This is a genomic window from Streptomyces noursei, assembly GCF_001646665.1.
Classification (GTDB): domain Bacteria; phylum Actinomycetota; class Actinomycetes; order Streptomycetales; family Streptomycetaceae; genus Streptomyces; species Streptomyces lavendulocolor.
This window is the reverse complement of record NZ_LWBU01000279.1, coordinates 3908-114810: the sequence shown is the minus strand read 5'-3', so window position 1 is coordinate 114810 and position 110903 is coordinate 3908. Positions and strand designations below refer to the sequence as shown.

Annotated in this window: 111 protein-coding genes (1 of these 111 cut by a window edge); 45 read left to right on the top strand and 66 right to left on the bottom strand. The window is 74.1% G+C overall.

Annotated features, from left to right (window positions below; all coding sequences use genetic code 11):
• Nucleotides 1-265, top strand: partial view of a SpoIIE family protein phosphatase gene (locus A4V12_RS19225; RefSeq protein WP_079137149.1) — the end only. It extends 1868 nt beyond the left edge of the window; only the last 265 of its 2133 coding nucleotides appear in the window; its start codon lies off the left edge, out of view; it ends in the stop codon at nt 263-265.
• Nucleotides 266-575: 310 nt separating this feature from the next.
• Here the strand turns inward: A4V12_RS19225 and A4V12_RS19220 are convergent, their stop codons facing one another.
• Nucleotides 576-1226 carry a class I SAM-dependent methyltransferase gene (locus tag A4V12_RS19220; protein WP_064070594.1) on the bottom strand — a complete coding sequence of 217 codons (651 nt, stop codon included), beginning with the start codon at nt 1224-1226 and terminating at the stop codon, nt 576-578.
• Nucleotides 1227-1452: 226 nt separating this feature from the next.
• On the opposite strand from A4V12_RS19220, the gene A4V12_RS19215 reads away from it, so the two are divergent.
• Nucleotides 1453-2289 carry a class I SAM-dependent methyltransferase gene (locus A4V12_RS19215; protein WP_064070593.1) on the top strand — a complete coding sequence of 279 codons (837 nt, stop codon included), beginning with the start codon at nt 1453-1455 and terminating at the stop codon, nt 2287-2289.
• Nucleotides 2290-2315: 26 nt separating this feature from the next.
• On the top strand, nt 2316-2606 hold the full coding sequence (locus A4V12_RS19210; protein WP_064070592.1) for a hypothetical protein: 291 nt from the start codon (nt 2316-2318) through the stop codon (nt 2604-2606).
• Nucleotides 2607-2624: 18 nt separating this feature from the next.
• Here the strand turns inward: A4V12_RS19210 and A4V12_RS19205 are convergent, their stop codons facing one another.
• From A4V12_RS19205 to A4V12_RS19195, 3 genes are all read right to left on the bottom strand, one after another.
• Nucleotides 2625-3245: an L-threonylcarbamoyladenylate synthase gene (locus A4V12_RS19205; RefSeq protein WP_064070591.1), complete on the bottom strand. Its 621-nt coding sequence runs from the start codon at nt 3243-3245 to the stop codon at nt 2625-2627.
• A 100-nt stretch (nt 3246-3345) separates the two neighbouring features.
• The gene (locus A4V12_RS19200) at nt 3346-4134 is read right to left on the bottom strand and encodes an SGNH/GDSL hydrolase family protein (protein WP_064070590.1); all 789 of its coding nucleotides are present in this window, start codon (nt 4132-4134) and stop codon (nt 3346-3348) included.
• The gene (locus tag A4V12_RS19195) at nt 4121-4693 is read right to left on the bottom strand and encodes a PadR family transcriptional regulator (RefSeq protein WP_064070589.1); all 573 of its coding nucleotides are present in this window, start codon (nt 4691-4693) and stop codon (nt 4121-4123) included. Before A4V12_RS19195 ends, A4V12_RS19200 begins: the two co-directional genes overlap by 14 nt.
• A gap of 98 nt (nt 4694-4791) precedes the next feature.
• Here A4V12_RS19195 and A4V12_RS19190 point away from each other — a divergent pair, with 98 nt between their 5' ends.
• Nucleotides 4792-5217, top strand: coding sequence for a nuclear transport factor 2 family protein (locus A4V12_RS19190; protein WP_064070588.1), 426 nt, complete (start codon nt 4792-4794; stop codon nt 5215-5217).
• A 185-nt stretch (nt 5218-5402) separates the two neighbouring features.
• On the opposite strand, the gene A4V12_RS19185 is transcribed toward A4V12_RS19190, so the two are convergent.
• Nucleotides 5403-6338, bottom strand: a complete 936-nt coding sequence (locus tag A4V12_RS19185; protein ID WP_079137147.1) for a hypothetical protein — start codon at nt 6336-6338, stop codon at nt 5403-5405.
• A gap of 221 nt (nt 6339-6559) precedes the next feature.
• On the bottom strand, nt 6560-7552 hold the full coding sequence (locus A4V12_RS19180; RefSeq protein ID WP_064070587.1) for a GlxA family transcriptional regulator: 993 nt from the start codon (nt 7550-7552) through the stop codon (nt 6560-6562).
• A 129-nt stretch (nt 7553-7681) separates the two neighbouring features.
• Between A4V12_RS19180 and A4V12_RS38925 the strand changes: the two genes are divergently transcribed.
• Nucleotides 7682-8293 carry a hypothetical protein gene (locus A4V12_RS38925; RefSeq protein ID WP_234372242.1) on the top strand — a complete coding sequence of 204 codons (612 nt, stop codon included), beginning with the start codon at nt 7682-7684 and terminating at the stop codon, nt 8291-8293.
• A gap of 22 nt (nt 8294-8315) precedes the next feature.
• Here A4V12_RS38925 and A4V12_RS19170 read toward each other — a convergent pair whose 3' ends face one another.
• From A4V12_RS19170 to A4V12_RS19140, 7 genes are all read right to left on the bottom strand, one after another.
• Nucleotides 8316-8984, bottom strand: coding sequence for a hypothetical protein (locus A4V12_RS19170; protein ID WP_064070586.1), 669 nt, complete (start codon nt 8982-8984; stop codon nt 8316-8318).
• 192 nt (nt 8985-9176) lie between these two features.
• Nucleotides 9177-9926, bottom strand: coding sequence for a VOC family protein (locus A4V12_RS19165; RefSeq protein WP_064070585.1), 750 nt, complete (start codon nt 9924-9926; stop codon nt 9177-9179).
• Between the two features lie 43 nt (nt 9927-9969).
• Nucleotides 9970-11331: a diacylglycerol/lipid kinase family protein gene (locus A4V12_RS19160; protein ID WP_064070584.1), complete on the bottom strand. Its 1362-nt coding sequence runs from the start codon at nt 11329-11331 to the stop codon at nt 9970-9972.
• Between the two features lie 68 nt (nt 11332-11399).
• Nucleotides 11400-12707: a hypothetical protein gene (locus tag A4V12_RS19155; protein ID WP_064070583.1), complete on the bottom strand. Its 1308-nt coding sequence runs from the start codon at nt 12705-12707 to the stop codon at nt 11400-11402.
• Entirely contained in the window at nt 12704-14830 is a 2127-nt protein-coding gene (locus tag A4V12_RS19150) for a transglycosylase domain-containing protein (protein WP_064070582.1), read from the bottom strand. Before A4V12_RS19150 ends, A4V12_RS19155 begins: the two co-directional genes overlap by 4 nt.
• A 268-nt stretch (nt 14831-15098) precedes the next feature.
• On the bottom strand, nt 15099-16358 hold the full coding sequence (locus A4V12_RS19145; RefSeq protein WP_064070581.1) for an LmeA family phospholipid-binding protein: 1260 nt from the start codon (nt 16356-16358) through the stop codon (nt 15099-15101).
• A 127-nt stretch (nt 16359-16485) separates the two neighbouring features.
• On the bottom strand, nt 16486-17415 hold the full coding sequence (locus A4V12_RS19140) for a LysR family transcriptional regulator (RefSeq protein WP_064070580.1): 930 nt from the start codon (nt 17413-17415) through the stop codon (nt 16486-16488).
• A gap of 110 nt (nt 17416-17525) precedes the next feature.
• Between A4V12_RS19140 and A4V12_RS19135 the strand changes: the two genes are divergently transcribed.
• Entirely contained in the window at nt 17526-18284 is a 759-nt protein-coding gene (locus tag A4V12_RS19135; protein WP_064070579.1) for an SDR family NAD(P)-dependent oxidoreductase, read from the top strand.
• A 96-nt stretch (nt 18285-18380) separates the two neighbouring features.
• On the opposite strand, the gene A4V12_RS19130 is transcribed toward A4V12_RS19135, so the two are convergent.
• Together A4V12_RS19130 and A4V12_RS19125 are read right to left on the bottom strand one after the other, a co-directional pair.
• Nucleotides 18381-19319 (bottom strand): adenosine kinase, encoded by a 939-nt coding sequence (locus A4V12_RS19130; RefSeq protein WP_064070578.1) that lies wholly within the window; start codon nt 19317-19319, stop codon nt 18381-18383.
• A 213-nt stretch (nt 19320-19532) separates the two neighbouring features.
• Nucleotides 19533-20519, bottom strand: coding sequence for an NAD-dependent epimerase/dehydratase family protein (locus A4V12_RS19125; RefSeq protein WP_064070577.1), 987 nt, complete (start codon nt 20517-20519; stop codon nt 19533-19535).
• Nucleotides 20520-20686: 167 nt separating this feature from the next.
• Here A4V12_RS19125 and A4V12_RS19120 point away from each other — a divergent pair, with 167 nt between their 5' ends.
• Complete coding sequence (locus tag A4V12_RS19120; protein WP_064070576.1) at nt 20687-21520, top strand: SDR family NAD(P)-dependent oxidoreductase; 834 nt, start codon at nt 20687-20689, stop codon at nt 21518-21520.
• On the opposite strand, the gene helR is transcribed toward A4V12_RS19120, so the two are convergent.
• The 6 genes from helR to A4V12_RS19090 form a co-directional block, all read right to left on the bottom strand.
• The gene (gene helR, locus A4V12_RS19115) at nt 21507-23657 is read right to left on the bottom strand and encodes an RNA polymerase recycling motor ATPase HelR (RefSeq protein WP_064070575.1); all 2151 of its coding nucleotides are present in this window, start codon (nt 23655-23657) and stop codon (nt 21507-21509) included. The genes A4V12_RS19120 and helR overlap by 14 nt on opposite strands.
• 450 nt (nt 23658-24107) lie before the next feature.
• Nucleotides 24108-24647, bottom strand: coding sequence for a GNAT family N-acetyltransferase (locus A4V12_RS19110; RefSeq protein WP_079137145.1), 540 nt, complete (start codon nt 24645-24647; stop codon nt 24108-24110).
• A gap of 151 nt (nt 24648-24798) precedes the next feature.
• Nucleotides 24799-26832: a hypothetical protein gene (locus tag A4V12_RS19105; protein ID WP_064070573.1), complete on the bottom strand. Its 2034-nt coding sequence runs from the start codon at nt 26830-26832 to the stop codon at nt 24799-24801.
• Between the two features lie 75 nt (nt 26833-26907).
• A complete protein-coding gene (locus tag A4V12_RS19100) occupies nt 26908-27261 on the bottom strand; it encodes a hypothetical protein (protein WP_064070572.1) in 354 nt (117 codons plus the stop codon).
• Between the two features lie 115 nt (nt 27262-27376).
• Complete coding sequence (locus A4V12_RS19095) at nt 27377-27934, bottom strand: hypothetical protein (protein WP_064070571.1); 558 nt, start codon at nt 27932-27934, stop codon at nt 27377-27379.
• Nucleotides 27935-28432: 498 nt separating this feature from the next.
• Nucleotides 28433-30370 carry an AfsR/SARP family transcriptional regulator gene (locus A4V12_RS19090; protein ID WP_064070918.1) on the bottom strand — a complete coding sequence of 646 codons (1938 nt, stop codon included), beginning with the start codon at nt 30368-30370 and terminating at the stop codon, nt 28433-28435.
• 159 nt (nt 30371-30529) lie between these two features.
• On the opposite strand from A4V12_RS19090, the gene A4V12_RS19085 reads away from it, so the two are divergent.
• Nucleotides 30530-31408 carry an alpha/beta fold hydrolase gene (locus tag A4V12_RS19085; RefSeq protein WP_064070570.1) on the top strand — a complete coding sequence of 293 codons (879 nt, stop codon included), beginning with the start codon at nt 30530-30532 and terminating at the stop codon, nt 31406-31408.
• A gap of 168 nt (nt 31409-31576) precedes the next feature.
• Here A4V12_RS19085 and A4V12_RS19080 read toward each other — a convergent pair whose 3' ends face one another.
• A complete protein-coding gene (locus A4V12_RS19080; protein ID WP_064070569.1) occupies nt 31577-32563 on the bottom strand; it encodes an alpha/beta fold hydrolase in 987 nt (328 codons plus the stop codon).
• A 138-nt stretch (nt 32564-32701) separates the two neighbouring features.
• On the opposite strand from A4V12_RS19080, the gene A4V12_RS19075 reads away from it, so the two are divergent.
• Nucleotides 32702-33340 (top strand): helix-turn-helix domain-containing protein, encoded by a 639-nt coding sequence (locus A4V12_RS19075; RefSeq protein WP_064070568.1) that lies wholly within the window; start codon nt 32702-32704, stop codon nt 33338-33340.
• A 35-nt stretch (nt 33341-33375) separates the two neighbouring features.
• Here A4V12_RS19075 and A4V12_RS19070 read toward each other — a convergent pair whose 3' ends face one another.
• From A4V12_RS19070 to A4V12_RS19060, 3 genes are all read right to left on the bottom strand, one after another.
• Nucleotides 33376-33984, bottom strand: a complete 609-nt coding sequence (locus A4V12_RS19070; RefSeq protein ID WP_064070567.1) for a DUF3291 domain-containing protein — start codon at nt 33982-33984, stop codon at nt 33376-33378.
• A 463-nt stretch (nt 33985-34447) separates the two neighbouring features.
• Nucleotides 34448-35284 (bottom strand): hypothetical protein, encoded by an 837-nt coding sequence (locus tag A4V12_RS19065; protein WP_064070566.1) that lies wholly within the window; start codon nt 35282-35284, stop codon nt 34448-34450.
• 234 nt (nt 35285-35518) lie between these two features.
• On the bottom strand, nt 35519-36154 hold the full coding sequence (locus A4V12_RS19060) for a TetR/AcrR family transcriptional regulator (protein WP_064070565.1): 636 nt from the start codon (nt 36152-36154) through the stop codon (nt 35519-35521).
• A gap of 96 nt (nt 36155-36250) precedes the next feature.
• Between A4V12_RS19060 and A4V12_RS19055 the strand changes: the two genes are divergently transcribed.
• The 3 genes from A4V12_RS19055 to A4V12_RS19045 all read left to right on the top strand — a co-directional run bounded on the left by A4V12_RS19055 (nt 36251) and on the right by A4V12_RS19045 (nt 38637).
• Nucleotides 36251-36436 (top strand): hypothetical protein, encoded by a 186-nt coding sequence (locus A4V12_RS19055; protein ID WP_064070564.1) that lies wholly within the window; start codon nt 36251-36253, stop codon nt 36434-36436.
• Between the two features lie 156 nt (nt 36437-36592).
• Entirely contained in the window at nt 36593-37009 is a 417-nt protein-coding gene (locus A4V12_RS19050; RefSeq protein ID WP_064070563.1) for a VOC family protein, read from the top strand.
• A gap of 98 nt (nt 37010-37107) precedes the next feature.
• Nucleotides 37108-38637: an FAD-dependent monooxygenase gene (locus A4V12_RS19045; protein WP_064070562.1), complete on the top strand. Its 1530-nt coding sequence runs from the start codon at nt 37108-37110 to the stop codon at nt 38635-38637.
• On the opposite strand, the gene A4V12_RS19040 is transcribed toward A4V12_RS19045, so the two are convergent.
• Both A4V12_RS19040 and A4V12_RS19035 read right to left on the bottom strand, forming a co-directional pair.
• Complete coding sequence (locus A4V12_RS19040) at nt 38622-39308, bottom strand: ScbR family autoregulator-binding transcription factor (protein WP_064070561.1); 687 nt, start codon at nt 39306-39308, stop codon at nt 38622-38624. The two genes, A4V12_RS19045 and A4V12_RS19040, sit on opposite strands and share 16 nt — an antisense overlap.
• A 258-nt stretch (nt 39309-39566) precedes the next feature.
• Nucleotides 39567-40490 carry a ScbA/BarX family gamma-butyrolactone biosynthesis protein gene (locus A4V12_RS19035; protein ID WP_064070560.1) on the bottom strand — a complete coding sequence of 308 codons (924 nt, stop codon included), beginning with the start codon at nt 40488-40490 and terminating at the stop codon, nt 39567-39569.
• Between the two features lie 439 nt (nt 40491-40929).
• On the opposite strand from A4V12_RS19035, the gene A4V12_RS19030 reads away from it, so the two are divergent.
• The gene (locus A4V12_RS19030; RefSeq protein WP_064070559.1) at nt 40930-41634 is read left to right on the top strand and encodes a lysophospholipid acyltransferase family protein; all 705 of its coding nucleotides are present in this window, start codon (nt 40930-40932) and stop codon (nt 41632-41634) included.
• A gap of 38 nt (nt 41635-41672) precedes the next feature.
• Here A4V12_RS19030 and A4V12_RS38095 read toward each other — a convergent pair whose 3' ends face one another.
• On the bottom strand, nt 41673-42050 hold the full coding sequence (locus A4V12_RS38095; RefSeq protein WP_064070558.1) for a hypothetical protein: 378 nt from the start codon (nt 42048-42050) through the stop codon (nt 41673-41675).
• A 615-nt stretch (nt 42051-42665) separates the two neighbouring features.
• Between A4V12_RS38095 and A4V12_RS36915 the strand changes: the two genes are divergently transcribed.
• On the top strand, nt 42666-42998 hold the full coding sequence (locus tag A4V12_RS36915; RefSeq protein WP_234372241.1) for an STAS domain-containing protein: 333 nt from the start codon (nt 42666-42668) through the stop codon (nt 42996-42998).
• A gap of 45 nt (nt 42999-43043) precedes the next feature.
• On the opposite strand, the gene A4V12_RS19015 is transcribed toward A4V12_RS36915, so the two are convergent.
• From A4V12_RS19015 to A4V12_RS19000, 4 genes are all read right to left on the bottom strand, one after another.
• Nucleotides 43044-43931, bottom strand: coding sequence for an SDR family oxidoreductase (locus A4V12_RS19015; protein ID WP_064070556.1), 888 nt, complete (start codon nt 43929-43931; stop codon nt 43044-43046).
• A 109-nt stretch (nt 43932-44040) separates the two neighbouring features.
• The gene (locus A4V12_RS19010) at nt 44041-45228 is read right to left on the bottom strand and encodes a low temperature requirement protein A (RefSeq protein ID WP_064070555.1); all 1188 of its coding nucleotides are present in this window, start codon (nt 45226-45228) and stop codon (nt 44041-44043) included.
• Between the two features lie 187 nt (nt 45229-45415).
• A complete protein-coding gene (locus A4V12_RS36910; protein WP_064070554.1) occupies nt 45416-45634 on the bottom strand; it encodes a hypothetical protein in 219 nt (72 codons plus the stop codon).
• Between the two features lie 5 nt (nt 45635-45639).
• Nucleotides 45640-45840, bottom strand: a complete 201-nt coding sequence (locus tag A4V12_RS19000; protein ID WP_064070553.1) for a hypothetical protein — start codon at nt 45838-45840, stop codon at nt 45640-45642.
• A gap of 308 nt (nt 45841-46148) precedes the next feature.
• Here A4V12_RS19000 and A4V12_RS18995 point away from each other — a divergent pair, with 308 nt between their 5' ends.
• Nucleotides 46149-46607 carry a hypothetical protein gene (locus tag A4V12_RS18995; RefSeq protein WP_159028898.1) on the top strand — a complete coding sequence of 153 codons (459 nt, stop codon included), beginning with the start codon at nt 46149-46151 and terminating at the stop codon, nt 46605-46607.
• Nucleotides 46608-46624: 17 nt separating this feature from the next.
• On the opposite strand, the gene A4V12_RS18990 is transcribed toward A4V12_RS18995, so the two are convergent.
• From A4V12_RS18990 to A4V12_RS18980, 3 genes are all read right to left on the bottom strand, one after another.
• Nucleotides 46625-48328, bottom strand: coding sequence for an adenosine deaminase family protein (locus A4V12_RS18990; RefSeq protein WP_079137141.1), 1704 nt, complete (start codon nt 48326-48328; stop codon nt 46625-46627).
• A 174-nt stretch (nt 48329-48502) separates the two neighbouring features.
• Nucleotides 48503-49930, bottom strand: a complete 1428-nt coding sequence (aspA, locus tag A4V12_RS18985; RefSeq protein ID WP_064070551.1) for an aspartate ammonia-lyase — start codon at nt 49928-49930, stop codon at nt 48503-48505.
• Nucleotides 49931-50099: 169 nt separating this feature from the next.
• The gene (locus tag A4V12_RS18980; protein ID WP_064070550.1) at nt 50100-51104 is read right to left on the bottom strand and encodes an asparaginase; all 1005 of its coding nucleotides are present in this window, start codon (nt 51102-51104) and stop codon (nt 50100-50102) included.
• A 153-nt stretch (nt 51105-51257) separates the two neighbouring features.
• Between A4V12_RS18980 and A4V12_RS18975 the strand changes: the two genes are divergently transcribed.
• Complete coding sequence (locus tag A4V12_RS18975; protein WP_064070549.1) at nt 51258-51713, top strand: Lrp/AsnC family transcriptional regulator; 456 nt, start codon at nt 51258-51260, stop codon at nt 51711-51713.
• 94 nt (nt 51714-51807) lie between these two features.
• On the opposite strand, the gene A4V12_RS18970 is transcribed toward A4V12_RS18975, so the two are convergent.
• Nucleotides 51808-52224, bottom strand: a complete 417-nt coding sequence (locus tag A4V12_RS18970) for a cupin domain-containing protein (protein WP_064070548.1) — start codon at nt 52222-52224, stop codon at nt 51808-51810.
• 216 nt (nt 52225-52440) lie between these two features.
• Nucleotides 52441-53715 (bottom strand): hypothetical protein, encoded by a 1275-nt coding sequence (locus A4V12_RS18965; RefSeq protein ID WP_159028897.1) that lies wholly within the window; start codon nt 53713-53715, stop codon nt 52441-52443.
• 107 nt (nt 53716-53822) lie between these two features.
• Between A4V12_RS18965 and A4V12_RS18960 the strand changes: the two genes are divergently transcribed.
• A complete protein-coding gene (locus A4V12_RS18960; RefSeq protein WP_064070547.1) occupies nt 53823-54038 on the top strand; it encodes a hypothetical protein in 216 nt (71 codons plus the stop codon).
• Between the two features lie 180 nt (nt 54039-54218).
• The gene (locus A4V12_RS18955; protein WP_107415440.1) at nt 54219-54800 is read left to right on the top strand and encodes a YdeI/OmpD-associated family protein; all 582 of its coding nucleotides are present in this window, start codon (nt 54219-54221) and stop codon (nt 54798-54800) included.
• A gap of 13 nt (nt 54801-54813) precedes the next feature.
• Here A4V12_RS18955 and A4V12_RS18950 read toward each other — a convergent pair whose 3' ends face one another.
• A complete protein-coding gene (locus tag A4V12_RS18950; RefSeq protein ID WP_064070546.1) occupies nt 54814-57963 on the bottom strand; it encodes a CHAT domain-containing protein in 3150 nt (1049 codons plus the stop codon).
• 114 nt (nt 57964-58077) lie between these two features.
• Between A4V12_RS18950 and A4V12_RS18945 the strand changes: the two genes are divergently transcribed.
• Nucleotides 58078-58428, top strand: a complete 351-nt coding sequence (locus A4V12_RS18945) for a hypothetical protein (protein WP_079137139.1) — start codon at nt 58078-58080, stop codon at nt 58426-58428.
• Nucleotides 58425-59348, top strand: coding sequence for a hypothetical protein (locus A4V12_RS18940; protein WP_064070545.1), 924 nt, complete (start codon nt 58425-58427; stop codon nt 59346-59348). Before A4V12_RS18945 ends, A4V12_RS18940 begins: the two co-directional genes overlap by 4 nt.
• Before the next feature lie 111 nt (nt 59349-59459).
• Here A4V12_RS18940 and A4V12_RS18935 read toward each other — a convergent pair whose 3' ends face one another.
• Nucleotides 59460-60044: a DUF6368 family protein gene (locus A4V12_RS18935; protein WP_159028896.1), complete on the bottom strand. Its 585-nt coding sequence runs from the start codon at nt 60042-60044 to the stop codon at nt 59460-59462.
• Between the two features lie 109 nt (nt 60045-60153).
• On the opposite strand from A4V12_RS18935, the gene A4V12_RS38920 reads away from it, so the two are divergent.
• The gene (locus A4V12_RS38920; RefSeq protein ID WP_079137138.1) at nt 60154-60489 is read left to right on the top strand and encodes a hypothetical protein; all 336 of its coding nucleotides are present in this window, start codon (nt 60154-60156) and stop codon (nt 60487-60489) included.
• Nucleotides 60490-60609: 120 nt separating this feature from the next.
• Nucleotides 60610-60945 carry a YnfA family protein gene (locus tag A4V12_RS18925; RefSeq protein WP_064070542.1) on the top strand — a complete coding sequence of 112 codons (336 nt, stop codon included), beginning with the start codon at nt 60610-60612 and terminating at the stop codon, nt 60943-60945.
• 24 nt (nt 60946-60969) lie between these two features.
• Here A4V12_RS18925 and A4V12_RS18920 read toward each other — a convergent pair whose 3' ends face one another.
• Entirely contained in the window at nt 60970-61353 is a 384-nt protein-coding gene (locus tag A4V12_RS18920; protein WP_064070541.1) for a VOC family protein, read from the bottom strand.
• A gap of 171 nt (nt 61354-61524) precedes the next feature.
• On the opposite strand from A4V12_RS18920, the gene A4V12_RS18915 reads away from it, so the two are divergent.
• Complete coding sequence (locus A4V12_RS18915) at nt 61525-62169, top strand: hypothetical protein (protein WP_234372240.1); 645 nt, start codon at nt 61525-61527, stop codon at nt 62167-62169.
• Between the two features lie 319 nt (nt 62170-62488).
• Here the strand turns inward: A4V12_RS18915 and A4V12_RS38090 are convergent, their stop codons facing one another.
• The 4 genes from A4V12_RS38090 to A4V12_RS18895 form a co-directional block, all read right to left on the bottom strand.
• Entirely contained in the window at nt 62489-62743 is a 255-nt protein-coding gene (locus tag A4V12_RS38090) for a hypothetical protein (RefSeq protein WP_064070539.1), read from the bottom strand.
• A complete protein-coding gene (locus tag A4V12_RS18905) occupies nt 62743-62955 on the bottom strand; it encodes a hypothetical protein (RefSeq protein WP_064070538.1) in 213 nt (70 codons plus the stop codon). Before A4V12_RS18905 ends, A4V12_RS38090 begins: the two co-directional genes overlap by 1 nt.
• A 242-nt stretch (nt 62956-63197) precedes the next feature.
• Entirely contained in the window at nt 63198-64712 is a 1515-nt protein-coding gene (locus tag A4V12_RS18900; RefSeq protein WP_064070537.1) for an APC family permease, read from the bottom strand.
• Nucleotides 64713-64849: 137 nt separating this feature from the next.
• On the bottom strand, nt 64850-66058 hold the full coding sequence (locus A4V12_RS18895; RefSeq protein WP_064070536.1) for a saccharopine dehydrogenase family protein: 1209 nt from the start codon (nt 66056-66058) through the stop codon (nt 64850-64852).
• Between the two features lie 120 nt (nt 66059-66178).
• Here A4V12_RS18895 and A4V12_RS18890 point away from each other — a divergent pair, with 120 nt between their 5' ends.
• From A4V12_RS18890 to A4V12_RS18875, 4 genes are all read left to right on the top strand, one after another.
• Nucleotides 66179-66880, top strand: coding sequence for a TetR/AcrR family transcriptional regulator (locus A4V12_RS18890; RefSeq protein WP_064070535.1), 702 nt, complete (start codon nt 66179-66181; stop codon nt 66878-66880).
• 257 nt (nt 66881-67137) lie between these two features.
• Nucleotides 67138-68799, top strand: coding sequence for a PP2C family protein-serine/threonine phosphatase (locus tag A4V12_RS18885; protein WP_064070534.1), 1662 nt, complete (start codon nt 67138-67140; stop codon nt 68797-68799).
• Nucleotides 68796-69938 carry a cobalamin B12-binding domain-containing protein gene (locus A4V12_RS18880; RefSeq protein ID WP_079137137.1) on the top strand — a complete coding sequence of 381 codons (1143 nt, stop codon included), beginning with the start codon at nt 68796-68798 and terminating at the stop codon, nt 69936-69938. Before A4V12_RS18885 ends, A4V12_RS18880 begins: the two co-directional genes overlap by 4 nt.
• Complete coding sequence (locus tag A4V12_RS18875) at nt 69935-70324, top strand: STAS domain-containing protein (protein WP_064070533.1); 390 nt, start codon at nt 69935-69937, stop codon at nt 70322-70324. Before A4V12_RS18880 ends, A4V12_RS18875 begins: the two co-directional genes overlap by 4 nt.
• 45 nt (nt 70325-70369) lie before the next feature.
• Here the strand turns inward: A4V12_RS18875 and A4V12_RS18870 are convergent, their stop codons facing one another.
• From A4V12_RS18870 to A4V12_RS18860, 3 genes are all read right to left on the bottom strand, one after another.
• Nucleotides 70370-72265: a CASTOR/POLLUX-related putative ion channel gene (locus tag A4V12_RS18870; RefSeq protein ID WP_064070532.1), complete on the bottom strand. Its 1896-nt coding sequence runs from the start codon at nt 72263-72265 to the stop codon at nt 70370-70372.
• A 251-nt stretch (nt 72266-72516) separates the two neighbouring features.
• A complete protein-coding gene (locus tag A4V12_RS18865) occupies nt 72517-72777 on the bottom strand; it encodes a hypothetical protein (protein WP_064070531.1) in 261 nt (86 codons plus the stop codon).
• Between the two features lie 147 nt (nt 72778-72924).
• A complete protein-coding gene (locus tag A4V12_RS18860; RefSeq protein WP_159028895.1) occupies nt 72925-73215 on the bottom strand; it encodes a hypothetical protein in 291 nt (96 codons plus the stop codon).
• A 469-nt stretch (nt 73216-73684) separates the two neighbouring features.
• On the opposite strand from A4V12_RS18860, the gene A4V12_RS36895 reads away from it, so the two are divergent.
• Complete coding sequence (locus A4V12_RS36895; protein ID WP_159028894.1) at nt 73685-74761, top strand: hypothetical protein; 1077 nt, start codon at nt 73685-73687, stop codon at nt 74759-74761.
• A gap of 212 nt (nt 74762-74973) precedes the next feature.
• Here A4V12_RS36895 and A4V12_RS18850 read toward each other — a convergent pair whose 3' ends face one another.
• Nucleotides 74974-75744: a hypothetical protein gene (locus A4V12_RS18850; RefSeq protein WP_159028893.1), complete on the bottom strand. Its 771-nt coding sequence runs from the start codon at nt 75742-75744 to the stop codon at nt 74974-74976.
• 212 nt (nt 75745-75956) lie between these two features.
• Between A4V12_RS18850 and A4V12_RS18845 the strand changes: the two genes are divergently transcribed.
• Nucleotides 75957-76640 (top strand): DUF5701 family protein, encoded by a 684-nt coding sequence (locus A4V12_RS18845; RefSeq protein WP_064070528.1) that lies wholly within the window; start codon nt 75957-75959, stop codon nt 76638-76640.
• 216 nt (nt 76641-76856) lie between these two features.
• Here the strand turns inward: A4V12_RS18845 and A4V12_RS18840 are convergent, their stop codons facing one another.
• The 4 genes from A4V12_RS18840 to A4V12_RS18825 form a co-directional block, all read right to left on the bottom strand.
• Nucleotides 76857-77834: a hypothetical protein gene (locus A4V12_RS18840; RefSeq protein WP_064070527.1), complete on the bottom strand. Its 978-nt coding sequence runs from the start codon at nt 77832-77834 to the stop codon at nt 76857-76859.
• 399 nt (nt 77835-78233) lie between these two features.
• Nucleotides 78234-80531, bottom strand: a complete 2298-nt coding sequence (locus A4V12_RS18835) for a protein kinase domain-containing protein (protein WP_107415438.1) — start codon at nt 80529-80531, stop codon at nt 78234-78236.
• Between the two features lie 261 nt (nt 80532-80792).
• Nucleotides 80793-81080, bottom strand: coding sequence for a sulfurtransferase TusA family protein (locus A4V12_RS18830; protein ID WP_350498019.1), 288 nt, complete (start codon nt 81078-81080; stop codon nt 80793-80795).
• Nucleotides 81077-81742 (bottom strand): class I SAM-dependent methyltransferase, encoded by a 666-nt coding sequence (locus A4V12_RS18825; protein ID WP_064070525.1) that lies wholly within the window; start codon nt 81740-81742, stop codon nt 81077-81079. The genes A4V12_RS18830 and A4V12_RS18825 overlap by 4 nt, the downstream gene beginning before the upstream one ends.
• A 224-nt stretch (nt 81743-81966) precedes the next feature.
• Between A4V12_RS18825 and A4V12_RS18820 the strand changes: the two genes are divergently transcribed.
• From A4V12_RS18820 to A4V12_RS18805, 4 genes are all read left to right on the top strand, one after another.
• Nucleotides 81967-82302 (top strand): ArsR/SmtB family transcription factor, encoded by a 336-nt coding sequence (locus A4V12_RS18820; RefSeq protein WP_064070910.1) that lies wholly within the window; start codon nt 81967-81969, stop codon nt 82300-82302.
• 2 nt (nt 82303-82304) lie between these two features.
• Nucleotides 82305-83030 carry a cation transporter gene (locus A4V12_RS18815; RefSeq protein ID WP_064070524.1) on the top strand — a complete coding sequence of 242 codons (726 nt, stop codon included), beginning with the start codon at nt 82305-82307 and terminating at the stop codon, nt 83028-83030.
• Nucleotides 83031-83274: 244 nt separating this feature from the next.
• A complete protein-coding gene (locus A4V12_RS18810) occupies nt 83275-84120 on the top strand; it encodes an RNA polymerase sigma factor SigF (RefSeq protein WP_423551708.1) in 846 nt (281 codons plus the stop codon).
• 142 nt (nt 84121-84262) lie between these two features.
• Nucleotides 84263-84664, top strand: coding sequence for a hypothetical protein (locus tag A4V12_RS18805; protein WP_064070523.1), 402 nt, complete (start codon nt 84263-84265; stop codon nt 84662-84664).
• 117 nt (nt 84665-84781) lie between these two features.
• Here the strand turns inward: A4V12_RS18805 and A4V12_RS18800 are convergent, their stop codons facing one another.
• The 4 genes from A4V12_RS18800 to A4V12_RS18785 form a co-directional block, all read right to left on the bottom strand.
• A complete protein-coding gene (locus tag A4V12_RS18800; RefSeq protein ID WP_079137136.1) occupies nt 84782-86590 on the bottom strand; it encodes a sodium:solute symporter family transporter in 1809 nt (602 codons plus the stop codon).
• Nucleotides 86587-86817 (bottom strand): hypothetical protein, encoded by a 231-nt coding sequence (locus A4V12_RS18795; protein ID WP_064070522.1) that lies wholly within the window; start codon nt 86815-86817, stop codon nt 86587-86589. The genes A4V12_RS18800 and A4V12_RS18795 overlap by 4 nt, the downstream gene beginning before the upstream one ends.
• 149 nt (nt 86818-86966) lie before the next feature.
• Complete coding sequence (locus A4V12_RS18790; protein WP_064070521.1) at nt 86967-88190, bottom strand: PucR family transcriptional regulator; 1224 nt, start codon at nt 88188-88190, stop codon at nt 86967-86969.
• Nucleotides 88191-88778: 588 nt separating this feature from the next.
• A complete protein-coding gene (locus A4V12_RS18785) occupies nt 88779-89249 on the bottom strand; it encodes a hypothetical protein (protein ID WP_064070520.1) in 471 nt (156 codons plus the stop codon).
• Nucleotides 89250-89622: 373 nt separating this feature from the next.
• Between A4V12_RS18785 and A4V12_RS18780 the strand changes: the two genes are divergently transcribed.
• Nucleotides 89623-90093 carry a GNAT family N-acetyltransferase gene (locus tag A4V12_RS18780; RefSeq protein WP_064070519.1) on the top strand — a complete coding sequence of 157 codons (471 nt, stop codon included), beginning with the start codon at nt 89623-89625 and terminating at the stop codon, nt 90091-90093.
• Here A4V12_RS18780 and A4V12_RS18775 read toward each other — a convergent pair.
• The 3 genes from A4V12_RS18775 to A4V12_RS18765 form a co-directional block, all read right to left on the bottom strand.
• Nucleotides 90086-91345, bottom strand: coding sequence for a glycosyltransferase (locus tag A4V12_RS18775; RefSeq protein WP_064070518.1), 1260 nt, complete (start codon nt 91343-91345; stop codon nt 90086-90088). The genes A4V12_RS18780 and A4V12_RS18775 overlap by 8 nt on opposite strands.
• Before the next feature lie 230 nt (nt 91346-91575).
• Nucleotides 91576-92067 carry a hypothetical protein gene (locus A4V12_RS18770; protein WP_234372239.1) on the bottom strand — a complete coding sequence of 164 codons (492 nt, stop codon included), beginning with the start codon at nt 92065-92067 and terminating at the stop codon, nt 91576-91578.
• Between the two features lie 133 nt (nt 92068-92200).
• A complete protein-coding gene (locus A4V12_RS18765; RefSeq protein ID WP_159028892.1) occupies nt 92201-92449 on the bottom strand; it encodes a hypothetical protein in 249 nt (82 codons plus the stop codon).
• A gap of 346 nt (nt 92450-92795) precedes the next feature.
• Between A4V12_RS18765 and A4V12_RS18760 the strand changes: the two genes are divergently transcribed.
• A complete protein-coding gene (locus A4V12_RS18760) occupies nt 92796-93539 on the top strand; it encodes a class I SAM-dependent methyltransferase (RefSeq protein ID WP_064070515.1) in 744 nt (247 codons plus the stop codon).
• 232 nt (nt 93540-93771) lie between these two features.
• Here the strand turns inward: A4V12_RS18760 and A4V12_RS18755 are convergent, their stop codons facing one another.
• A complete protein-coding gene (locus A4V12_RS18755) occupies nt 93772-94683 on the bottom strand; it encodes an NAD-dependent protein deacetylase (RefSeq protein ID WP_064070514.1) in 912 nt (303 codons plus the stop codon).
• 83 nt (nt 94684-94766) lie between these two features.
• On the opposite strand from A4V12_RS18755, the gene A4V12_RS18750 reads away from it, so the two are divergent.
• Together A4V12_RS18750 and A4V12_RS18745 are read left to right on the top strand one after the other, a co-directional pair.
• On the top strand, nt 94767-95072 hold the full coding sequence (locus A4V12_RS18750) for a DUF3253 domain-containing protein (protein ID WP_064070513.1): 306 nt from the start codon (nt 94767-94769) through the stop codon (nt 95070-95072).
• Nucleotides 95073-95165: 93 nt separating this feature from the next.
• Nucleotides 95166-95714, top strand: coding sequence for a GNAT family N-acetyltransferase (locus A4V12_RS18745; RefSeq protein ID WP_064070512.1), 549 nt, complete (start codon nt 95166-95168; stop codon nt 95712-95714).
• Nucleotides 95715-95771: 57 nt separating this feature from the next.
• Here the strand turns inward: A4V12_RS18745 and A4V12_RS18740 are convergent, their stop codons facing one another.
• Nucleotides 95772-96086 carry a hypothetical protein gene (locus A4V12_RS18740; RefSeq protein WP_064070511.1) on the bottom strand — a complete coding sequence of 105 codons (315 nt, stop codon included), beginning with the start codon at nt 96084-96086 and terminating at the stop codon, nt 95772-95774.
• A gap of 181 nt (nt 96087-96267) precedes the next feature.
• On the opposite strand from A4V12_RS18740, the gene A4V12_RS18735 reads away from it, so the two are divergent.
• Nucleotides 96268-96789 (top strand): SRPBCC family protein, encoded by a 522-nt coding sequence (locus A4V12_RS18735; RefSeq protein ID WP_064070510.1) that lies wholly within the window; start codon nt 96268-96270, stop codon nt 96787-96789.
• Nucleotides 96790-96906: 117 nt separating this feature from the next.
• Here A4V12_RS18735 and A4V12_RS18730 read toward each other — a convergent pair whose 3' ends face one another.
• Nucleotides 96907-97248 (bottom strand): VOC family protein, encoded by a 342-nt coding sequence (locus A4V12_RS18730; protein ID WP_064070908.1) that lies wholly within the window; start codon nt 97246-97248, stop codon nt 96907-96909.
• A gap of 238 nt (nt 97249-97486) precedes the next feature.
• Between A4V12_RS18730 and A4V12_RS18725 the strand changes: the two genes are divergently transcribed.
• Nucleotides 97487-98083 (top strand): RNA polymerase sigma factor, encoded by a 597-nt coding sequence (locus A4V12_RS18725; protein WP_064070509.1) that lies wholly within the window; start codon nt 97487-97489, stop codon nt 98081-98083.
• A complete protein-coding gene (locus tag A4V12_RS18720) occupies nt 98067-98378 on the top strand; it encodes a hypothetical protein (protein ID WP_064070508.1) in 312 nt (103 codons plus the stop codon). Before A4V12_RS18725 ends, A4V12_RS18720 begins: the two co-directional genes overlap by 17 nt.
• A gap of 387 nt (nt 98379-98765) precedes the next feature.
• Here the strand turns inward: A4V12_RS18720 and A4V12_RS18715 are convergent, their stop codons facing one another.
• Together A4V12_RS18715 and A4V12_RS18710 are read right to left on the bottom strand one after the other, a co-directional pair.
• A complete protein-coding gene (locus A4V12_RS18715; RefSeq protein WP_064070907.1) occupies nt 98766-99299 on the bottom strand; it encodes an NUDIX domain-containing protein in 534 nt (177 codons plus the stop codon).
• 349 nt (nt 99300-99648) lie between these two features.
• Nucleotides 99649-101346 (bottom strand): M4 family metallopeptidase, encoded by a 1698-nt coding sequence (locus tag A4V12_RS18710; RefSeq protein ID WP_064070507.1) that lies wholly within the window; start codon nt 101344-101346, stop codon nt 99649-99651.
• 317 nt (nt 101347-101663) lie between these two features.
• Between A4V12_RS18710 and A4V12_RS18705 the strand changes: the two genes are divergently transcribed.
• Nucleotides 101664-103646 carry a M28 family metallopeptidase gene (locus tag A4V12_RS18705; protein WP_064070506.1) on the top strand — a complete coding sequence of 661 codons (1983 nt, stop codon included), beginning with the start codon at nt 101664-101666 and terminating at the stop codon, nt 103644-103646.
• Between the two features lie 150 nt (nt 103647-103796).
• The gene (locus A4V12_RS18700) at nt 103797-104453 is read left to right on the top strand and encodes a hypothetical protein (RefSeq protein ID WP_064070505.1); all 657 of its coding nucleotides are present in this window, start codon (nt 103797-103799) and stop codon (nt 104451-104453) included.
• A gap of 214 nt (nt 104454-104667) precedes the next feature.
• On the opposite strand, the gene A4V12_RS18695 is transcribed toward A4V12_RS18700, so the two are convergent.
• The gene (locus A4V12_RS18695) at nt 104668-105249 is read right to left on the bottom strand and encodes a YrhB domain-containing protein (protein ID WP_064070504.1); all 582 of its coding nucleotides are present in this window, start codon (nt 105247-105249) and stop codon (nt 104668-104670) included.
• A gap of 227 nt (nt 105250-105476) precedes the next feature.
• Between A4V12_RS18695 and A4V12_RS18690 the strand changes: the two genes are divergently transcribed.
• From A4V12_RS18690 to A4V12_RS18680, 3 genes are all read left to right on the top strand, one after another.
• A complete protein-coding gene (locus A4V12_RS18690; protein WP_107415437.1) occupies nt 105477-107531 on the top strand; it encodes a pre-toxin TG domain-containing protein in 2055 nt (684 codons plus the stop codon).
• An 11-nt stretch (nt 107532-107542) separates the two neighbouring features.
• Nucleotides 107543-108217, top strand: a complete 675-nt coding sequence (locus A4V12_RS18685; RefSeq protein ID WP_064070503.1) for a hypothetical protein — start codon at nt 107543-107545, stop codon at nt 108215-108217.
• Between the two features lie 201 nt (nt 108218-108418).
• On the top strand, nt 108419-109342 hold the full coding sequence (locus A4V12_RS18680) for an ALF repeat-containing protein (protein WP_159028891.1): 924 nt from the start codon (nt 108419-108421) through the stop codon (nt 109340-109342).
• Nucleotides 109343-109707: 365 nt separating this feature from the next.
• Here A4V12_RS18680 and A4V12_RS18675 read toward each other — a convergent pair whose 3' ends face one another.
• Nucleotides 109708-110748, bottom strand: coding sequence for a vWA domain-containing protein (locus tag A4V12_RS18675; protein WP_064070501.1), 1041 nt, complete (start codon nt 110746-110748; stop codon nt 109708-109710).
• Nucleotides 110749-110903: the final 155 nt, after the last annotated feature.

Below are 110903 nucleotides of genomic sequence, written 5' to 3'. Positions count from 1 at the left end.
CACCGGCGCGCCGCTCGGCGTGGGCGGCGTGCCCTTCCACGACGTCACCACCGAACTCGCCCCCGGCGACCGGCTGGTGCTCTACACCGACGGCCTGGTCGAGACCCGTGACCAGGACATCGACACCCGCCTGAACCAGCTCCTCGACCTCCTCCGCACGCCCGACGCGTCACTGGAGGAGACCTGCGACCGGCTCCTGAGGGAACTGCGTCACGGCGGCAACCACGACGACGTCGCCCTTCTGATGGCCCAGGTCCGCGACTGACCCCGCCGCCCGGGAAATCGCTCGCCCGGCCCGTTCCTGGGCCCCTACGCTGGGCCGACCGGCGCCGCGCGCGGCGCCGCAGGTCGTGGAGCCGTGGCAGAGCGGCCCATTGCGATCGCCGTGGGGGAGGTCCCCCTCACGGCGACTGAGGGGTCCGGGCGGACCTGCCCACCCCCCTCCGCGGGTTCGAATCCCGCCGGCCCCGCGACCGACCGAACCACCGGCCGACCGACCACCGGCCGGGCGAGCACCGACCGACCACCGACCGACCCCCGCCGGGGGACCGGACACCGGTCGGCCGGGCGACCGTTCAGCGGGCCGGCCTGCGCACCAGCAGGTACGCGTACGTCCGCCCCGCCGGTCCCGTGGGCCCCTCCTCCAACCGGGCGGTGACGACGAGCCCCGTCCGCTCCAGCAGCCCGGCGATCCGGTCCAGGGGGAGGAGGTGGGACTCGTAGGTGACCGGATGGCCGTACGCCTCCACCGGCCGCCGTCGCTCGTCCCCCACGTGACCGCCCAGCAGCAGGTGCCCGCCGGGTGCGAGCGTGCGGTGGAACTCGCCGAACACCACCGGCAGCCACTCCGGTGGCGTGTGGTGCGTCGAGTACCAGGCGAGGACACCGCCCAGGGTGCCGCTGCCGAACCCCGCCGCCGTCATGGAACCCACGACGAACGGCAGCCCCGGGTACGCCCGCCGGGCGAGCCCCACCATGCGGGGCGACAGGTCGAGGCCGACCATGGGCAGCCCCGCCCCCGCCAGGTACGCAGTCACCCGGCCGGGCCCGCACCCCATGTCGGCGACCGGCCCGAGGCGGGAACCGCGGACGAGTCCGGTGAAGGCGGCGAGCACGGACAGGGCCGTCGGCCCCATCTCGGCCGGCGGCTTGACGAGCCTGGCGTAGTCGGCGGCGACGGTGTCGTACGACGCGCGGACGGCGGCCAGGTACGCGGGTGCGGTCACGGGCCCAGCGTACGGCCCGGGGCCGGCCCGACCCGTCGGAAATCCCGCTCCGGCGCCGCGCCCCGACACCCCGTGCGCGCCTTCGGCGGGGGCCGTGACACCGGTGCGCGCCCCCCGCGGCAGCCCGCCCCGGCCGCCCCCGCGCAGGCGTTCCACGCCGTGTCGACGGGCTCGGCGCGTATGGCCCGACCTGGGCCTTTCCGCGGTCCGGCCCTACCGTTCCCCCATGAGCGAAGGGAACGGGATGACGGACCGCACCATACGCACCGTGGACGACGTACTGAGGCTGCTGGACGGCCTGTTCGCACCGGAGGCGGACCGCTGGACGGCCGGCGGGGCGGCGTGGTGGGACGACTTCTACACCGACCGCTCCAAACCGGTCCCGTTCTTCGCCGACAAGCCGGACGAGAACCTGGTCGCGTACCTCGACCGGCGCGGGGACGGACCCGGCCGGGCGCTCGACCTGGGCTGCGGGCCGGGCCGCAACACCCTCCACCTGGCCGCACGGGGCTGGGAGGTGGACGCCGTCGACCTCTCGCCCGTCGCGATCGCCTGGGCCGAGGAGCGCGCCCGCGAGGCAGGGGCGGACGTCCGCTTCCACCGCGGGGACGCCTTCGCCCTGGCCGGGACGGAACTGACCGGCCCCTACGACCTGGTGTACGACTCGGGCTGCTTCCACCACCTGCCGCCCCACCGCCGCGTCAGCTATCTCGCGCTCCTCGACGACGTCCTCGCGCCCGGGGGCCACTTCGGCCTCACCTGCTTCGCCGCGGGCGGCATGGGGTCGGAGGAGCCGGACGCCGACCTCTACCGGCAGTCCCGGCTCCACGGCGGCCTCGCCTACACGCCCGGGTCACTGCGCTGGATCTTCTCCGACCTCGAAGAGGCGGAGCTGCGCCGCATGCGCGACGAACCGCCCGGATCCGCCTGCTTCGGCGAACCGTTCCTCCATACGGCCCTGTTCGCGCGGCCGCGGCCGGCCGGACACGCCCGTCCAGGACCCCCCGCCGTCCCGGGCGCACCGGACGACCGGGCCCCGGCCCCGGGTCCCGGCCGTGACTGATGGCTGATTGCGGCGTTGGTCTGGCTATGACCAAGTCTCAGCGTATTCTCGCCGCCGTCGCCCTGGCCGCCGGCGCCTCCGTGCTGTCGGCCCCCACCGCCGGAGCGGCGATCGTTCCCGCCCCGGGGCCCCAGGGGCCCTCCGTCCTCGACCGGGTCGACGAGCTCGCCTCGATCGCCGTCGCTCCCGAGCACCGGGACGAGGTGCCGACGGTCACGGAGCAGTTCGGCGGGCTCGACGGACTGCAGCGCCTCGGGGAGGCCCGGCAGCTCCTCGAGCCGGTGGCCCCGGTGCTGTGGCTGCTGCCCCTGGGCTGAGGCCCCCGGCGCGGGCGGCTACTCGAACCGTGTCGTGTCGCCCGCCCCCCGGCGCACGATCTCGGCCTCGCCGCCGGAGAAGTCGATGACCGTGGTCGGTTCGGTGCCGCAGTCCCCCGAGTCGACCACGGCGTCCACCAGGTGGTCGAGGCGCTCCTTGATCTCCCAGCCCTGCGTCAGCGGCTCCTTCTCGTCCGGCAGGAGGAGCGTGCTGGAGAGCAGCGGCTCGCCCAGCTCGGCCAGCAGGGCCTGGGTCACCCCGTGATCGGGGATGCGCACCCCGACCGTCTTCTTCTTGGGGTGCAGCAACTGGCGCGGCACTTCCTTCGTCGCGGGGAGGATGAAGGTGTAGCTGCCGGGTGTCGCCGCCTTCACGGCGCGGAACACGTCGTTGTCCACGTGCACGAACTGGCCCAGCTGGGCGAAGTTCTCGCACACGAGGGTGAAGTGGTGACGGTCGTCCAGATTCCGGATCGACCTGATCCGGCCGAGGCCGTCACGGTTGCCGAGCTGGCAGCCCAGGGCGAAACAGGAGTCCGTCGGGTAGGCGACGAGCCCACCGGAACGGATGAGGTCGACCACACTGCTGATCGTGCGCCGCTGGGGATTGTCCGGGTGCACGTCGAAATACTTCGCCATCCGCCGAGCCTACGCGATCCGGCCGCCCGGTTCGCACGACCGGCGCCCGCCGCCCGCCGCCCGGGGCCGTACGGCGGGGGCGGCGGGCGGCGGTGAGGGCTCACACCGGTGACGGCGGCGCCACGGGCAGCAGGGCCGGCCGCTTCGCGGTGCGGCCGTCGCCGGAGGACCGCCCGCGGATGCGGCGGCCGATCCAGGGGCCGAGGAACGCGGCCGCCCAGCGCAGTTCGGCTTCCGCCACCCGCCAGGCGGAGGGCGCCGGCCGCGGGGGCAGGGGGAGCGCCCAGCTGTCGTCGCTGCCGGGCAGCCGGACGGACCGGGCGACCGCCGCCGCGATGCGCTCGTGGCCCACCGGGCCCGCGTGCAGACGGTCGGCGGTCCACATCCTCGGATCGGTGGAGACGGCCTCCCGGCCGGTGTCGGTGACCGTGACGCCGTGGCGGGCGGCCGCGGCGCGGACCCGGGCGTTGAAGTCGGCCAGGCGCGGCCCGAGCGGCCGGGCGAGCGGCGCGATGCGCCCCACGTCCGGGAAGGTCAGCGTCACCACATGGGCTCCCGCGCCGGTCAGCGCCGCGAACATCGCCTCCAGGTGCCCGGCCACCTCCGCCGGGTCGAACCGGGGCCGCAGCAGGTCGTTGAGGCCCGCGACGACCGTGACCAGGTCGGGCCGGAGGGCGAGCGCCGGGGCGAGCTGTTCGGCGCGCACCTGGCCGGCGAGCCGGCCCCGTACCGCCAGATTGGCGTACCGGACCTCCGGGTTGACGGCCGCGAGGTGCTCGGCGAGACGGTCCGCCCAGCCCCGCAGGCCCGTGGTGTCGTCCCCGTCGCCGACGCCCTCGGTCATGCTGTCGCCCAGGGCGACGTAACGCAGGTACTCACCGCTCGCCATGGGGCGCCCTCCGCCTCTCCCGCAGCACCGCCGCGATCCGCAGGCACCAGTCGCGGTGCTCGCGCTCGAAGGCCAGGCCGCGCAGACACGTGAGGTACGGGCCGATGCGCTCGCCCCGGAGCAGGAACTCCTCCTCGTCCATGTCTCCGCGCAGCTGCCGCAGCAGCGCGCCGAGCAGCTCGATCTTGGCGTCGGCCGCGGCCGCCCGCTCCTGGAGCTGCTCGATCACCGGAGCCGTGCCGACGCGGTCGGCCGCCTGGACCTTGACGAGAAGGTCGTCACGGATGAACGACGGCTTCGACGCGGCGGCCGCGAACCTCTCCAGCTCGGCCCGGCCGGCCTCGGTCACCCGGAACAGGCGCTTGTTGGGCCGGGACTCCTGCACCACCTGCCGGCCCGCGACGAGACCGTCCTTCTCCAGTCGCGTCAGCTCGGCGTACAACTGCTGGGGCAGCGCGTGCCAGAAGTTCGCGACACCGATGTCGAACGCCTTCGCCAGCTGGTAACCGCTGTACTCGCCGTCCAACAGCGCCGCCAGTACGGCATGTCTCAAGGCCATCGACACGGCCTCCTTCCGTCGTCCTCTTCCCCTCGGCCGTCCACCACGGCATCATACTCAAAAAAGTGACTACTCAGAATTTTGCCTATGGAGGACTCGTGGAAAAGACCGTCGCAGACTTCCGCGCCGCGGTGGAGCAGCGTGACGTCGCCGCGCTGGACGACCTGTTCACCGACGACATCCGCCTCTACAGCCCGGTCACCTTCACCCCCTTCGAGGGCAAGCGGATGGTGCTGGGGCTGTTCGGCGTCCTGATGCGCACCTTCGACGACCTCCGCTACATCGGCCGTTACGAAGGTGCCGCCGAGACCGCGGACGGTGAGGAGGCCCCGTCGGTGGTCCTGCCGTTCCGGGCCACCGTGGGTGGCAAGCAGATCCACGGCATCGACCTGCTGCACTTCGACGACGGGGGCCGCATCAAGGAGTTCACCGTGATGGTCCGCCCCCGGTCCGCCGTGCACGCCCTCGGCGAGGCGGTGCTCGCCGGACTGGTCGCGGACGGTCTCGTACCCACCGCCGGCTGACCCGGCCCTCAGGGGCGTTGTGCGGCGGGGACCCGGGTGCGGCAGGGGGCCCGGACCGGGTATCGGCCGGTGCGGGCGCCCAGGTGTTGGGTTTCGTACCGATGGCGGTGCCGGCCGCCGTCAGGCGGGCGTCCCGGCGGCGACTCGGCCGCCGGGACGGGGCCGCACGGTGATGTGGCGCAGGCTCAGTTGGCGGGCGCCTGGTACAGGCCGCGCCCCGCACGACGGGCGCGGGAGGTGGCGACGAGCCGGTCGAGGGTGCTGCGCACGGTGTTGATCGCACCGGCCGTCTCGTCGCGGCCGAGCTCCTTGGCGACGTCCCGGGCACGCAGGGGCGTGTCGCCGTTGCGGGCGAGCACGGCGGCGACCTGCTCGGTCAGGCCCGCGCCGGCGTCGGTGGCGGGAGTCGCGGTGGCGGCGGTGGTTGCGGCAGTGGTGGCGGCGGAGGTCTTGGCCGCGGGCTTCTTCGCCTTGGTGGCCGCGGCCTTGCCCGTCTTCGCCGCCTTGGCCGGGGCGGTCTTATTGGCCGGGGCGGCCTTCTTCGCCGGGCGGGCCTTGGCGGTGCTCTTCGCGGTGCTCTTCGCGGCGGTCTTCGCGCCGGTCTTCGCGCCGGTCCTGGCGGTCGTTCCGGCGGGCTTCTTCGCGGTGCTCTTCCGGCCGGCGGTGGAACGGGCCGTGCGCTGTGCCGGGACGTCCGCCGTGGTGGCCGGCTCGGGCTCCGCCTCCTGCTGCGGCTCCTGCTCCTGCTTCTGTTCCTGCTCGGGCTCCGGCGCGGGCTCCTGCTGCGGCTCCGCCTCCGGCGCGGCCTCCTGCGCGGGCGGCTGCTCCTCGGCCTGCTCCGGGGCCTCGGCGGCGGGGGCCTCGGGGGTCGGGGCCTCCTCGGATGCGGTGGCTGCCGCCGTCCCGGCCGTGTCGGTGTTCCCGGTGCGCGGTGCCGGCACCACCGCGATGCTCAGCGCCTCGAGTGCGGTCAGCGCGCTGCGGACGGAGCCGAGCCGTTCGGTGACGGCGGCCAGGTCCTTCTCCAGCGCCTGCTGCTGTTGTTCGAGTTGGGGGAGTTCTTCCCTCAGCAGTGCGGTGGTCGCCTCGATGTTGCCTGCAGCGGTGGCGGGGATGGGCACGTGTCCTCCTGCGAGTGCGTGGCGTTTGTGAAGGAACGAAACTGTGCTGCAGGGTACGGCCGTGGTGTTGTGTCAAGCAAACAAGCGGTGGCCGCCGGACCGACGTGCAACCCGGCCGCCACCGCGCGGATCGGAGGCGTCGCGCATGCAACTGTTGTGTCCGGCGCGGCTGTTGTGGACCGCGGCACCGGGATCCGTGTGAGGGCGTACGCCGGTGAGAGTCAACGCGCGGGAACGCCCGTTCCAGGAGTACGACGGGTCTGGGCGGCCCGGTAGCGGGACGGCGAGATCCCGTACCGTCCGGTGAACGCCTGCCGCAGGGACTCCGCGGTGCCGAATCCGCAACGGGCGGCCACGCGCGCCATCGGCAGTGTCGTCGAGGTGAGGAGGTGGGCGGCGGCCTCGGTACGGGCCTGGCGGACGAACCGGCCCGGTGCCTGACCGAGGTGCTCGGTGAACAGCCGGGTCAAATGCCGGGGGGTCACCCCCACGAGGTCGGCCAGCGCGGCCGTCGCGAGGTCGTGGTCGGGGTGGGCCGTGATGTACTCGACCACGGTGCGGACCAGGGGGTCACGGGGCGGGGGAGCGGCGGTGAACAGGCTCATCTGCGCCTGGTTGGCGGGGCGTTGCAGATAGACGACCAGGTCCCGGGCGACCTGGCGGGCGAGTTCCGGTCCGTGGTCCTCCTCGACGAACGCGAGGGTGAGGTCCAGCGCGCTGGTGACACCGGCGGCCGTGTAGACGTTGCCGTCGCGGATGTAGATGGGCGTGGGGTCCAGCACCACCTCCGGGTGGCGGGCGGCCAGCGCCGGGGCGAACCGCCAGTGCGTGGTGGCCCGCCGGCCGTCCAGCAGCCCGGCGGCGGCCAGCACACCGGCACCCGTGCACACCGAGGCCACCCGCCTGCTCTCCCCGGCGAGACGCCGGACGTGTCCCACGAGCCGTGCGTCGGCGGCCGCCCGTTCGAACCCCATGCCGCCGGAGACGACCAGGGTGTCGATCGGTCCGACGAGCCGTTCGAGGGACTGCTGACCGGCCAGGCTCAACCCCGAGTCGCACACGATGGGACCGCCCCCCGGACCTGCCAGCACCACCCGGTACGGCACGGCCGGCCGGCCGATCGTGTTGGCCAGGGACAGGCTGGTGGTCACGCACGCGATGTCCAGCAACTCGGCCGACTCGTAGCCGACCACCACCATGACCCGTTCCGCCATGGGGCGACCCTATGCCGGAAGGACCGGTACCCCAAGGCCACGGACATCGTTCCCGCCGTACCGTGCGCCCGGGACGGGCATGGCGGACAGTGAAGCCGGGAACACCCCCTTTCGACTCCGGGAGACGCCATGCAGACGGACTCCACGCGCGACGACCGCAGCGGCGTCACGTCCCGCACAACACCGACCGCCCCCGCAACGCAGACCGCCCCCGCGACGCCGACGACCCCCACCGCGCCCACGGCCCCGACGACGGCCGCGAAACCCATCACGCCCGCCCACACCGGTCCCACGCGGCACACCCCGCACTCACCACCCACCGGCACCGCCGGCACCACGGGATTCCTGCGTGCGCTGGGCCACCGCTGGCCCACCCTGCTCGCGCTCGCCCTGGCGGTCGCCACCTTCGTCGACGGCCTGCCGCCCGTCGGCCTGTTGGGCGGCCTCCTCCTCATCATGCCGTTGTGCTACCTCCTCTTCGGCGCACTCCGGGGCGAGCTGCGCCCGCCCCGCGTCCTCGTCGTCCAGCTCGCCGGGCTGGTGGCCTTCGGTGCCGTGGCCCTGCTCGCGCTCACCGCCGGCGACAGGGCCGGCTACTACGTCCTGGCCGCGGGCTGGTTCGGCCACGCCGTCTGGGACTTCGCCCACCACCGGACCGGCCGGGTCGTGCCCCGGGCGTGGTCCGAGTGGTGCTGCGTGGTCGACGCGTGCGGGGCGCTGGCGATGGTCGTCCTGGCGTGAGGCCGGGCCGGCACCGGCGGTGTCACTTCGCGGTGTTGAGGTGCAGCCACGCGCTGAGCGCCGCGTGGAGCTCGACGACGTCCTGCCGCGGCAGGCTCTCCCCGGCACGGCCGACGTGGAGGCGTACGTGGTCGGCGGTGACCGTGTAGCCGACGGCCAGGCGCGGTGAGGAACTGACGGCCGTCCCGTCGGCCAGGGCGCGCCGCAGCGCCGCCACCCGGCGCGGGAGCCCGGCCGCGGGCCGTCCGCCGGCCGCCGGCCGGTCGGGTCGCCGGGGCAGGAACGGGGCGCCGATCGTGGTGTAGAAGCGGTTGATGGCGTCCTCCAGGGTGCCGCCGGGCTCGGCGGGCACGGCGGCGTCGAACGCCCGGAACAGCAGCGGCCAGGAGGGCTCGACGGAGTGGACCCTGCCGGGAGCGGGCGGTGGCGGGGTCTCCTCCAGTTCGAGCTGGACGCACGCCCCCGCGATCAGCTCGTCGGAGTAGCCTTTGGCCATGTACCGGGAGCGCAGGCCCCGCAGGTGCGCCACGTGCCGGTGGACCGGGTTGTCCCGGACCGGTGTGTGCGGACGGGAGGCCCGGCCCGGGGCACCGTAGGGGCCGTGGGCGCGGTGGAGCCGCCCCGACTCGGTCACCACCGCCGTCATCTGCCGGTTGCCGTTCCCCAGCCGGAAACCCACGACCGTGAGCATCAGACCGCTCCTCCCCGCTTCCGGACGCACACCACCGACGCTACCCGGAGCGCACACCCCGCGGGGCCGATACGCCCGACCCGCCCCGGTCGGTACCGGGCGTACCGATTCGCCTGCCACCGCCACCGCCACCGCCATCTGCCGGCTGCCACGCGGCCGTTCCCCGCGGCACGGAGCGGTAGGGGTGGCGCGTCAGGCCGGGCCGAGGACGCAGAACTCGTTGCCTTCCGGGTCGGTCATGACCTGCCACGGGAAGTCACCCCGGCCGGTGTCGGGGAGTGCCGCGCCGAGGGTCTCCAGCCGGGCCACCTCCGCCGCCTGACGGTCGCGGTCGAAGGGGTGCGGGGCCAGGTCCAGATGGGCGCGGTGCCGCACGTCCGACGGGTGGGGCGTACGGAGGAGTTCCAGGCAGGGCCCGACGCCCTCGGCGGTGCGCAGCAGTGCGTGGTCGTCGTCCGCATCGTGCACGGTCCAGTCCATCGCTCCGCTCCAGAAGCGGGCCATGGCTCGCGGATCCGCGCAGTGGACGACCACCGCGGCGATCGGTCCGGTGTCCGGGCGGCAGTCGCGGGGTTCCCGGACGCAGAACACGTTGCCCTCCGGGTCCGCCAGGGCGGTCCGCGACGGTTGGCACCGGCCCGCGCCGGCGGGGGCCGGCGTCGCGCCCAGTTCCCTCAGGCGCGTGACCAGTTCGGCGTGATGGTCCGCGGAGGTGGTGGCGAGGTCGATGTGCGCGCGGTCCTTCGCCGTTTCCGGGTCCGGTACGGCGACGGCCTCGACGCGGACGGCGGCGGGGTCCGGCCAGGCGGAACCCACGGGGTCGACGCTGGTCGCACCGGGTTCGCCGCTCGAGGCACGCCAGCCGAGCGCCGCCGCCCAGAAACGGCCCAGCGCGGAGTCGTCACGGGCCTTGAAGTTCACCTCGAAGAGCTGCAGCCTCATGCCGGCCACCCTAGCCCCGTGCGAAACTGCCCTGCGACACATGTCAGTTCGGCCGGGACGGGCGGCCGGCGACGGCCGTGCGGCCCACCGCGGCGGCGAGCTTCCGCAGGCGGCGCCAGTCGAGACGGGGCTGCGCCTGCGGGACGCCCGGCCGTAGCCGGGGCACCCGGACCCGCAGCGCCCGCGGCGCGATCCGGCAGTGCACGGGCACGGGCAGGGCGAAGGCCTCGCCGTCGATGCCGACGTCGACGGTCGGGTGGTCGGCGTCGACGACCACCTCGCGGGCCGTGAGCACGGTCAGCCCGCTCGCCTCCGGGTCCAGCAGCAGCCCGGCCGCCTCCGCCGCGCTGTCCACCCTCAGGCCCAGCACGCCGAGCACGCCGGAGTCCAGTCGCTCACGGCGGCCGAGGCCCGCCGGATCGTCCCGCCGGTAGGGGTTGTTGCTCACCAGCAGCGCCTGCGGGCACGCGAGCGTCCGCCCCTCCGCCCGGGCGGTCAGCCGGGGGCCGCTCTGTCCGGTGAGCAGTTCCGGCAGCAGCTCCAGTGCGGTGCCCACCTTGTCGTCCCGGTAGGCGGGGCTCTGCACGACCGCGCCGTAGACGCCGAAGGAGACGTTGTTGACGAACGGGCGCCCGCCGGCGAAGCCGAGGTCCACATGGAGTTCGACGCCGTCGCCGAGCGCGTCCAGGCAGGCGGCGGGGTCGTCGCGGTCGAGCCCGAGGTCCATGGCGAAGTGGTTGCGGGTGCCGGCGGAGACGACCAGGAACGGCAGGCCGTGCTCGGCGGCGACCGCCGCCACCAGGGCCTGCGTGCCGTCGCCCCCCGCGACGCCCAGCAGGTCGGCGCCGTCCGCCACCGCCTGCCGGGCCAGCTCCGTGACGTCGCACGGCTGCTCCGGGTCGAGCAGGACCACGCGCGCCCCGAGCCGTTCGGCCTTCTCCCGCAGGCGGAACCGCTCCACCTTGGCGCCGCCCGAGTGCGGGTTCATCACGAGGAACGGACGCCGGGGCGGCGGCGTGCGGTGCTCCCTGACCCGCACGGGCCGCAGGCCGGTGCTGCGCAGCGCGTACCGCCCGGTCCACACGGCCAGGACCCACAGCGCGAGGGAGAGCAGGACCACCCACAGCAGGTTCGCGGCATCGAACATCACGATGACGGCGGCGGGCGCCACGGCGGCCAGGGCGGCGGCGGCCGCACGGGCGGAGCCGCGCCGGGTCAGCGTCCACCACAGGCCGGCCACCGTCAGGGCGATGCCCCCCGCGCCGACCAGGAGCAGCAGTACGCCGCCGACACCCCCGTACAGCAGCGGCAGCAGCGCGGCGAGCGCCGCCGACGCCAGGGACGTCCTGGCCGACCAGCGCTGCATCCGGTGGGCCCGCTCGTCCGCCTGCCACCCGACCCTCATGGGTCCTCCCCTCGTCCGCGCACATCGTAGGAGGCCCGGACCGCCGCGGCCCACCGGCGGCGGTCCGGTCACCTGCCCGGCGAGGACCAGCCGGGCGGCTGCGCGGGGTCGAGGGTGCGCCACTGGGCGAGGAGCGCGGGGTCCTGGGCGTCGAGCCAGTCGGTCAGTTCGCGGAAGGAGACGCAGCGGACCTCCTTGCGGGGGCACACGCTGCGCATCACGTCCTCCACCGCGTCCATGTAGATGCCGCCGTTCCAGTTCTCGAAGTGGTTGCCCACGAACATGGGCGCCCGGCTCCCGTGGAAGACGCGCTCGAACCCGGCGAGGTAGGAGTCACGGGTCTGCTTGCGCCAGGTGGCGTACATCGCCGGGTCGCCCTCCGTGAGCCCCTTGGACTGGTTGTACAGGTAGTTGAAGTCCATGGACAGCACCTGGAAGTCCTTGCCGGGGAAGGGCAGCATCTGCAACGGCAGGTCCCACACCCCGTTCTTCTTGGACGGCCATATCTGGAAGTCGCCCGCCGAGCTGGCGTCGTAGCGCCAGCCGAACGGCTTGGACGCCGGTATGAGCGTCTTCTGCCCCTCCAGGCAGGGGGCGCGCCCGCCCACGACCTCACGGGTGGGGTCGAAGGGCAGCGGGTCGAGGTCGGTGAAGCCCGTGTTGGTCTTCCAGTTCTGCACGAAGGAGTAGAACTGGTCGATCTCGCTGGTCCACTCGGCGGCGCTCCAGTCCCCGCCGCCCTTGGCGCCGCAGAAGTGGCCGTTGAAGTGGGACCCGATCTCGTGCCCCTCCTTCCACGCCTTCCCCAGCTGTTCCAGGGTGGTGCGGATGTGGTCGCGGGTCGGGTAGGAGATCGCCGCCTCTCCCGTGCCGTGCTGGGGCGGCCGGTAGAGGTCCTTCTTCTCCTTCGGCAGCAGGTAGATGCCGGTGAGGAAGAACGTCATGTGGGCGTTGCTCTCCTTGGCGACGCGGCGGAAGCGGGAGAAGAGCCGGTCGTCGCCCTCCAGGGCGCCGTCCCAGGAGAAGACGACGAACTGGGGCGGCCGCTGGCCGGGCTTGAGCCGTTCGGGCTTGAGCCGGCCGGGCTGCGGTCCGGTGTAGGAGGTGGATCCGTCGCCCAGGATCCGGACCCGGCCGTCCCACTCCTCATCGTCGGCGCTCCCGGCGCCGCCGGCCTTCCGCCCCGCCGAGGGGCGTGGCGCCGGGGCGGAGGTGCGGTCGGCCGTGGCCGTGAGGTCGCCGTCGTCGGAGTCGCCGGTCACCAGCGGGACCAGGCTCGCGCCGGAGGCGATCAGGACGGCGGCGATCCCCAGGGCGATGCCGCGGGGGGTGGTGCGTTCCCGCAGGCGCCGTACGGCCGGGTTGTTCCGGATCATCGTGTCTTCCCCCGATCGTCGCGGCCGCGGGATGATGCGTCGCGCACCGCGTCCGTGTACTGGTTCCAGATGTCCGCCGGACGGCCGGCCCCGGCGGTGGAGTCGCCGCCGAGCCCCTTGAGGGGCAGCGGCGCGAGGCTGGTGGCGAGGTCCATGCGGTAGACGACGACGGCCGTCGCCTCCGTCGGCGAGTAGCCGGCGTACCAGCGGGCCGTGTCGTCGCGGGTGCCGCCCGTCTTGCCGGCCGTGCCGTCCGCCGCGTCCCTGCCCTCCGCGGTGTCCGTGCCGTCCGGGGCCTGTGTGCCGTCCCCGGTGCCGGCGTCCTCCTCGTCCCGGGCGAGGGCGTCGGTGACCTGGTCGGCGACCTCGGGGCTCACGGCCCGCTGCTTGCGCGGGGCGGTGAGGGGGACGGGCTCCCCCTTGTGCGTGACACGGAGCACCGAGTACGGCTCGGTGTGGGTGCCGCGCGCCGGGAACATGCTGTACGCGCTGGCCATCCGTATGGCGCTCGGGGTGGAGTTGCCGAGGGCGAAGTCGGGAACCGGCGGGCCGAGGCTGGAGGCGAGCAGCCCGGCCGACTGGGCGGTGCGGCGCACCTGTTCCAGACCGACGTCCATGCCGAGCTGGAGGAAGGGGGCGTCGGCCGACTCGGCCATGGCGCGGCGGAGGCTGATGCGGCCGTGGGAGCGGCCGTCGAGGTTGGTGGCCTTCACCATCTTCCCGGCGCGGTCCCAGTACGGGCCCTCCGGGGTCCGCAGGGGGGTGCCGTCGTCGCCGTCGTAGACGGTCGAGGGGGTGACCGGGACGCGGGGGCCGCCGCGCTCGCGCTGCACGCCGTGTTCGAGGGCGGCGGCGTACACGAAGGGGGTGAACACGGTCCCGGCCGGGACGGTGGCGGCGTTGGACTCGTTGAAGGCCTGCTTCTGGTAGTCGGGTCCGCCGTGGACGGCGAGGATGCGGCCGTCGGGGGCGACCGAGGCGGCTCCGAAGCGGGTGTGCCGGTCCGCCGGGCGCTTCTCGGGGTCGAGGCCGGCGCGTGCCGCGGCGACGGCCTTGGTCAGTGCGGTCGTCCGCGGCTTCTGGAAGGTCGTGTAGACCTGGTAGCCCCCGAGGTCGAACCGCGCGTCGCTGATCCGTCCCGCGCGCTTGGCGTACGTCCCGGCGAGGTCGACGAGGTAGCCGTTCTGGCCGCCGACCGTGCTGGGCGTGGTGGCCGCCCTGGGCTCGGGGAACCGGGTGTAGCGGGCCCGCTCCTCGCGGGAGAGCCTGCCGATCTCGACCATGCGGTCCAGCGTCCACGACCACCGCTCCACGGCGCGCTCGCGGTTGGCGGGCGAGATGGCGGGGTCGTAGAGCGAGGCACCCTTGAGCATGGCGGCGAGGAACGCGCCCTCGCTGGCGTTGAGCTGGGTGACGTCCTTGCCGTAGTACGCCTGGGCGGCGCGCTGCAGGCCGTACGTGCCGCGGCCGAACCAACTGGTGTTGAGGTAGTCCTCCAGTATCCGGTCCTTGCTGTGGTGCCGGTCCACCTTGATGGCGAGGAGCACCTCGGTGAACTTCCGCGACAGCGACTGGTCCTGGGTGAGGTAGACGTTCTTCACGTACTGCTGGGTGATGGTCGAGCCGCCCTGGGTGTCGCCGTCACCGAGGGTGCGCCACAGGGCCCTGGTCACGCCGCTCGCGGAGACGCCGGGGTCGGAGTAGAAGCCGGCGTTCTCCGCGGCGAGGACGGCCCAGCGGACGTGCTCCGGGATCTTCTCCAGGGGCATCTCCTGGCGCCTGACCCAGCCGGTGCGGGCCATGGGCGTGCCGTCCGCCCAGTAGTACACGTTGTCCTGCTGGGTGGCGAAGCCGTTCAGGCCCTCCGGTATCTCGGTGCGTACGTACGCGATGGTCACGACTCCGACCAGGGCCGCCACGGCCATCAGGAAGGAGGCCAGCGACTGGCGCCAGGAGGGGACCCACCGGCGCCAGCCGCTGCGGCCCGACCGCGGGTAGTCGGGCCGGCCGAGGACACGCTTGGCGTGCGTCCTCCGGCGCCTCCCGCGAGCCCGGGTCAGGGGCCTCACCACCGCGGTGCGCAGGGCGTCCGCGGCCTTTCTGTGTCTGACGTGCTTGGTCATCCCCGTCCAGCCATGACTCGTGGCCCGCACCCCCACGGACTGTCGCGGGCGTCGGTCCGACATCCGATTACCGGCGCGATGAAACAACACAAAAGCGCCCCCCTGAGATTGACGGAGGGTGACGCCCGCGATGTCACGTAAAGATAACAGGCCGGTGGGACAGTCCTGTGAGGCAGCGAGTCCTTTGGCCGAAGCCGGCCGGTCGGGGGCGGAGCACTCGTCCGCCCCCGACGGGGGGCCGTACGCACCGGCCTCCCGGAGCTGCGGCTCAGGGCGCGGCGGGGGAGGGGGCGGGCGCCTCGGCGTCGCCGAGGGCGAGGCCGCTCCCGGTGAGGCCCACGCGGATGCCCGATCCGTCCACGCCGACGTGGCGGAGGCGTACGTCACCGGCGGACTCGGGCAGCCGGAAGGAGAGGGAGAAGCGGTCGGCGAGCTGCGGCGGCCTGAGCTTCAGCAGGGCACCGACCAGGTCGGGGTCGATTCCCGCCTTCCGGAGGATCCAGGGGTGTTCGACCACCAGGTCGATCAGGTTGACCTCGGTCAAGGCCCGCAGGAAGTGCGGTGATCCGGCCAGCCGGCCCCGTTCCTCCTCGCTGCGCAGGGCGGCGTCGATGCGCGCGCGGGACAGCCCCAGCCGCTCGGCGACGGCGGGCACGTCGAACAGCGCCTTGAACCCGGCCGCCTCGGCGCTGATCCGCCGGGCGGCCTCCGGGTGCAGCCGCAGGCCGGACGACCCCGGATCGGTGCCGGGGCGGTACGTGAACAGGCCGGGGACGTCCAGGCGCATGTGCTCCACGGTGGTCGACACGGCGCGGTCGCCGTCGCGCCCGACCCGCGCCTCCGCGCGCAGTGTCACCGTCCGGCCCGCGACGGGCAGGCTGCCGAGGACGTGGACGCCGCCGCGTCCGTCACTGCTGAATCTGACGTGGGACGCTCCCAGTTCGCGGTTCAGGTCGTCGAAGGACAGCAGCACGTCGCCGTCCATCCGGTCGACGACGGCGCCCTGGATCGAGGAGGGAAGGTCGCCGACGATGCGTATGTCCGTGGCCCTGGCGTGCACTTCGGCCAGGGACACCCTGTCCGCGGCGACGTCCGGCAGGGTGACGTCGACCGTCCGGATCCGCTTGCCCAGCACCTGGGTGAGGAAGGGGAATCCGGCGATGTCGACCTGGGGCCTGGCGGCGAGGCGCAGGGACTGCTGGATCTTCTCCTCGGCCCGCTCCTCGGCGTAGGCCACCGCCAGACGGTCGCCGGCGGCGAGGAGCACCGCGCCGGCGGCGACGGTGACGGCCAGCTTCACCACCACGGGAACGGCCGCGAACCGGCTCCTGCCGCGGTGGTTCGGCGGTGACCAGGCCTCCTCCGCCCCGTCGTCGTCGGAGGGGATGCCGAGGCCCGTCGACGGCGGGGCGGGCGGGTCGTGCGGGGAGGGTGTCCGCTGCTCGGAGTCCGGTTCGGGGTCGGCGAGCCGGGCCAACTCCTCGTAGGGATTGCGGGGATGCGTCGCTATGCGTGTGGGGGGTCGCATCACCTCATCCCATCACGGCCCCCACCCGCACACGCAAGCCCGACCGGCCGCGGCAGGACGAGACATGTGCCACGTCGGAGCCGGGCGCCGCCCGGTACGACCCGGACACACCGCCGGCGCGGACCCTTCAGGAGCCGGGGCCGTCCGGCTCGGTGGTGCGGGGGGCCCTGAGCCGGGACGTGAGTTCCTCCACGAACGCCTCCACGTGCGGCGGGTGCGTTCCGGTCCGGGTGGCGCAGAACCAGGTGCGGGTCAGCGGTCGTGCCCCGATGCGGACGAGGGCGAGGTCGTGCGAGGTCGTGTACGGGGCGGCCACCCAGTTGGGCAGCACCGTCACGCCCTGCCCGCCCGCGACCATCTCGACGACCAGGTCGGTCACCACCGGCATGGTGGTGATGCGGGCGGGCCGGGCACCGGCGGGGATCGGCAGCGGCATCGACGGGATGCGCTTCTGGTCGTAGAAGTCGTAGAGGACCAGGTCGGCGCCGTCGAAGTCGCGGGCGGTCAGGTGCGCGCGCCGGGCCCACGGGTGTCCGGCCGGCACCACGGCCACCATCTCGTCCTCGAACAGCCGGGTCAGCGACACCCGGTCCATCTGCAGGTCGGGTTTGGTGACCAGGGCGACGTCGACCAGGTCGGCGAGGAGTGCGGGGACGGGCGCGTCGTCGGGGACGGTCTCGATGCGTACGTCGATGTCCGGCTCGCGCTCGCGGAAGGCGCGGAGCACGGGCGGCAGCCAGGGGAAGGTCGTGCTGCACTGCGCGGCGAAGCGGACCCGCCGGTCCCGTCCGTCGCGGAGCTCCCCCAAGTCCCGTGACGCCGAACGCAGTTCGCCGAGGACGTGGCGGGCCGCGACCAGCAGGCGGCGGCCGGCGGCGTTGGGGACCAGGCGGCGGCCCTTGCGGTCGAAGAGGGGCATGCCCAGGCGGGCTTCCAGCCGGGTGAGCCGCTGGCTCAGCGCCGGCTGGCTCACATAGAGCCGCTCGGCCGCCGCCGTCAGCGAGCCGGCTTCGGCGGTGGCGTCCAGGAGCTCCAGGTCACGCAGGTCCACATCCATAAGCCGGGATTATCACATGCTTCATTTTTCGTCGTGGTGTTATGAGTTGAGGGTTCGTAGGTTCTCGGTGTCAGCAGGACAGGCCACGCCGCCACGAAAGGCACACGCTCATGACCGCCACCGCCACCGCCACCGCCACCCCCATCACCGCTCTCGTCACCGGTTCCTCCAGCGGCATCGGCCTGGACATCGCCCGCGCCCTGCTGGAGAGCGGTGCCAACGTCGTGCTCAACGGCCGGGACGCCGACCGCCTCGCCAAGGCCGCGGCGGGCCTCGGCCACCCGCAGCGGACCGCCCGGGTCGCGGGCGCCATCGCCGAGCCGGCGACCGGCGAAGCCCTCGTCCGCACCGCGCTCGACCGGTTCGGCGGCATCGACCTCCTGGTCAACAACGCGGGAACCTTCGCCCCCAAGCCCTTCACCGAGGTCACCGAGGAGGAGCTGGACGGTTTCCTCACCGGCAACCTCAAGGGCACCTACCTCACCACCCAGGCGGTGGTGCGGGCGCTGCGCGCCCAGGGCCGCGGCGGCAGCATCGTCAACATCGGCACCGTCCTGGTGGACCACGCGCTGGCGGGCTTCCCGTCCTCCGCGCCCGTGGTCAGCAAGGCCGGCGTGCACGCGCTGACGACCAGCCTGGCCGCGGAGCTCGCCGCCGACGGCATCCGCGTCAACCTCGTCTCACCCGGCATCATCCGCACCCCCCTGCACGACGGCTCCGATGTGGACTCCTTCGGAGGGCTGGCCCTGCTGAACCGGGTCGGCGAGGTCTCCGAGGTCGCCGAAGCGGTGCTCTACCTCGCGGGCGCCACGTTCGTCACGGGGCACGCCCTGCGCGTGGACGGCGGGCACGTCACCGGCCGCGCCTGAGTCCCACCACTCCCGTCGCCGACCGGGGCGTCGCCGGCGTCCCGGCGGGGAGTACCGCCGCCGCGAGCGAGCACGCGGGCAGGGACGCCAGCCCGGTCATGCGCCGGTCCCCGCACCCTCAGGCGTCCCGGTGACGGCGACCGCCTCGCCGAGGAGTGCCGTCCGGTCGATGGCGTCGCATCCGGTGGCCGGTACGGTACAGGCGTGGGCCCCGGCGATGGCGCCGTACAGCGCGCATCGTCGGGGGTCCTCGCCGGTGAGGCGGCCGAAGAGGAAACCGGCGGCGAAGGCGTCGCCCGCGCCGTTGGAGTCCACGACCGGCCCCCGCGGGGCCACCGGCGGCACGTGCACGGGCCCGCCGTCGGCCGTGAGCAGGTAGGAGCCCTCGGCTCCGGCGGTGGCGACGACGACCTGGGCCCGGCCCCGCTCCAGGACGCCACGCATCGTCCGCTCCGGGTCCGCGAGGGCGGTGGTGGAGACGAAGACGACGTCCGCGCCGTAGGCGAACGGCTCGTGGTAGGGGTTCCGACCATCCCAGTCGTGCAGGTCGGTGGAGACGGTCAGACCTGCCTCGTGCAGCAGCGGGAGGGCGTAGGCGCACGGGTGGGTGATCGAGACGTGCGCGTGGCGGCTGACCACGGCCAGTTCACGGACCAGGTCCTCGGGGAGCCGGTCGGACTCGCGAGAGCGGCTGTCGTCGTAGAGGGAGAGCCTGCGGCCGTCCGGCCCGACGAGGTTCACAGCGCGCTTCGTCCCGCCGGGCAGTGGGACCTCGGTGAAATCGATGCCGTGGTCCCGGTGGAAGGCGCGGACCAGGTCCCCCTGCGGGTCGTCGCCGATCATGTCGAGGTGGTGGGTGCTCAGCCCCAGGGAGGTCAGTCCCAGCGCCACGAAGTCCCCGGTCTGTCCGGCCCGGGTCTCGATGCCGGGCCGGATCATGTAGCTGTCCGCGTAGGGGAGCGGGAGTTCGGGGACGTGGACGATCGTGTCGACGCCCGAACCGCCGAGGACGAGGACGTCGTACGTGCTGCTCATGGTGGTTCCTCTCGCGCGGGGCTGACATCTGCCGGGGACCGGCGGGCCGGGCGGCCGGCGATCGGGTCGGCCCGGGGGCTCGGGACGATCACCGCCGCTCCGGGTGGAAGACGGGGAGGCGAGTCGCGGAAACCGCGACCGGCGCACGTAAGAGTTTGCCGCAACGTGCCGCAAGCCCATGCATGTTGAGGTGTGCGCCCCATGCCGGCGCAGTCACGCCGACGCGGCCAGCAACTCCCGTTCCCGCCCGGCGCTCAGACCCGCACGCCGCGCCCGTCCCAGCCCTTCCGCGCGCTCCCAGCGCAGCGTGTCGGCCAGCATCTCCGCCCGCGGCCGGTGCCGCAGCCCCGCCGCGAGCGCCGCGGAGCCACTGCGCGCCGACCACCCCTCCCAGCCGGGCTCCACCAGCCACATCGGCAGCGACTCCTCACCCATGTACTGCGCCACACCCCGCTCCAGCAACCACGCCGGATCGGCGGTGACCACCGGACCGGTGTGCCCCCCGACGGCGCGCGACAGCCCCACCCACTCCCCGAACGGCACGACCGGGCCCACGGCGTCGTACGTACCGACGCGCCCCGCCGCCGCGCTGTCGAGCAACCAGGCGGCGAGGTCCCGCACGTCGACCACCTGCGTCGGCAGACCGGGCGTACCGGGAACCAGCATCGGGCCCCGGGGATCGCGGGCCGCACGGGCCACCCAGTAGCCGGACCGCCCGCTGTGGTCCCCCGGACCCCCGATCAGACCCGGGCGGACGAGCAGGAGGCGACCGCCCACGGCACGGCCCGACGCCGCCTCGCAGGCGACCTTCGCCTCCCCGTACACCGAGCGGCCGGCCTCGTCGCCGCCGGCCGGGGCGAGGAGGGCCGCCGACTCGTCGGCGCCGGGCGCGGCGTGGGAGGCGTACGCGCTGACGGACGAGACGTACGTCCAGTGCGCGGCCCTGCCGGCGAGCGCGCGGAGCGCCCCGCGGACCCACCCCGGCTGCCAGGACACCTCGACGACCGCGTCCCAGTCGCGGTCGAGGAGCGGTGCGTACGCCGACGGTTCGCGCCGGTCGGCCGCCACCAGCCGCGCCCCCTCGGCGACCCGTCCGCTCTCGCCGCGGGCCAGGCACGTCACCCGGTGGCCCCGCCCCACCGCCTGCCGCGACAACTCCCGGCCCAGCCACGCCGTGCCGCCCAGAATTAGAATCTCCATGCCGTCACCCAACCACCGGGCGCGCACCGGGCTCCAGCACACTTCGCCGACAGCAGAGGGGGCCGCCCGCCCCGCCCGTGCCTGGTGGTCGCCCGTGCCTGGTGGTGCTGACACCAGGCTCACCACACTCTCCCGAACGGCCTCACCCGCCCACCAGGGTGGTCACCATGAACCGACGTACCGTACTGATCACCGGAGCGACCCAGGGGCTGGGCCGCGGCCTGGCGCTCGACCTCGCCGAGCGGGGCCACACCCTCCTGCTGCACGGCCGCGACCGGGGCCGCCTCGAAACGGTGGCGGCGGAGGTGGCGCGACGGGCACCCGGCGCCACCGTCCGCACCTACCTCGCCGACCTGGCCGACCTCGACCAGGTGCACGCCATGGCCGCCCGTGTCCGCGCGGCCGAACCCCGGCTCGACGGCCTGGTCAACAACGCCGTCGCGGGCGGCGGGTCCGAGCCGCTGCGACGGGAGTTCAGCCGGCAGGGGCACGAGCTGCGCTTCGCGGTCAACCACCTCGCCCCCTACGCCCTCGTCCGCGACCTGCTGCCCCTGCTCACCGCCTCCGCGCCCGCCCGCGTCGTCAACGTCGCCTCCATCGGCCAGGAGACCGTCGACTTCGACGACGTCATGCTGGAGCACGGCTACGAGGGACTGCGCGCCTACTGCCGCAGCAAGCTCGCCATGATCATGGCCACCTTCGAGCTGGCCGCCGAACTCGACGGCACCGGCGTCACGGTCAACACCCTCCACCCCGCCCACCTGATGGACACCGAGGGCGTGCGCGCCTACGGCCTCACCCCGGTCGTCGCGGTCGACGAAGGGGTGCGCCCCACCGTACGGCTGCTCCTCGACCCGGACCTCGCCTCCGTCACCGGACGCTACTTCGACCGGTTCACCGACGCCCGCGCCCACGACCAGGCGTACGACCCGGAGGCCCGCGCACGGCTCATGCGGCTGACCGACGAGCTGCTGGCCCGGGACGCGGTCACGGGCTCGTGAGGACGACGAGCCGCCGGGTCGCCCGTGTCATGGCGACATAGCGGTCGACCCCGCCCTCGACACCGGTGCCGAACCTCTCCGGGTCGACGAGGACGACCAGGTCGAACTCCAGCCCCTTCGCCAGCTGCGGGGTGAGCGACCGGACGCGGGGCGGCGGCCGGAACGTTGGGTCACCGATGACGCAGGCGGTCCCGTCGGCGTTCGCCGCCAGCCACTCGTCCAGGAGCGGACGCAGAGCGGCGACCGGGCCGTGCTCGACGGGAAACCCGCCGGCGCGCACCGAGACCGGCACGTTGGCGTCCGGGAGCACGGCCCGGATGACCCGCTCGGCCTCCGCCATGACCTCCTCGGGCGTCCGGTAGTTGATGCTCAGCGAGGCGACGTCGATCCTGTCGAACCCGACCCGTTCGAGCCGCTCCCGCCACGACTCGGTGAACCCGTGCCGGGCCTGGGCCCGGTCCCCGACGATGGTGAAGCTCCGGGAGGGGCACCGCAGCAGCAGCATCCGCCACTCCGCGTCGGTCAGTTCCTGGGCCTCGTCCACGACGACGTGGGCGAACGGGCCGGCGAGGGCGTCCGGTTCCGTGCCGGGCAGTGCCGTCCCGTCGACCAGGCTGTCCTGGAGGTCGCGCCCGCGCAGCATCGTCACCGCCCCCTCGCCGTCCGCGTCGGCCGCGACCAGGTCGTCGATGACCCTGGCCATACGGGCGCGCTCGGCGGCGGCGGACACGCGCCGCCGCCGCTCCCGCAGCGCCGCCCGCGGGTCGCCGAGGCGCTGCCGTGCCGCGTCGAGGATCGGCAGGTCGGACACCGTCCAGGCGCGGGCGTCGTCCCGCTGGAGCCTGCGGACCTCGTCGCGGCCCAGCCACGGCGCGCACAGCCGCAGGTACGCCGGGACCGACCACAGGTCCCCGACGAGGTCGGCCGCCTCGATCAGCGGCCACGCCCGGTCCAGGGCACCGACCAGCTCGCCGTCCCGCCGCAGCGCCGCGCGGAACTCGTCGCGCGGGACGTCGGCGTCCAGCCTGTCCCGCAGGATCGCGACCAGCGCCTCCCAGATCCGGTCGCGTGCCTCGTTGTGCGGCGTACCGGGCTCCGGCGCCTCGAACGCCTCGGCCCAGTCACCGGCCTCCAGCTCCACGTCGCCCCAGTCGGTGGTGACCGTCATGCCCTCGGCGGGCGGCTCCTCGTAGAACCTGACGGCCCTCTCGACGGCCCTCACCACCATGTCGGCGGACGCCTTGAGCCGGGCCGCTTCCGGGTCGGTCTCGACCGCGGCCCCCGCCCCCTCCGCCACCAGGTCCCGCAGGGTGCAGGTCCGCACACCCTCCTCGCCGAGGCTGGGCAGGACGTCGGCGACGTAGGCGAGGTACGGCTCGTGCGGGCCGACGAACAGCACGCCGCCGCGGCGGTGGCCGAGCCGGGGGTCGGAGTACAGCAGGTGCGCGGTGCGGTGCAGCGCGACGACGGTCTTGCCCGTACCCGGACCGCCGTCGACGACGAGAGCGCCGCGGGACCCCGCCCGGATGACGGCGTCCTGGTCGGCCTGGATGGTGGCGAGCACGTCACGCATCCGCGGCGACCGGCTGCTCCCAAGGCCGGCGATGAAGGCGGACTGGTCGTCGAGCGCCGCGTGCCCCTCCAGCCCCTCCGCCGTGAACACCTCGTCCCAGTAGTCACTGACGCGGCCGCCGGACCAGTGGTACCTGCGGCGGCTCGCCAGACCCATCGGGTCGGCGTGGGTCGCCGCGAAGAACGGTTCCGCGGCGGGGGAGCGCCAGTCGACCAGCAGACGGCGCCCGGCCCCGTCGGTGAGACCGAGCCGTCCGATGTACACGGGCCGGGGGTCGTCCGTGCCGACGATGTGCCCGAGGCACAGGTCGAGGCCGAAACGACGCAGCGTACGCAGCCGGCCGGTGAGCCGGTGGATCTCCACGTCCCGGTCCATCGCCTCCCTGCCGGCGCCGCCGGGTGCCCTGCGCAGGGCGTCGAGCCGGCCGGACAGTTCGCCGATCGTCCGCTCCAGGGTCTCCGCGACGGCCGCGAAGTGCCGCTCGTCGCCGGCGATCAGCGCCGGATCGGCCTTGGCGGAGAGGCGCTCGGGAACGTCGAACGCGCTGGTGGTCGAGGTGCTCATCGGACCACCTCCGATCCGGCCGTACCGGGGAGGCCCGGTGACACGCGCCTCCCCGTCCCGCCGCCCGACGCCCGCGCCCCCGGCACAGGCCCCGCCTCGGGTCCGGCGCCACCGCACGGGCCCGGAACCGGCTGAACCGCCCGGACGGCTCGGACCGCCCCCATCGCCTGGACCCCTTGGACCCCTTGGACCTCTTGGACCGACAACAACACACGCACCCCTGGGTCTCCCGTTTCCGCAGCCACCGACGTGGCTTGGGCCAGCGATTCTGCGGTATGACCGGGGCCTTGCCGCAAGGCCCCCCGTGCGCTATAAGTTGAGAGTGGCGAGAGGTGCAATCACCTTTCGCCTTCTTGTTTTCGTGCGGCCGGCCGGGCGTTCTCCCGCGGTCGAACCGGTGGGTCCGCGAGCGGCGGACCCCGGGGAGGCGATCAGGGCAGGAGGCGCCTCTCACCCGGGCGCCGCGTAACACCGGACGGCCACCTTCTGCTGCGGCCCCCACCGCTGTTCGACCGTGTCCAGCAGTTCCCAGCCGAGCCGTTCGTACAGCGCAGCCGCCGCGGTGTCCGACGCCACCACGTCGAGCACCGGATGCAGACCTCGGCCCCGGGCCTCCGCGACCGCCCGCGCCATCAGCAGCGCACCGGTCCCGTGGCCGCGTGCCGACGGAGCGACGAACAGCCGGCTGACCACGACGGTCGCGCCGGGCGCCACCCCCGTGCGCGCGCTCCACAGCCCGGGTGCCGCGTCCCCCGCCCCGCTTCGGGACAGGCCCACATGGCCGACGACGCGCCCGTCCCGCTCCGCCACCCACGAACCGAGAAGCGCCGGCGGCGACAGCCACCCGCCCGGAAGGCGGGGCCAGTTCACCGGATAGCCGTCGCGCTCGTGGACCTCCGCCAGCACGCGCACACAGTCACCGAGGTCGCGCCCGGTACGCGGGCGGACGACCGACGGTGCGGCAGGTTCTGACCCGCTCTCGCTCTCCATCGCAGCATGGGAACACACTTTCGGTACCCAGGGCGAGCGACCTTGTCAACGCGCCTTGGCGCAAAGTTCGTTGGGCGCCGCGAACCCCCGGTCCGGTGCACTGCGCCGGACGCAATCCCGCGCTCCTGGAGGCCGCAGGAGTCAGTCCGCACTACGGCCGGCCGCCGGCCGTCCCCCGCGGCTCGCGGGCGTCGATCATCGCGTGCATCACCGGGACGGGGAGCGCCGGGTTGCGCGCCGCGTCCTCGGCCGTGGCCCCGTCCCGCAGCAGACGGATCAGTGTCCGTGCCGGCAGCGCCGGGTGCAGCATCGCCTGCTGCCTGACCAGCGCCCGCGGATCGTCGAGCAGCCGTACGGCCGACGCCGCCGACAGCCGCGGGTCGGCGGCGGCGCGCGCACGCACCCAGAGATCGGGGTCGCGGCCGAACCGTTCCACGAGACCGGCCGTGGACTCCGGATCGTCCAGCGCCAGCAGCCGCATACGGGGATGCGGGTCGTCCGCGTACCGGAGCAGGCCCGAGCGGGGGAAGTTGGGGTGGCCGCGCGGCCGGTCGGGACGGCTCAAGCTGCCCGGCCACCAGCGCCACACCTCCAGCAGCATCCAGCCCGGCGCGTCGTCGCACGACTCGGCGAGGAAGAGGCGGACGACCGGGTCCCCATCACCCGCGAGCCGATCCACCACGTCCGGCGGCAGCCGCCGGGCCCGGGCGACGGCGCCGCGCACCCACGGATGGGAGGACGCGGCCAGCCGGCGCATGGCCTCCGGGTCGTCGTGCAGGTCCGCCACCCACGGCAGGTGCCGCCGGAAGGCGTCCGGGTGGACGTGGACCCGGACGGCCGCCCGGCAGGCCTCCGAAAGGCCTGGGCGGATCGACACCTCCAACCGCACCTCGTCGTCCGGGTCCTCCGCCAGCCGCGCCACCAGGTCCGGGTCAAGGCCCGGACCGGCGGCCAGCGCCCGGCGCCACGCCGGATCGGGGTGGGCGGCCAGTTCCTCGGCGTGGGCGCGTTCGAGGGCGTACTTCTCGACGGCGTCCTGCCCGAGCCCCAGCTCGTCGAAGAGCGCCCGCGGCAGTCGCCCGCCCTCGTGGTGCCGCAGCAGGGCGGCCCTGCGCACGGTGCCGTCGGGATCGGCGATCAGCGCCTCCCGCGCCGGGTGGTCCAGGTGCGGCCAGGCGGGCGGGCACGCGACCGCCCGGACCCGCGCCTCGGGGTCACCGGCCAGGGCGGTGAGCAGGTGCGCGGGCAGTCCGGGCAGGCGGGCGGCCGCCGCGCGGGCGAGGGGGTGCGGGTCGGTCGCCAGCCGCTCGTAACCGGCGTCCGTGAGGCCCGCCCCCCGGTCGGCGGCGACCCCGGCGAGCAGGAGGCGGCGGGCCTGCCCCGGCTCGCCGAACACCAGCCGGGTCCACTGCTCGGCCGTCATGTCCGGCTGGAAGTCCGCCAGGTCGGCCCTGACCGCCCAGTCGGGGTGCGCGACCGCGGCGTCGACCACCGGGGCCGGCAGCCTCCGCCGCAGCAGGGGCCTCGTCCTGCCCAGGAGCCGCAGCAGCACCTCGTCGGGCGCGCCCTGGTTGTGCGCCAGGCCCGCCAGCCACGCGGTGTGCAGCCGCTCCGTGGGACGTGGCCCGCGCGACCACGACGCCCAGGCGGCGTCCCGCTCCCGCGGGGTCTCCCGCGCCGCCGCCCGCGCGGTCTCCTCCTGCCACCGCTTGACCCGCGCCTTGGCCACGAGCCAGATGTCGTACTCCTCGCTCGTCACACCGAGCAACGCGTCGCCGTCCGTCGAGGCGGTGAGGAACTCGGGCCGCCCCGGCCGCTCGCCCAGCACCCCCGCGAGGTCCCAGGCGCCGGCCAGCCGGACCCGCGTCCATCCGTCCGGATGCCCCGGCCCCGGCGGCAGCGCCCCGCCCGGGCTCCCGGCCGACGCGTCGGGGGCGCAGACCAGGAAGGTGCCGTCCGGGCCGATGACTCCGTACTCCGCCGCCAGCCGGTGCCACTGCGCGTTCACCTCGGCCACCACGTCCGGCCGGTCCCCGCGCACGGCCACGGTCGGCTCCGCGTCGAACGCCACGACCGGACGCCGGGCCACCCACGGCGGCAGGACGTCGTCGGCGGGGCCACCGGCCACGACCTCCAGCCCCGCCGCCGTGAGAACCCGTGCGTACGCGTCTTCCCCACCCGTCATGGCGACCATCCTGCACGAACGCCCGCCCCTGCCCGGACCCCGGACCGGACCGGCGGCCCCGGGCCCCGGTGCCGCTCAGCGGAACTCGTGCACCACCTGGATCCTGCCGACGATGTGGGCGTTGAACTCGTCCAGCTCCTCGGCGGGCACCCACAGCTCCAGGATGGTCCGGCCCCCGGCCTGCTGGACCGGGTAGCGGCGCAGGAAGTCCGACCGGACCTCGAAGCGGGTGACGAAGCCGGCGCCGGAGTGCCCGACGTTCCAGTCCCGCGCGATCCGCACCGCGTAGTCCTCGTTCAGGACCGGGTAGAAGATCGGCTGCTCGGGCAGCCGGGGCGGCCACGCCCGCCAGTCCAGCGCGCGCACCAGCTCCAACTCCTCGGGGCCGGTGGGGCGCCACAAAGTCGTCGTCTGCTGCTGCCTGGTCATGGGAACCGCTCTCCGGACGTGGCCCACCGCCGTTGCGGCCGGCCGGGAGAGCAGACGGTACGTCAGCGGGAACGCACCGGACCAGTGGATTACGGCACCGCCGCCGGCGGCCCGGTCAGCCGTACGCCCGGTGGCAGAGGCTGACGATGGACGGGTCCGCCACACCGTGGGAGGCACGGCACAGGTCGCGCATGCCGACGGACCGGCGGGGCAGCGGCCGCTTCGCCGCGGGCTTCGGACGGGCGGTGCGCGGCGCCTTCGCCCGCGGTGCCTCGGCCCGCCGCTCGCCCCCGGCCGAGGAGCGGCGCTGCCGCGGCGCGGCGGGGTGCTGGTACCCGGCTCCGCCCGGCGGCCGGTGCTCGGCGCGCGGGTGCGGCCGGCGCCCCTGTCCGGCCGGCGTGTCCGGCGCCTTGCGCCCGGCCTCCTTCCCCGGCGGCGGCGCGGGTGCGCGGCCGGTGCCGGCGAGCTCCTCACGGGCGGGCGCCGGGCGGGGGACGGGATGCTCCCGGACGGCGGGCCGCTCGGCCGGCAACTCCCGTACGGGGGAGGGGAGACGGTCGCCCGCGGGCGCGAGGCCCGGAGGCGGGGCGGACGGCACGCCCCCGACGGTCGTGCATCCGGACAGGACCAGGAGGGCGGCGAGGACGGGCGGGGTGATCCGGCGAAGGCGCATCCCCCCACCGTGCCCGAGCCCGGTGTGGCGCACCCCGGAACGCGCGGGGCAACCACCGTGACGGGTGACGGCCCGGAACCTCCCCCGCGCAGGCGGGGCGGGCGCTGACCTCATGCCGCTCGTCCTGGATCAGGTATCCGTACGGGGACCGGTGCGGGCCGGGCCGCCGGCGGTGCACGGGACGGCGGCGACACGGCCCGGGACGACGGACGACGGGACGTGGCAGGCCAGGGGGCAGGCTCGCGGACGGCCCGGACAAAGCCGCGGAGGGGCTGCGGGACGTCCACGTCCGCGACCACGACCGCCGCGCGGCGGGTCTGCTCGTGCAGTTCACCGACGACGACTGACTGCGTCGACTTCGAGCTCTTGGCCGTCCCGCCGGCCGTGCCGGCCCTGCGGGCCGGGCTCACCTGGTCGGCAGAGCACGGTGGTTGTCGCACCGTCGCCCGGGCACGTGGGGCGGGCAGGTGGGGGAGCGGGGCCGCGGACCGGTGCCGGTCATCTCCCGGCGGCGCATGCCTCCGCCTCCGCCAGGTACCGTGCGACCGGCCCCAGCGTCAGCATCCCGCTCGCCCCGCCCGCGTCTTCGGTGCCGGCGGCGCGCAGAACCGTGGTCGCGCGGGCGGCGGCCTGGCGCTCGCCGAGGCGGGCGGCGGCGTGGGCGGTCAGGCACCAGAGTGCCTCCTGCATGTGATCGAGGGGTGGTTCGGGTGCCATGGCCAGGGCGGTACGGGCCTCCTCGGCCCGGTTCAGGGCGAGCAGCACCAAGGGGTCCGTCCAGGGCCGGTACGGGCCCCAGTCGAGAGCGGGATCAGTGGGCGCGGGACGGCCGTGCAGCAGACGCAGGCCCAGGAGCGCGAGGGCGAACAGGCCCCGGTGCAGCCCCGGCATGCCCCCTGTCCGGGCGAGGGCGTCCTCGGCGGCGCGGTAGTGCGCCGCGGCCGTGGCGGCGGCCGGTCCGCCCCGCGCGGTGCTGCGGGCGGCCGTGACCCGGGCCCGGAACCATCCGGTGAGTACGGGGACGAGAGAGGCCTCGGTGCTGAGGGCGAGCCGCTCGGCGGCCTCGGCGTGGGCGGCCGCGGCGTCGAGGTCGCCGAGGGCGGAGGCGGATTGCAGACGGATGAGCCGGCCGAGCACGGCGAAACCCGGCAGCTTGTGCCGGGTGGCGAGGTCGACGACCTCGCCGCCGATCACGTCCCGTGCCGCCGCGAGCCCGGGCCGGGCGAAGGTCTGGAGGAACACACCGTTGAGGGCGAACACCAGCAGGGCGGGATCGCCCAGCTCCCGGGCCAGCGCCTCGGCCTCGCGCGCGGCCTGCCCGGCGCGCCCCCGTTCGCTCGCGGACAGGCCGGCGCTGCGGCTCTCGACCGCGACGGTGGCCAGCAGACGGGCGCGAAGCTCCGGGGGGCCGTCGGTGCCGAGCGCGGCGAGCGTGCGCTCGGCCGCCGCGACGACGGCACGGGACTGATCGGGATCGTCGGCCCGGCTCCAGAGGGCGGGCACGTCGTAGGCGCCGATGACGCGCGCGGTCAGGACGGTGTCCCCGGTGCGCTCCGCCGTCCGGACGGCGGCGAGGCGGTCGCGCCGCGAGTGGACGAGGGCGTCACCACCCGCCAGGGCCAGGGTGCGCGCCACTTCCACGGTGGTGCGCGGTCCGAGTCGTACGCCTGCGGTCCACACCGTACGCGGGGGCTGGAGCGTGGTGGCTCCGCGCAGAATGTCCGTCTCCAGGCGCCGCAGGTCGGCGCCGGGTTCGAGTCCGAGCTGCTCCACGAGCATCGTGCGGGCGCGGCGGAGGGTGGCCAGGGCGTCCGCCTGACGGCCTGCCCGGTGCAGTGCGCGGGCCAGCAGCCCCCAGGCCGGCTCGCGCCACGGGTGTTCGGTGACGTGGGCGCCCAGTTCGGCGACCAGCTCGGCTCCTGAGCCGGAGTCGAGGACGATGCGGGCGCGCAGTTCCAGCCCCTCCAGCCTCAGCTCCTCCAGCCGGGTCCGTTCCCGCTGGGCCCATACGGAGCCGGTCACATCGGCGTAGGCGGGGCCGCGCCAGGCCGCGAGGGCGGCGTCGAGGCCGGTCAGCGCATCGGGTGCGCGCCGGGCGCGGGCCAGGGCGTCCTCGAACCGGTGGACGTCCACGGTGTCGCGCGGCAGGCGCAGGGCGTAGCCGGGTCCTTCCGTGACGAGGACGCGCGGCGGGGTGCGGGGAGGCCGGCCGGGTTCGATGGCGCGGCGCAGCGCGGCGACGAACGTACGCAACGCGCCCACGGCGCGTACCGGCGGCTCGGCCCACAGGTCGTCCACGAGGGTGCCGGTGGGGACCATCCGTCCCCCGGCGGCGACGAGGCGGGCGAGCACCTCACGGTGGCGGGGTCCCCCCAGGTCGACCGGGGTGCCGTCGTCGCGGAGGGCCCGCACGGCACCGAGTACGTCGATTCGCATGCCCTCCATCTTCCGTGCCCCGGGTCCGCGGCGTCGAAGCGCACTGATCGGCTGCTGATCGCCGCCGCCCACGCTGACCCCGTCAGTCCTGGGGCCGAGGCTTTCGTCGTCCCCCCGTCCCCCGGCCCCCCGACCCCCGACCCCCGAGAAGGGCCTTCCATGACTCCCACCATCCCCGGCTTCGACCTGCTCCGTCTGCCCGGCGCCGACGGAGCGGAGCTGGCCGCCGCCGTCGGCGGCAGCGGCAGCCCGGTCGTGCTGCTGCACGGCTTCCCCCAGACCCACCTGATGTGGCGGCACGTGGCCGAGCGGCTCGCCGGCGAGCACACGGTGATCTGTCCCGACCTGCGCGGCTACGGCGCCAGCGACAAGCCGGTGGCCACCGGCCCCGATGTGTACTCCAAGCGCACCATGGCCGCCGATGTCGTCGCCCTGGCGGCGGCGCTCGGCCACGAGCGCTTCGCCCTGGTCGGCCACGACCGGGGCGCCCTGGTCGCCTTCCGTGCGGGACTGGACCACCCCGAGACCCTCACGCATCTGGGCATCCTCGATGTCGTGCCGACCCTGGACATGTGGAACGTCCTTCACGGTGTCCCGGCGGCGGTCGGCTACCACCTGTTTCTGATGGCGCAGCCGCCGGGGCTGCCGGAGACGATGATCGCCAACAGCGCCGACGCCTACTTCGGCTCGTTCCTCGATGCCTGGGCCGGGGACCCGGCCGCCGTGCCGGAACCGGTCCGGGCCGCGTACCTGCGGGCGAGCGCCGCGGCCGTGCCGTCGATCGTCGCGGACTACCGGGCCTCGGCGGGCATCGACGTCACACACGACCAGGCGGACCGGGACGCCGGTTCCCAGCTGGCCATGCCCGTGACGGTCGTGCAGCAGGACTGGGGCGCGCGACTGGGCTACGACGCCGCCGCGGTCTGGCGCGCGTGGGCGCCGGACCTGGACCACCGGCTGACCGGCGCGGGGCACTTCATGGCCGAGGAGGCGCCCGACGAGATCACGGAGGCGATTCGCGACCTGCTGCTCCGCTGAGCCCTCCACCGGTCCACGGGACGCGGCGGGCGAGCTCCGTGTTCCCGCGCCGGACCGGCTCGACCCCGGACGGGCGTACCCCCGGACCGGCTCGATCCCGGACCGGCGAACCCCCGGACCGGCGAACCCCCAAACGGGCCCCCGGACCGGCTCACCCCTCGGACGGGCCTACCCCTGGAGCGTGGCGAGCCAGTCGGTCAGCAGGCGGTTGACCTCGTCGGGGCGCTCCTGCTGGATCCAGTGGCCGCAGCCGTCCAGGATGTGGGAGGCCGACAGGCCGGGGAGGGTGGTGGGGTGGGCGTCGATGGCGTCGGCCATCCAGGTGGTGGAGGCGTCCAGTGCGCCGCCGACGAACAGGGCGGGCTGCCCGATGGGGGCGCCGCGGTGGGGGGCGAGGTCCTCCCAGTCGCGGTCCATGGAGCGATAGCGGTTGAGGGCGCCGGTCAGGCCGGTGCGCTCGAACTCCCCGGCGTAGACGTCGAGGTCCTCCTCGGTCAGCCAGGCCGGGAGCGGGCCGGCGGGGAAGCGGTCGCGCAGCCGGCCTCCGTGGGCGACGAAGTGCGGGTCGGGTTCGTCGGGGGCGGGCATGGTGTCGCCGGACAGGGCCGCGTAGAACCCCGCGAGCCAGCCGCGGACGTCGGGCTCGATCTCCGCCTCGGCGCGGCCGGGCTCCTGGAAGTAGGAGACGTAGAACTCCTGCTCGGGCCCGCCGATCCGGCGGAAGACCTCACTGGGGCGGGGGCCGCCGGGCGGCGCGTAGGGGACGCTCAGCAGCCTGACGGCCCGGAAGATCTCGGCGCGGAGCAGGGCGGAGGCGGCGGCGATGCCGGCGCCCCAGTCGTGTCCGACGACCACCGCGCCGTCCTCGCCGAGGGCACGCACGACGGCGGCGTTGTCCTCCACCAGGTCGAGCATGCGGTAGGCGTCGGTCGCCTCCGGCTTGGAGGAGCGGCCGTACCCGCGCACGTCGATCGCCACCGCCCGGTACCCGGCCGCGGCGAGGGCCGGGAGCTGGCGGCGCCAGGAGTACCAGGACTCGGGGAAGCCGTGCACGAGCAGGACCAGCGGACCGGTGCCCTGCTCGACCAGGTGCAGGCGCCCGGCCGGGGCCTCGACGATGCGGTGGCGGAGCTCGGCGGTCGGCTCGGGCTGCATGGGCTTCTCCTCGGTTCTTCGGTGACGCGGCTGCCCCTCGATCATGCGGCGCGGCACCCGTCTCAGGCGATCGGCCTTGCCAGTGCGGCAACCTTGCAGGGCGAGCGGTGGAGCGGATGGCGAGAAGGGGCGTGGAAGGTGGCAGTCGAGGACGTGGACGGCACGCCGGCGGCGATGGGGCCCCGGTTGCGCGCCGCGCGCGAACACCACGGCGCGACGCTCGCCGGTGTCGGCCGCGCCACCGGCATTTCGCCCAGCACGCTGTCCCGGATCGAGACCGGCCGGCGGCAGCCCACCCTTGAGGTGCTGTTGCGGCTGTCGAAGGAGTACGGCGTCTCCCTGGACGAGCTGGCCGGCACGGCACCCGCCCCCGCGGCCGAGCCGCGCGCGACGGCGCCGCTGAGTCTCGGCGACGACAAGGTGGTGCTGCCGCTGACCCGGTACGTCGGCGGGCTGCACTTCCACAAGCACGTCCTGCCCGCCCGCCAGGACCCGCCCGCGCGGCCCCGGCAGTTCTCCCACGACGGCTACGAGTGGCTGTGCGTGCTGTACGGACGGCTGTGGCTCGCGCTCGGCGACCAGGACCTCGTCCTGACGCCCGGGGACGTCGCCGAGTTCGACACCCGCACCCCGCACGGGATGGCGAACGTGAGCCTGGGCGGTCCGGTCGAGTACCTGGTCATGTTCGGACCGCAGGGCGAGCGCCAACGGCCGCGCACCCCTCCCGCCACGGCTCGCGGGACCGGTGACGGGAGGCTGCTGAATGAGCGTCCGTGACAACCGGACCGCTCCGTCCTGGTCCGTTCACCGGCTCAGCCGGTCCGCCGGTGACCGCTCCCGAGCCCCGGCTGACGGGGAGTCGGGCTCACCTGGGCCGGAGCCCCGACGCCTTCGGGTCCGGTCGCCGTGCCGGCCGGATCGAACGAGTGGCGGAAGGTGAAGGCGTACGGCGCGGGGCCGTGGTCGTGGAGGTGTTCCAGCCTGATGACCCCCTCCTGCCAGGTGGGTGTCGTGCCGTCGGGGACCCACCAGAACACGTGACCCGGGTGCGCCGTCCTCTCGAACCAGTCGTAACGCCTTCCGAGCGCCGCGCGGTGCGGACCGGTGTAGACGGCGTCGAAAGCGGATCGCAGGTCGGTCCAGAGGGAGAGGGTCGCGGCCAGGGCGATGGTCTCCGCGGTGCGGCCCTTGCCGTACCAGGACGGAACGGCGAACTCGCCCCACGCACCCCAGTCCGCGTCGAAATCCGTCCGCGCGCCCAGGCTGCGATCCGCCGCTTCGGCACGGGCGATGTACCCGGGATGCCGGCCGATCTCCCGGTAGGCGGCCTCACCGCTGTCATGGAACTCCCGCGTCAGCCGCCCGGCATCGGTGAGGGCGGACTTCAGGACGCCGAACGTGTACAGAGCAAGATGGGGCATACGTCTCTCCCTGGCCGAGGGGCATGGTGGGGAAGCCCTGACGGTCTCGTCGTCCGGGCGTGGGCTCGACGCGACGGCCTGCCCGCCGGGCGGGAGCGGTGGGCAGGATCGACCAGCCCGAGGAACTCCCGTGCGACTGCGGGGGCGTGCCGCCGAACGACAGGTGACGATAGCCACCTCGGCGGACCCTGTCGAAGTTGCGTTTTCCCTCGTCAAGTGGCCTTCCGAAGAAGGCCTCGTGGGAGCCGGGGGCGGTGGGGCGCGCGGCCCGGACGGCGGGCGGAGCGGAAGAGCCGGCGAGACGTGGAGCGGCGATCCGGACGGTGCGTCACGACCCCTGCGCCGCTCCTCGCGACCCCTGCGCGGCACTCACGACCCCTGCGCGACCCCTGCGCGGCACCTCGCGGCCACCCGGCGACGCCGGTCGCGGACCGGCCCCCCGGGGCACGGCACGGCGGGGCGTCTACGCGCCGGAGGCGGTCTCCAGGAACCGGTGGAGGGAGGCCGTCATGCCGCTGACGAAGGCGTCGCGTGTCCGGTCCTCCACCAGGTCGAGGGAGAGGTAGGGGTTGAGGTCCTCCAGTTCGACCAGGAGCAGGTCGCCCTCGCGCGTGCGGCAGGCGTCCACGCGCTGGATGCCGTGGGCGAGGGTGTTCCAGTCGACGAAGCGGCGGGCGAAGGCGAGGTCGGCCTCCGTCGGGGCGTAGGGCGCCAGTTCCCAGCGCCGTGCGGGGTCGGGGGCGTGGAGCGCGTAGTGGAAGGTGTCGTCGACGAAGTAGAAGGACACCTCGTAACGGAAGTCGACCCGCGGCTGGACCAGAAGGCCGCCGAGGGGGAGGCCGTCGAGTTCGTCCCGGGTCACGAAGCGCAGGCCGATGGAGTCCGCCCCGGCCTTCGGCTTGACCGCGTACTGGTCGGAGGCGGGCAGGAGCGACAGGTCCTCGGGCCGGTCGACGGTGGGGATGACCGGGTGGCCGCCGCGCGTCAGGTCCAGCAGGTACTGCTTGCCGGCCATGTCGCCCCGCCCCGTCAGCGGGTTGTAGACCCGGGTGCCGTGCGCCGTCGCGCGGTCGCGGAAGACGTCGCACTGCTCCTGGTAGTGCAGCACGGGCCCGCTGTTGCGGACGACGACCGCGTCGAAGCGGTCCATCAGGGCCGTCGCGTCGAGCGGGTGGCACAGGGCGATGTCGAAGTCCGCGCGCAGCCGGGAGGAGAGGAAGATGTCCTCGTCGCAGTAGCGCCGTCCCCGGGCCGGGTAGGCCAGATCGGTCACGTACAGAAGGCCGGGGCGGGCGGGCATGGTGCGTCTCCTCGTTCGGGAGCCACCCATGGTGCCAGTCGGCGGAGCGCGGACCGCGGGGGTGGTCGGTCGGCGACGGGCGGCAGGTGGAGGACCCTCCGCGTACACGAGTGCCGACGGCACCCGTACGGCGACCACGGCGGCCGGCGCGTGTGGAGCCCCTGGACGTCGCGCACCACGTCAGGTGCCCGTGAACCGGTTCCCGTGCGACCGGGAACGGTCGGGGAGGAGCGGTCAGGCCACGGCGTAGTCCGCCAGGGCAGGTTCCAGCAGGGCGAACGCCGTGTCCGCCTCCTCGGCGACGACGCGGGCGATCTCGTCGTTCGTCCGGCCCGCGAGGGTGAGCTGCTGGATGCGCTGGAACAGCACCCGGTGCGCCGCCGTGAGCAGGGCCGCCGCCGTGCGCGGGGCGATGTCCTCGGGGGAGGAGTCGGTCGCCTCGGCGAGGGCCCGCGCCAACTCCTCCTCCCGCCGGTCGTGCAGGCCCCGCAGACAGGCGGAGAGAGTGGGGCTGGCGTCCACCATGCGGGAGAAGTCGGCACCCGCGAAACCCGCCACGGGATTGTGCGCCGCCACGTCCGCGTCGAAGGCGCGGCGCAGTGCTGTCAGGGCGGACTCGCCGCCGCGGCGCGCGGCGACGGTGTCCGCCAGGCTCGCCGCGAACGCGTCCTGGTGGTCGAGCGCCATGTCCTCCTTCCGCGGGAAGTAGTTCGTGACGGTCTTCTTCGCCACGCGGGCGGCGTCGGCGATCTCCGCGATGGTCGTCGCCTCGAAGCCCTGGGCCATGAAGAGGCGGGTCGCGTGGTCGGAGATCAGTTGCCGTGTCTCGCGCTTCTTGGACTCGCGCAGCCCTGTCGGCTCGTTGCTCATGGGGCAATCTTACCCTCGTGGCAAAAATATGTTGACTTCCCCGGGGTGCCTCGGCTAACTTTACGTCCGTCGTAAAAATCGCCGAAGGGAAACTGTATGCCCCTGGACCCGCAGCACTCCGACCGTCCCGGCCCGGCCTTCGTCGACCGGGCTCGTGCGCTCTCAGGGGACCGTGAGGGACCCGGGCGGCGGCGCTCCGGCCGGCCGGAGGAGAAGGGCCGCCGTGCGTACGCCGAGGCCGGCCGGCGCGCGTACAACATCCCCCGCCGCCGCTCGTACTGACGCCCCGCCCGGAACCGACCCGGCCCCGGCCGCCTAGGTCCCCGACGGCCCGCCGACCGCGCACACCGGCCCGCGCCCACCGTCGCGCAGCGCCTATCCGACGTGCCCTCCCGCGGCGCACCCGCCGCCGATCACCGCTCCCACCCGGAGGAAACCGTGCAGGTCACCGCTACCACCGTCTCGCTCACCGTCGACGACGTCGCCCGCTCCCGCGACTTCTTCGTCGACCACCTCGGCTACCAGGAGCGGATGGCCGCCGACGGCTTCGCCTCGCTGCACCGGCCCGACGCCGCCGCCGACGTCGTCCTGCTCCGGCGCGGCATCGAGGTGCTGCCGGCCGACCAGCGCCACCAGCGCGCCGGCGGGCTGATACTCGCGCTCACGCTCGCCGACGGCATCGCCGAGGAGGAGCGGCGGCTCCGCGCCGAGGGCGTGGAGATCACCATGCCCCTGCGCCAGGAGCCGTGGGGCGAACGCCTCTTCCAGGTCACCGATCCCAACGGGGTGGTCATCCAGTTCGTGGAGTGGGCCGAGCCCGCGGCCGGGTCCGCGGCCGCCGAGAACGACGCCTGACGGTCGCCACCCCGCCCCCCTGCCGCACCGCGTGCCGCGGACGTGTACGTACCATCCGGTCCGGAAGCGTTCGCGGCGCGAGGGGAGGCGGTTGCGGGATGGACCGATCGGTGAAGGCGGGGGTGCTGGTGGTCGGGGGCGGACCGGTCGGCATGCTGGTCGCCGCCGAACTGGCGGCGTACGGAACCGACGTCGCCCTGCTGGAACACCGCACGACGACGTCCGAACGGCCGAAGGCGACGACCCTCCACGCCCGGACCGTCCAATGCCTGGCCCGCCGGGGCCACTTGCCCGAACCGTTCGCGCGCCCGGGTGGCGACGGCAACACCATGCCCTTCCACTTCGCCGGCATGTCCGGCCTGACGATCAGCGCCCCGCCCACGGAACCGCCGCCCATCCTCAAGATGCCCCAGGTGGAACTGGAGCGCTTCTTCGAGGCCCGTGCACGCGCCGCCGGTGCCCGCGTCCTGCGCGGCCACCGGGTGATGGGCCTGGCGCGTACGTCCGAGGGGGTGCGCCTGGAGGCCGAGGGGCCCCGGGGAACCGTGGTCCTGCACGGCCGGTACGCGGTCGGGGCCGACGGCGCCCGGAGCACCGTCCGGCGCCTCGCGGGCATCGAGTCCGACACCTGGCCGGCGACCGCGACCGCGCTCATGGGGCAGGTCCGCCTGCGGGACACCGGCGTGCTCCCGCCCGGCTGGCACCGCACCCCACGCGGCTGGCTCGTCGTCAAGGACGCACCCGACGGCACGGTCCACCTGCGGACGCTCGACTGCGACCGCCCCCCGGCCGACCGGCAGACCCCGCTCACCGTGGCGGAACTCAGCCGGGAGACCTCCCGCATCGCCGGCCGGGACGTCGTCATGACGGAGGGCCGGTGGCTCAGCAGGTTCAGCGACTTCGCCCGGCTGGCCCGCACCTACCGGGCCGGCCCGGTCCTCCTCGCCGGCGACGCGGCCCATGTGCACTTCCCGGTGGGCGGGCAGGGGCTCAGCACCGGGTTGCTCGATGCGGTCGACCTCGGCTGGAAGCTCGCCCTCGTGGCAGCGGGCGACGCCCCGCAGGCCCTCCTCGACACCTACGGCGCCGAGCGCCGCCCCGCCGCCCGGCGCGTCGTCGACAACACCCGGGCCCAAGTGGCCCTGATGCGCCCCGACTCCGCCCTCGACCCCGTGAGGGACCTGCTCGCCGGCATGTTCGCCCCCGGCGGGGAGGACGACCCGTTCGCGCCGATGATCAGCGCCCAGGACACCGTGCTGCCCGCGCTCACACCGTCGTCCTGGGAAGGGACCTTCCTGCGGAACGTCGCCCTCGATGCGGCCGACGGGCCGACGGACGTGATTCACCTGCTGCGCGGGGGCGGGCCGCTGCTGCTGCTCCTCGGCGAGGACGGTGAACGCCACCTCGACGCGGCGCGCCCCTGGCAGGACCGTCTGCGGGTGGTGCGCTGCGCACCGGTGCCCGAACTGCCGTGCGCGGCGCTGCTCGTGCGGCCGGACGGGTACGTCGCCTGGGCGCCGGACGGTGGTGGGCTCGGTGCCGTGCTCGCCCGCTGGTTCGGCGGGGGCGGGGGCCGGCCCGCCCCCGAGGGCTCGGTGGCGGCCGGGGCCGGTCAGCCGACGGGCTGACTCTCCAGCAGTCCGGAAGGGTCCGCCGCGCCGGCGGAGGCGTCCAGCTCGGCCAGGACGACGGCGCCCCGGGTGTGCGACAGGTCGATGGAGGCGAGCACCGACGACAGCACCACGGTGGGCAGCATGTGGCGGAGCAGGGCGCACACCCGGTCGGGCAGGTCCTGGTAGTCGCTGACGGCCTGGGACATCGCCTGGACACCGGCGAAGCTGCCCACCAGTACCTCGGCGGTCTCGGTCGGGACGACGTGGGGGAGCAGTTCGCCCTGGGTCCGCGCGCCGTGCAGCAGTTGGTCCAGGACCCCCACCCACCGCAGGAACGGCCCCGAGCGGTCCAGCTCGTGCGCCTGCTGGTCCAGCGACAGCCTGACCCCGGCGCGCACCATGGGGTCGGTCTGGAGACGGTGCGCGTGCAGCATCACGACGTCCACCAGTTCCTGCGTCCGGCAGGCCCGGCGGGGGACCACGAGACGCTGGTCCTGCTCCGCCAGTACACCCTGCGCCAGGTCGTCCTTGGACTCGAAGTGGAAGTACAGGGCACCCTTGGTGACGCCGGCCGTGGTGAGGATCTCGGAGATCGTGGCCGCCTGGTACCCCCGCTGCTCGAACACCTTGGCCGCCGCGGACAGAATCGTCTGGCGCGTACGGATGGCTCGGTCCTGCTTCGCCACTCTCGCCTCCTCCACGAGCTCTCGGTGATGGGGTGTCCACCAATAACAAACCGCTGGGTCTGTATCTTACCGCTCTCTCCGATAATTGAACGTGATAGCACTACGCCCTTGCGAGAGGAATGGCCGGAAACCGCTGCCGGGTACACGGGGTCCCGGCGGCCGCCATGGGCGTGCGCGAGGGTCACTGCTCACCGTGGAGGCGCTGCGGCCGGGACCGGCCCGGCTCGGGGTGCCGGGCGCCCGCTGGGTGTCCCTGGCTCAGGGCCGGCGGGAGGAGGCGGTCACCGTCGAGGAGAAGACCGGCTCGCCCCCCTGGTGGCCGGTCACCAGGACCGCCATCCGGTCGGCTCCCGCTCCGGGCAGCGGCGAAGCCTCGACCGAGCACGGCTCGTCCAGCTCCGCGTACCGGGTGAATTGGCTGGTGATCGCGATCGGGAGCATGTCGCCGTCGCCCAGGACCGCCGCCGTCGCCTGGCGCGCCGCCTCCAGCAGGACCATGCCCGGGACGTGGTCGACGGGGTGGTCGAACATCACGTGATGGCGGCTGTCGGCGCGCAGCTGCCAGCGGTTCGCCTCACCGACGGGGGAGAGCACCACGTCCATGGGTGAGGTGCGCCCGACGCTCTGCGGCGAGGCGGGGGCGGTGAGGGGGATCGGCGGCCGGCCGGCCTCCGGTCCGCGGCCCGCGCGGAGCCTGCGGTAGACGGCCGGCGAGGTGCAGGTGTACGACGCGCTCCCGGTCACGGCGACATGGCCGTCGCGCCGTATCACGGCCGTGTAGCGCAGCCCGGTGAGGCTGCCGCCGCGCTGCTTGACCTCGGTGCAGGCGACGTCGATGTCGAGCGCGGCCGGGGTGTCGCCGACCAGGAGGTGCTGCTCCTCGACCGCGTACTCCAGGTCCCACATGAGGAAGTGATGGCCGAAGGGGACGCCGAACTCCGCGTGGGCGAGGAGCGACCCCACCTGACGGATCGTTTCCGCGGCGAGCAGTGGATCGTGGTATCCGCGTATCGGACTGAAGAAGCTGTGGCCGCGCGGCCATTGGGCCGTCACGTCGAAGCGTGTGTCGCCCCTGCGGCGCCAGTCGGTGAGCATCACCTCGGCGACGGCGGCCCGGTGCACGAACTCCTTGGGCACCGTGGTGGTCAGGGAGGGGAAGCGGAAGGCGGGCGGGCAGCGCATCGGATCTTCACAGTCCCCGACGGGCCCGGTGCTCAGAGGATCCTCCGTCCGAAACGCGCTGGTAGCCATGTACTCCCCCACAACGCACGGTAATTGGTGGGCGTGTCGCCCGGTGCCCCCGCCCCGAAGATACATACCAACCGGTTTAGTTTCTACCCGACCCTTGCATTGGGCATGTGCTGTGAGCATGCGGCATACCCGGCGAAGACGCTGAAGCCGACCCTGTTCTATCAGGGGCTTTCCGGCCGTGCCGGACCGGGGGTACCGCCACGCCCCGCGAAGGCCGCCGTGCCACGCGCCGCGGGCCGCCCCCCAAGGCCCGCTCGCAGGCCCGGAGTTGGGTACCGGGCCCCGCCGAAGTGAGTACGGGTGCTCAGGAACGCCGTCCGCCACCCCCCGACGATGAAGATCACATCATTGGATCGGGGGAGAGGACCACATGCTCAGCCGCCTCAGCCAGACCCTGGTGCCCACCATCGGACGCCTCACCGTGACCGTCGACGCCGTCCACACCGGCGCCACAGCCCCCGGTGGGACCGGCGCGCAGGGTGCCGTCGTTCCGCCGGGCAGCATCCTCGCCGCCAACCACACGTCGCTCGCCGACCCGGCCATCGTCCTCGCCGCACTGCGCCGGCTCGGCGTCCGGCCGGTCGTCATGGCGGCCGCGGGCCTGTGGCGGATCCCCCTCCTCGGCCGCGCGCTCGCCCGCGAGGGCCACATCCCCGTGCACCGTCACGACCGGCGCGCCGCGCAGGCCCTCGACCTCGCCGCCGCCGCCCTGGAGGAGGGGCGCCCTGTCCTCATCTACGCCGAGGGCGGCCTGCCGCTCCGCAAGGACGCCGCCGAGGCCGCCCCGGTCACCTTCCGCAGCGGGCTGGCCCGGCTCGCCGAGCGCACCGGCGCCCCCGTCGTCCCGGTCGGCCAGGCCGGGGCGCGCCGGGTCACCTCGGGCAACGCGGCCAAGCAGCTCGCCGGCCTCGTCACGGCACCGGTCCGCCGCCCCGACCTCCACGTCCACGTGGGCGCACCGCTCACCCTCACCGGCGACCGGGCCGTGCGCACCGCGCAAGCGTACGGCGCCGTGACGGACGCCTGGCGCACGGCGGCCGCCCACCTCGGCGAACCCGCCGCACTCGCCGCCTGACCACCGGCGCCCGCGCCCGCGCCCACCGGGCGCGCCGGTCAGGAAGCGGGCAGCAGGCCCTCCTGCCGGGCCACGTACGAGCAGGCCATGGCGGCGGACGTCATGCCGAGCCGGTCGAGCACCTCGATCGACTCCAGCAGGATCCGGGCGTCCGCCTCCGCCATCGCGGCACCGCACCGGTCGCGCTCGGCCAGCTCCTCGGCGGACGTGGCGGTCCGCAGCGCCGTCACCCGCGCGGCCAGCACCTCGCGGGACGCCTCCATCGCGACGATGCCCCGCACCGCGCCGGCGATCGCCCGGTCGTCCATGCCCCCTGTACCGCCCGTACGGTCCGTGCCGTCCATGCCGTCCGTACGGTCCGTGCCGTCCATCGGGGCCGTACCGTCCGTGCCGTGCCTGTCATCACTGCCGTTCATGACTCCACAGACGGCCTCCACACGCTCCCCGTCACCTCCGGCCGCCCGGCTGTGACGAGGAACACGACCACCCGGCACGGGCCGGGCCCCTCACCGCCGGCGCGAGCAGCCTCGGTGGGGGCGCGGGGCGGGGCGTGCGGGTGAGGGAGGGGGTGGGGGACGGGCGGGGCGGGCGCGGGCGTGCGGTGGGCGCGCCGGCGGGCGCGGGGCATCCCATCCGATTAGTGGCGTGAGCCCGTCAGCGGCGCGTCACCTCGCGCCGGCGCGGAGAGGTTTGTGGTGAGGACGTTGCTCCTGCATCAACGGCTGGCTCCCGTTCCGTACGGGATCTCTGGTCCGGCCGCCCGGGACGGGCGCATGGTTCCTCGCGGCACGGCGGGTCTCGTCGATGGCCGAGCCGATCCTCTTCGAGCGGAACCACGCGTGCGGCCCGTCCATGAGGTACCGGGCGGGCGCGGGCCGCAGCCGTCCGTCGTCCACCCGTGCCTCCCGGCACGCCTGCCTGCAAAGGGTGAGAAAGCGCATGCGAGACCGCTACGCGCGGAAGCCATGTACCGGCGAACGCCGCGCCGCACCCCCATCGGCCGGTGCCGGCGCCGAAGAGGGAGGCGGCAGGTGAGAGCACAGGTACAGGCGATGCCGGACGAGAACGGCACCAGGATCATCCTCTGCGCGGGCGAGTTCGACGTCGCCACCTCCTGTCTGCTCGACTCGGCGCTCGCCACGGCGGCCGCGGACACCACGGTGAAGCGCACGGTCGTCGACCTCAGCCAAGTGTCCTTCGCCGATTCGACCCTGCTCAACGCCCTCGTGAAGGGGCACCGCACGCAGCGCCTGGTCGTCGCGGGTCCGCTGTCCCCGAGGCTCTGGCGCATCCTGAGGCTCAGCGGCCTGGACACCGCGCTGCGCATCGCCCCCGACCTGAGGTCCACGGCCGACACCGAGTGACCCGGACGGCCGCCGGTGCGTCAGGAGGACGGCCGCCGGGGTGCGTCAGGCGGAGGGGCGCGGCGCCCGTGTGTCCGCGAGTCCGCCGGGGCCGAGGAGACCGGTGGGTTCGAACGGCCGGACCGCGGCCAGCCGGGGGAGCTCCCTGCGCGACACCATCGTGACCACGGGCGGCATGGCGACCCGTACGAGCTGGGTCGCCCGCATCCAGGACGGCACGTAGACGGTGGGACGGCGCCGTTCGATCGCGCGCACCAGCCGCCCGGCCACGTGCGCGACCGGGTACACCTTGCGGGCCGGCGGCGGCATGTGGCCGCGCAGCTCCCGCAGCACCGCGTGCGCGTCGACGTCGCGGACCATGTCGGTGTCCGTCCAGTTGATGTACGCGATGCCCACGCCCACGCGGCGGTGGGCGAGCTCCGCGCGCAGGGCGTGGGCGAACGACTCGACACCGGCCTTGGAGGCGCAGTACGCGCTCATCATCGGCGCCGCCCCGATGGACGCGAGCGAGGCGACCTGGAGGAAGAAGCCGCGGGTCTCGAACAGCGACGGGAGGTGGGCGCGGGCGGTGACCGCGCTGCCCACGAGGTTCACCTCGATGACGCGCCGCCACACGGCCGGGTCCGACTCGGGGAACGGCCCGCCCTCCGCCACGCCCGCGTTGGCCACGACCACCGACGGCGGCCCCAGTCGGTCGCGTACCTCGGCGGCGACCTCCGCCATGCGCGCGTCATCGGTGACGTCGACCTCCCAGCAGGACGAGTCCGTGGGCAGCCGTTCCCGGACCCGGGCGAGGGACGACTCCTCCCGCCCGAGCAGGGCCACCTTGGCGCCCCGCTCGGCAAGCCGCACGGCCAGACCCTCGCCGAGGCCACGCGCCGCTCCCGTCACGACTGCCGTACGGCCCTGCAGCGGCCCCGCTTCCCTTGCCATGCGCCGACTCCCTCAGCCTCCGGACACCACTGCCCTGCCCGTCACGCTAGGCGCAACAATCCGCGTCGGCCCGTCGGCCGCCGCCCCGCGGGCCCCTGCGCACCGACCGTCACCCACGGGGCGGACCGCCCGCCGCCGCCGCCCGCCGCCGGACGGCCCACCTCGCGTACAGCAGGTGACCGATCGCCTCGGCGGTGAGCAGCGCCACCACGAGCCACGGCGGCAGGTGGTCCGCCACGGCGAGCACCACGAGCGGTACGCCGATCCCCGGCAGCGCCCACACCACGACGCCGCCCACGGACCGCCCGAAGCGCAGCGCGATCGCGGCGTGCGCCGCGTGGTAGAGGGCGAGCCCGCCCGCGAGGGCTCCCACCGCGCCCCGGTGCAGGTGCGCGTGACCGGCCTCCTCGACGGCCGTTGCGAGGCCGGCCGCCAGGCACAGGATCGCCGCGGTGACGAAGAAGTGCAGGAACGCGGCCACGTCGCGGGCGAGGAGGTACGCGCGTTGCGGCTCCGCCGAACCGAGCACCAGCTCGGCCGTGGACGAACCGAAGTCGAAATACGACCACCACAGTGCGGCCAGCAGGGTGAAACCGAGCACCGCGACGACGCCGGCCGCCGCCGTCCACACATGGTCGGTGGACGTCACGAGCGCGAGCACCGACTCGCCGAGCACGATGATGACGAACAGCCCGACCCGCTCCACCAGGAGCCCGGTGTGCAGCCGTCTCGGCAGGCCTCTGCCGCGCGCCGTCAGCAGCAGCACCAGCTCCGCCACGACCAGCAGCGCCCACATGACGTAGCGCCACGACCCCGGCACAAAGGCCGAGGCCGCCCACAGCACCCCCGACACCAGGCAGTACGTCAGCGGACGCCACCGCGGCAGGCGGTGCGGCGCCGGGTAGCGGGTCGCGGGCCACCACAGGCCGAGCAGCACCAGCCGGGTCCCGGCGTACCCGAGCGCGTACACCGCCGCCCGCCCGGCGTCGTCGTCGGCCTTCGGCACGGCGGCGGCCATGGCGGCCAGGCACAACATGGCGAACAGCATCAGCAGCCTGCGCCGGGCGCTGTCCAGCTCGAACAGGTTGGCGGAGACCATCAGGTTGGTCCACATCCACCACGGCGGGAAGTACAGCGCCAGGAACACCCCGAACTCACGCCACCCGGGGTCGCCGTGGAGGGTGTGCGACAACTGGGCGGCGAACGCGACGAAGACGAGGTCGAAGAACAGCTCCAGCCATGCCGCGTGGCGGGTCCGTTCTTCGTGCGGGGAGGACTTCGGGACCGCGGTACTCATGGAGCCGTCCTGGATGATCCTGGGTGAATCCTGACATCCCGGACATCACATCACGGGGTGTCATGCCGCAGGGCTCCGTGCGTCGGGGCGCCGGACATCCACGCATCGTGCCGCGTCGGCGCCACACGCCCGGGCGGAGGGCCGGCCCGCGCGGCGGCGGGGGATCGCGGCAGCGCCGGTGCTGCGGTCAGCCGTCCGCGCCCGGGGGACCGCCCGGGGCACCGGGCCGCGGGCCGGGCCCCAGGCGCCGGCGGGTGGCCGGCCCCTGCCGGGGCGCCCGCTCGTCGGGGGCGGTGGCAAGCTCGGCCGCCAGCTCGGCGACGGTGCGGCCGCGCCGGTCGGGGTCGTCGTTCGGCGCGGGGTCGGGGCGGGGGCCGGGGCCCAGCGGGCGGCGCGTCGTCGTCACCCGGGTCAGTCTGTCAGGGCGTGGGCGTCGAGCACGCCCCGGTCGCGCAGCTCGTCCAGGTCGGGCAGGTGCAGACGCTGCAAGGGGCCGGTGTCGAGGTCGGCCTGAGCGGCCACGACCCGGCGCTGAACGGTGTCGCTCGGACCGGTGCCCCGTACGAACGTGGTGGGACCGGTCCCGAGGAGACGGCGTATGTCGGTAGTCACGAACGATCATCGTATGGCGCCGGGCTCCGCCGCTCGAAACATTTTCCCGCTCCGGCGTTTCCCCGCCCGGGCCGACTGTCCGGGCGGCGCCGGCCGGCCTGCGGAACGGCCCGCGGAACGGCCCGCCCGGACTCCCGCGGACTTCCAGCCGGACTCCCGCGGACTCCTTCCCCCATCGGCGTGCCGTGCCGGGCGGCGACCGGGACGCCACCCTCTTGATCACGCGGGCCGCGCCCGGTGGCATGCTGGTGCCGGTCCCCGGCTCCGTCACGCCGGGGTCCGTACCGGGGTGCGAAAGGGGAGTCGTGGTGGGGCGTGTACGCAACGTGGCGTGGTCGGCCGGGGCACTCGTCCTGCTGCTGGGCGGCTGCGACATCCTGGCCACCGACAGGACGCCCGAGCGCGTCAAGGACGGCAGGGCCGAACTCGGGCTGGCCGTCACGGGACACCCCACCCCCGGCAGCCTCGCCGCCACGGAGCACGTACTGGCCCGCCTCCGGGCCCGCGACGCCGAGGGTCTGGCGCGGCAGGCGGAGCAGGGCGGACGTACGCAGCGCGCAGCGGAGGACTGGGTGGAGCGCTGGGGCGACGCCGCCCAGCACACCGCCACGGCCGAGTTCGGCCCGGACGGCAAGGCGGCGGCCTCCGTCGCCGTCCGCTTCAGCGGCGCCCCCGCGCCCATGACGCTGCTCCTGGCGCCCGAGGACGAGGACGATCCCTACAACGACCGGTTCGTGGTCGTCCTCGGCGACGACGGGGCGCGGTGACCCGAGGTCCACGGACCTCAGGCTCGGGCCCCGACCTGGCCTTCGACGGAGCGTTCCTCGGAGAAGTCGCCTTGGGAAGCGTGGCGTTCGAAGGCGCGGAACGCCGCCTCCTGACGCCACTGCGCCGCCGCCTTGGCGCTGGAGCCGAGCAGTGCGCGGCACGCCGGACCGGGCGTGCCCGCGCCGGGGCGCACGCCGTCGCACCGGGGCGTCGGGCGGTACCCGTAGCGGGTCGGATTGCCCCGCCACAGTCCGGCGCCCGGGAGGAAGGCGTACTCCAGGCTCGCGCGGGCCAGGTCCTTCAGCTCGCGGTACGACAGGCCGTAGGTCCGGGCGGCGTACTGGTACTCGTGGCTGATGTCGGTGCGGGAGACCCCGGGGTCGTCGGTCGCCAGGACCACCGGCACGCCGAAGCGGCGGTACGTGTCGAAGGGGTGGTCGTGCCCCGTGACGCCGAGGATCTGGGCGTTGCTGGTGAAGGGCACCTCGACGGCGATCTCCCGGGCCGCCATGGTGCGGGCCGTCGCGGGCCAGTGATCCTCGTGCACGAGCGCCACCCCGTGGCCGATCCGTTCCGCCCCGGCGACGCCGACCGCCTCGCGGATGTGGAACCGCAAATCCTCCGGTTCGACCAGGCCAGGCCACAACTCGCCCGCGTGCAGGGTGAGACGAGCGCGCGGGTACACCGAGCGCAGGTGGGCCAGCATCCGCATGTGCGACCGGTAGCCGGCCGTCGCCTGGCGGGCGTCCTCGGGCTGGACGAGGTTGACCGCCACGAACCGCGGGTCCCGCTCGGCCAGTCGCATCCCCAACGCCATCTGCGTGAACACCCGCTGCGCGGGGCCGTGGCGGTACACCTGCGAGATGAAGCGCACCGGCAGGTCACAGGCGGGGCGGGCCGACGGGGTGCCGCAGTGCGCGGCGGCGCGGAACGCCCGCTCGGTGTCGTCCGCCTCCTTCCTGGCGAGGGCCACCAGCCGGTCGAGCCGTCCACCGGAGGTGAGTCCGGCGTGCAGCCGGGCCGGATCGTCGTCCCGGCCGATGGCGGAGGCGGCGTCCGTCGCGGCCTCCGCGACCGGTGTGATCATGGTCTCCAGGTAGAACTGGTTCTGCCGGCCCACCTCGTCGGCGACTCGGGCGAGCAGTTCGCCGCGGTGCCGCTCGGCCACCCTCTCGAACTTGCCGAAGGTGGCGAAGAAGTGGGCGTGGCCGTCGCCGTCTGCGGGGAAGTCCTGCATGGACCACGCCCTGACGATCGCGTCGTGGAACGCCCGGTCCCGCCGGGCGTCCGACGCGGGGCGGGTGCCCGGGCGGCACGGCGGCGCGACCGCCGTCATGGTGGATGTGTCGACGCACGAGCCGTCCCCGGCCGCCAGCTCGATCAGGTACTCGGTCGCCACCGCGCCCGACAGGTGGTTGTGCAGGTCCCCGCCCTTGGGCAGCCGCTCGAAGAAGCGCCGGAGCAGCCGCGGGTCATGGCGTACCGCCCGCAGGTGGGCGTCCGCGCCCCGTTCCCCGGCCGTGAGCGCCGCTGCTGCCGTGCCGGCCCCCGCCGGGACGGCCGACACCGCCCTGTCGGCAGGGAACGACCGCCCTCCTTCCGCGGCCGGCCGGGCGGCTGCGGGCGGCCCGCCCCACAGGGGTGCCGACACGAGGGAGCACAGGCAGGCCAGCACCACGAAACCGTGCGGGCGCGGCAGCCGGAAGCGGGAAGACGCCATGACGCATGATCACCACCGGACCGCGGTCCCGTCCGGCACCCATGACGAGTGGGGCGCGGCCGTCACCCGGTCGGCGGCCGGAAGCTTCCCCGGCTCCGCGCTCGCCCGCCCCTCCCCACAGCGGCCGGGGCAGCCCGTGCCCGCACCACGGCTCCGTCGTGCCGGGCGGGCGGGTCAGCGGGCGTGGGGGCGGGCGATGTTGTCCGGGTGGAGGATCTCGCGGAGCCGGGCCTCGGTCAGCAGCCCGCGCTCCAGCACCAGTTCCCGGACGCTGCGGCCCGAACTCAGCGCCTCCTGCGCGACGGCGGTCGCCTGCTCGTAGCCGATGTGCGGGTTGAGCGCCGTCACCAGGCCGATGGAGTGGGCGACGAGGTGCGCCAGGTGCTCGCGGTTGGCCGTGATGCCGGAGACACAGCGCCCTGCGAGGGTCAGACAGCCCGCGCGCAGGTGCGTGATGCTCTTGAGCAGGCTGTGGGCGATGAGCGGTTCGAAGGCGTTGAGCTGGAGCTGGCCGGCCTCGGCGGCCATGGTGACCGCCATGTCGTTGCCGATGACCTCGAAGGCGATCTGGTTGACGACCTCGGGCACCACCGGGTTGACCTTGCCGGGCATGATGCTCGAACCGGCCTGCACGGGCGGCAGGTTGATCTCCGCGAACCCGGCGCGCGGCCCGCAGGACAACAGGCGCAGGTCGTTGCAGGTCTTGGACAGCTTGACCGCGATCCGCTTCAGCACGCCCGACAACTGGACGAACGCGCCGGCGTCCTGGGTGGCCTCGACGAGGTCGTCCGCGACGGTCAGCGGCAGCCCGGTGATCTCGCGGAGGTGGCGCGAGGCGAGCGCGGCGTACTCGGGGTGGGCGTTGAGTCCGGTGCCGATGGCGGTGCCGCCGAGGTTGATCTCGTGCATCAGCGCGCATGCCTCGGCGAGCCGTCCGCGGTCCTCCTCCAGCATGATGGCGTACGTCGCGAACTCCTGGCCGAGCGTCATCGGCACGGCGTCCTGGAGCTGGGTGCGGCCCATCTTGAGGACGTCGGCGAACTCCTCCGCCTTGGCGGCGAACGCGTCCCGCAGGACCTCCATGGCGTCCAGCAGCCGCCGGGCGGTGAGGTCCAGCGCGATCCTGACGGCCGTGGGGTAGACGTCGTTGGTGCTCTGACCGGCGTTGACGTCCTCCAGCGGGTGCAGCCGCGCGTAGTCCCCCCGGGCGTGGCCGAGCAGTTCCAGGGCCCGGTTGGCGACGACCTCGTTGGCGTTCATGTTGGTCGAGGTGCCGGCCCCGCCCTGGATCACGTCCACGACGAACGCCTCGTGCAGTTTCCCCGCACGGATCTCCTCGCAGGCCGCCACGACGGCGTCCGCCTTCGCCGGTTCCAGCAGGCCGAGGTCCCGATTGGCGAGGGCGGCGGCCTGCTTGACGCAGGCGAGGGCGGTGACGAGTTCGGGATGGGCGCCGATGGGGGTGCCGGTGATGGGGAAGTTCTCCACGGCCCGCAGCGTGTGGATGCCGTAGTACGCGCCGGCGGGAACGTCACGCTCGCCCAGCAGGTCGTGCTCGACACGGAAGGAGGGAACCGGGGAGGGGGCGGGCGTGGTGACCATGGCGGCGGTACGGCTTCCTGTGGGCGTGCGGGCGGGCGTGCGGGCGTGCGGGCGTGCGGGCGTGCGGGCGTGCGTGCGCGTACGGATGAGGTGGGTCGGCGGGGCGGACGGGCGGGGAGAGCCGGACGGGCAGGACGTGCCGTGGCACCCGTGGGGTGGGAGGGGGCGTTCAGATCCGGGCGGGCTCGGCCGGTACGGGCTCGCCCAGGACCCGGCGCAGGATCCGTACGCGCTCCTCGGCGTCGGTGGTCGCGAGCACGGCGGCCAGGACGGCGACCCGGGCCTGGCCCGCCCGAAGGAGCCCGGTGGGCACGGCACCCGCGGCGACGAGGTCGACGCCGCCGCCGTGGGTGTAGATCTGCGAGACCGGCCCGGAGGGGACACGGGTGGTCAGCGCGACGAGAACGCCCCGGGCGGTCGCGGCGGCCACGGCCGACACGACCTCGGGCGTGGCGTTCCCGGCGCCGGTGGCGACCAGGACCACACCCTCGGCGCCGGCCTCGACGGCGGCGTTCAGCAGCAGCGGGTCGCCGTCGGCGTGGTGCATCACCATGTCGACGCGGGGCCGGCCCTCCGGCACGGCGGGTAGGGGCAGCGCGGCCGGCCGCGGCGGATCACGTCGTACGGACACCTTGCCGAAGCCGATGTCGCCGAGGCGGGAGCGGGACGGATCGGCGAAGGCGTCGGCGTCGACGGTGTGCGTCTTGACCGTGCCGCGTGCCGCGTGCAGCTTGCCGTCGAAGGCGACCAGCACCCCGAGGTCGCGTACGCGGGAGGCGGTGAGCAGGGCGTCGTGGAGGTTGCGGGGCCCGTCGCCGTCCTCGGCGTCCAGCGGCAGCTGGGCGCCGGTGAACACGACGGGGCGCGGGTCGTCGTGGTGGAGGTCCACGAAGAACGCCGACTCCTCCAGGGTGTCGGTGCCGTGCGTCACGACGACACCGTCCACGCCGGGGTCGGCCAGCACCTCGTGGACCGTGCGCAACAGGGTGAGCTGGTGCGCGGTGGTGAGGCCCGGGCTGTTCACGCGGAACAGGTCGACGACCTCGATGGTGATCCCGTCCGGGACGGCGGCGGTGGCCATGACCTCCCGGCCGTGCGCGTCGGCGGCGAAGCCGGACCCCTGCCAGCGGCTGGCTATCGTTCCGCCGGTGCTGATGACGACGATCCGCTTCACGGTCCCCTGACCTCTTCCCATTGCCGTCCACCGAGGGCCACCGGCGCCGCCGGGGCCCACTCAATTGTTCGAGCGCAATGATAGAAGAGAGAGCGCGCAATTGGATCTCCCATTCGCGCGCCTTGCGGGTGGTACGTGGTTGATAATTGCGCCATGGACGAGATCGATCGCGCAATCTTGCGTGAGCTCCAGGACGACGGTCGGCTGAGCAACCAGGAGCTGGCGGCCCGTGTCGGGCTGACCCCTTCTCCCTGCATGCGCCGCGTGCGGCAGCTGGAGCAGGACGGGGTCATCCAGGGCTACCGCGCGGTGATCGACCCCGAGGCCGTCGACCGGGGCTTCGAGGTCCTGGTCTCCATCGAGGTCAAGCGGGACCGGGCGGTGGTCGAGGAGTTCGAGGCGGCGCTGCAGGACATCCCGGACGTCATCGAGGCGTACCGGCTGTTCGGCAGCCCCGGTTGTCTGCTGCGCATCGCGGTGGCGGATCTGCGCGCCTACGAGCGGCTGTGGATCGAGAAACTGACCGCCCTGACCGGCGTCACGGAGGTCAACTCCCAGATCATCATGAAGCGCGTGAAGGAGCCGCGCGGCCTGCCCGTCGACGGGTGACGGCACCCGACCGGGAGACGGGGACCGGGACGACACGTGAACGGAAACGGGGTGACGGCGGTGCCGGACGGGCCGGCGCCGCCGTCACGGGCGATTACCGCGCCTCCGCCCCGCCGAGCCGGTACAGCCGGGGCACGGACACCTTGATCGGCTCCTGAGTGGTCCTGGCGATCACGACGACCACCGGCTCGTGCGGGTCGGGATTCTCCTCGCGGTGCGGTACGTACGGGGGTACGAGGAAGAAGTCGCCCGGCCCGCCCTGGAGGCGGACCTCCCGCGTGCCGTCGTGGTACACGAACACCGGATGGCCGCTCACCACGTAGATCCCCGCCTCCGAAGCGCCGTGGTGGTGGTCGTCCGTCGCGCTGAGCGGCGGATTCTCCACCAGGCCCATCCAGAGCCCCCGCGACCCCGTCGTGCCGCCGCTGATCGCGGCACGGCCCTCCGCGTCGCCGGCGGGGACGTGGTGGACGCGGTGCGCCGTGCTTGTGGTGCCGTCATGATCCGTCATCGTGCAGCCTCCCGGCTCTCGGTGGTCCTGGGCGGGCACCAGACTGCGCCTGCCGTACCGGGCACGGCCATTTCCGTTGCCGTTGTGGCAACGGCGGGACAACGGCAGAGGACTACGGGCAAGGACAACGGCCATGGGAGCGGCCCGCAGCAGCGGCAGGAGGGGGCGGCGGGTGAGGACCCGTACCGGCGGCCCGGGAGACGGGGGACGCGGGGGTCAGCGGAGTTCGACGGTGATGCCGACCCGCGCGAGCAACCGCAGCACGTCGTCGAAGTAGGGCGTCTCGCCCGCCGTGTCCACGCTCACCGGGGCGAGGGCGCGCCGGGCCACCTCGGCGTCGTGCCAGACCAGCGTGAACGGCTCGGGCGGCTGCTCGCCGCCGCAGGGACAGCCCCGCAGGGTGACCCAGCACTGGTGGTAGTGACCGCCGGGGCCCGAGACCGCCTCGCCCAGCGCGCACATCAGCGCGGCAACGTCCGTGACGTACCGGCCGTCGAGGTGCCGTACCGGGCCGGACGGCGGACCGCCGGTGTCCCGGCGGGCCTGGGCGAAGGCGGCCCACTCGGCCCGGCCCTCGGGCGGGAACGCGGCCCACGACCCGGGCTCGGCCGGCGGCCCCTCGAACCAGGCGTCCCACACCGGTCGGACCGCCGGCGCGGGCCGCTCCCGGGGGCCCTCGCGGAGCCACAGGTCCAGCAGGGTCCCCCCGAGCACGGACGGGCGGGAGGCGACGACCTCCAGCGGGACGTGCTCCGCGGAGCGCATGACGCGACCGGTCCGGTCCACGGCGAGCAGCGTGACCCGGTCGCCGTCGGCGCGCGGCCGCACCAGTCGGCGCAGCAGGCGCTCACCGGGTTCGCAGCCGATCAGCCTCAGCGGCGGTACGGCGGGGGAGGGCCGCCGCGCGTACAGGCCCTCGACACGCCTGCACTCACCCACCCCGCCACCACCGGCGCCGTTGAACAACAGCCACCGCGCGTCGGCCGGTTCGGCGCGCCGCCACAGCGGCCCGTCGACCTCCGCCTCGACCGTCACGTCCCACAGTGCCGGGTCGAGGGCGGAGGGGCGGCAGCCGAGCAGGACCGGGGCCGCCAGGTCCCAGTGGTGCGCGTCGAAGGCGTCGAACGGGTCCGCCCCGGGATCGGCCCCGGGCACGGGGAAGTCCACGATCACGGCGAGTTGCCCGAGGTCCACGGGCTCGGCGGGCCCTCCGCTCGCGGCCCTCCCGCCAGGTCCGCCGGCCCCGCCACCGCAGCGCTCGACCGCCTTGAGCAACCGTCCGGTGGGGGCGCAGCCCAGCAGGGTCAGCCGTTCCCGTCGGGGAGCCGGCTCGACGAACAGGCCGTCGGCGTCCCCGCAGCGGGCGAAGACGATCAGCTCACCGTCCCATTCCTCGCTGTACAGCACGTACTTGAGGGGGAGCGCACGCTCCCAGGTCCACACGGCATCCTCGAACAGCACCGCGTCCCGCGCCCCTTCGCTCGTCGTCACCCGCCGGCTCACGCCCTCCCGAGACTCCCACGCCGGGCCGGCGGCCGGGGCGGCGGGCGGCCCGTACCGGCACCCCGCCCGTCTCGTAGACTGCCGCGGTGGACACCATGAAGTGCGGTCAGTGCGGAAACGTCGGCCTGGAGCCGGGGTTCATCGAGGACGCCGGTGAACACTCCCGCGGGTACGCCCGCTGGGTCGAAGGCGCCCTCCAGCGCGGCCCGCTCGGCGGCGCCCGGCGCATGGGCCGCGCCAAGTGGCAGGTCGACGCCCACCGTTGCCCCGCCTGCGGCCACCTGGAGCTCTTCGCACGGCAGCAGGTCTGACCGTACGGGCGTCATCGCCCCCGCGCGCGTACGGGCGGACATCGCCCGCGGGAACACACCGCGCGGACGGCCGGCACCGCGTACGGCCGGCGGAGCGCAACCGGCGGGCACCGGCGGCCGGCCGTCCGCCGTTCTCCCTTCCTCCCTCACCGCCGGCATCACGGCGATAACCTGGGGCTCATGGACGACATGGACGGGGTGGAGATCATCGCCTGCGCCGACGGCGAGGCGTTCGAGAGCTGGCTGGCCGAGCACCACACCCGGCACGAAGGCGTGTGGATCAAGGTGGCCAAGAAGGACTCCGGCATCCCGTCGGTCACCTCCGACGAACTGGTCGACATCGGCCTCTGCTACGGCTGGATCTCGGGTCAGCGACGGTCCCTCGACGCGCGGCACTACCTCCAGAAGTACGTGCCCCGCCGCCCCCGCAGCCAGTGGTCGGAGGTGAACGTCGAGAAGGTCGAGGCGCTCACCGCCGCCGGCCGGATGCGCGAGCCCGGCCTCGCCGAGGTGCGCAAGGCACAGGCGGACGGCAGGTGGGCGGCCGCCTACGCGTCGCAGCGGACGGCAACCGTGCCGCCCGACCTTGCGGCCGCACTCGACGCGGACCCCGACGCCAGGCGCGCCTTCGACGCGCTCGACCGGACCGCCCGGTACCAGGTGATCCTCCCGCTGCTGCGCGCCGTCACCCCGGACGGCCGCCGGGCCCGGCTCGGCAAGGCGCTGGACGCACTGCGCGCGGCGGGTGCTCCACCGGCGTGACGGCACGCCGCCGTCAGGGGCCGACGTGGACGTACGGGGCCCAGCTCAGCACCGCCCGGGGGTGCCGTTCCCGGAGGGTGCGCAGCGCCGCGTGGAGGGCGGTCGCGGGGTCCGGGGCGTCCTGCCGGGCCAGGTGTTCGTGGACCAGGCCCGCGGCGACCGCGGCGAAGGTGTCGTCGATGGACCACAGGGTGCCGATGACGTCGCGGAAGCCCGCCAGTTGCAGCGCGCCGGTGAGCGTGATCGCCTCGTCGGCGAGGACGATGCCGCCGCGGTGGGTCTCGCACGCGGACAGGAACGCGAACCGGGCGTGCGCCGGCCTGAGCGCCGAGACGGCCCGCAGGGTCAGCGCTCCGTCGTGCAGGAGGAGCGCCCCGCGGGACGGCCGGGCGAGATCCTGCGCCCCGTGACAGGCGAAGTGGACCCACGAGCAGCGCGTCAGGGCGTCCAGCACGGCCGCGGCGGTGGCGGCCCCGCCGGTGAGGAACTCGGCGTCGGGGTACCGCCGGTGCAGCGCCGCGGCCTCCTCCCCGGCCGCCGGCAGGTCCGGCATGCCGGGGGTCGACGGCATGGACACGATGAGGCCGCGCGCCCGCGCGTGCCCGCCGGCCGCCGCAGCGTGCCGCTCACGGGCGTGCAGCAGGGCGCGGAGGGTCGGGGTGTACGAGGAGACGACCCGGTCCGGCACGGTGTCGCCGGCGCCGTCCGGCAGGGCCCGTCCCGCGGCGTGCAGCGGGAGCAGGGTGAACAGGCCGGCGGGACACCACCACAGGCGGGGGCCCGCCGCGCCGGGCGCGAGCGGCTCGGTGCGGCCGAGCGCGCTCAGCACCGGCCCCGTCACGGTGTCCCACAGCCACGACAGGGTGTCGACGACCGTCCGCCGCGCCCTCACCGGTGACTGCCCCGGGCCCAGGGCGCCGGTGAGCGCCAGCGTCCGCTCCTCGAGCTCACGGTCGTCGAGCGCCAGGGGCAGCACACGAAGGCCGCCGCCGGTCAGGAGCAGCGCGAAGCAGCCGTACCGGCTCGGAACGAGGAGGACCACGGGGCCCCGTGCGGCCGCGGCGCGCAGGTCGTCGAAGGCAGGGGCGCGCAGGAAGCGGGCCAGCCCGGGCAGGGCGCGGATCTCGGCCAGGATCTCCTCCCGGGTCCGCGCGAGGGCCACCCGGCGCTCGCCCGCACGCAGGCGCCGCTCCGTGGCCGAGGCTCCCGGCGTGCCCGAGCCGCCCGGGCGGCCGGCGGCACCCGGCGCGCCCACGGGACCCGCGGCGCCCGCCGCCCCGGCGCCGTGGGGCCCGTCGGACAGATCGTCGAGTTCGTCGAGGACCCGGCCGAGCCGGTCGGCGAGCTCCGGCGCCCTCGCCCGCAGGTCGCTGTGGGCCGTGCGCCCCTCCAGGGACTGGGCGAGGAGGATGCCCCGGCCCTGTTCGAGGAGCTCCACGGCGCGCTCCGGCCGCCCGGCCAGCAGGGCGACCGCCGCGGCGTCGGTGACCAGGCTCGGGTACTGGGCGATCAGCCGCTCGCGGTCGTCGCGCTCCAGGCCGCGCCACGCCGTCAGCTCCAACTGTCCCAGCGCCAGGGCGAAGTGGTCCAGCGCGCCGGTGAAGTCGCGCGTCCCGACCGCGAGGTGCCCGGCGGCAGCGGCGGTCCGGACGCGGGCATTGGCCGGGGCGGAGACCACCTGGGACGCGTCGCCCAGGGCGCGCAGCGCCGCCTCGCGGTCGTCCGCGGATCCCGTGGCCTGCGCGCGGTCCACCAGGGTGAACCCCAGGTCGGCCAGGGTGACGGTGCGCTCCGGGTGCTCCTCGGGCAGCAGGGCCTCGGCCGCCCTCAGCGCGTCGACGGCCTCGGTGAGCGCCCCGGGCGCCGCGCAGTGGGAGGCGTACAGCCGCAGGGAACGGGCGAGCCCGCGCAGGAGGCCGGGGCGCTGGTAGTCGCCGTCCCCGGCCGCCTCGACCGCGGAGCGTGCCGCTTCGACCGCGTCGCGCAGGTCCTCGGTGTCTCCGCGCCGGCTGAACCGGTCCTGGAGCGTGGCGGCGAGGAGGCGCAGGCAGCCGGGCCGGTCGGGGTGGCCGTCGCCGACGAGCGAGAGCGCCTTCCGCAGCAGGGCGACGACCACGTCCTGGCGCTCCGCCTCGGCGTCCGCACCGGCCTCCGTCTCCGCACCGGCGTCGGTGCCGCCGCCGGTCGGGAGGGGCCCGCGGTGGCTCGACCACGCTGCGGCGAGGTTCACCAGCCGGCTGGGCAGGTCGGGGTGGCCGGGCGGGGTGATCCGTACCGCCTCGAACTGGGCCGTCAACGCCTCGTCGGCGGCCTCCGCCCGATGGGTGTGGCGGTGGTGTTGGCTCAGCGCCGAGCTGAGGTTGGTGAGGAAGGCGGCCCGGTGAGGGTGATCGTCGGGCGCCGTGTACGCCGCCTCCCGCAGCGCACGGATCGCCAGGTCGAGGGTGTCGAGGTCCCCGGTCCGCTGGAACCGGCGGATGGCCGTGTGCCCCAGGCCCGAGCAGAACGTCAGGCGGTACGGGTGGCCTTCGGGGACCAGCTGCCCGCCCTTGACGGTCACCACGAAGGCCCGGTCGAGACTGTCCACCGCTCCCGTGTACTCGTACCGGCGGGTGAGGACGTTCCCCAGCGTGACGAGGGCCTCCGCGCACACCACGTCCTGCCGGGGGTTGGCCCGCGCCGACAGGAGGCAGAGTTCCACGGCGTCGTCGAGCAGCCGGACATCCCCGCTCACCTCCGCCTCCTTCAGCAGACTGACGGCGAGAGCGGTCTGCGCGGCCAGTTCCGTCGCGTCGAGCCCACCGCCCTCCGCGGCCCCGTGCCGCACGTACCCTTGCCGCGCGTACGCCTCCAGAAGGACCCCCGGCACACAGTGCGGAGCCACCTGGTGCACCAGCCGGAAGAGCACGGCGGCGCGCTCGGCGTCCGCCCGCGTGCCGTCGTGCTCGAACCGGTACCAGTGGAACGTCCCCAGCAGCACGGCGACGTTGAACGCCCGGGCGCCCTCGGCCGGTCCGCCGGCCGGCGACAGCCAGTCGACCGCGTAGTACAGCCGCTCGGCCAACCGCTGGGCCTCCGGCTCCCGCAGTAACGCCGGGTCGCCGCCGGAGGAGTAGGCGTCGAGCCGGTCCTCCATGGCGAAGCTCAGGTCCTCCGTGTTCACGACGCCCCCCGTACGGCTGCGCACAATGCAGTCGCCTGCATGTCTGCCGAATGCATGACTGGCCCGGACGACGAATGAGACTATTCCGTGTGACGCCTGGGGGAGGGGGAACGGGTGGAAAGCTCCGTCGGGATCGCGGACGCCCTCAAGTCGTTCTGCGGTGAGCTGCCGGAACTGCGCGAGCAGGCGCGCCAGGACGGCTGGTCCGCCGAACTGGTACGTACCCTCGCCGAGATGCGCGCCGGGACGCTGCCCGTGACGACCGCCATGGCGCGGACCTACGACCGCGCCGGCCTGCCACTGCGTACCCGGAGGTACGCTCCTGTGCCCGGCCAGGATCCCGCGGCGCCGCCGGCCGGTGCCTACACATGTCCGGGAGGCCGCTGCTCGCGTGTCGAGCCCCGCGAACCGGGCGGCCCGCTGCCGGAATGCGCCCTGTTCGACGAACCGCTGGCCTTCGGATGAACGCCTTCCTGGCCGAACTGGGCAAGAAGCTCGCCGAACGCTGGGTGAGCCTGCTCGTGGTGCCCGGCGCCCTGTTCGTCGCCCTCGCCGCGGCGGGCTCCGCGCTCGGGCACCGGCACGCCCTCGACCGGCGGCTGCTGGGCCTCGCGGTCGAGGAGCTCGCCACCCACTACGACCGCCGTCCCGTGTCCGCCGTCCTGCTGTTCGTGGCCGTCCTGGCGGCCGCCGCGGTCGCCGGCCTCCTCGCCCGCGCCCTCGGCACGGTGGTCGAGCGGGCCTGGCTGATCTCCGGTCCGGCCTGGCTGACCGGCCGGCTCGTCCGCCGGCGCAAAGACCGCTGGACAACCGCCGCCGAACGGGCCGCCGCCGGTCGGGCCCCCGCTGGTCGGCCCGCAGCCGAACAGGCTCCCGCCGGTCGGTCGGCCGCAGCCGAACAGCTTGCCGCCGACCGGGCCGCCCTCGCCGAGGAGCGCAACGCCATCGCGCTCACCCGGCCCGCCAGGGCGACGTGGATCGGCGACCGGCTCAGAGGTGTCGGTGTCCGCGTCCACGCCCAGTACGGGCTCGACTTCCCGTTCGCCTGGCCCCGCCTGTGGACACTGCTGCCCGAAGCCTGCCGCAACGATCTGATCGCGGCACGCGAGGCGCTCGCCGGCGCGGCGACGCAGAGCGGTTGGGGCCTGCTCTACCTCTGCCTGGGCCTCGTCTGGTGGCCCGCCGCCGGCGCGGGTGCCGCGCTCATGCTGCTGGGGTGGCGGCGCGGGCGGGAGGCGGCGGCCAACCTCGCCGACCTGACCGAGGCGACCGTCGACCTGTACGCCGCGGACCTCGCCCTCCTGCTCGGGGTCGACCTGCCCTCGGGCCACGTCACTCCCGCGGTCGGCAGACAGCTGAGCGAACGCTTCCGCAAGGGGGCGTGAACCCGCGGGGCCAGCACTCCGGCGGGGGCGCGCGTCCCCCGGCACGCCGCCGGCCTGACCGCCCTCCACCACCGGCATCACGGGCATCACCGGCGTCACCGAAAGTCGCCGCTACGGAAGCATGCGGAAGTCGGGGTGGCGCAGCCACGCGGCCAGGAACGTGCGGTCGCCGACGTGGCTGTACCAGCAGCCACCGCCGTACGTCGCGTAGGGCATCTCCCACACCCGGCCCGGCAACGACGACACCAGACGCCGGGCCTCGGCCAGGCGCACGGCCTCCTCCTCGACGGGAAGGTCGTCGTCGAGGGAGGCCGGCTGGCCGAGCAGGCCGTCGAAGTCGACAAGGGCGTCGAAGCGTTCGGCGAGGAACAGGGCGAGGTGTCCGAGGAGCAGGTGGTTCTCCCGTCCCGAGCGGGGCGAAAGCAGGGCCAGTTGGGCCACCGGCGGGCGGTCGAGGCCGGGGAAGCCCAGCTCCCGGTAGTCCTCCAGGGACTCCGGTCCCAGGTGGAAAGCCCCTGGCGCGGGGTGGGGCAGCGCGTGCAGGCCGAGCGCGGAGGGCCGGCGGACGTGGATCTCCAGCCATTCGCCGTCTCCCGCCCCCGCCCGTACGTCGCAGAAACCCTCCAGCCATGGTAGGGCGTCGAGGACACCGCGCTCCTCCGCGAGCCACAGCCCCGCCACAGGTCCGCCGCCCACCATGTCCTCCTTGTGACGGTTCCGGGGGCGGGGCGCCCGTGAGTACGGCGGACGCACGCTGAGTACGCCGACGGATGCGGCCCCGTGCCGGTGTCGCTGGAATGGCCACATGATCTCTGACGCATCGCGCCGTGTGAACATGCAGCACGTCGCCACCACCGGCGCGGCCCTCGCCGCGGCGCTGCTGCCGCTGGCCGCCGCCGTCCTGCTGGCCAGGGCGACGGCCGGTGACCCTCTGGCGCCGGTGAACACGCTGATCACCAGCGCGGGGCAGCGGCCCCGGATCCCGCCGTCCCAGTGGCGCCGGTGCGGCAGGGGAGCGCTGTCAGACTGGAGGGCCCAGGCGCGGCACGACGGCACCCGGATCACGGGCCGGTCGTGGCGCCGTGACGGGTGGCCCCGGCTCGGGAACCCGCGCGCCACCGAGGCGGGGGAGCGGCGGTGAGCACGGGCCCGTGCGGCGTGCGGACCGACGGGCGGCCGGAGCGACCGGAACCACCGGGGCGGTCGTGGAGGCCGGGGCGGTCGTCCGCGGGCGCGCGGGCCGCCGGTAGGGTCGTCCGCCATGACCGTCGTGCGTTCCGTCGCCCTGTTCGCCGTCGCCGCCCTCTTCGAGATCGGCGGCGCCTGGCTGGTCTGGCAGGGCGTCCGCGAACACAAGGGCTGGACCTGGATCGGGGCCGGCGTCATCGCCCTGGGCCTCTACGGCCTGGTGGCGACCTTCCAGTCCGACGACGACTTCGGGCGGGTCCTCGCCGCGTACGGCGGGATCTTCGTGGCCGGTTCGATCGCCTGGGGCATGGTCGCCGACGGCTACCGGCCCGACCGCTACGACGTCGTCGGCGCGCTGGTCTGCCTCGCCGGCATGGCCGTCATCATGTACGCGCCCCGCGGCCACTGACCGGCGTGCCCGGGCGGACGCCGGTCACACGGGCGCGATCCGGGCGCGCAGGAGGCAGAACTCGTTGCCCTCGGGGTCGGCCAGTACGTGCCAGCTCTCGGTGCCGGTCTGCCCGACGTCGGCGGGCCGTGCGCCCAGACCGAGCAGTCGTTCCAGCTCGGCGTCCTGGTCGCGGTCGGTGGCGCTGACGTCGATGTGCAGCCGGAGTTTCCCCGCCCGGGGCGCGCTGGTGGGACCGAAGACGATGACGGGCTGCGGCCCGCCGAAGCCGGCGTCCGCCGGGCCGATCGCGATGCTTCCGTCGTTCTCCCGTTCGAGTTCGACGTAGCCGAGGACGTCGCTCCAGAACGCGGCCAGGCGCTCGGGGTCTGCGGCGTCGATGACCAGTTCACTGATTCGGCATGCCATGGAATCACCATACGAGACGATCACCTTCTGAGTACGGGTACTCATGTGCGCCCCGCGCGGCGCCACTTACGGTCCTCGGGTACCGAGGGACCCACCAGGAACGGGGAACAGTTCGTGCGACACCATGGCCCGACGAAGCCGCCCGCGCGCCTGCCGCGCCCTCTGTTGTGCGTGACCGCCGCCGTGGCCACCGCCCTGGTCGGCTGCGGAACCGTGAACGGGACCGGTACCGGGACGGGGACCGGGAGCGGGACCGTCAGCGCCGGAAGGACGGGAGGCGGAGCCGACCGGTCCGAGCTGGAGGCGCGCGCCCGGGCCGCCCAGGTGGCGATCGAGAACGTCTACGTCACCGACGTACCGGGCTTCGACGCCGCCGAACAGTCGGCGGGGGTCATCGGCGACGACGGGTTCTCGGTGACGTACGTGCGGCAGGGCACGGGCGCTCACATACGCCTCGGGGTGGAACGGGGCTCCATGGACGCGGCCGGCTGTCCGCAGGTTCCGCTCGGCGACGGCGGCACGGGCGGCGCGGTGAAGTGCACGGCGGACGGCGGGCGCTGGTACCGCACGGGCGGCGCGCGGCACGAGTACGCGACCGTGACGGACGGGCGCCTGGTGCGGCTCGACGCCGACCTCGGGACCGTCGACCGCGCCACCCTGCTCAAGGCGGCCGAGGCGGCGCACCCGGCGAGCGACGCCGAACTGGACGCCGTACTGCCCGAGGCGCGGCCCGGCGGCGAGGCACCGGTCGAGCGCGGGGACCTTCCTCCGGTCGGTGACGGCGCCCCGGACAACGACGTCGACGCGGGCGGCTGAGGAACACGGCCCGCGCCCCCACCGCGCCGGCGGACGTCGCCGGCGACCGCCGTGCGGCAAAGGCGCCGCGCACGTCACCGGGATGCGCGAGGAGCCGGTCGCCATGGTGCGCCGCCCGCCCTGCCGGCGCCGGGCCTCCTCGTGACCCTCACCGGAGCCCCCGAACCGGCCGGTGCGGCGGGCGCGTTGTGGTCGTCCGACCGCCCGGGCGCCGCCCGCCGAAGGCCCTCGCGGGGGCGCCCGGCGTGCCTCGGACGTGACGGGGGGCGCCGCCGTGCCGGCCCTGCGGCGACGCGGCGGGTGGCCGGGCGGGGCGCGCTCAGCCGACCTCGACGTATGCGACGAGGATCACCGTGCCGAGCACGGTCGGGATGTACACCACCCGCACGCGGTCGGTGCGGTACTCCCACTCCACCCGTCCCTCGGTGTGCGTGCCGATGGTGTGGTCGGCGGCCAGCTCGGCTATGACCGGGTGCAGCAGCGCCCGCTCGTCGTCGGTCATCGTGTCGATCTGTCGCCCGGCCACGTCGTGGAGGACGACCCGCCCACGCCAGGGCTCCCGTTTCGTGGCCATCACGCGGCGCCGGCGGTCCGCGCCGCGTCGTCGTCGCCCAGGCCGTGTCGGGCGCGGACGTCGTCGTACGACGCGCAGGCCGACAGGTCGACGCCCTCGGTGGCGATGTGTTCGAGCACGTAGGCCAGCAAGCCGTCGCCCGCGGTGGCGTGTTCACGGGCGGAGTCGCGCAGCTTGGCCGCCTCGTCGCGGTCGAAGGTCAGGCGCGCCATGGTTCCTCCAGAAGGTCCCCTGCGGCGAGGCTAGCGCAGCCGGCGGGGGCGGCGACGGGTGTTGCCCGGGTTCCGCGGGCACGCCCGCCGACACGGGCGTCCGCGCGCCGGGGTACGCGTGTCCGTACGCCGGGGTACGGGCGTCCGTACGCCGGATACGGGCGTCCGCACGCCGGTACGGGTGCCGGCACACCGGATACGGGCGTCCGCACACCGGGCGGCCGCCGCGGTCCCCCCGCCCGTCACCGTCCGGGGCGGCGGCGCGAGGAGCCCGTGCCCGGCGCGTGCTCGGGGCCGGCCACCCCGGGCCGTTCCGACCAGTACGCGGCGGAGGACCGGCGGCGCACCAGCATGACGGCCACGCCGGTGAGCACGATGCCGAGGCCGATGACCAGCGGCGGGCCCAGGCCGAACCAGGAGACGCCGCTGTAGCTGTTCCCCGGGTCCGCCATGTCGATGACGGCCTCGGCGAGCAGCCACGTCAGCAGCAGGGCGCCGACGACCGGACCGGCACCGATGAACAGGAAGCCGCGGACGCTCCGCGTCAGGTGGTGGCGGTAGTACACGGCGCAGGCCACGCCCGTGAGCGCGTAGTAGAACGCGATGAGCAGCGACAGTGCCGTCAGCGAATCGAACAGCGCGTTGGCGCTGATCCGGTTCACGACCAGGTACCAGGCGATGGCCACGCCCGCGACCCACCAGGTGCTGGTGTGCGGCGTGCGGTGGCGGGGGTGGATGCGGGCGAGGTGTGCGGGCAGCGCCCCGCGGCGGGCCATGGACAGCACGGTGCGGGAGGCCGGAATGATCGTGGTCTGCGTCGAGGCCACCGCCGAGGTCGAGACCGCCAGCAGCAGGACCCAGTCCCAGCCGCCCAGGACGCTCTCGGCGAGCAGCGAGAAGACGTACTCCTCCTCGCCGGCGTTGTCGGACAGGAAGGCGGGACCGGCGTAGGCCACCACCGCGAAGGCGACCGACACGTACGTCACCAGCAGCACGACCGTCGACCAGACGCCCGCCCTGCCGGGCGCGCTGCTGGGGTCCTTCACCTCCTCGGTGAGGTTGACCGCCGACTCCCAGCCCCAGTAGGTGAACACGCCCAGCAGCAGTCCCCCGGTCAGGGCCGCGCCGCCCGCTCCGAACGGGTCCAGCCAGCCCACCGCGGGGAGGAGCGCACCGGCCGCCGCGGTCCCGGCGTACACCCGCTGGAGCGCCACGACCGCGAAGGCCAGGAGGCACGCGACCTGGGCGAGGATGAGGACGTTCTGCACCCTGGCCGACGCCTCGGTGCCGATGACGCACACCGCCGTCATCACCAGGATGAGGAGCACGGCCAGTGCCTGCCGCACCACGTCGTTCCCCGCCAGGCCGTCGAGGCCCACGGTGAGCAGCCCGAAGGTGACCGCGACGTCGGCGAGCGACCCGATGACCAGGACGCCCGTCATGGCCACGGCCCAGCCGCCCAGCCATCCGGCCCACGGCCCCATCGCCCGTGTCACCCAGGAGAAGGTGGTCCCGCAGTCCTGGTCGGCCCTGTTGAGGTAGTAGAACGCCGACGCGATCAAGAGCATCGGCACGAACGACGCGACCAGGACGCCCGGGGCGTACACCCCGGCGAGGGCGACGAGCGGTCCGATCACCGCCGCCAGCGAGTACGCCGGGGAGGTGGAGTTCAGCCCGATGACGAGCGCGTCGGTGAAGCCGATCGCATCCGCCTTCAGCCCGGAGGGCGGGTCCGCGCCCGCGATCTCGTCCTGCATCTTCCCTCGCATCCCTCGTCGGCGCCTGCTGGTCGAATGATCCTCAGCGGCGGTGCGCGGGGCACGCGACGGCCCCCGCCCGGCGCGCCGCCCCGCGCCGCCCTGCCGGGCCGGGGCGGCGCCCGGCGGCGCGGCGGCTACTCGCGGATCCCCCACGGGGAGCCGTAGGCGGTGAGCAGGTCCAGGTACGGGCGGGGGTCGAAGGCCTCGGCGCCCAGAACCCCGGAGCCGCTCCAGACACCGCCGGCCACCAGCTCCAGTGCCACCACGGGGTTGATGGCGGTCTGCCACACGACGGCCTGCGAGCCGTACTCCGCCATCGACCACTGGTTGTCCACCACGTGGTAGAGGTAGACCTCCCGGGGCCGTCCGTCCTTGACGCCCTTCACCCAGGTGCCGGCGCAGGTCTTGCCGTGCATGCGGTCGCCGAGCGTGGCCGGGTCGGGCAGGCAGGCGGCGACCACGTCACGCGGGGAGACCTCGGTGCCGTCGGGCAGCTTCACCTTGCGGGTGCGGTCCAGACCGAGCTTGTGCAGGGTCTTCAGCGTCTCGATGAACTCGTTGCCCAGGCCGTACTTGAAGGTGACCCGCCGGGCCTCCACCCAGCGCGGGATGAGCAGCACCTCCTCGTGCTCGACGTTGACGCACTCCACCGGGCCGATGCCCTCGGGGAAGTCGAACACCTCCGGCTCGCTGAACGGCGCCGTGGTGTACCAGCCGCGCTCCTTCTCCCAGATCACCGGCGGGTTGAGGCACTCCTCGACGGTGGTCCAGATGGAGAACGACGGGGCGAAGTCGTAACCGTCCACCGTCAGGTTCGCTCCGTCCCGCACGCCGACCTCGTCGATCTCGTCGAAGAGTTCCTCCGCCGCGTAGCGGGCGAACACGTCGGACAGGCCCGGCTCCACCCCCACACCGACGAGCGCCAGGCGGCCGCTCGCCTCCCATGCGGCGGCCCGCTCGAACTGCGCGTCGCCCAGCTTCGTCCCGCACTCCTCGTAGGGGCGTGCCGGATGGGGCGACGACAGCGACATCGCCATGTCGAGGTAGTGCGTGCCGGCCGCCAGCGCGGCCTCGAACAGGGGCATCACGAACCGGGGATCGGTGGCGTTCAGCAGCACGTCGCAGCGCTCCTCGGTGAGGTACGCGGTGACGGCGGCCCGGTCGGACGCGTCGAGGCGGGCCGCGCTGAACCGGGTCTCCGCCCCGCCCAGCGCGGCGACCGCCGCCTCGGCGCGGGCGAGGTCGTAGTCGGCGACGATCATGTGGTGGAAGAAGGAGCGGCGGGCGGCGATCCGGGTGATCGCCGAGCCCACGCCACCGGCGCCCACGAGCAGAATGCGCATGGTGAAGGAGCCTTTCGTCGGAGGAGGCCGAGGCCGGAGGTGCCAGGAAACGGGCCCGCTCCGAATAACGTCAAGCGCGTTGGCATAAGCTTCGAGGGACGACGGAGAAAGGGGGCGCCGGTGGCGAAGAAGGTGGTACCGGAGGCGGACCGGCGGCGCAGGAAGCCGACGAAGCAGGGCGTGGTCCTCTCGGACCGGCTGATCGTCGAGACGGCCCTGCGGCTGCTGCACGAACACGGCAGGGAAGGGCTGACGGTACGCCGCCTGGGCGCCGCGCTCGGTGCCGACCCGAGCACGCTGTACCGCTACTTCCGCGGCACGGACGACCTCACGCTGGCGATCGCCGACGAACTGATCGGGCGCGCGATGCGCGGGTGGCGGGCCACCGGCGACTGGCGGGCCGACCTCAGGGAACTCGGCCTGCGCATCTACACCGCCTACCTCGCCCACCCCGAAGCGGCGGTCCTCACCGCCAGCCGGGTCAGCGGCCGGGCCCACGAGATCGCCGCCGACGAGGCCATCCTGCACGTACTGCGCTCCACGGGGCTGCCCGACCCGGAGGCGGTCCGCGTCTACCACGTCTTCATCGACCAGACCCTGGCCTTCGCCGCCCTCGACGCGGCGAGCCTGGCGCTGCCCGAGAAGGCCCGCGCGGCGGACCGGGCGGTCTGGCGCGCGACGTACGCCCGGCTGTCCCCCGACACCCACCCGAACATCGCGGCGACGGCGCCCCTGCTGGTGGCCCGGATGAACGACAGCGCGTACCCCACGGCCCTCGACATGCTCCTCGACAGCACGGAGGCGATGCTCGGCGCCGCGTGAGGCGTACGCCCCTGGCCCCTCTCCGCCCGCTTCCGGTGGCACGGGTCACACCGGCCCGCCGGCCGGGGGCGGTGCCCCGGACGCGAAGTGCCGCCCGCGCGGGCCCGGTTCGGCCCGCATCCACACTGTTCCCGTATGGGTGAAGTGTGGAGATTCGTACGGGCAGGTTGATGCACCGGTCCGTGTGCGAGAGGGTGGGCTGACCGAATCCATCAGCGGAAGGTGAGCAGGCTCGCCGGAATGCAGGTCCAGCTGTCATGACCAATGCCGAAGGCTCGACGCGCTCGACACGCGGCCTGACCTCGTCCGTGGGCGCCTCGTGGATGCGGGCGCCCTGTCCCGCGCTGGTCGTGGACGCGGCCGACGTCGTCGTGGAGGTCAACACCCGTGCCGCCGAACTGTTCCCGCGGGCGGAGCGCGGGGCCTGGCTGAAGGACGTCGTGCCCGGCTGGCTCGTCGAGGGGCACCGGCGTGCCGCCGCGGGCGGCGAGGACCCGGCGGCGACCGGTCCGGTGCGCGGCCGGCACGGGCAGTGGTCCCTGGAGGCGCACCCCACCCTCGTGCCCGGCGGGGACGTCGTGTGGTGGCTGGTCGACGACACCGACCGGCTGCTCGCCGAGGCGGCGCTGCGCGGCGAACGGCAGCGCACCGCCTTCCTGGCGGACGCGTCCACCCGGCTGCTGGCCTCGCTCAACACCGAGCGCTGCATGGAGGTGACGGTCGACCTGGCGGTCGAGCACCTGGCCGACGCCGCCGTCCTCGTCGGCCACGCGTCCGGCCGGCGCCACCCGCTGGCCCTCGGCGCCGGCGGTGAGGTCACGCACCGGTCGGCGCGGATCGAACCGGCGATGATCCCCGGGCTGGCCGAGGCCCTCCAGGGCTTCCCGCCCGTGCCCTCCCGCTGGATCGACCCGGCCGCACTGCCCGACTGGGCGGTGCCGGACGGGTTCGCCGGCCCCGCGGGCTCGGTCGTCGTCACCCCGCTGCCCGGCCCCGGCTTCCCGGCGGGCGCGCTGATCCTGCTCCGGCGCAGCGACCGGGCGGCCTTCGACGCCTCCGAGGAGGTGTTCGCCCGGGTGTTCGCCGCCCGCGCGGGCGCAGCGCTGTCCGCGGCCCGCCTGTACCAGGAGCAGTCCGGCATCACCGCCACGCTCATGGCCGAACTGCTCCCGCCCGTACTGCGGCAGGTGCACGGGGTGGAGTTCGCCGGCGGATACCGCGCCTCCAAGGACACCGAGCGCGTCGGCGGGGACTTCTACGACGTCCACCCCGGCGCCGACGCCGACCAGGAGACCCTGGCGGTCCTCGGGGACGTCTGCGGCAAGGGCCTCGACGCGGCCGTCCTCACCGGCAAGATCCGCAACTCGCTGCACGCGCTGCTGCCGCTCGCCGACGACCACCAGAACCTCCTGCGGCTGCTCAACGGTGCCCTCCTCAACAGCCGGCACACCCGCTTCGCCACCCTCGTCCTGGCCTCGGTACGGCGCCGGGGCAGCACCACACACCTGCGGCTGACCAGCGCGGGCCACCCCGCCCCGCTCATCGTGCGCCACGACGGCACCGTCCGGGAGGCACCGACCACCGGCACGCTGATCGGCGCCCTGCCCGACGTCAGGTCCACCACCGCCGAGGTCACCCTCAAGCCGGGGGAGACGTGCCTGCTGTTCACCGACGGCGTCACCGAGGCCAGGGGCGGCCCCCTCGGCGACGCGATGTTCGGTGAACAGCGGCTGCGCAGCGCCCTGGGGGAGTGCGCCGGCATGCCCGCCGAGGCCGTCGTCGAGCGGATCCAGATGCTCGTCGCCGAGTGGATCGACGACAATCCGCACGACGACATAGCGGTCGTGGCGATCACCGCTCCTCGCACCAGGCACCTGACAGCCGTGGACGGCCATTCTCCGGGCAGGTACACCCCATGACACAACCCACCACCGCCGTCGCCGGCAGCGACGGCGCACTGCTGGAGCGGGCCCGCCGGCACCTGTGGCAGGCCGTCGGCGAACGGGACGAGTACGCCGCCGGCCGGGCCGTGTTCACCGCCCTGGACGACGGCGCCGACCTGGAGGACGTCCTGCTGGACGTCATCGCCCCCGTACAGCGCAAGGTCGGCGCCGAGTGGGCCGCCAACCGCTTCACCGTCGCCCAGGAACACGCGGCCACCGCCATCCACGACCGGATCATCGCCGCCCTCGCCCACCGCACCCCCGAACCGCCGCCGGCCGGAGCCGCCGGCACGTCCGATGCGCCGGGTGCGCCGGGTCCGTCCGGCACGGTGACCGTCGCCTGCGTGGACGGCGAATGGCACGCACTCCCGGCCCGCATCCTCGCCGAGGTCCTGCGCCGGCGCGGCTTCCGGGTGGACTTCCTCGGCGCCCAGGTCCCCACCCCGCACCTGATCGCCCACCTCCACCAGACCGCCCCCGCCGCGCTCGCCCTCTCCTCCTCCCTCCCCACCCGGCTGCCGAACGCCCACACCGCCATCACCGCGGCTCAGGCCATCGGCGTCCCCGTCCTCGCCGGCGGCGCGGCCTTCGGCACCGACGGCCGCTACGCCCGCCAACTGGGCGCCGACGCCTGGGCGCCCGACGCCCGCGCGGCCGCCGCAGTCCTCGCCCGCGGCCTGCCCCAGCCGAGGACCGGCGCCGTCCGGCAGACCCTCGAGGACCTGCCCCACCTGGACGACCAGGAATACACGATGGTGTCGCGCAGCAAACGCCAGCTGGTGAAGAACACCCTGGCGGGGATGGAGGGGCGACTGCCCGCCATGGGCGCCTACACCGACCGCCAGCGGGAGCGCACCGCCGAGGACATCGCGCACATCGTCGACTTCCTCGCCACCGCCCTCTACACCGACGACCCCGGCCTGTTCACCGGCTTCCTCCGCTGGACCGGTGACATCCTGCAGGCCCGCGGCGTCCCGGCACAGGTACTCGACCCCGGTCTCGCCCTCCTCCAGGAAGAGCTCAAGGACTTCCCCCGCGCCGTCGGTTTCCTCACCCAGGGCCGCACCGCCATCGGCGGCGACACCCCGGCCCCCGAACCCCGACCTGACGCATGATCACGCATCCCGAAGACGGCTTCCAGCTGACCACGACCCTGAACGACGCCGGCGAGGCCCGCATCCGCATCGCCGGCGACCTCGACTGGGACACCGCCGACCAGCTCACCCGCGCGGCGGCGGCCTGCCTCGGCACGGCCCCCGCCCCCCGGGGACTCCTCCTGGACTGCGCCCGGCTCACCCTGTGCGACTCCCTGGGCCTGTCCTCCCTGTTGATGATCCACCGTCAGGCCGGCGAAGCGGGCGTCCGGCTGCACCTGGTCAACCGGCCCGCCGCGCTCCAGCGCCTGCTCCAGATCACCGGTACCGACCACATCTTCATGGACGCGGCCGAGGACGGAACCGCCACGGACGCGGAGGCGACCGACGACGACGCCACCGGCTGACGCACCCCGGGGTGCATCAGCCGGCGGCGCCGTCCCGAGCACCGCTCAGCCCTCCGCCACCACGATCACGCAGTCCCCGGCACCGAACCGCACGGCCCCGCGCTTGTCCGGATTGACCCGCACGCCGTACGCCGGTCCGGTCGAGGCCCCGGCCCGCAGGCGGTAGCCGATGGCGCATTCGCCACGGCGGCGGGCGGCCTCGACGACGGTGGCGAACGTGACGTCACGGCCGGACAGGACGTAGTCGCAGGCGGGCTTCAGATGGATCTCGCTGCCCTCCGCGGTGAAGAGTTCGTCGAAGAGCCCCGCCAGGTGCCGGTTCTCCGAGATCTGCGTCATCAGCAGGCTGATCAGCCGGCCGCTGACGATGAAGTCGGCGCCCTTGCGCACCGGCGCCAGCAACCGGTTGCGGTCGTCGGTCAGCTCCGTGACGACGGACAGCTCCCGCCCGCCGGCCTCCTCGATGGCACGCAGGTGGAGCAGCGTCACCAAAGTCCGGTCGTCCGTCTCCGTGCCCTCGTCGACGGGCGGGCTCTCGTCCCCGATGACCATCACACTGTCGTACGACGGCACGTCCAGTCGCGCCAGCGTCCGCTGCTCGGTGATGTCGCCGCTGTGGAAGCCGACCCGCAGACGGCCGGGTGCCGCGGCCGTGGCGCGCACCGCGTGGGCCGTCGCGGTGCCGCCCAGGGCCACGACGTCCAGGGTGGATCCGGGCCGCACGTACTGCTCGAGCTGTTCGATGATCAGCGGGGCCCGGCGGTTCCAGCCGAGGAGCAGCAGGCGCTCGGTGGCCGGGGTGCGCGGCCGCGCCCTGACGATCGCCTCCTCGTCCACGGGCAGCGCGGTGCCGGCCGGCACCGCGGTGTCGTCGTCCTCGGTGATGACGACCAGCCGGTCGCCCTCCCCGATCCGGGTGCCGGGAGGCGGGTTCAGGGCCTGGCCTCCGTCCGCGCGGACGAGACCCACGACCGAGGAGGTGGCGAACGCCCCCAGCGCCTCACCGAACGTGCGGCCCGTGAGCGACGCGGCGGGGACGACGTAGAACTCGTCACCCGCGAAGTCGAGCAGTTCCTGGTAGACGAGGGAGAGGCCCGGCTGGCGGGAGGTCTGGACGAGCAGCCGCGCGACGACGTCGTCGATGCCGAGGACGTGACCGCTCCGGCCCGCCGCCAGCGTGGCGGCCAGGTGGTGCCGGGGGTCCCGTACCGCCGCGACGACGACCCGGTCGCCCGACGGCCGGCCGGCCGCGTCGAGGGCGAGGAGCGTCTTCACGACCTGGGCGTCGCCTCCCGGCCCGCCGGCGGGAAGGACCAGCACGGCCCGCGCCTCCTCCGGGTTCACCCGGGCGAGGATCGCCGGATCGGTGGTCGGGCCGCTCCGGCAGATCACGCGGGTGTTCCCGGTGTCGCCGACATGGCCGGAGATCTCCGTCTCCATCTCGACCTTGTCCCTGTCGGCGAGGACCGCCACGGCGGCACCGCGCTGGTTGGCGTTGGCCGCCACCAACTCGGTCAGGACCGGGAAGACCTGGTCGGACCAGCCGAGCAGCACCGTGTGCCGCTTCTCCAGGACCACCGACCGGCCCAGCCGCAGCGCCATGAGCCGCTCGTTCAGGCCCGTGGTGATCAGACTGACCAGCGCCGACACGAAGAGCAGCGCGACGAGCGCCAGCAGGACCGACATCAGCACGTACAGCGGGGGCCCGACCTCGCCGCCCAGCCTGAGCGTCCGGCCGACGCTCACCCAGACCGCCGCCACCCGCCCGGACGCGGTGCGCGGTGCCTCGCGGTCCGCCCAGACGAGCGCCACGCTCGCCGGCAGCACGATCGCGAGGCACACCAGGGAGAGCCAGCCGATCAGCACCGGGGTGCCATGGGCCATCAGGTTGTCGAATCCGTACCGGATACGCGACCGGGAAGGAAACGCGCGCCGAGCCATACGAAGCCCCCTGAACACCGGGCGGGCGGGCCCGGCTCGTCGTACCGTCCCCGGCGGGCGGTCGCGTCGCACGACGCGTGCCGTCGCGGCCGGCGCCCTCGCCGGTACGCCCCCGCCCGCCGTCGCCGCCGCGCCCACCGGTCCTTCGCCCCAGTCTTGTGGCTGCGGCGCGGAAGTTCCGATCTTCGGCCCACCGTTCACCCGCAGGTGGCACATCCCGACCCGGCACCGCGCGGGGGCGGGGCGCCCCGTCAGCGGGAGACGACCAGGAGCACCGACAGCAGGGTGGTCACCACGAACCAGGTGATCATGACCATTCGCACGGCGGGTGCGGTGTCGCCGGTGAACGGCCCGGCCATCCGCTGCCGCGCGGCGGACACGCCCTCGTCCGCCTCGTCGCCCGCATCGCTCGCGTCGCCGTCGGAGAGCAGGCTGGCGCAGTACGCGCATGTGCCCGCGTCGGCTTCGAGCCAGTAGGCGCCGTCCAGTACCGCGTAGTGAGGAGTCCACATGCCGTGCTCAACCCGGAGGCGGGCCCCCGGGCAATGCGGCGATGCCACGTCGACACCCAATCGCTATCTTGCCCATACCCCGGGCATACCCCGGTCGGTTGATCACCGAAGGGTCGCGGGCCGGTCCGCGTGGACGGGCGGCGGCCGTCACCCCTCCCCGTAGCGCCGGCTCCGTGCGCCCTCCTGGGGTCCCTCGGGTGCGGCGAGCGCACCCGAGGGGCCGGTGGCGGCCGCCCCCGGCCTGCGGGCCACCGCCGCATGCGGCACGGCCCGATGCTCGTACGCGGCGCGGGTGTTGGCCGCGAGGATCTCGAAGAGCCGTCGGCGGCGCCGCAGTTCGACGATGTCGACCGTCCGCATCCTGCTGGTCGGTGACGGCAGGAAGACCGAAAGTGCCGTACAGGTCGACCCGCAGACAAGCAGAAGCCACAGAGTCACGTGCACAGTGAAACCCTTCCGACGCTGGAGATGTGACAACCGGGCAGGTCACGGCCCGATTGGAGGGGCGCCAGGACGGCAGCCGACTACATAACGTCGTGGCATATGCCTGGTTATGGTGGCGCCGGAAGGCTTGGGCTGGACGGGTGGTGCCGTCACCCCTGCGGAAGCCGGGGGCGGGGTCCGGGCGGTACGCGGCTGTGCGCGCGTCCGGCAGCGACAGCACCCCCGCGCGGCACTGCTCGAATACCCCGTGCACGGGCGGCCCGTGCACGTCGGCCCGAGCCTGTGCGGACGGGCTTCGCAGTCGCCTCGAACGGCACGTTCCCAGGCCTCGCGGGCGAGAGGAGCGTGTGGCCGAAGCGGCGCGCCGGATGACCCTTTCGTGTCACCCGAGCCAGGTTTTCACTCTGTGTCACCGGATAGGTTCATAGCGTCACCAGTGTTGATCTCTCGGGATAGGAGACCCATGCGAAGCTTCCGCAGGCTGGCTCTCGCTGCCGCCATGCTTCCCTTCGCCGCCTCCCTCGCCGTGGGAACGGGCGCACACGCCGCTCCGCGAGCCGGGACCGTCACCTTCACCACACCGGGCACAGCCCAGTGGACCGTGCCCGAGGGGGTCTTCAGGCTCACCGTCGACCTGTGGGGCGCCGGGGGCGGCGGCTCCGGGGGGACGGGTGGCGGAGGCGGCGGTGGGGGCGGCGGTGCCGGCGGGCAGGACGCCACCGGCCTGGGCCACGGCGGGACCGGAGGAGGCGGGGGCGGAGGCAACGGCGGTGGCGGAGGCGGCGCCGGTGTCCACATCAGGTGCACGTTCTCGGTCCTTCCCCACACACCGATGACCATCACGGTCGGCAAGGGCGGCCACGGCTCCGCCGGAACGCCCGGCGCGTCCGGCGGCAAGGGCGGTGAATACGGACTGCTCGCCGGAACCGGCGGCACCAGTGGGGCATCCGCCAGGACCAGCACCGCCGACGCCGGCCGTGGCGGGGACACCGCCCTCATGCTGCCCCCGGGGCCCCCGCTTCCCGGTTCGCCCCCTGTCCTGTCGCCGATGTCGGTCGCGCAGGGAGGGGACCCGGGCCGCGCCGCGGCGGGCACCGCGACCGGCGGTGAGTGGGGCGGTGGGGGCAAGGCCCTGGGGATCGGCGGAGGCAACGGCTCCGGCGGCAGTGCGGGCGGCTCCGGCGGCTCGGCCGGCTACTCCGGCATGGACAACACGTGCGGCGGCGGGCTGCCCATGCCGGGAAACCTTCACCTGGCCAAGGGCGCGAGCGGCAGCGTGGGTTCGGCGGGCCGGACCGGCAACGCCCAGGCCGGCGACGGCGACCTCGGCGGCAAGGGCGGGACCGGCGGAGCCGGCGGCCGCACCCCCGATGACCACGGCGGCTACGGCCGTGGCGGCGACGGCGGCCGTGGCGGCGACGGCGGCGACGGCGGCCGCGGAGCCGACGTTTCCGGTGCCGAAGGCGCCTTCGGAGAGAACGGCGGCAGCGGCACCGCCGGCACCGACGGCGGCAACGGAGCCGTCACCATCACCTACTGACGGCCCGCCCCGGCCGGGCCCTTCCGGGGCCGGCGGCAACTCCGGGGATTTTGTGCGGGGAACGGTCACCGCGCCCGTTCCCCGTACGGCTCTCGCCGGGCGCAAGGACGGGCCGACGCGCACAGGCCGCTGAGCGTGTCGGCCTCGACGTCTTCGGACTGCCGGGCCGGCCACCCGGGAGAGGCCACGGACACGGAAACCGGCGCGGTTCCTCAGCGTGCTTCGGGCCGCGTCTCCGGCTGCCGCTTCACCTCCGTCACGTCCACGTCCTCCGTCCCGGGCGCGCCGAAGGCTTCGGCGTGCACCCCGGTGCCGGCACCGGTGACCTCCAGGACCACGTGGCTGCCCAGCTGCCGGAGGTCGAGCCGGACGCGGGGCGCGCCCGCGCGGTCCGGCATCGGCAGGATCCGCGCCGCCGGGTAGTCCAGGCCGGTCAGCTTCTCGCGCATGGCCTCGAGGGTGCTCGGCCGGGCGTTGTGGAACGCTGCCCGGACGCGCTGCGCGTGCTCGTTGCCGTAGCACGTCTCGATGCCGGTCAGCGGTACCTCCTCGGCCGGCTCCGGACCGGAGGCCCCGGGGGCGCCGGGGGCGCCGGGGGCCGACGCCGGCCGGGCCGGATCGTCCAGGGGGACCGGGATGCTCCCGTCGGCGGCCGGAACACCGGGCGGGGTCTCGCCCGGCCCGTATCTCGGTGTGTGGACGCCCTCCCAGCCCGGCAGGTCCTCCGGCCTCGGCACACCGCCGTCGGGGCCGTCCGGAGCCTCGGGGGCGCAGGCCCGCAGGACCCGGTCGTTCAGCGCGAGGAACCGCATCTCCGCGTCGCCGTCGCCGTCACCCGGAGAAGGGCTCGCCGGCGCCGCCGCCCGGACGGCGCTGCCCGCGGAGGTGCGGGCGGTCGTGGCGTCGTGCGTGCCGCAGGCGGAAAGGATCATGCAGCCGAGGGCGGCAACCAGTACGGGACGGGAAAGTGATGTCGATCGCATGCCCACATCCTTCAGGGCGTGGATCACCGCCCACATGAGTACAGGTACTCACCGTCGCCCGGCACAACAGGCAACTTCCTGAGGGAAGCTGACCGCCCATGGGCCCGGCGCTCACGGCGACGTCCAGCGGGCCACCGGCCCCGGGAACATCACGCCCGGCTGCGACGTTCACGTCGAGTTCCCCCGCTTCAGACAGCGAACCGAGGAGTACGTTGCCCGAGACGTCGTCCCCCACCGCCGTGACCCCTCTCCCGCCCCTCGCCGCACAGGCCGAGCACCTGATCGAGCTCGGGGTGCACGAGCTCGCCGGCATACCGGCCGACGAGCTGCGTGCCTTCGCTGCCGGGAACGCCAATGGTGGGGCGGACGGCGCCCTGCTGGCCGTCCACCCCGACCGCGCTCCCGCCTCCGCCCTGGCGCCCCTGCTCCGCCATGCCGGGAAGCCCGGGTTCGTCGTCACCGACATGCCGGACGTGGACGCCTTCGCCCCGTACGGCGTCACGCTGCCCGACGCCCCGCTCTACCTGGTCGCCGGCCTCGACCGCGGCGATCACATGGCCAACTGGAGTCCGGGGGAGGCCCTGCCCGCCCTCACCGGGCAGGGCCGCACCCCGCTGCTGCTCACCGAGGGCATCCACTGGGTGATCCAGCAGCCCGCGGTGCTCGAACGCAACCGCTGCTTCATGACGATCGGCTCGCGGCTGCGCAAGGCGAACGGCGCACTGGACGCCCGCACGCCGGCGATCTGGATCAGCAACGGCACCGGCCGGGACGGCCGTGAACGGCGCAACGCCCCCAAGGTCGGCTGGTGCTGGTGGGGCAACCGCCACACCTGGCTGGGCTTCGGCTCCGCCTCGGACCGCCGTCACCAGGGAGCGTCCCGGCCACCGGCATGACCCGCCCGCCCCGCCGGCTCGCACCTTCGGCCGGCGAGGTCCCCGGGGCGTGCTGCGCCCGCCCACTTCCCGGCGCGCAGCGCGTGACCCGGGTGTCCGCGTGCGAGCGCACGGGGACACCCGGGTCCGGGCAGTCACGAGCCGCCGTGGTTCCGGCCGAGTGCCGGGGCCGGCCACAGGTGCCGGGCCGGGCGCCGGGCCCGCCCGGCTGCGGCGTCAGCCGGAGAGCACCCTGATGTCGTCGATGGCCATGTGCGCGGGTGCCCCGACGCCCCAGAAGCCGGCGAAGGCGGTGACGGTGGTGTGGTCACCGGAGTTGAAGGGCACGCTGACCTGTCCGAAGCAGGTGGGTGTGGACGGCGGGCACCAGCCGGGTGCGGGGCCGAAGTGCCGTTCGGCGGGCGCCGGCACCCCGGGGATGCGTACGCCGAAGAAGGCGGTGTTGACGTTGCCCGATGTGCGGAAGAACCCGGTGATGACGTAGTCGGTGTGGGGGCGTACCGGGATCGGCTGGGACAGGGCGTTCCACACGCGTGCTCCGGGCGAGCTCAGGACGGCCGATTTGCTGCCGGAGTTGGCCCCGGTGGGGGAGGCGGAGACGACCTTGGCGTCAGGTCCTTCCACGTTCCACGGCGGGGAGACGGCGGAGGTGCGCTGCTCCTCGAATCCGCCGTCCTGCAGAGGTTCGCGGTAGAGCTGGACGTCGACGTTCCAGGCGCCGAAGTTGTCCCAGTCCTGCGGGTCGTTGATCCGCAGGTCGAGCTTCCCGGAGCTGCCGATCCGACGGCAGCCGGGCCGGTCGAGGACCTCGAAGGGCTGGACGCCGGTGAGGCGGCCGATGAGGCTGTAGGCGTTCAGTCCGGGCGCGGGGTAGCCGGAGGGGGCGGGCCGGCGGGGGTCGGCTCCGGCAGGCGTGACCCAGTTGGAGCCGTCGGCGGGCTGCCACCAGAAGCCGCTCGTGGAGACCTCGTCGTTCATGCGCGGGACGATGCGGACGACGTCACCGGGCCGCAGTCCCCGGGCATCGGAGGGGTAGGTGGTGCCCCGGCCGCCGGACAGGTGCAGGACGGTGGAGTGGTCCGGATCGAAGCCGTTGACGCAGCGGGTCTGCGCGGTGGTGGGGAACGGGCTGGGCCCGGCGTGGGCCGGAACGCCCGACAGGAGGGTGGCCAGGACGGCCAGGAACAAGGCCATGGCCGGACCGCGGAGGCCGATGCCGGCCCGTGCCGTGCGTCGGACGGTGCGGCGGTGGGGCCGACGGGGCAGGGCCTGGGGCTCCGGCCGGCCGGATACGGCTGCGGCGGGACGGGCGGCTGCGCGGCAGCGCCGTTGGAACGTAGTCATGGTGTTGTTCTCCTGTCTCCTCTTCCAGAGGGAGCGAGCGGCGGGTGACGGATTCGTGGGGCACGGACGGCGCTCGGCCGCGGTGCTTCTGCGGACGAGCGGCGAGGTCCGGGCCGGTGCCGGGCAGGACGGGACCGCGGCGCGGCGCGGCACGCGCGCACCGGGGGCGAACAGGGTGGTCGTGAAGGGTGGGCAGGCCCGGGGACGGGTCGTGCGCGGGTCTGCCCTCGACGAGGCGTCAGGCGCAGGTCAGGCGCAGGTCAGGTGGAACTGGTCGCCGACCTTCTGGCGGTCGACCTCGGGCGAGCCGACCTGTACGGCCATCTCACCCTGCACCACCTGACCGGACTGTGTTCCCTGGAGCCGGACCTCGAAGGTCTCGTACTGGGTGTTGGGCGTGGTGAAGGTCATGCTGCCCGCACGGGGCTGGTAACCCCGGTCGGTCAGGCGTTCGTCGGGATACCAGGTGTAGCCGATCGTCCCGGTGCGCCGGGCGGTCGCGGAGAAGGTGAACACGATGGGCCGGGTGCAGTCCACGGTGTCGGAGCGGGGCTGAACGTGGACGGAGGTGCCCATCAGGATCGGCTCCGGCGGGTTCGTGACCTTCCCTGTGCCCGGGTCCTGTGAAGTGCCTTGGGAGGTACCGCTGGAGGTGCCGGCGGAGGTGCCTGCGTTGGCGCCCTGCGAGGTGCCGACGGAGGTGCCCGCGCTGGTGCCCTGCGACGTGCCGCTGGAGGTGCCTGCGTTGGTGCCCTGAGACGTGCCGGCGGAGGTGCCCCGCGAGGTGCCGGGCGAGGGTCCGTCCCCGGCTCCTTGCGTGGAACCGGAACCGGTTGTCGCCCCTGCGGTCGACCCGGCGGACGTGCCCTGCGTGGGCTCGCCCGCCGTGCCGCCGGTCTGCCCGCCGGTTCCTCCGGCGGCGCCGCCGGTCGGCCCGCCGGTGACCGTGCCGGTGGTACCACCGGTCGGACCGGTGGTGGTGCCCGCCGTCGGGCCGCTCGTGGTTCCACCGGTCGGGCCGGTGGTGGTGCCCCCGGTCGGACCCGACGTCGCACCGGCGGTCGCACCACTGGTCGCACCACCGGTCGGGTGACTGCCGACGGGCGGACCGGCCCTGTCGCCCCACGACGGCGGGTTGAGGTTCATCAGCGCTCCCACCAGCGCGATCACCGCCAGCACCGCGGCCGTCGCGAGCGCCACCCGAACCGTCCGGGGACGGGAGCGGACCGGCGCGGGTTCCGGATCGGGCGCACGGACGTCGGCGGCCTCCCGTGCGCGCCGGCGGATCATCCCGGTCAGCGGAGCGGGCAGCCAGCCGGGGCCCGGCTGGCCGGCGCGCTCGCAGCACCAGTCGAGCACCTGACCGGGACTCGGCCGCGCCTCCGGATCCTTGGCCAGGCACCACGCGACCAGTTCCCGCAGCTGCTCGGGCACCGGTTCCAGATCGGGCTCGCCGTGGACGATCCGGAAGCCGATCTCCGACGGTTCGCTGCCGAACGGCAGCCGGCCCGTCGAGGCGAAGGCCAGCAGCGCCCCCAGGGAGAACACATCGCACTCCGGCCCCGCCTTGCCCTTCGCCAGCCGCTCGGGCGCCACGTATCCGGGCGTTCCCATCAGCATCTGCGTACGGGTCAGCGTCGTGGCGTCCCGGGTGCGGGCGATCCCGAAGTCGATGACCTTCGGCCCGTCCCCGGCCACCAGCACGTTGCCCGGCTTCAGGTCGCGGTGGACCACGCCGGCGCCGTGGATGGCCGCCAGCGCCTCGGCGACACCGGCAGCGAGCCGGATCACGGTGTCGACGGGCATCGGTCCCTGTTCGCCGACCACTTCCTGCAGCGAGGGCCCGGCCACGTACTCGGTGGCCAGCCACGGGTCATCGGCATCCGGATCGGACGCCACCACCGCCGCGGTGAACATCCCGTGCACCCGGCGGGCCGCGGCGATCTCCTGCCGGAACCGGGCCCGGAACTCCTCGTCGCCGGCCCGCGCTCCGTTGATCACCTTGATGGCGACCTTGCGGCCCCCCAGGCTCTCTCCCAGGTAGACGCGCCCCATGGCGCCGGCCCCCAGGAACCGCAGGATCGTGAACCCGCCGATCCGACGCGGGTCGTCCGGGGCCAGCGGACGCAGTGCTTCCCGCCGCGTTCCCGCGGCGCCGGTCCCGGGCCCGCTGCCGGGTCCGGCAGCACCGCCGGCGGCGAAGGGCTCCTCGGCGCCCGGACCGGCCCCGTCCTGCTCGTCGTGCTCGCCCTGGCGATCCATGTCCCGTTCGAGCCGCGCCTTGGTGCTCTCCCAGCGCCGTGCCCACTCCCGTACGGCCCGCTCGTCGCCGCCGCAGGCTCGCACGAAGGCCAGCGCCACGTCCTTCGACGGGAGGTTGTGGCCGCGGGCCGCCGCGTGCAGGGTCGCCCTGCCGTACGTGACCCGTTTCGCCATCGCCTCGTACGAGGGGTTCCCCGCCTCCTGCCGTAGCCGCCGCAGCTCCGCGGCGAACTCGACGATCGCCCCTCCGCCCGGATCCAACGGCTGTTCTCGACGCCCCGCCATCACTGCCTCCCCTGTCCCGCGTACGGACGAAGCCCGCGCCGCGGTCGGTGCCACCGCGCCGGCCGCAGCTGCGGCACGGGCTCGCTGTCTCCATGAGTAGCGGCAAAGTCGCCGTCACGGACAGCGATTCGGCGTCCCGGGACATCCATGGATAATCAGGCCGCTCCACCGCAGGTCAGCGGCGTCCGGTGGATGCGCTCCGGACAATTGACGGCGCGCGTTCACCCGCCGCGCGCCCTGCCCTGCCCGGTAGCCGGCGCTTCAGGCCGTGTGCCAGGGCGAGTCCGGCCTCGTGGGCACGGCGTTCGGGGCGAGCCGGAGGGCGTGGACGGGTGGACTGCCGGAGACCTGGCCGAGGTAGTGGTGTCCGGTCATGTGGCACCAGGCGGGCAGGTCGAGCGGTGCGGCCGGATCGGTCGCGACGACGTGGACGACCGTGCCGGCCCCGGCGCCCTGGACGGCCGCGCGGAGGCGGAGCAGGAGAGTGACGCACAACAGGCCGGTGCCGTCCACCGTCATGTCCGCCGCGGGCGCCGGTTCGGCGCTCACCGCGGCAGGGTCTGGGTGACGCGCCACAGCCGTCGGGGCAGCTCACCCTCCTCGAAGGAGTGGACCTCGTCGAGGATCCAGCCGTCGGCGAGCCGGTCGACCAGGTGGCGGGGGAAGAAGTGCACGGCGAAGCCGCCGTGCTCGTAGATGTCGTCGCCGTGCGGGACGCCGGTGCCGTAATGCGCGTCACCGGTGTGCCGGACGGTGTGGACGAACGTTCCTCCCGGCCGCAGCACGCGGCGCACCTCGTCGACGGCCGCCTGGATCTCCTCCGTGGACAGGGCCATGCAGAGCAGCATGTGGGCGAAGACGCCGTCGACCGAGTCGTCCGCGAGGGGCAGCGGCTCACGGATGTCGTGCACCAGGGTGGTGACCCGCTCGGCGACACCCTGGTCGGCGGCGGTCCGTTGGAGCTGGTCCAGCCCGGTGGCCGAGAAGTCCGTGGCCCGGACGTCGAATCCCTCCCGGGCGAAGTACAGGGCGTCGCGGCCGTGGCCGGCGCCCAGCTCCAGCACCTCCCGGCCCCCGGCCGCCCGGAAGAGGGTGGCGGCGTGACGTGCGGGAGCGCTGGGCTCCTGACCGTACATGCCGGGGTGGGAGCCGTAGGTGCGCTGCCAGTGCTCGCGCTGGGCCTCGGCCAAGTCCCGCTCGTGGCCGCTCATGGCGCTGCTCCTCTCGCTCCCGGCCCGGTGCCGGATCAGCCGGTGACCAGCCTAGAGCCGCTGCGCGACGGCTCTCGTCCGGCCCCCGGGCTCCGGGGCGACGGGGTACGGCCGGCTTCCGGGCCGGACGGAGTGCCCCCCGCCGCATGGCTTCGGGCGACTCGTACGCGCCCCAAAACGATCCACACATAGCTGAATTCAGCAACTCGTGTACTGTGCTGGCCATGCTCTCCGTTGCTTCCGACATCGAGGTGCTGGCCCGGTTCGGCCGCGCGCTCGCCGACCCGATCCGCTGCCGCGTCCTGCTCGCCCTGCGCGACGCCCCCGCCTACCCGGCCGACCTCGCCGACCGTCTCGGGATCTCCCGCACCCGGCTGTCCAACCACCTCGCATGCCTGCGCGACTGCGGGCTGGTCGTCACCGTCCCCGACGGGCGGCGCACCCGTTACGAGCTCGCCGACGAACGCCTCGGCCACGCGCTCGACGACCTGCGCACCGCCGTGGTCGCCGTCGAGACCGACCGCACCTGCGCGGACGCCGGGACGAAGGGCTGCTGCTGACCATGTCCGCGGAAACGTCCATAGCCGTCGGTCCCGGTCCCGGCCCCGCCCGGCGCGAGGCGCTCGCCCGCCGGATACGCCTGCTGGTCGCCGCGACCATCACCTACAACGTCATCGAGGCGATCGTCGCCGTCACCGCCGGGACGATCGCCTCCTCCACGGCCCTGATCGGCTTCGGCCTCGACTCGGTCATCGAGGTGTCCTCCGCCGCCGCGGTCGCCTGGCAGTTCTCCGCACGGGATCACGCGGTGCGCCAGGCGCGGGAGAAGACGACGCTGCGGATCATCGCCGTCTCGTTCTTCACACTCGCCGCGTACGTCACCGTCGACGCCGTCCGCGCCCTGGCCGGGACCGGCGAGGCCGAACGCTCCGTCCCCGGCATCGTCCTCGCGGCCCTCTCGCTGGCGGTGATGCCGTTCCTGTCGGCCGCCCAGCGCAGGGCCGGGCGCGAACTCGGCTCCGCCAGCGCGGTCGCCGACTCCCGGCAGACACTGCTGTGCACCTACCTGTCCGCCGTACTGCTGGCGGGCCTCGTCCTCAACGCCACCCTCGGCTGGTCCTGGGCCGACCCGGTCGCCGCCCTCGTCATCGCGGCCGTCGCGGCGAAGGAGGGCCGTGACGCCTGGCAGGGCAAGGGCTGCTGCGCCCCCGCGGCCGTGGCGCCGCCGCCCGCCGGGACCCGTGCGGACCCCTGCGGCTGCCGCCCCGGATGCGACTGCTGCGGCTGAGCCGCCCCGCCCGGAGAGCCCGGACGCCGCGCCTCTGTCGAGCGGCGCGGCTCCGCGGGCCGCGCCGGAGCGGGGTGCGACGACCGGTCCGGCCGCCCAACCGGGGTCTGTTCCGTCACGCCCGCGGCGAAGCGTGAAAGAAAGGAGGTATGAGTGTGCGGGGCCTGGGTAGGCGCGTGCCATCGGCTTGTCGGGGGACAGCAGAGGTCGACCATTGTGGGAGGGAAGCATGACGATGATGGCGATGACACAGCAGGTGGCCACCCAGGAGAGCCGTACTGCGGCCCTGCCCGAGGTTCCCCACCCCCGGCGGGTGGCTCCCAAGGACGCCCGGGCACTGTCGAAGGCGTTCTTCGACCGGCTCGCCGTGCTGGAGGAGGGGACGGCCGAGTACCAGGACGTCCGCAACACGCTGATCGAGATGAACATGTCGCTCGTCCGGTACGCGGCCGGCCGGTTCCGGAGCCGGGGCGCGGACGAGATGGAGGACATCGTCCAGGTCGGCATGATCGGCCTCATCAAGGCCATCGACCGGTTCGAGCTCACGCGTGAGGTGGAGTTCACCACCTTCGCCGTGCCGTACATCATCGGCGAGATCAAGCGGTTCTTCCGCGACACCTCCTGGGCCGTGCACGTGCCCCGCCGCCTGCAGGAGGCGCGCGTCGAGCTGGCCCGCGCCACCGAGGAGCTGCGCACCCGCCTGGGCCGCACGCCCACGGTCAAGGAACTGGCGACGCTGATGAACCTCAGCGAGGACGAGGTCATCGAGGCCCGCCTGGCCTCCAACGGCTACAACTCCAGCTCGCTGGACGCCACCATCAACAGCGACAGCGACGACGGGGAAGCCGCACTCGCGCACTTCATCGGCGCCGAGGACCCGGCCATGGAACTCGTGGAGGACTTCCACGCACTGGCCCCCCTGCTCGCCGAGCTGGACGACCGCGACCGGCAGATCATCCACATGCGGTTCGTCGAGGAGCTCACCCAGTCCCAGATCGGCGAGCGCCTCGGCTGCTCGCAGATGCACGTCTCCCGCCTCCTGTCGCGCACACTGAAGCGGCTGCGCGAAGGCATGCTCACCACCCGCTGAACAACCCGCTCCTGACGAGGGCCGGCGCCGTGCATCGGCGCCGGCCCTCGTCAGGATCAGCGGCGGGGCGGGAGCCCGGTGTTCCGACCCGTGCGGCCCGGACGCTTGACCTCAAGTGCGGTCGAGCATTCAAGCTTGCCCCATGACCACATCGGACGACACGCTTCTCCTCTTCCGCAACACCATGCGGATCACCGACGGCCATCTGGACGACTTCCGCGGCGCCATCGCCAGGGCCGTGGAGTTCGCACGGCACCACGGACCCCAGCTGATGGTGCAGACCTTCGTGGACGAAGAGCGCATGCTCGCGCACAGCTTCCAGCTGTTCCGGGACTCCGACGCCGTCCGGACGCACTGGAGGCTCGCCGACCCGCACATCCAGGAAGTGATGGCGCACTGCCGCGTCGAGCACTTCGACGTCTTCGGCGAGCCGGACGACGACGTGGCCGACGCCATCCGCTCGGCGGTCGGCGAGCAGGGATCGCTCACGATCTCCCCCCGGATCGCCGGTTTCACCCGCCTTGTCATCTCTTCTCCGGCGTGACGGACTTCGGCGGCTCCGGCGCGGTCACGCCATGCCTTGCCGGCCTGCCTTCCGGCGGCCGGCGGTCGGCGGTCCGGCGGATGTACGCGACGGACCGGAACGGCGCCGTGTCCGCCCTCACTCGGGTGGAAGCGGCTCCTCCGTGCGCCCGCCGTACGCGCGCCCGGGCCCGTACGTCCGCCCCGGCTCGTACGCGTGCCCGTGTCCGTGCGCCTGCCCGTGTCCGTGCGGCGGGCGCGCGGTCCCGTCCGGCGCGTAACCGGTCCCGTACGGCACCTCGTCCGGCGCGTACCCGGAGCCGTACGGCATACCGGACATATCCGCCGACGGGACCCGCGTGCGGCGGCGTCCCCTCATGCTGCCCAGCAGGCCGAGCAGGAACGCCACGGGCAGCGAGACCAGAACGACCGTCTGGAGCGGGAACCAGTCGAAGTGCCGGTCGGGGAAGAGCGCCGCGGGCGACCCGGAGAACACCGGACTCGACAGCTGGAGCCCCACGGCGCAGACCAGCCCGCCGTACAGCGTCCACAACAGCCCCGTGCGGTTGAAGCCGCGCCAGAACAGCGAGTACACCAGCGCCGGCAGCAGGCTGGACGCCGCCACCGCCAGCGAGATGACGGACAGGAACTGTACGTTCCACCCCTGCACGCCGACCGCCAGGGCGATGCTCAGCACCCCCGCCCCGGCGGACGCCCAGCGGGCGGCCGCCACCTCACGGCCCTCGGTGGTGCGCCCGTGGCGCAGCACCCGCGTGTACAGGTCGTGCGCGACGGCCGCGGCCGCCGCGAGGGTGACGCTCGCGACCACGGCCAGGGTGGTGAGGAAGACCGCCGACGAGACCAGGGCGACGAGCAGTGCGCCGCCCGTGCCGGCGGTCGGCCCTCCCGCGAGCACGGCCGTGAGCAGCAACAGGGCGCTGTTGCCGCCCGGGTCGGCCCCCACCACGGCCGGTGCGCCGACCAGCGCGGCCGCCCCCAGGCCCAGCGCGGCGGTGGCGAGGCAGAAGGCGCCGACGATGCCGATGGTGTGGCGGACGGTGCGGCGGGCGGCCGCCGCGTCCGGGGCCGCCCCGAGCTGCATGGTGACGTGCGGCAGACACGCCACCCCCAGCACGATGGTGACCATCAGTCCGATCAGGTCCAGCGTGCTCTGCGCCCCGGTGCCCGCGAACCGCAGGCCGGGGCGCAGGTAGGCGTCGGGGCGCCCGCTGCCCTGCGCGGCGGCGCGGATGAGCGAGTCGGTGTCCCACCCGAAACGGTGCAGGAGCACGGCCGTCACCGCCGCGGCGGCGCCCAGCAGCACCAGCGTCTTGATCACCTGGATGACGACCGTGCCGCGCATGCCGCCGAACACCGTGGCGCACACGACGAGCGCGCCGATCATGACGATGGCCGTCTGCTCGACACCCGGACCGGACAGGCCCAGCAGGGCGGCGGTGGTCACCCCGGCACCCGAGAGCTGGACCACCAGGTAGGGGACGCAGGCGCTGAGGGTCACCACCGCGACCGCAATCCGCACCGCCGGCCCGGGGGCGCGCAACGCGAACGTGTCGCCCAGGGTGTACCCGGCGTGCCGGCGCAGCGGGCCGGCCAGCAGGAGGAGCACCCCGAGGGAGAGCACCGTGCACAGGGCGATGAGCAGGCCGTCGTAGCCGTAGATCGCGACGCTGCCGGTGGTGCCGAGGACCGTGGCGGCCGACAGGTAGACGCCGGACAGGACGAGCGCCCCGCGCAGCGGCCGCAGGGTGCGGCCCGCCATGTAGAAGTCCTCGACACGGTCCCGTTCGGGTCCGCTGAGCACACAGATGAACAGGATGGGCACGACGAAGGCCAGGAAGCCGATGAGGACCAGATCGCGGGCGTCCTGGTCGAGGGCGCCGGACGCGGCGAGGAGGATCTCCGTGCTCGGATGCGTGAGGGTGCTCATCGGTCGTACCGCACCGCCGTCCACAACAGCAGGAGGACCTGGAGGAGCAGCACGGGCAGACCGAGGGTCGTCTCGCCCGCGACGCGGGTGGCCAGGAGACCGGGTGCCGAACAGGCGAGGAGCAGGTGGAGGGCGAACGCGGCTCCGTTGACGGCGGCGAACGACGTGCCCGGGCGGTGCCGGTGCCCCGGGACGGGCGGAGGTGCGGGAGTGTACGGGTCGGCCATCGAGTCTCCTGGCGCGGGCGGGCTGCGGGTCTGCGGTGCGGTGGTCCGCTCCGGGCGCGGCTCCGGTGCGGAGCGGACCTCGGTGCGGCACCCCAGAGCAGCCGACGCGGCGGCGCCCGTCCAGGCGTCCGGCCCACGGCGTTGCACGGTCACAACGCCGGGCGGCTCCGGCTGTGCTGACTCCCAAGCAGGGCGGCGGCCGGCCCGAGGAGCCGGTGGGCGTCGAGCGCGAGCGTCAGGCGCAGCAGGTCGCGCGGCCGGGTCAGCGACAGGCCGGTGATCTGCTCGACCCGGCGCAGCCGGTTGAGCACGGTGTTGCGGTGGCAGAACATGCGCCGGGCGGCCTGGGCGGCGGAGCCCCCCTGCTCGATCCACACGCCCACGGTGGCCAGCAGCGTCTCGCGGTCGGCGGGTTCCAGGTCGTACAGCGGACGCAGTACCTGGTGGGCCAGTTCGGCGGCGAGGTCGGGACGCGACACCAGCAGGCCGTCCGGCAGGCGTGCGTCGAGCCGTACGACCTCACCGCCCGCCCGGCAGGTGCGCAGGGCCAGCGCGGCCATGTCCCGGGCCCGCGCCAGCCCGTCCAGCCCCTGGACCACGGGGCTGATCCCGATGCGCACCCCGGCGCCGGCCCGCAGACCGGCGGCCAGGGCGTCCAGCGGCAGGTCGCCCAGGTGGGCGACGAGCACGTCGAGTTCCGCGGCGGCGTGCCGCAGGATCCGGATGCCCGGCACCTCCGGGGCGCTGCGCGGCTCCCTGCCGTACGGCGGTGTCGCCACCACGGCCACGGCGTACCGCCCGTCGAGCGGCAGGTCGAGGACCGCCGCCGCGTCCCGCGCGAACGCGGCGTCGTCGCGGGTCTCCAGGAGGGCTGCGAGGATTAGCCGGACGCGCTCGGTGTGCCGGCTGGCGACCCCCTCGGCGGCCTGCCGGTAGGCGTCGGCGACCAGGACGGCGTCGCGGTCGTTGCTCTTCCACACCAGTTCGGCGACGTGCACGAGCTGGCTCACGTCGCCGAGCCCCTCGCGCTCCACCACACCGACGAGCCCGCTCCACACCCCGGAACCGGCCACCCGGAAGGCGTGCAGCACCTCGTCGAGCGGCCGCCCCTGCTCCGCCCGCCGCACGCCCAGCTCCCTGGTGTACCGCTCGACGTCCACGATCCTCTCCGGCTCCATGCCGGCCTCAAGACCGTGGCGTACCCCGGTACCCACGGACCTGCGCACGTCGGGCGGTGCGAGCACGGGATCGGCGTAGTACGGCACGTCGGCGCGGATCCTGTCCACGACCGTGTCCGTGAAGTCGGTGCCCCGCTCCAGCAGACGCCGACAGGCGCGGTGGAAGAGCTCCAGCGGGGCGGAACTGTGCTGCATGGCGCCTCCATACCGTCCGGAGGCCCATCATGCTAAGCGGTCGCTTACGCAAGGGCGAGATCTCGGCCGATCCATGCCGAACCGTGACCTGCCGGGTGACCTGCCCGGCGGCCCGCCCGGTGCCCTGCTCCACCTGGGGCAGGACACCGCCGGGTGCACCGGGGCGTACGGGCCCGGTCCCGGCCACCGCGGACACCGGGAACGGAACGGCCGCGGCCGCACCGGTGAGGGTGCTGACCGCGGCCGTCCGGCGAGTGGGGTCACGGGGTGCCCCGCGCGTGCCCCGCGTGGGGACACCCGCTGGTGCGGGTGCTCCGCGCGGGACACCCCGTCCGGCCGTCCGGCCGTCAGCCGGGGGCGCCTCCGCCGGCCGCCATGGCCGGGAGGCGTCCGGTCCGGGCGGCCGGCCGGCCCCGTGGGTCATGTCCGCGACGCACCGCTCCGCCCGCGGCGCCCCGCACGCACGCTCGCCGGGTTGTCGTCGGAAACCATGGCTCCGCCATGGCCTCCTCCGCCGCCTCGCGATCGCACGCACCGGACCTCCGGTTCCCGCCCTGCGGGCGGACGCCGGTACGTCGCACCCACTGCCTAGCGGTAGTAGTACGCCTTGGCCTCGACGGTGTGCGGCTTGCCCTTCAGGTAGATGCGCACGTAGTACGCCGTGCCGGACGCGGCGGAGGTCTTGACCGTCATCCAGTTCCCGGAGCAGTACCCCCATCCCCCCTTCTTGACGACCTTCTTGTCCCGGGTGCGCACCACGTCGATCTTGTACTTGGTGCCGTCGCCGCCGTTCCAGCAGCGAGCGTTCACACCGAGCGTCCCGCTGCGCGGCACGAAGTCGGGCGTGGCCCAGTACTTCGTCGGCTTGTGACTCTTCGGCCCCCAGATGAGGTGCCAGCCCGCCTTGGCGGCGGAGGCGTCGGTCCCGCCGGCCGCTGCCTGCGCGGTGGGAGCCGGCGTGTGCGCCGTCTCCGCCTGCGCGGCGGGCGCCGACATCGCGAGGCCGGTGCCCAGAGCCACCGTGGCCGTCGCGAGAGCGAGGCTCTTGCGTGCGTGCATCGTGTCGTGTTCCCTCCTGGACCACGGGCCGGGCCCCCCGTTGGGTCCCCGTTGACGACCGGTGGTCCGTCCGGCGCCGCGGTGGTCGGCCGGGCGCCGTGGTGCGCTACAGAACTTACGAGCGGCGCGACCGGCCGGCATCCGGCACCGGGTTGAAGCCGGGGGAGACCCGCGGCGGTAGGCGCGCGGTTCCTGCAACCCTCGTGGTACCGCGCGCGGACGAGGCCGGAGGGCGCCCTCTGGTGCCGCCGCCGCGGTGCGTGGGCCGACTGTGGGCTTCACCCCCGCCTTCGGGACGCTCCCCGGGCCGGTGAGCCCGGAGGCCCGAACAAAATGCGTGTGGCCGGCGCGGCCGCGTCCCTAAGCTGCACGCATGACCGCCTCTCTCCGTCTGGAAAAGATCACCCCCGACAACGTCGAGGCGGCGATCGCCCTGCGCGTACACCCCGACCAGGACCACTTGGTCGCCCCGGTCGTCACGTCCCTCGCGGAGGCGTACGCGCAGCCGGACGTCGCCTGGCCGCGGCTCATCTTCGACGGCGACCGGCTCGTCGGCTTCCTCATGGCCTTCTTCGACATCGACTTCGTCGGCGACGGCACCGGCACCGACATCCGCTCGGGACTGTGGCGCCTGAACATCGCGGCCGGCGAGCAGGGCCGGGGGTACGGCCGCTTCGCGGTCCAAGCGGTGGCCGCCGAGATCCGCCGCCGTGGCGGCACCCGCCTGGTGGTCTCCTGGCACCCCGGGCCGGACGGTCCCGAGGCCTTCTACCTGGGGCTCGGGTTCCGGCCGACCGGGGAGACGAGCGGCGACCAGCGCGTCGGAGAACTGGCGCTCACCTGAACCGGTCCTCGGAGGGCCACCCGTGCGCCGACGCTCCGACCCGGCCCGCCGTTTCGAGGAGCAGTTTCGCGGCCACCTCCACCCCGTCGGTGCGGATCGTGCCGGCCACGGTGGCCGCCCGCTCCCGGATCCCGGGGGCGAGGGCCGTCCGCAGAGCGGCCGACAGGGACTCCACCGTCGGCGCCGGACCGTCGTGCGCCGCACCGATCCCCAGCGCGGCCACCCGCCCCGCCCAGTACGGCTGGTCCACCATCTGCGGCACCACCACCTGCGGCGCACCGGCCCGTGCGGCCGCCGTCGTGGTGCCCGCGCCCCCGTGGTGCACCACGGCGGCCACCCGGCCGAACAGCGCCTGGTGGTTGACCTCGCCGACGACGAAGCAGTCGTCCTTGTCGTCGACCGGCGACAGGTCCGCCCAGCCCCGGGCGATGACGACACGGCGGCCCTGTGCGCGGACCGCTTCGACGGCCACCGCCGCGATGTCCCCGGCGCCCCGCAGGGCCATGCTGCCGAAGCCCACGTACACGGGCGGCTCCCCGGCGGCCAGGAACGCCTCCAGCCCGGCCGGCAACGGGCGCCCGTCGGGCAGGAACCACGCACCGGTCTGCACGACGTCCAGGTCGGCCGCCTGCCACGGGTCCAGGACCGGGTCCGTCGCCAGCCACGGCCGGTCGGTGAGGACGTGGTCGCGTACGTTGTCGACGGGCGGAAGTCCGACCGACGCCCGGTGCGCGTTGACCTGCCCGCCGAACAGCGTGTTCATGGTGCCGATGTTGAGGTCCCACAGCTCCCGGTTGTCGGTCACCTCCGGCGGGTACGGGTGGGCCGGGTACGCGAACGGCGGGCGGTGCGGAGACGGCAGGACGGTCGGCTGGAGGCCCAAGTACACGTACCCGAGCCCCAGTTTCTCGGCGGCCGACCGTACACCGGCCGTACTCGGGAACAGGCCGGTCGCCACCACCACGGTGTCGGCGTCCGCCTCGGCCACGATCGCGTCGTAGTACGCGGAGACCAGCGAGGCCACGCGCCGGCCGAAGTCCGACGCCGTCGGCGGCGCCCCGGTCACCAGCTCACGCACCGCATCGCTGACCGGAACCATCGGCACGCCGGCGGCGGCCAGCCGCTCGGCGAACTCCTCGTCGGGCGACGTGCACACCCGCGCGTCCGCACCGAGTTCCCGCAGCCGCACCGCCAGCCCGGCCAAAGGCTGGACGTCTCCGCGCGACCCGTACGTGGACAACAGCACACGCATGTCGTGGCCCCCAATGTTCGTCAACTACCGGCTTGAGCTGCGAATTGTGCAGGACGACCGGGGCCTTGCCGCAACTCCCCCCGTACGCTATAAGTTGAAACTGGCAACGAGTGACCGTCGCCGCCCGGGCCCGTGTCCGGGCTGTCAGGGCGACCCCGGGTGCCGGTTTCCGGACGGTTCTGCTGGCTGCTTCCCGCCGCCGACGGTTCGCGCGCGGTTCGATCGCCGGATCACTGAGGTGATCGGCGGCGGTCCGGCCCGCTGTGCGCCAGACGTCCCGCCTCGGCGGTGACCTCCGCATCGAGCTGGGCCGGCGTTCTGTCCCCGTACTCGACGACGTCGTACTCGTCGTCGAGCTCGGCAAGCCGCTCCGCCAGGGGCAGTTGGTGACCGAACCGCTGGTGGACACGGGAGGCGAGCTCTCGCGGCGTCAGCCTGCCGACCAGGAGCCCGCGGGCGAGCACCCGCACGACGGCTTCCCGGCCGTCTGCGTCGTCGCGGTGGTGGAGCACCAGGCCCAACTCGTCGAAGGCGGCGGGCAGCAGGCCGGGCACCTCGTACTCCGCCTCCGTGCGGGTGCATCCGGCCAGAATGCGTAGTGTGGGGCTGTCGAGTCCGGCGACGAGTGCCGCGCAGGCGGCTTCCACGACATCGTGCGCACGGACCTCGCCGACACTCCAGAGAGCAGCGAGGTCGTGCAGGTCGTCTGCTGCGGTTTCCATCGGCGACACCCGGGCATGATGCCCCACCCGGGAAGGCCCCGTCGAGCGGTTGGAACCACGCGCCGACCGCGGCTGCCCCGTCAACCGGCATATGCGGACCGGCGATCGGGCGATCCGGGCGGGGCGCGGTGGGCTAGTCGCCCGAGAAGGAGATGCGCAGGTCGCTGTCCGCGCGGCAGCGCAGGCCCCAGGCCAGCAGCGTCCCGGCGACCTCGCTCGCGGCGCCCCTCAACCGGCTGCGATCCGCAGCTTCCAGCTCCCGCACCATGCGGTCCACCGACTGACCATGGAGCACGGTGTCCCCGTACGGGTCGACGTCGGCCAGGGTGGGCAGCCGGTGACGGCCGACCGTTTCGAGGACCGCCCACAACTCGCCGTCCACAACGACCCGTTCCACAGTCCCCGTCGCCGGACGCGGTCCCGGCCGCCGTCCGGTCCGGACGGTCGAGACCCCGCGCCTCAGCTCGATGACGAGCGTCATCACACCCCCTCGTCCGCCCCCGCTCCGGTGATCCTGACGACCGGCGGCTCTCGTGCACGGTACGCGAGGAACGCCTCGGTCCTCCGGATGGGACATGGTCCGGGTCCACGGCTGTTGGTCGACACGGCTGTTGGTCGATAGGAGGATCACCCCACCGACTTCTTCGTGTCATCTGCCAGTACGGCGGAGCCGGCGTCACGCACAAGACTCTGCAACGACCACCCACACGTACAGGAGGGAGCGGCACGTGAGCGTGCAGCAGTACGACAGGATCGGCGAGGCGTTCGAGGGGTTCAAGTCCCTGCCGCTGATTCGCTACGGGGAGGTGCCGAGCTTTCTCGGCATGGTCGGGGACGTGAGCGGCAGGTCGGTTCTGGACCTCGCGTGCGGAACCGGCTTCTACAGCCGGGAGTTCAAGCGGCGCGGCGCCACGGAGGTCTACGGGGTCGACATCTCGGTCGAGATGATCGCCGCCGCACGGAAGATCGAGGAGCGCGATCCGCTGGGTGTGCGGTACGAGGTGGCCGACGTCGCCGAACTGCCGCCCCTGGAGCGGCGCTTCGACCTCGCGCTGGCGGTGCAGTGTCTCAACTACGCGGAAGACATCGCGGCACTGGAGCGCATGTGCCGCAACATCCACCGCAGCCTGGTGCCGGGCGGTGAGTTCTTCGTCCTGGCCCAGAGGCCCGACTACGGCTTCGACTGCCTGTCGCTCGACAAGTACGGGTTCCGCTGCGAGCCGACCGGGGAGGAGGCGGAGCCCGGCCCGAGGGCACGGGTCACCGCGCTCCTGGATCCGGACCCGATCAGCATCGTCAGCACCGTTCCGCGCCGGGAGGTCTACGAGGAGAGCCTGCGGGCCGGCGGCTTCAGCGCGGTGGAGTGGGTGCCGCTGCAGGTGTCGGAAGCGGGCGTCAGCGAGTACGGCGAGGACTTCTGGGCGGACTTCTACGCGAAGCCGCCGCTGGAGATGCTGCGCTGCCGTGCCTGACCGCCCGGCCCTCTCCGTGTCACCGGTACGGATAGGCCCGCCGCAGGCCGCCCTGTGCCGTGCCTGCCGAGAAGCCGGTGGGGTCCGGGCGTCCCGTAGTGGGCCGTCCTTCGGGCGCCGGGGGCGGTCCGCAGTACGGCACCCGGCACCGGTCCGACCCTTCGACGACCCGCCCGCCCCGCCGGCCCGGCGCCGCGCGGAACCGGGGGCCGCCGCCCGGACCGCACCGCGATCACGACGGTGAGCCGGCCGCCGTCCGGTCGTCGACGGGAATGCCGAGCCGCTCGGCCACCGCCGACAGAGTCGGTCCCAGCGGCAGCGCGACGCGGGTGCGGGCGTGCAGGTCGCCCCGGGTCGGGTCCCGGTTCACGATCAGTACCGGCTTCCCCTCCTCGGCCGCCAGGCGGACGAACCGCAGGCCGGACATCACCGTCAGGGAAGACCCCAGGACCAGCAGCGAGGCCGCCCCGCGGACCAGCTCGCGGCAGTGCTCGATCCGGCCCGGGGGCACCGCTTCACCGAAGAACACCACGTCCGGCTTGAGGATGCCGCCGCACCGCGCACAGTCGACGACACGGAAGTCCCCGACCTGCTCGTCCGTGAGGTCGGCGTCCCCGTCCGGGTTGATCCCCGCGGCCACCGGCTCGAAGCCCGCGTTGGCCTCCTCCAGCCGCCGGGCAAGGTCACCGCGCGTGCTCGGGGCGCCGCAGGAGAGGCACACGACCCGGGCCAGGCTCCCGTGCAGCTCCACGACGCCCTCGCTGCCGGCGGCCTGGTGCAGGCCGTCGACGTTCTGGGTGATCACGCCGGACAGCAGGCCGTGCCGCTCGAACGCGGCCACCGCCCGGTGCCCGGCGTTGGGCCGCGCGCGGCCGAAGGTGCGCCACCCGAGGTGGCTGCGCGCCCAGTACCGGCGCCGGGCCCGGGCGCCGGCGGTGAAGTCCTGGTACGTCATCGGGGTGTGCCGGCTCAGGCTCCCGCCCTCTCCCCGGTAGTCGGGGATGCCGGACTCCGTGGAGATGCCCGCCCCACTGAGCACCAGCACACCCCCGGCGCTCAGCGCGTCGACGACCGGCGCCGGATCGGTGGTGCCGGGCGGCCAGTCCTCGGTGGGGGTCCAGCTCAGAGTGGGGCGCATGCGCATGCCGCCAGGGTACGGAACCGCCCCGGCGTCCCGCCTCCGCTCACCGGGCGGACGGTGGACGGCGAAACGGCGATACTGGGGGAGTGGCGGACAGCGAAGGCCGGACGGTCCGGCGCCTGGAGCGGGCCATCCTGGACCTCCTGGAGCGTCGGGGCCCGACCTCGACGATCTGCCCCTCCGACGCCGCCCGGGCGGTGTACGAGGGGGACGACGACGGCTGGCGTGCGCTGATGGAACCGGCCCGCCGAGCGGCCCGTCGGCTGGTCGCGGCCGGCGAGGTGGACATCACCCAGGGCGGCCGCCCCGTCGAGCCGTCGCAGGCCCGCGGCCCGATCCGCATCCGCCGCGCCCGCCCACCCGGTGCCCCGCCCCCGCCGGACCACGAGTAGCGCCTCGTGCGGGTTCCGTGCCCGGGCGGCACAGTGTCCGGAGCGGCCCATCAGCCCGGCAGGACGCCCTCTGCGTCCGGTAGCTTGCCCGCCATGACCGGACTCGGACCCGTCGCCTGGCCGCCCGCCCCGTTGCGGACGGAACGGCTCGTGCTCCGCGCCTCGGAGGCGCGGGACCGTGGGGCGTTCGTCGAGCTGTACGGTTCCCCCGAGGTGGGCACGTACATCGGGGGATCCCCGCCCCGCGACGAGCTCGAGCGCACGCTGCCCGACGTACCCGGCCGGCGGCCCGGCGTCTTCGTGGCCGACCTCGACGGAGCGATGATCGGTCTGGTCACGCTCGATCGGCGCGATGCGCGGCGTCCCGGCCGTGCGGGTGGGGACGCCCCGGACGCCGAGCTGGGCTACCTGTTCCTGCCGGAGGCATGGGGACGCGGATACGCCGCCGAGGCGTGCGCCGCGGCACTCGACTGGTTCACCGGCGTACTCCCCGGGGAACCGGTGGTGCTCCTCACCCGGACCGCCAACGCCCGCTCGATGCGCCTCGCGGCGAAGCTGGGCTTCACCGAGCTGGAGCGGTTCGAGGAGTACGGAGCCGAGCAGTGGTCGGGCGTGTGGACCCCGGGGGCGCCGGCCTCCTGAGCCCGGGGGAGGTGGGCGCGCGGGCCACGTCCCCGCCGCGCGTGCCGGGCCCTCGGCTCAGTCGTCGTCGAGTGCGGCCAGTCCCTCCGTCCAGCGTGCGCGCCGCTCGGCCTCGTCCTGCTCCCACCACGGCACACCCCGTTCGCCCAGCGCCACCTTCGCCGTGTGCACCCGGGACCGGGCGGCGCCCTCCGCCTGCTCGTCGTGCGCGCGTCGCGCGGCGCCCACCGCCCGGCGCGCCGCCATGAGGTGGCTGCGCAGGCGGGCGGCGACGTCCTCCGGGACCAACGGGTCGGTGGCGCGCCAGCGGCGCCCGTCGATGATGACGTGGTGGCCGTCCGGAGTGAGGGGCTGCTGTCCTTCGCGTGTCACCCGCCCCACTGTGCCAGCCGGGACCACGGCCCCCGGAAGCCCCGCCCCCGGCGGGACCGCGTGCCGGAGCGCTCGCCGCCCGTGCCGGGGGCCGCACCGGCACGGGCGGGCGGGATTACCGGCAAGTAAGGTGTGGGGGCCGCCGGCTGTACCGGGCAGCCGCGGACGAGGAGGCGCAGCCATGCCCCGCACCATGTCCGTGTCGGACCACATCGTCGTCCGCACCGACCCCGCCACCCTGTACGCGCGGGTCAGCGACCCCACCGCCATGGGCCGCTGGAGCCCGGAGAACCGGGGAGCGACCGTGCTCGGTGAACGCCGCGACGCGTATGTCGGCATGGTGTTCGAGGGCCGGAACACGCGGGGGCCCGTCACCTGGGTGACGCGGTGCACGGTCACCGCCGCCGACCCCGGCGAGCGCTTCGCGTTCCGTGTGCACGCGATCGGGGCGCGGCGCCCCCGGCTGCAGGGCCCGATCGCCACGTGGGAGTACCGCTTCGAGGCGGTCGACGGCGGTGTCACCCGGGTCACCGAGACCTGGACCGACGACCGGCGGGCCTGGCCCGATGCCGTGGCCGGCGTGTTCGACCGGATCGTCACGCGGGGGCAGACGTTCGCCGACTTCCAGCGGCGCAACATCCGCACCACGCTGGAGCGCCTGAAGAAGGCGGTGGAGGCGGAGGAGGAGCCCGCGGTGGGCTGACCCGCGACGGCGCACGACGCGTCCGCCCGGCCGCCTGCCGGACTCGTGGTGACGGCCGGTCACCGCGGTGGACGTCGCCGGGCGACCGGGGGCCGGGGCATCAGGCCGGGGCCGGCATCAGACCGGGGCGCCGCCGAAACCGATCTCGTTCCCGTCCGGGTCCCGGTACACGATTTTGCGCACGCCGTTCGCGTACGTCTCCCGCTGCCAGGGCCGCAGGCCCCGCTCGGCGATCCCGGCGACGCGGGCGTCGAGGTCGTCGACGAAGAGGGTGTGCATCGCGTGGCCCGCGTGCCCCGGCCGGTGCTCGACGTACACGTACCGATGCTCCGCCAGCTCCCACACGGCTTCCGTGTCGTTCGGGAGGAACGCGGGCGGCGAGCCGAACAGCCGCTCGTACCAGGCCAGCGCCGCCGCGTAGTCGTCGACGGAAATGCCCGCGAAGAGGTCGATGGCCATGACGCCATGGTAGGTCCGCGGGCGCGGCGGGACACCGAGCGTGCGCTCCTCTGCGACGGGCGGCACACCGGCGGTCGCGGGTGAATCCTTTCCGGCGGCCCGTGCCTCTTGTTCATGTGCCGGCAGGGTGCCGGGACGGAAAGGAAGAGTGCCATGATCGTCGCAATCGCGGTCGCCGCCGGGGCCGTGCTGCTCTGCACCTGCACCGTGGTCGTGCTGCGCGGACGGGGCCGGGCGCGTGGCTGACCCGACGTGGCCCGGCGAGCAGCTCGTCCTCGCCGCGCAGCGCGGTGACGTCGACGCGCTCACCGCGCTGGTGTCCGGTGCGCACCCGAACGTGCAGCGCTTCGCCCGTTCCCTCTGCGCCACCCCGCAGGACGCCGAGGACGCCGCACAGGAAGCGCTGATCATCCTGTACCGCAAGATCGGGATGCTGCGGGCGTCCGGTGCACTGGCGTCATGGATGTTCCGCATCGTGCGCAACGAGTGTCTCCGGCGCGTACGGACGATGCGCCACGACCCCCTGCCGGCACCGGCCGACGACGCAGCCCGGACGGCGGGGGAGTCCGTGCGTTCGGCCGAGGAGGAGGTGTTCCGGCGCCTGGAGGCCGGCCGGGTCGCCGCCGCGGTCGCCGCGCTGCCCGGCGACCAGCGACGCGTGCTCGTCATGCGGGACGTCCAGGGGTACAGCGGGCGGATGACCGCCGACGCGCTGGGCCTCAGCACGGCCGCGATGAAGTCGCGTCTGCACCGCGCCCGCGCGGCGGTCCGCAGCGCACTGAACGGTACCCACCACCTGGACTCGGGGGAGGACGCCGATGACGAGCAAGGCTGAGGGACCCGATTTCGCGAGTGCGTCCGTGCCCCGCCATCTCGCGCGCGGCGCGGTGGGGTTCGGGGGGCTCGCCGGTTCGGTGGCGCTCCTTCCGGTCGTCGGCCCGGTGGCCCTGCTGCTGTTGCCGCTCGGCGTGCTGGCGCTCCGGGGATGCCCCATGTGCTGGACGATCGGCCTGGTGCAGACCGTTTCCAGGGGCCGGCTGCGACGCTCCTGCAAGGACGGGACCTGCGAACTGACCGTCGCGGACCGGCGCGAGGGCGCCCGCGAACCGGATGCCGCCCCGGCGCGGTGACCGCGTGCCCGCACACAACGGGCGAGCCGCCCGGCCCGGGGGAGCGGCTCGCCCGCAGCGGTGCGGTGCGGCGACCGGGGAGACGGTGCGGTCGCGGTGCTGCGCGAGCAGCGGGGAAGCCCGTGCCCACGCGGGGCGGCATCCGCAGGGCGGCCCGCGTGGGCACGCCCGGACCGGCCACGGCCGGCCGCGGCGTGCGCCCCGCTCCCGGTCCGTAACGGTGCAGGCCCCGTGCCCGTCGGCAGGCCGAGGTGCTCGCGCATGTGCGCCGCCTGCGGGGGGGCGGGGCCGACGGACCGCTCGTGCGGATCGACACGTTGTGCCGACGCCCGGTGGAAGAGACCACCTTACGGCGACGCGGCGGGCGACGGATCCGCCGGACGGACCCTAGTCCTCCCAGTCCCAGGCGCCGATGTACGCGGCCCTGCCGGTCCGGCGGGCCTCCGTCACCCTCCGCAGGCGGTCGAAGTCCCTGGCCGGCATGAGCGGCCGCCACTGCGGCAGCGGCAGCACCCGGTACTCGTCGTGCTCCTCCGGCGCGAGCCGGATCTCCTTGATCTGTTGATCCGTGAGCCGCCCGCCGTCGAACACGTAGCCGGCCGTGGCGTACGGCCACGGCGCGCCGGGCAGTCCGAACACCGCGGCCAGGAGCCGGGGCGGGCCGGACACCACGATCCCCGTCTCCTCCTCGCACTCCCGGACCGCGGTCCGCCAGGGGCGCTCACCCGCCTCGGTGGTGCCGCCGGGCCACTGCCAGGGGTGGGTGGAGGAGTAGACCGCCCGCAGGTGCAGCGGGTGATCGCGCTCGTCGGTGAAGAACACCGATCCGAAGACCGTTGCCTTGGGCAGGGTCTCGGCGAACTGCTCGGGCGGCAGCCAGGCGGAACCGGGGCTGGGGCTGGGACCGGGGCTGGTGGTCATCGGCTGCTCCTGGTGGGCGGGGCGGGACGGCGGGGGTCCGGGGACGCGGGCGCGACGAGGGGCCGCGCCGTTCCCGCGTACCGCCGGGGCCGCGGCGGTGGGCGCCGCGCCCTCGCCGCCGGCACGGTGCCGGGCGTCGTCGTGCACCTGCCCTCCCCGGGACGACACGGACCTCGACCGGCTCAACGGCACCGGCCGGGAGGGCGTCACGGGCGGGCCGCCCACGAGGGCGCGGCAGCAGGACCCGTACCCGCCGCGCACCCGTGCGGCGGCGGCCGGCCCGTGACCGGGTCCGGCCGCCGCCGCCCTCGCGACCGCGCTCCCCTCGCCCGCGCTCGGCGCCGTGGGCTCAGGCGATGCCCACCTTCTGGTACGCCTCGTCGATCGCCGCCTGGGCGGCGGTCCGCAGTGAGGTGTTCCCGGACAGGTAGGTGCTGGTGACGTCCCGCAGCGCCTGGTGCATGTCCTCGAAGTCCGACTCCCGCAGCAGCCGCACCAGGGCGAGGTAGATCATCAGCGCCCACTCCTCGACCCTGAGGACCGGTTCGCCCGCCGGGGTCACCGAGGTGAGCAGGTGGAACATCGCCTTGTTGTGGATGTTGCTGTTGGTGTGCACGCCGCCGTTGTCCTGCGACGTGCGGAGGTAGTCGCGCATGTGGTCGGGATCCCCGGTCCGGGTGGGGTCGCTCATGTCCCGCAGCGGCAGCCCCCTGGGCCCGAGTCCCTTCCCGATCTCCCAGTTCCAGGTGCGCACGTCGTCGCGGTCCGGTGCCTCGTACCAGTTGGCGATGCAGACGCCCATGGTGTCCGCCAGCGACTCGTTGAGCGCACCGGACTGGTCCTGGTAGACCAGGTCGCTGGAGGTCTCGATCACCCCGTGGGTGATCTCGTGGGCGTCGATGTCGAAGTGAATGGCCAGGCTGACCAGCCGGTCCCCGTCGGCGACCTGGCCGAACCACATCCGCCGCTGCCACCAGACGGCGTTGACCCACTCGGGCCCCGGCCCGTCCTCGTGATACGTGCAGTTGACCACCGACACGAGGTCCATGTCGGCGTCGTCGATGCCGTTCCGGTGCAGTTGGTCGCGGTAGAACTTCTCCACCCGCTCGGCGTTGACATGCGCCGAGACCCCGGCCCGGTGGCCGGCACCGAAGTCCGCCTGCGCCGAGTCGATCGCGGCCGCCGGGGGCCGCGCGGTGTCGATGTCGGCGAAGTCCATGTCGTAGGTGGCGATCTGCCGCCACTGGTCGTGCAGGAGGAAGGAGCCGTTCTGCCGGCTCCCCTGGAACCGGTGCCGCACACTCAGCTCGTCCTCGCCCTCCAGCCGCGTGGGCACGGTGATCGTGGGCGCCATCCCGTACGACTTGAGGATCTCGCCCGAGAAGGCGTCGACGAAGTAGCCGGTGAGCGGGAAGTCCTCGCGCGGCGAGGCGCCGAGACCGTGGCCGTGCCGACCGCCCTCGGGCCGGTTCTCCGGGAGTTGGGCCGGCACCTCGCGCAGGTGCCAGGTCAGGTGCCAGTCGTCGTCGCGGCTGATGTACGCCAGCGTCGGCGGCGGCAGCTCCTCGGCGTCGACGGTGCTCCCCGTCGCCGCCTTGACCCGCTCCAGGGCGTCCGTGCCCGACAGCTCCGGCACGGTGCCGACGCCGGTCACCTCGCCGAGCCTGCCGTCCATCGAGACCAGGCGCTGGTCGTCGTCTATCTCGACCAGCACCTCGGCACCGAAGACGGGGATCTCGTGCCGGGTCTGTTCGAACCGCACGAGCGTGGTGCCCGTGCCGGCCTGGTGGCGCTCCGTGCTCAGGGCCAGGTCCGGTACGCGCTCGGGCCGGTCCTCCCGGACGGCGCCGCGCAGTGCCGGCGTCTCCTCCCGGGCGAGCTTCTCGGCGAGGTAGAACCGTGCCGCCGACTCCGCCGAGTTGAAGTCCCTCCGGCCCTCGGTTCCCTCCAGCGTCTCCGCACCGCGGAGCGACTCGGGCCCCGGGGGCGCGCCGCCCGCTTGTGGGTCGTCGGTGAAGTGATAACGGATTCTCTCGAGATGTGACATGACTGCGACCCCTCATCGCGCCCCGCGTTGCTGTTGTCCCACCCCTCCTGCCGTCCCCGCCGTTTCGCACCTGCCCCCTTCAAACGTCACACCGTGGGGTGCGGGCGGCAACCGGGCGGATCGGCGCACCGGACAACCCGTAACCTCTTCAACTGTGCGACGTTGAACGGCATCTCGTACGCCACGGGATGCGGGGGCGCAACCGCGGGCCGACGATGGAAGCAGCGGAAGCCTGTACCCGGAGCAGCGTGCACGGTCGCCGGCCGCGGGGCGGGGCCGCGGGGCCTCCCAGGCTTCCGGGCCGCGGAGGAACCGAGATGCCCGTGCTCTTCTTCGACATCGGGGCGACCCTCGCGGACGCCCGGACCGAGCCCGACGGCTCGCTGAAGCTCCTGCCCCGACCTCGCGTCACCGCCGTCCTCGACCTCCTGCCCGATGTGCCCCGGGGCATCGTCTCCGATCCGGGAACGGGCGAGGACGCCGCCGCCGAGGTCGCGGCCGCCCTCCACCAGGCCTTCCCGGGTCGCTTCCCGGACGATCGTCTCGTCCACTGGGGCCGGAAGGACAGCCGCAGGCTCTTCGACGAGGCGGTCGCGAGCGCGGCCGGCGCCGGAGCGGCATCCGCCGACGAGTGCGTCTTCGTGGGCGAGGACCACGAGGAGCGCGCGTTCGCCGGGCAGGCGGGGATGCGCACCTCGCCCCACCCCGTGTTCGCCCTCGCGGCGCTGGAGGACCGCCCCGTCTTTTGGATCCGGATCGCACTGCCGGAGGGCCGGCAGCCGTCCGCCCTGGAGGCGCTCACCAACGATTCCGAGATCGTCCCCGTGCACGTCGCCTCCGAGCGCCTCGTCCTCGCCATGGCCACCGCGCACGGCATCCACGCACTCGAACAGGCCGGATGCACCGTGGATGTACGCGGCCACGTCGCGGACACGGCGGCCTTCCTCGTACGCGACAACCGTCCGCTCCCGGCCGCCGCCGAGGCGGCAGGCGCCCTCGGGGCCACCCCGCCCGCGCCCCGCCGCGCGGCCGCCGAGGCCCTGCGCGCCAACGCCGTCCTCGGCTTCGTCGCCGGGGAACTGGCGGGGACGTCTCACGCTCCGGTCCTCCCGCTGGGGCCCGCGCCGGGCGGTGTCTACCTCGCCGCGCCCGCCGGCGCCCCCGTCGAGGACGTGCACCTGCCGGACGCGAAACCCGGTCACACCGAACGGCTGCTGCCCGACCCGGCGCTGCTCGCGCCCCGCGGTGAGGCGCCGCCCGGGGACATCGCAGCGGTGGCCGGTGGCATCACGGCGGTGGCCGGCGACGGGCTCCCCTCCGGGCGGACGCTCGACGCGGTCCGCGCGGCCGTCACCCCGGACGTACTGAGCGGGCACGTGGCCCGGATCTCCGGAGCCGAGCCGCTGGTGGCGGGCCGGCCGCTGCGGGTCCGCAGCCGCGACGCCTCCGCCGAGGACAACGAGCGGGTCGTGGAGGCCCTGGAGCGGCGCTTCCAGGACCTCGGGCTGGCGGTTCGCCGGCACTCCTTCCGGTGGCACGGGCACCGGCTGTTCAACGTGGAGGCCGAGCACCGCGTCCCGGACGCCGACTCCACCGTGCTCATCACCGCGCACCTGGATTCCACCGCCGCCGACGGAGAGTTCTTCGACGCGGACGGTGAGCCGCGCCCGTACGACCCGGCCGCCGACCCGGCACCCGGGGCCGACGACGACGGGAGCGGCACCGCGGGTGTCATGGCCGCGGCCGAGTGCCTGAGGAGGCTGCTCGACGACGGCGGCACACCGACCCGGAACATCCGTTTCGTCCTCTTCAACGCCGAGGAACAGGCCCTGACCGGCAGCAAGTTCTACGCACGGGCCGCCGCAGCCGCGGGCGACCGCATCGCCGGTGTCTTCCAGATGGACATGATCGCGGGCCGGCAGCGCGCGAGCGCGCCCACCGTCGAGATCCACAGCGGCTCGTCGGTCGCCGGGCCGGTCGCCACCGCGTCCGACGCCCTGGGCGGCCGGGTGGCGCGTACCGTACCGCTCATCGACCCGGCGGTGACGGTCCAGCAGGTCACCGGCGACGCCGACCCGGCGGTGGGGCGCAGCGACCACGCCGGCTTCCACGAGCGGGGGTGGGCGGCCGTCGCCGTGTCCGAGGACCTGTTCTCCACGCCCGACGGCGAGCCCGGGAACGGCACCCGGCAGTACCACACCCCCGGCGACACCCTCCACGACGAGGACCACAGCCCCGACTTCGCCGCCACCGTCGCACGGTCCGTCACCGCGACCGCCCTCACGCTCGCGGGCCTGTGAGGGCCCGGCGCCCGCCGTAGGGGTGCGGACCGCCGCCCGCGCGGCCAGTAGGCTCCTGCCGACCGGGGCGGGGTCGGCAGGGGTTCCCGCCGGAGACCCTTCCGCACGGTGCGTTCCGCCGGTGCGGCCCTTCCGAGACGGGAACGCGCGATGATCGCTCTGGAGTACGGCTACGAGGTGCTGCCCGGAGTGGCGGTGGACACCCCCGGCGTCGAGGACGTCCTGCGCCGCCGTGAGCGCGGCCTGCGGTGGGGCGTCCTCGCACTCGCGGCCGAGGCGGCACTGATGGCGGTCGTCCTCGTGGCCGCCGGTCCCGGCTCGGCGACGGGCGTGGTCACCGCCGTGTGCCTGGCTCCGCTCGTCCTGGTGACGGCTGCCCTGACGCTGCTCTGGCGCCGGGCGCGGCGCAGGGAGCGGCTGATCATGTCCACCTACGGCTGGCAGGTGTGGCCGGTCCGCACGCAGGACGTCAGGGTGATCGCCGGTGAGGGCGAGCGGGCCCAGGGGCGGCGCTGGGGCACGGACGGCAGAGTGGTGCTGCTCCAGCCGGACGGGCAGAGCCACTGTTCGTTCCCGCTCCCGTCGGACGGCTGGGACGGCCCGCCTCAGCCGCGGGGGCAGCGTCCGGTTGACCAGGTGTGGTTCGCCGGCGACACGCGGTTCGGCGGGATGGTCGCCGAGCCGGGCGGCCTGCCGTTCCGCCACGTCGTCCGTTCGACGCCGGGCAAGCGCCGGGGGACGGGGGCGGAGGACGAGCTGGCCCGCCGCGCCGGCCTGCTGCCCCGGGGCCGAAGCCACCGCTCCTGACCGCCCGCGCCGCGACGACGCCGCGGGCCACGGGCGAGGACGTAGACCTGTGGCGTATGGGGTGTACGAGGAGCGCGCGACGTCCGGGGGCGCACCCTCCGGCTGGTGCTCGGCCCCGGCTGCGGCCGCCCGCGCGTCACCGCGGCGGCGCGGCGGACCGCGCCGGGGACGGGCGCTGTCACCGCCGCGGCGCAGGGGCGGAGGCCGGCCGCGGCTACCGCTCCGGCCGGCGGGCGCGGCGGGGCCGGGCTCTGCGAATCGTCTCCACGGTCGCGGCCGGCGCGGCGGTGGGCGTCAGCGCCGCGGCGGCGAGCGCGTGCAGGTGCGCCGGCGCGTTGCCGCCCAGCAGGGCGGTCACGTACTCGGCCGCCTGCGCGAGCGACAGCGCGGGAACGCCGCGACGCAGGGTCCGCATGGCGTGCGTCCGCCCGCGGGTGAGCGCCATCGCCCGCACCTCGTCGTGCAGTTCGTCCACGGCGGTCCGCAGGACCTCCCCCCGGACGCGGCGGCGGTAGTCGGCCTCCCAGGTGCCGTCCCGCGCGGAGAGGACCCCCGTTTGGTGCAGGCTCCCGTCGACGCGGTCGACCAGGTACGGTCCGTTGCCGGCCAGGGCGAAGGCATGGTTCCCGGTGCGCAGGTACTCCCGGCAGGTCCAGGGGACGATCCACGCCAGTTCGTGCGCCTTCGCGCCCACCACTGCCATGCGCCTGGGGTCACGGCCTTCGAACAGCCGCTCCTGGTAGTCGCGTTCCAGTTCTTCCTCGACGATCCGTACTGCGTCGTCCCGTTCGATCACGCGTGCAGCATCGCGCGTCCACCCCCGTGAGAGCCACGGCTTTTTCGCGCGGAGCCCCGGCGTCCGCCCCGGGTGATCACGTGGTGTCGCCGAGGCCTTAAGCTACTCGTCGGTAATCGGGGGGTCACCGCGTCCACGACGCGTCGCGTCCCCCTGGGGGAACACAGGGCGCCGGGCGCGCCGGACCGACCATCCGGTGGTGCCGCGCCCTCCGGCACGGGACGTACATGTACCACCATTCGAGAATCAGGGCCGTCTCCTTCCTGCTCCTGCTCAGCCTCTTCGTGACGCTCGGCATGGGCAAGGAGAGCGCGGTCGCCGCACAGAGCATCCAGGTCGTCGCCGCCGAGCAGAAGCTCGCCCGCGCGGAGGCGGAACTCGACGGCGACCGGCTGGCCTCCATCATCAAGGGCACCGCCGCCGTCTCCGGCTGCGGCAAGCTGCCGCTCCTGGAGAAGCCCGCCTGCTACCGGGACTTCGCCGGGAAGGCCGTCAAGGTCGGCGCGGGCATCGGCATGTTCGCGTACGGCATCCACTACCTCCACAAGGACACCGTCGACCACTTCGGCACGGTGAAGAAGGAGGTCGCCGGGCTCCAGGAGCTCAAGGACGCCTTCAAGCAGGACCCGACCACCATCGCGGACCCCGAGTACCGCAAGAAGGTCGAGGGCCAGATCCGCGCGGTCGCCGCGGGCGCGCAGGCCGACATCGACAAGCTGATCCGGGACGTGCTGGAGACGATCGAGACCATCCTGGTCATGATCCAGCTGACGATGATGCTGATCCAGCTGGTCCTGATGCTGGCGAAGATCGTCGGCGACCCGATGTTCCAGGCCGCCGTCGACAGCGTCAAGGGCAGCCTCGACGGCATCAACAAGGCCCTCGACGACATCAACGCCGGCTTCGCGCAGATGAACCGCGGCCTGAACACGATGAACGACGCCGTCGACGACATCAACCGCTCGCTCGACGACATGAACAAGTCCATCGCCAAGGCCAACAAGGGCATGGACCAGCTCAACCAGGGCATCGGCGAGGCCAACAAGGCCGTCGACGACATGAACAAGGTCGTCCCCGCCATCAAGAAGGCCGCCGAGGGCCTGCGCGAAGTGCCCGCCTTCGAGTTCGACTTCTCCGACCTGGGCAAGACCTGGAGCGACGGCTCCTCCGGCCTGGACGACGAGGAGCGGCAGCGCCGGATGTCGATCCTGCTCGGCCTGCTGCCCGGCATCGGGGACGGCAAGGGCATCGTGGAGGCCGTCACCGGCAAGGACCTGGTGACCGGCGAGCACGTGAGCGGGTTCGACCGGGGTCTCGGCTCCCTGGCCGTGCTGCGCTGGCTCAAGCTGGGCGGCAAACTCCTCCCGGACGACATCAAGGGCGCACGCAAGGGTGACGCGGTCTTCGAGTGCAACAGCTTCCCGGCCGGTACGCCGGTGCTGATGGCCGACGGCTCGCACACGCCGATCGAGGACGTACGCGCCGGTGACCTCGTCCTGGCCACCGACCCGGGCGGCGACGCCGAGCTGACCCTGCCGCGGCCGGTGCAGTCGGTGCCCTTCACCTCCTCGTACACCGACAAGGTGTTCGTCCGCCTGACCGTGGCCGCAGGGGAGGGGGACGCCCGCCGGCAGGGCACCGTCACCTCCACCGAGAACCACCGGTACTGGCTGCCCGAGCGCGCGAGCTGGGTGCCGGCCGGCGAGCTGCGGCCCGGCGACCGCCTGCGCACCCCCGAGGGCGCGTCCGTCACGGTCACCGCCACCGACCGCTCCGACGAGCGGCGGGACACGTACGACCTCGACGTCAGCGGCATCGACAGCTACTACGTCCGGGTCGGCACCGAGGACGTCCTCGTCCACAACTGCACCGACCTGGCCCGCGCCGAGCGCATGTTCCCGGGCGTCGCGCACACCCTGGACGAGCACGTCAACGTCACCCGGGACCAGATGAAGGACCTGGCCGTCAAGAAGACCCGGAAGGTCGGCCGGCCCACCCCGAACTCCCGCTGGGCCAGTGCCGACCTCGCCCAGAAGGCGGTCAACCAGCTCGTCGCCGACAAGAAGGCCGAAATCAGCAAGTGGGTCGCGGATGCCGGCAAGCCCAACGGGAAGCAGCAGCTCACCCTCACCGGTACGTACGGCACCGGGTCGCTGGGTGACAGCATGGACCACCTGGGCAACTACAGCCCCACCACCAGCAACCGCTTCAAGGTGACCCTGGCCATCAAGAAGGGCCACAAGCCCGGCGGCTTCTACGTCCTGACCGCCTACCCGCTGTAAGGGAGCGACCCATGCACGACCCCGTGGCCGTACGGGACCACCTGGCATCGGACTTCGGAGCGACCGACCTGGGCACGTCCTTCCACCGCGACTGGAGCAACTACGCCGACAGCGCGCTGGACCACATCGCCCAGCGGTACGGCACGCAGGGCGACCCGACGTCCCTCCTCCTGCTCATCGAGGACCTCCTCCGGCTGAGGGACTCCGGCCTCAGCGGCGAGGAGATCGGCCTGCTGTGGTACGCCACGGACATGTCGCTCGGCGCTCCAGGGACCCCGGGCAAGGAGCGGGAGTGGCTCCAGGAGGTGCTGTCCTTCGTCGTCCCCCTCGCGCGGTCCCGCGGCGCCTCAGCGGCTTCCTGCTCGACGTACCCCGCGTGCGTGCCGGACGGAACGAGTGCGGCGGCCATCGAGCACCGGCGGACGACGGCGGACGTCGTCGACCTCGTCGCGGTGCTCGACCAGCGGCAGCCGTGGAGCTTCGCCCCGCTGGTCCCCACACAACGGGCGCTCGTGCGCTGCGCCGAGACGGTGTGCCCGGAACTGGCGTTCCGCTTCCTGCTCTGCGCCACCGGTCCGTTCTGCTCACGCCTGTCTCCGGCGGCGTACGAGCGGCTGGAGCGCCTCAGTGCGGCGTTCGGGCACGGACCGTACGTGGTCGGTGCCGTCCGGCACCTCGTGGACTGACGGGCCGTCGGGCCCGCCGGCAGCCGCCGGTGACCATGCGCGCCGTACCCGGCCGGGTGCCTTTCGGCCGGGTACGGCGCATGCTCTCGGCGCCGCTGGCCGAAACCTGACAACCCGTTTGACCCGGCAACGGAATTCGCACAAGATCGACGCGTATTCGAAGATGATGTGAAGATCATCCCCATGATTTGGTAGGTGCACATGAAGCTGACCCGCGTCCCGGCCATGGTCGCGGCGGTGGCCATCACCCCCGCACTCCTGTTCGCCGTCCCGGCGATCGCCGCCGACGGTGGGACGCCGACCGCTCCGGCGCCGTCCTCCTCGCCCTCGGAGCCGACCCCCGCCGAGAAGGACCGCGCCGCGATCCTCAAGATGCTGGCCAACCCCTACACCGGGCCGGGTGTGCGCGAGGCGGCACAGAAGGCGCTGAACGGCACGCCCGAGCAGATGCGGACGTTCCTGGAGTCCGGACAGTACGAGGAGCGGCTCGTCGACGACGAGGTGAGGGTCTCGCAGATCTTCAGCAGGGGCGGCCCCGCGGTGAAGGAAGCCGCCAAGAAGGCGCTGAAGGGCACCCCGCAGGACATCGTCGACTTCCTGGAGTCCGGCCAGTACCGGGCACAGTACGAGGACGACAGGGTGCTCGTCGCCCAGATCATGCACCGCGGCGGCCGCGGCGTGAAGGAGGCGGGCAGCAAGGCGCTGGACGGCACCGCGGCCGATGTCCGGCGCTTCCTGGACACCGGGCAGTACGCGGCGCGCCTCCAGGACGACCGGGTGCGCGTCGCGCAGATCATCAGCCTGGGCGGCCCGACGGTCAAGGCCAAGGCCCGGCAGGCCCTGGAGGCCAACACCGAACAGGCCATCCAGGCCTTCCTCGACACCGGCCAGCACGCCGCGCGCCTCGAGGACGACCGCGCCCGTGCCACCCGCATCCAGGCGGCGGGCGGTCCCGCGGTCAAGGCCGCGGCGGCCAAGGCGCTGAAGGGCACCCCGGACGAGCTGCGCCACTTCCTGGACATCGGCCAGTACGAGGCGCGTGCCAAGGACGAGGCGGCGAAGAAGAAGCCGGCCCCGGCGAAGAAGCCCGCGCCCGCGAAGCCCGCCAAGTCCGTCAAGCGCTGAGCGGGAGCCGGGAACGGCCCGGCACCCCGTGCGCCCCCGAGGCCCGCACCCGTCCGGTGCGGGCCTCCCGGCGTCGAGGGCTCCCGGCCGGCCGCCGCGTACGGCCGCGGACCGCCCGGGCCGGCGAACCGGCCACGGTGCTCGGCTGCAGTGCACGCGCCACGGTGCTCGGCTGCGGTGCGACAGGCGGCGGCACGCAGGTCCGGTGTGTATGGCTGCCGGAGACCGGTCGCGGTGTACGACCGCGGTGCGCAGCCGCGATGCCCGGCGGTCGCCGTGCCCGGTCACCGCGCACCGGTCGCCGTGGGCCGGTCGCCGTGCACCGGCCCCCGTGCCGCTGCGGCCGTGCCGGAAGGTCCGGAAGCTCAGTTCATGAGCAGCAGCCGGGTGTTCGGGACCAGCTTCCGGTTCACACTGGTGCTCTGCACGAAGATGGTGAAGTCGTCGTTGTGGTCCGGCCGCACGCGCACCTCGGCGTCGGGCAGTCCGAGCAGGGCCCGGGCCTCCGGGCCCGTGTACACCTGGTCCGTCTTCTTCTCCAGCACCGCGATCCGCTTGCGCGCCTGTACCTTCTCGGACTTGCTCAACTGGTAGAACGCGCCGCCCGTGCGGTAGGTGTGGCCGCTCTCGACGACCCAGTCGCGTATCGCGACGTCACGCGTCACCGGGATCAGCCGGTACGCCGACGGATCCACCGGGGTGAGGCCGGCCGCCTTGATGGTGTCCTGGTTGACGGTCTCCGCCCCCGTGGAGAACACCGCGCGTGACCCCCGGATGCCCCGGGTGCGGCCCACCATGAACTTCTCCGTGGCCTCCTGGATGACCTGCCCGGCCTCCTCGAGCCCCTGCGTGCTCGTGGCGTCCCAGATCGCGATGTTGTCCTTCGGGAAACCGCACTGCGTGGCCTCGCGCTTGCCCATCTGGTCCGGCACCAGGACGGCCAGCGTCCAGTTGTCCTCCTGCGTGGCGATCATCCCGGACACGGCCTCGACCAGCGCCCGCGCGTTCCTGGTGGGGGCGTCCGGACAGCGATGGCTGGCGTTCTCCTGTCCGTCGGTGAGGATGAACGTCAGGAAGCTGTGGTCGCCGTACAACTGCGCCGTCTGCGCCAGCTCCCGCTGCGACTTGAGCGTCGCCGCCAGCAGCGCCGTCATGCCCCCGGCCCGGTACATCTGCTTCAGCGACGGCATCCGCAGCACGTCCTTGTCGTAGATGACGCACTCCACCTTGTCGGCGAAGACGTACACCGTGACACGGGTCTCCTGGTCCAACTCCTGGGAGCGGCGGGCCAGATAGGCGATCTGCTGGTCGGCGACCTCGACGACCTTCCGGCTCAGGTGGGACATGGACGAACTGGCGTCCAGCACAAGGGCGACGTGATTGATGTAGTTCTGGGCTCCGGACACGGAAGCTCCCCCTCTTTCCGACTCGATGCATCGACTCTCTCACCCACCACTGACAATCGGTCCGGGAGCGGCAGGGGGCGCGGGACGCCGGTCACGGACGCCGTGGCGGGTGGTCGTCAACGAGGGGGCGGGGCGTCCTAGGGAGTGTCCGCAAA

Coding starts and splice junctions, on each gene's coding strand:
- A4V12_RS19215 (WP_064070593.1), top strand. CDS start 1,453: ATGAGCGAAGGGAACGGGATGACGGACCGCACCATACGCACCGTGGAC.
- A4V12_RS19210 (WP_064070592.1), top strand. CDS start 2,316: ATGACCAAGTCTCAGCGTATTCTCGCCGCCGTCGCCCTGGCCGCCGGC.
- A4V12_RS19205 (WP_064070591.1), bottom strand. CDS start 3,245: ATGGCGAAGTATTTCGACGTGCACCCGGACAATCCCCAGCGGCGCACG.
- A4V12_RS19200 (WP_064070590.1), bottom strand. CDS start 4,134: ATGGCGAGCGGTGAGTACCTGCGTTACGTCGCCCTGGGCGACAGCATG.
- A4V12_RS19195 (WP_064070589.1), bottom strand. CDS start 4,693: ATGGCCTTGAGACATGCCGTACTGGCGGCGCTGTTGGACGGCGAGTAC.
- A4V12_RS19180 (WP_064070587.1), bottom strand. CDS start 7,552: ATGGCGGAACGGGTCATGGTGGTGGTCGGCTACGAGTCGGCCGAGTTG.
- A4V12_RS38925 (WP_234372242.1), top strand. CDS start 7,682: ATGCAGACGGACTCCACGCGCGACGACCGCAGCGGCGTCACGTCCCGC.
- A4V12_RS19170 (WP_064070586.1), bottom strand. CDS start 8,984: ATGCTCACGGTCGTGGGTTTCCGGCTGGGGAACGGCAACCGGCAGATG.
- A4V12_RS19165 (WP_064070585.1), bottom strand. CDS start 9,926: ATGAGGCTGCAGCTCTTCGAGGTGAACTTCAAGGCCCGTGACGACTCC.
- A4V12_RS19160 (WP_064070584.1), bottom strand. CDS start 11,331: ATGAGGGTCGGGTGGCAGGCGGACGAGCGGGCCCACCGGATGCAGCGC.
- A4V12_RS19155 (WP_064070583.1), bottom strand. CDS start 12,707: ATGATCCGGAACAACCCGGCCGTACGGCGCCTGCGGGAACGCACCACC.
- A4V12_RS19150 (WP_064070582.1), bottom strand. CDS start 14,830: ATGACCAAGCACGTCAGACACAGAAAGGCCGCGGACGCCCTGCGCACC.
- A4V12_RS19145 (WP_064070581.1), bottom strand. CDS start 16,358: ATGCGACCCCCCACACGCATAGCGACGCATCCCCGCAATCCCTACGAG.
- A4V12_RS19140 (WP_064070580.1), bottom strand. CDS start 17,415: ATGGATGTGGACCTGCGTGACCTGGAGCTCCTGGACGCCACCGCCGAA.
- A4V12_RS19135 (WP_064070579.1), top strand. CDS start 17,526: ATGACCGCCACCGCCACCGCCACCGCCACCCCCATCACCGCTCTCGTC.
- A4V12_RS19130 (WP_064070578.1), bottom strand. CDS start 19,319: ATGAGCAGCACGTACGACGTCCTCGTCCTCGGCGGTTCGGGCGTCGAC.
- A4V12_RS19125 (WP_064070577.1), bottom strand. CDS start 20,519: ATGGAGATTCTAATTCTGGGCGGCACGGCGTGGCTGGGCCGGGAGTTG.
- A4V12_RS19120 (WP_064070576.1), top strand. CDS start 20,687: ATGAACCGACGTACCGTACTGATCACCGGAGCGACCCAGGGGCTGGGC.
- helR (WP_064070575.1), bottom strand. CDS start 23,657: ATGAGCACCTCGACCACCAGCGCGTTCGACGTTCCCGAGCGCCTCTCC.
- A4V12_RS19110 (WP_079137145.1), bottom strand. CDS start 24,647: ATGGAGAGCGAGAGCGGGTCAGAACCTGCCGCACCGTCGGTCGTCCGC.
- A4V12_RS19105 (WP_064070573.1), bottom strand. CDS start 26,832: ATGACGGGTGGGGAAGACGCGTACGCACGGGTTCTCACGGCGGCGGGG.
- A4V12_RS19100 (WP_064070572.1), bottom strand. CDS start 27,261: ATGACCAGGCAGCAGCAGACGACGACTTTGTGGCGCCCCACCGGCCCC.
- A4V12_RS19095 (WP_064070571.1), bottom strand. CDS start 27,934: ATGCGCCTTCGCCGGATCACCCCGCCCGTCCTCGCCGCCCTCCTGGTC.
- A4V12_RS19090 (WP_064070918.1), bottom strand. CDS start 30,370: ATGCGAATCGACGTACTCGGTGCCGTGCGGGCCCTCCGCGACGACGGC.
- A4V12_RS19085 (WP_064070570.1), top strand. CDS start 30,530: ATGACTCCCACCATCCCCGGCTTCGACCTGCTCCGTCTGCCCGGCGCC.
- A4V12_RS19080 (WP_064070569.1), bottom strand. CDS start 32,563: ATGCAGCCCGAGCCGACCGCCGAGCTCCGCCACCGCATCGTCGAGGCC.
- A4V12_RS19070 (WP_064070567.1), bottom strand. CDS start 33,984: ATGCCCCATCTTGCTCTGTACACGTTCGGCGTCCTGAAGTCCGCCCTC.
- A4V12_RS19065 (WP_064070566.1), bottom strand. CDS start 35,284: ATGCCCGCCCGCCCCGGCCTTCTGTACGTGACCGATCTGGCCTACCCG.
- A4V12_RS19060 (WP_064070565.1), bottom strand. CDS start 36,154: ATGAGCAACGAGCCGACAGGGCTGCGCGAGTCCAAGAAGCGCGAGACA.
- A4V12_RS19055 (WP_064070564.1), top strand. CDS start 36,251: ATGCCCCTGGACCCGCAGCACTCCGACCGTCCCGGCCCGGCCTTCGTC.
- A4V12_RS19045 (WP_064070562.1), top strand. CDS start 37,108: ATGGACCGATCGGTGAAGGCGGGGGTGCTGGTGGTCGGGGGCGGACCG.
- A4V12_RS19035 (WP_064070560.1), bottom strand. CDS start 40,490: ATGCGCTGCCCGCCCGCCTTCCGCTTCCCCTCCCTGACCACCACGGTG.
- A4V12_RS19030 (WP_064070559.1), top strand. CDS start 40,930: ATGCTCAGCCGCCTCAGCCAGACCCTGGTGCCCACCATCGGACGCCTC.
- A4V12_RS38095 (WP_064070558.1), bottom strand. CDS start 42,050: ATGAACGGCAGTGATGACAGGCACGGCACGGACGGTACGGCCCCGATG.
- A4V12_RS19015 (WP_064070556.1), bottom strand. CDS start 43,931: ATGGCAAGGGAAGCGGGGCCGCTGCAGGGCCGTACGGCAGTCGTGACG.
- A4V12_RS19010 (WP_064070555.1), bottom strand. CDS start 45,228: ATGAGTACCGCGGTCCCGAAGTCCTCCCCGCACGAAGAACGGACCCGC.
- A4V12_RS18990 (WP_079137141.1), bottom strand. CDS start 48,328: ATGGCGTCTTCCCGCTTCCGGCTGCCGCGCCCGCACGGTTTCGTGGTG.
- aspA (WP_064070551.1), bottom strand. CDS start 49,930: ATGGTCACCACGCCCGCCCCCTCCCCGGTTCCCTCCTTCCGTGTCGAG.
- A4V12_RS18975 (WP_064070549.1), top strand. CDS start 51,258: ATGGACGAGATCGATCGCGCAATCTTGCGTGAGCTCCAGGACGACGGT.
- A4V12_RS18970 (WP_064070548.1), bottom strand. CDS start 52,224: ATGACGGATCATGACGGCACCACAAGCACGGCGCACCGCGTCCACCAC.
- A4V12_RS18960 (WP_064070547.1), top strand. CDS start 53,823: ATGAAGTGCGGTCAGTGCGGAAACGTCGGCCTGGAGCCGGGGTTCATC.
- A4V12_RS18955 (WP_107415440.1), top strand. CDS start 54,219: ATGGACGACATGGACGGGGTGGAGATCATCGCCTGCGCCGACGGCGAG.
- A4V12_RS18940 (WP_064070545.1), top strand. CDS start 58,425: ATGAACGCCTTCCTGGCCGAACTGGGCAAGAAGCTCGCCGAACGCTGG.
- A4V12_RS38920 (WP_079137138.1), top strand. CDS start 60,154: ATGATCTCTGACGCATCGCGCCGTGTGAACATGCAGCACGTCGCCACC.
- A4V12_RS18925 (WP_064070542.1), top strand. CDS start 60,610: ATGACCGTCGTGCGTTCCGTCGCCCTGTTCGCCGTCGCCGCCCTCTTC.
- A4V12_RS18920 (WP_064070541.1), bottom strand. CDS start 61,353: ATGGCATGCCGAATCAGTGAACTGGTCATCGACGCCGCAGACCCCGAG.
- A4V12_RS38090 (WP_064070539.1), bottom strand. CDS start 62,743: ATGGCCACGAAACGGGAGCCCTGGCGTGGGCGGGTCGTCCTCCACGAC.
- A4V12_RS18905 (WP_064070538.1), bottom strand. CDS start 62,955: ATGGCGCGCCTGACCTTCGACCGCGACGAGGCGGCCAAGCTGCGCGAC.
- A4V12_RS18900 (WP_064070537.1), bottom strand. CDS start 64,712: ATGCAGGACGAGATCGCGGGCGCGGACCCGCCCTCCGGGCTGAAGGCG.
- A4V12_RS18895 (WP_064070536.1), bottom strand. CDS start 66,058: ATGCGCATTCTGCTCGTGGGCGCCGGTGGCGTGGGCTCGGCGATCACC.
- A4V12_RS18885 (WP_064070534.1), top strand. CDS start 67,138: ATGACCAATGCCGAAGGCTCGACGCGCTCGACACGCGGCCTGACCTCG.
- A4V12_RS18880 (WP_079137137.1), top strand. CDS start 68,796: ATGACACAACCCACCACCGCCGTCGCCGGCAGCGACGGCGCACTGCTG.
- A4V12_RS18875 (WP_064070533.1), top strand. CDS start 69,935: ATGATCACGCATCCCGAAGACGGCTTCCAGCTGACCACGACCCTGAAC.
- A4V12_RS18870 (WP_064070532.1), bottom strand. CDS start 72,265: ATGGCTCGGCGCGCGTTTCCTTCCCGGTCGCGTATCCGGTACGGATTC.
- A4V12_RS18865 (WP_064070531.1), bottom strand. CDS start 72,777: ATGTGGACTCCTCACTACGCGGTACTGGACGGCGCCTACTGGCTCGAA.
- A4V12_RS36895 (WP_159028894.1), top strand. CDS start 73,685: ATGCGAAGCTTCCGCAGGCTGGCTCTCGCTGCCGCCATGCTTCCCTTC.
- A4V12_RS18850 (WP_159028893.1), bottom strand. CDS start 75,744: ATGCGATCGACATCACTTTCCCGTCCCGTACTGGTTGCCGCCCTCGGC.
- A4V12_RS18840 (WP_064070527.1), bottom strand. CDS start 77,834: ATGGCCTTGTTCCTGGCCGTCCTGGCCACCCTCCTGTCGGGCGTTCCG.
- A4V12_RS18835 (WP_107415438.1), bottom strand. CDS start 80,531: ATGGCGGGGCGTCGAGAACAGCCGTTGGATCCGGGCGGAGGGGCGATC.
- A4V12_RS18825 (WP_064070525.1), bottom strand. CDS start 81,742: ATGAGCGGCCACGAGCGGGACTTGGCCGAGGCCCAGCGCGAGCACTGG.
- A4V12_RS18820 (WP_064070910.1), top strand. CDS start 81,967: ATGCTCTCCGTTGCTTCCGACATCGAGGTGCTGGCCCGGTTCGGCCGC.
- A4V12_RS18815 (WP_064070524.1), top strand. CDS start 82,305: ATGTCCGCGGAAACGTCCATAGCCGTCGGTCCCGGTCCCGGCCCCGCC.
- A4V12_RS18810 (WP_423551708.1), top strand. CDS start 83,275: ATGACACAGCAGGTGGCCACCCAGGAGAGCCGTACTGCGGCCCTGCCC.
- A4V12_RS18805 (WP_064070523.1), top strand. CDS start 84,263: ATGACCACATCGGACGACACGCTTCTCCTCTTCCGCAACACCATGCGG.
- A4V12_RS18800 (WP_079137136.1), bottom strand. CDS start 86,590: ATGAGCACCCTCACGCATCCGAGCACGGAGATCCTCCTCGCCGCGTCC.
- A4V12_RS18795 (WP_064070522.1), bottom strand. CDS start 86,817: ATGGCCGACCCGTACACTCCCGCACCTCCGCCCGTCCCGGGGCACCGG.
- A4V12_RS18790 (WP_064070521.1), bottom strand. CDS start 88,190: ATGCAGCACAGTTCCGCCCCGCTGGAGCTCTTCCACCGCGCCTGTCGG.
- A4V12_RS18785 (WP_064070520.1), bottom strand. CDS start 89,249: ATGCACGCACGCAAGAGCCTCGCTCTCGCGACGGCCACGGTGGCTCTG.
- A4V12_RS18780 (WP_064070519.1), top strand. CDS start 89,623: ATGACCGCCTCTCTCCGTCTGGAAAAGATCACCCCCGACAACGTCGAG.
- A4V12_RS18775 (WP_064070518.1), bottom strand. CDS start 91,345: ATGCGTGTGCTGTTGTCCACGTACGGGTCGCGCGGAGACGTCCAGCCT.
- A4V12_RS18770 (WP_234372239.1), bottom strand. CDS start 92,067: ATGGAAACCGCAGCAGACGACCTGCACGACCTCGCTGCTCTCTGGAGT.
- A4V12_RS18755 (WP_064070514.1), bottom strand. CDS start 94,683: ATGCGCATGCGCCCCACTCTGAGCTGGACCCCCACCGAGGACTGGCCG.
- A4V12_RS18745 (WP_064070512.1), top strand. CDS start 95,166: ATGACCGGACTCGGACCCGTCGCCTGGCCGCCCGCCCCGTTGCGGACG.
- A4V12_RS18735 (WP_064070510.1), top strand. CDS start 96,268: ATGCCCCGCACCATGTCCGTGTCGGACCACATCGTCGTCCGCACCGAC.
- A4V12_RS18730 (WP_064070908.1), bottom strand. CDS start 97,248: ATGGCCATCGACCTCTTCGCGGGCATTTCCGTCGACGACTACGCGGCG.
- A4V12_RS18720 (WP_064070508.1), top strand. CDS start 98,067: ATGACGAGCAAGGCTGAGGGACCCGATTTCGCGAGTGCGTCCGTGCCC.
- A4V12_RS18715 (WP_064070907.1), bottom strand. CDS start 99,299: ATGACCACCAGCCCCGGTCCCAGCCCCAGCCCCGGTTCCGCCTGGCTG.
- A4V12_RS18710 (WP_064070507.1), bottom strand. CDS start 101,346: ATGTCACATCTCGAGAGAATCCGTTATCACTTCACCGACGACCCACAA.
- A4V12_RS18705 (WP_064070506.1), top strand. CDS start 101,664: ATGCCCGTGCTCTTCTTCGACATCGGGGCGACCCTCGCGGACGCCCGG.
- A4V12_RS18700 (WP_064070505.1), top strand. CDS start 103,797: ATGATCGCTCTGGAGTACGGCTACGAGGTGCTGCCCGGAGTGGCGGTG.
- A4V12_RS18690 (WP_107415437.1), top strand. CDS start 105,477: ATGTACCACCATTCGAGAATCAGGGCCGTCTCCTTCCTGCTCCTGCTC.
- A4V12_RS18685 (WP_064070503.1), top strand. CDS start 107,543: ATGCACGACCCCGTGGCCGTACGGGACCACCTGGCATCGGACTTCGGA.
- A4V12_RS18680 (WP_159028891.1), top strand. CDS start 108,419: ATGAAGCTGACCCGCGTCCCGGCCATGGTCGCGGCGGTGGCCATCACC.